At 51.1% G+C, this 101,285-nt stretch carries 91 protein-coding genes; 44 read left to right on the top strand and 47 right to left on the bottom strand.

The features are described 5' to 3' along the window. Positions 1–269: 269 nt before the first annotated feature. From DFR42_RS24705 to DFR42_RS24690, 4 genes are all read right to left on the bottom strand, one after another. Positions 270–2,111, bottom strand: a complete 1,842-nt coding sequence (locus DFR42_RS24705) for a phosphatidylinositol-specific phospholipase C domain-containing protein (RefSeq protein WP_110257731.1) — start codon at positions 2,109–2,111, stop codon at positions 270–272. Between the two features lie 395 nt (positions 2,112–2,506). Then, positions 2,507–4,462 carry a reverse transcriptase family protein gene (locus DFR42_RS24700; protein ID WP_146218965.1) on the bottom strand — a complete coding sequence of 652 codons (1,956 nt, stop codon included), beginning with the start codon at positions 4,460–4,462 and terminating at the stop codon, positions 2,507–2,509. A gap of 391 nt (positions 4,463–4,853) precedes the next feature. After that, entirely contained in the window at positions 4,854–6,509 is a 1,656-nt protein-coding gene (locus DFR42_RS24695; RefSeq protein ID WP_110257729.1) for an SWIM zinc finger family protein, read from the bottom strand. Then, on the bottom strand, positions 6,506–9,874 hold the full coding sequence (locus DFR42_RS24690) for a HEAT repeat domain-containing protein (RefSeq protein WP_170133669.1): 3,369 nt from the start codon (positions 9,872–9,874) through the stop codon (positions 6,506–6,508). The genes DFR42_RS24695 and DFR42_RS24690 overlap by 4 nt, the downstream gene beginning before the upstream one ends. Positions 9,875–10,125: 251 nt before the next feature. On the opposite strand from DFR42_RS24690, the gene DFR42_RS24685 reads away from it, so the two are divergent. From DFR42_RS24685 to DFR42_RS24675, 3 genes are all read left to right on the top strand, one after another. After that, positions 10,126–10,323 carry a hypothetical protein gene (locus DFR42_RS24685; protein WP_110257727.1) on the top strand — a complete coding sequence of 66 codons (198 nt, stop codon included), beginning with the start codon at positions 10,126–10,128 and terminating at the stop codon, positions 10,321–10,323. A gap of 8 nt (positions 10,324–10,331) precedes the next feature. Further along, the gene (locus DFR42_RS24680) at positions 10,332–11,504 is read left to right on the top strand and encodes a patatin-like phospholipase family protein (protein WP_110257726.1); all 1,173 of its coding nucleotides are present in this window, start codon (positions 10,332–10,334) and stop codon (positions 11,502–11,504) included. A gap of 191 nt (positions 11,505–11,695) precedes the next feature. Continuing rightward, entirely contained in the window at positions 11,696–12,607 is a 912-nt protein-coding gene (locus DFR42_RS24675; protein WP_110257725.1) for an aspartyl protease family protein, read from the top strand. A gap of 53 nt (positions 12,608–12,660) precedes the next feature. On the opposite strand, the gene DFR42_RS24670 is transcribed toward DFR42_RS24675, so the two are convergent. From DFR42_RS24670 to DFR42_RS24660, 3 genes are read right to left on the bottom strand one after another with little or no spacing between them, the layout of a single operon-like run. Next, positions 12,661–13,263 (bottom strand): hypothetical protein, encoded by a 603-nt coding sequence (locus DFR42_RS24670; RefSeq protein WP_110257724.1) that lies wholly within the window; start codon positions 13,261–13,263, stop codon positions 12,661–12,663. 28 nt (positions 13,264–13,291) lie between these two features. After that, positions 13,292–14,218 (bottom strand): pseudouridine-5'-phosphate glycosidase, encoded by a 927-nt coding sequence (locus DFR42_RS24665; protein ID WP_110257723.1) that lies wholly within the window; start codon positions 14,216–14,218, stop codon positions 13,292–13,294. Between the two features lie 48 nt (positions 14,219–14,266). Further along, positions 14,267–15,367, bottom strand: a complete 1,101-nt coding sequence (locus DFR42_RS24660; RefSeq protein ID WP_110257722.1) for a PfkB family carbohydrate kinase — start codon at positions 15,365–15,367, stop codon at positions 14,267–14,269. A 184-nt stretch (positions 15,368–15,551) separates the two neighbouring features. Between DFR42_RS24660 and DFR42_RS24655 the strand changes: the two genes are divergently transcribed. After that, the gene (locus tag DFR42_RS24655; RefSeq protein WP_110257721.1) at positions 15,552–15,851 is read left to right on the top strand and encodes a hypothetical protein; all 300 of its coding nucleotides are present in this window, start codon (positions 15,552–15,554) and stop codon (positions 15,849–15,851) included. Positions 15,852–15,989: 138 nt separating this feature from the next. On the opposite strand, the gene DFR42_RS24650 is transcribed toward DFR42_RS24655, so the two are convergent. Together DFR42_RS24650 and DFR42_RS24645 are read right to left on the bottom strand one after the other, a co-directional pair. Next, positions 15,990–17,639, bottom strand: coding sequence for an ATP-binding protein (locus DFR42_RS24650; RefSeq protein WP_110257720.1), 1,650 nt, complete (start codon positions 17,637–17,639; stop codon positions 15,990–15,992). Next, complete coding sequence (locus tag DFR42_RS24645; protein ID WP_110257719.1) at positions 17,639–18,889, bottom strand: ATP-binding protein; 1,251 nt, start codon at positions 18,887–18,889, stop codon at positions 17,639–17,641. Before DFR42_RS24645 ends, DFR42_RS24650 begins: the two co-directional genes overlap by 1 nt. 524 nt (positions 18,890–19,413) lie before the next feature. On the opposite strand from DFR42_RS24645, the gene DFR42_RS29345 reads away from it, so the two are divergent. Together DFR42_RS29345 and DFR42_RS24635 are read left to right on the top strand one after the other, a co-directional pair. Next, positions 19,414–19,644: a hypothetical protein gene (locus tag DFR42_RS29345; RefSeq protein WP_170133668.1), complete on the top strand. Its 231-nt coding sequence runs from the start codon at positions 19,414–19,416 to the stop codon at positions 19,642–19,644. A gap of 97 nt (positions 19,645–19,741) precedes the next feature. Continuing rightward, positions 19,742–19,933 carry a Thivi_2564 family membrane protein gene (locus DFR42_RS24635; RefSeq protein ID WP_110257717.1) on the top strand — a complete coding sequence of 64 codons (192 nt, stop codon included), beginning with the start codon at positions 19,742–19,744 and terminating at the stop codon, positions 19,931–19,933. A gap of 95 nt (positions 19,934–20,028) precedes the next feature. Here DFR42_RS24635 and DFR42_RS24630 read toward each other — a convergent pair whose 3' ends face one another. Both DFR42_RS24630 and DFR42_RS24625 read right to left on the bottom strand, forming a co-directional pair. Further along, the gene (locus tag DFR42_RS24630; RefSeq protein ID WP_110257716.1) at positions 20,029–20,988 is read right to left on the bottom strand and encodes a GlxA family transcriptional regulator; all 960 of its coding nucleotides are present in this window, start codon (positions 20,986–20,988) and stop codon (positions 20,029–20,031) included. Positions 20,989–21,046: 58 nt separating this feature from the next. Next, positions 21,047–21,634, bottom strand: a complete 588-nt coding sequence (locus DFR42_RS24625) for a cysteine hydrolase family protein (RefSeq protein ID WP_110257715.1) — start codon at positions 21,632–21,634, stop codon at positions 21,047–21,049. A 553-nt stretch (positions 21,635–22,187) separates the two neighbouring features. Between DFR42_RS24625 and rbsK the strand changes: the two genes are divergently transcribed. After that, positions 22,188–23,117, top strand: coding sequence for a ribokinase (gene rbsK / locus DFR42_RS24620; protein ID WP_110257714.1), 930 nt, complete (start codon positions 22,188–22,190; stop codon positions 23,115–23,117). Between the two features lie 56 nt (positions 23,118–23,173). Here rbsK and DFR42_RS29035 read toward each other — a convergent pair whose 3' ends face one another. Then, positions 23,174–23,461, bottom strand: a complete 288-nt coding sequence (locus tag DFR42_RS29035; protein ID WP_146218963.1) for a hypothetical protein — start codon at positions 23,459–23,461, stop codon at positions 23,174–23,176. On the opposite strand from DFR42_RS29035, the gene DFR42_RS24615 reads away from it, so the two are divergent. From DFR42_RS24615 to DFR42_RS29340, 7 genes are all read left to right on the top strand, one after another. Continuing rightward, entirely contained in the window at positions 23,460–24,464 is a 1,005-nt protein-coding gene (locus DFR42_RS24615) for a BMP family lipoprotein (RefSeq protein ID WP_110257713.1), read from the top strand. The two genes, DFR42_RS29035 and DFR42_RS24615, sit on opposite strands and share 2 nt — an antisense overlap. 127 nt (positions 24,465–24,591) lie before the next feature. Further along, the gene (locus DFR42_RS24610; RefSeq protein ID WP_110257712.1) at positions 24,592–26,121 is read left to right on the top strand and encodes an ABC transporter ATP-binding protein; all 1,530 of its coding nucleotides are present in this window, start codon (positions 24,592–24,594) and stop codon (positions 26,119–26,121) included. 93 nt (positions 26,122–26,214) lie between these two features. After that, positions 26,215–27,297 (top strand): ABC transporter permease, encoded by a 1,083-nt coding sequence (locus DFR42_RS24605; RefSeq protein ID WP_110257711.1) that lies wholly within the window; start codon positions 26,215–26,217, stop codon positions 27,295–27,297. Beyond that, complete coding sequence (locus DFR42_RS24600) at positions 27,294–28,265, top strand: ABC transporter permease subunit (RefSeq protein ID WP_110257710.1); 972 nt, start codon at positions 27,294–27,296, stop codon at positions 28,263–28,265. Before DFR42_RS24605 ends, DFR42_RS24600 begins: the two co-directional genes overlap by 4 nt. Positions 28,266–28,659: 394 nt before the next feature. Continuing rightward, positions 28,660–29,667 carry a nucleoside hydrolase gene (locus DFR42_RS24595; RefSeq protein ID WP_110257709.1) on the top strand — a complete coding sequence of 336 codons (1,008 nt, stop codon included), beginning with the start codon at positions 28,660–28,662 and terminating at the stop codon, positions 29,665–29,667. 12 nt (positions 29,668–29,679) lie between these two features. After that, entirely contained in the window at positions 29,680–30,522 is an 843-nt protein-coding gene (locus DFR42_RS24590) for an isopenicillin N synthase family dioxygenase (protein ID WP_110257708.1), read from the top strand. Between the two features lie 103 nt (positions 30,523–30,625). Then, positions 30,626–30,781, top strand: a complete 156-nt coding sequence (locus tag DFR42_RS29340; RefSeq protein ID WP_170133667.1) for a hypothetical protein — start codon at positions 30,626–30,628, stop codon at positions 30,779–30,781. A 147-nt stretch (positions 30,782–30,928) separates the two neighbouring features. On the opposite strand, the gene DFR42_RS24585 is transcribed toward DFR42_RS29340, so the two are convergent. Next, complete coding sequence (locus DFR42_RS24585) at positions 30,929–31,834, bottom strand: LysR family transcriptional regulator (RefSeq protein WP_110257707.1); 906 nt, start codon at positions 31,832–31,834, stop codon at positions 30,929–30,931. Positions 31,835–31,904: 70 nt separating this feature from the next. On the opposite strand from DFR42_RS24585, the gene DFR42_RS24580 reads away from it, so the two are divergent. Next, entirely contained in the window at positions 31,905–32,879 is a 975-nt protein-coding gene (locus DFR42_RS24580; protein ID WP_110257706.1) for an MBL fold metallo-hydrolase, read from the top strand. A 110-nt stretch (positions 32,880–32,989) separates the two neighbouring features. Here the strand turns inward: DFR42_RS24580 and DFR42_RS24575 are convergent, their stop codons facing one another. Continuing rightward, entirely contained in the window at positions 32,990–33,649 is a 660-nt protein-coding gene (locus DFR42_RS24575) for a DUF5610 domain-containing protein (protein WP_110257705.1), read from the bottom strand. A 345-nt stretch (positions 33,650–33,994) separates the two neighbouring features. Between DFR42_RS24575 and DFR42_RS24570 the strand changes: the two genes are divergently transcribed. Further along, positions 33,995–34,741 carry a helix-turn-helix domain-containing protein gene (locus DFR42_RS24570; protein ID WP_110257704.1) on the top strand — a complete coding sequence of 249 codons (747 nt, stop codon included), beginning with the start codon at positions 33,995–33,997 and terminating at the stop codon, positions 34,739–34,741. A 38-nt stretch (positions 34,742–34,779) separates the two neighbouring features. Here the strand turns inward: DFR42_RS24570 and DFR42_RS24565 are convergent, their stop codons facing one another. Beyond that, complete coding sequence (locus DFR42_RS24565; protein ID WP_170133666.1) at positions 34,780–36,249, bottom strand: GGDEF domain-containing protein; 1,470 nt, start codon at positions 36,247–36,249, stop codon at positions 34,780–34,782. A gap of 21 nt (positions 36,250–36,270) precedes the next feature. Here DFR42_RS24565 and DFR42_RS24560 point away from each other — a divergent pair, with 21 nt between their 5' ends. The 4 genes from DFR42_RS24560 to creD all read left to right on the top strand — a co-directional run bounded on the left by DFR42_RS24560 (position 36,271) and on the right by creD (position 40,551). Next, the gene (locus tag DFR42_RS24560) at positions 36,271–36,705 is read left to right on the top strand and encodes a cytidine deaminase (RefSeq protein ID WP_425450903.1); all 435 of its coding nucleotides are present in this window, start codon (positions 36,271–36,273) and stop codon (positions 36,703–36,705) included. Between the two features lie 61 nt (positions 36,706–36,766). Then, positions 36,767–37,489, top strand: a complete 723-nt coding sequence (creB, locus tag DFR42_RS24555; RefSeq protein WP_110257701.1) for a two-component system response regulator CreB — start codon at positions 36,767–36,769, stop codon at positions 37,487–37,489. Beyond that, a complete protein-coding gene (gene creC / locus DFR42_RS24550) occupies positions 37,486–38,934 on the top strand; it encodes a two-component system sensor histidine kinase CreC (RefSeq protein WP_110257700.1) in 1,449 nt (482 codons plus the stop codon). Before creB ends, creC begins: the two co-directional genes overlap by 4 nt. Positions 38,935–39,123: 189 nt before the next feature. Next, complete coding sequence (creD, locus tag DFR42_RS24545; protein WP_110257699.1) at positions 39,124–40,551, top strand: cell envelope integrity protein CreD; 1,428 nt, start codon at positions 39,124–39,126, stop codon at positions 40,549–40,551. 74 nt (positions 40,552–40,625) lie between these two features. Here creD and DFR42_RS24540 read toward each other — a convergent pair whose 3' ends face one another. From DFR42_RS24540 to DFR42_RS24530, 3 genes are all read right to left on the bottom strand, one after another. Next, positions 40,626–41,099: a hypothetical protein gene (locus DFR42_RS24540; protein WP_146218962.1), complete on the bottom strand. Its 474-nt coding sequence runs from the start codon at positions 41,097–41,099 to the stop codon at positions 40,626–40,628. Between the two features lie 180 nt (positions 41,100–41,279). Further along, complete coding sequence (locus DFR42_RS24535; protein WP_110257736.1) at positions 41,280–41,822, bottom strand: cysteine hydrolase family protein; 543 nt, start codon at positions 41,820–41,822, stop codon at positions 41,280–41,282. Positions 41,823–42,087: 265 nt separating this feature from the next. Then, positions 42,088–42,648, bottom strand: coding sequence for an HD domain-containing protein (locus tag DFR42_RS24530; RefSeq protein WP_110257697.1), 561 nt, complete (start codon positions 42,646–42,648; stop codon positions 42,088–42,090). Positions 42,649–42,907: 259 nt separating this feature from the next. On the opposite strand from DFR42_RS24530, the gene DFR42_RS24525 reads away from it, so the two are divergent. Both DFR42_RS24525 and DFR42_RS24520 read left to right on the top strand, forming a co-directional pair. Further along, positions 42,908–43,969, top strand: a complete 1,062-nt coding sequence (locus DFR42_RS24525; protein ID WP_146218961.1) for an SEL1-like repeat protein — start codon at positions 42,908–42,910, stop codon at positions 43,967–43,969. Positions 43,970–44,410: 441 nt separating this feature from the next. Further along, entirely contained in the window at positions 44,411–45,097 is a 687-nt protein-coding gene (locus DFR42_RS24520) for a tetratricopeptide repeat protein (RefSeq protein ID WP_170133665.1), read from the top strand. A 31-nt stretch (positions 45,098–45,128) separates the two neighbouring features. Here DFR42_RS24520 and DFR42_RS24515 read toward each other — a convergent pair whose 3' ends face one another. The 5 genes from DFR42_RS24515 to DFR42_RS24495 form a co-directional block, all read right to left on the bottom strand. Then, positions 45,129–46,274, bottom strand: a complete 1,146-nt coding sequence (locus DFR42_RS24515; RefSeq protein ID WP_110257694.1) for a YbdK family carboxylate-amine ligase — start codon at positions 46,272–46,274, stop codon at positions 45,129–45,131. Next, positions 46,274–47,470, bottom strand: a complete 1,197-nt coding sequence (locus DFR42_RS24510) for a cation:proton antiporter (protein WP_110257693.1) — start codon at positions 47,468–47,470, stop codon at positions 46,274–46,276. The genes DFR42_RS24515 and DFR42_RS24510 overlap by 1 nt, the downstream gene beginning before the upstream one ends. Before the next feature lie 148 nt (positions 47,471–47,618). Then, positions 47,619–48,602 (bottom strand): gamma-glutamyl-gamma-aminobutyrate hydrolase family protein, encoded by a 984-nt coding sequence (locus tag DFR42_RS24505; RefSeq protein WP_110257692.1) that lies wholly within the window; start codon positions 48,600–48,602, stop codon positions 47,619–47,621. A gap of 291 nt (positions 48,603–48,893) precedes the next feature. Continuing rightward, the gene (locus tag DFR42_RS24500) at positions 48,894–49,883 is read right to left on the bottom strand and encodes a DUF4424 family protein (protein WP_110257691.1); all 990 of its coding nucleotides are present in this window, start codon (positions 49,881–49,883) and stop codon (positions 48,894–48,896) included. A 22-nt stretch (positions 49,884–49,905) separates the two neighbouring features. Next, positions 49,906–51,162 carry a putative Na+/H+ antiporter gene (locus DFR42_RS24495; protein ID WP_110257690.1) on the bottom strand — a complete coding sequence of 419 codons (1,257 nt, stop codon included), beginning with the start codon at positions 51,160–51,162 and terminating at the stop codon, positions 49,906–49,908. A 175-nt stretch (positions 51,163–51,337) separates the two neighbouring features. Here DFR42_RS24495 and DFR42_RS24490 point away from each other — a divergent pair, with 175 nt between their 5' ends. Then, a complete protein-coding gene (locus DFR42_RS24490; RefSeq protein WP_110257689.1) occupies positions 51,338–53,374 on the top strand; it encodes an ankyrin repeat domain-containing protein in 2,037 nt (678 codons plus the stop codon). An 8-nt stretch (positions 53,375–53,382) separates the two neighbouring features. Here the strand turns inward: DFR42_RS24490 and gcvA are convergent, their stop codons facing one another. Next, positions 53,383–54,267 carry a transcriptional regulator GcvA gene (gene gcvA, locus DFR42_RS24485; RefSeq protein ID WP_110257688.1) on the bottom strand — a complete coding sequence of 295 codons (885 nt, stop codon included), beginning with the start codon at positions 54,265–54,267 and terminating at the stop codon, positions 53,383–53,385. Between the two features lie 192 nt (positions 54,268–54,459). Between gcvA and DFR42_RS24480 the strand changes: the two genes are divergently transcribed. The 4 genes from DFR42_RS24480 (at position 54,460) to DFR42_RS24465 (ending at position 59,189) form a co-directional block, all read left to right on the top strand. Beyond that, positions 54,460–55,353 carry a DMT family transporter gene (locus DFR42_RS24480; RefSeq protein ID WP_110257687.1) on the top strand — a complete coding sequence of 298 codons (894 nt, stop codon included), beginning with the start codon at positions 54,460–54,462 and terminating at the stop codon, positions 55,351–55,353. Positions 55,354–55,473: 120 nt separating this feature from the next. Beyond that, on the top strand, positions 55,474–56,355 hold the full coding sequence (locus tag DFR42_RS24475; protein WP_110257735.1) for a dienelactone hydrolase family protein: 882 nt from the start codon (positions 55,474–55,476) through the stop codon (positions 56,353–56,355). Between the two features lie 123 nt (positions 56,356–56,478). Next, positions 56,479–57,840: a glutathione-disulfide reductase gene (gene gor / locus DFR42_RS24470; RefSeq protein ID WP_110257686.1), complete on the top strand. Its 1,362-nt coding sequence runs from the start codon at positions 56,479–56,481 to the stop codon at positions 57,838–57,840. Between the two features lie 443 nt (positions 57,841–58,283). Further along, entirely contained in the window at positions 58,284–59,189 is a 906-nt protein-coding gene (locus DFR42_RS24465) for a hypothetical protein (protein WP_146218960.1), read from the top strand. Positions 59,190–59,456: 267 nt separating this feature from the next. Here the strand turns inward: DFR42_RS24465 and DFR42_RS24460 are convergent, their stop codons facing one another. From DFR42_RS24460 to DFR42_RS29935, 6 genes are all read right to left on the bottom strand, one after another. Then, positions 59,457–59,870 carry a hypothetical protein gene (locus tag DFR42_RS24460; protein WP_110257684.1) on the bottom strand — a complete coding sequence of 138 codons (414 nt, stop codon included), beginning with the start codon at positions 59,868–59,870 and terminating at the stop codon, positions 59,457–59,459. A 90-nt stretch (positions 59,871–59,960) separates the two neighbouring features. Next, positions 59,961–60,392, bottom strand: coding sequence for a hypothetical protein (locus DFR42_RS24455; protein WP_146218959.1), 432 nt, complete (start codon positions 60,390–60,392; stop codon positions 59,961–59,963). Between the two features lie 184 nt (positions 60,393–60,576). Further along, a complete protein-coding gene (locus tag DFR42_RS24450; RefSeq protein WP_110257682.1) occupies positions 60,577–61,347 on the bottom strand; it encodes a hypothetical protein in 771 nt (256 codons plus the stop codon). 437 nt (positions 61,348–61,784) lie between these two features. After that, positions 61,785–62,372 (bottom strand): hypothetical protein, encoded by a 588-nt coding sequence (locus DFR42_RS24440; protein ID WP_110257680.1) that lies wholly within the window; start codon positions 62,370–62,372, stop codon positions 61,785–61,787. 238 nt (positions 62,373–62,610) lie between these two features. Continuing rightward, the gene (locus DFR42_RS24435; RefSeq protein ID WP_146218958.1) at positions 62,611–63,324 is read right to left on the bottom strand and encodes a hypothetical protein; all 714 of its coding nucleotides are present in this window, start codon (positions 63,322–63,324) and stop codon (positions 62,611–62,613) included. A 394-nt stretch (positions 63,325–63,718) separates the two neighbouring features. Further along, positions 63,719–63,850: a hypothetical protein gene (locus tag DFR42_RS29935; RefSeq protein WP_281275196.1), complete on the bottom strand. Its 132-nt coding sequence runs from the start codon at positions 63,848–63,850 to the stop codon at positions 63,719–63,721. On the opposite strand from DFR42_RS29935, the gene DFR42_RS24425 reads away from it, so the two are divergent. After that, positions 63,789–64,490: a ZIP family metal transporter gene (locus DFR42_RS24425; protein ID WP_245937075.1), complete on the top strand. Its 702-nt coding sequence runs from the start codon at positions 63,789–63,791 to the stop codon at positions 64,488–64,490. The genes DFR42_RS29935 and DFR42_RS24425 overlap by 62 nt on opposite strands. A 147-nt stretch (positions 64,491–64,637) precedes the next feature. Here the strand turns inward: DFR42_RS24425 and DFR42_RS24420 are convergent, their stop codons facing one another. The 3 genes from DFR42_RS24420 to DFR42_RS24410 form a co-directional block, all read right to left on the bottom strand. Beyond that, positions 64,638–65,483, bottom strand: coding sequence for a sulfurtransferase (locus DFR42_RS24420; RefSeq protein WP_110257677.1), 846 nt, complete (start codon positions 65,481–65,483; stop codon positions 64,638–64,640). 27 nt (positions 65,484–65,510) lie between these two features. After that, a complete protein-coding gene (locus tag DFR42_RS24415; RefSeq protein WP_110257676.1) occupies positions 65,511–66,431 on the bottom strand; it encodes a DMT family transporter in 921 nt (306 codons plus the stop codon). Between the two features lie 66 nt (positions 66,432–66,497). Further along, positions 66,498–67,598: an aromatic ring-hydroxylating oxygenase subunit alpha gene (locus DFR42_RS24410; protein ID WP_110257675.1), complete on the bottom strand. Its 1,101-nt coding sequence runs from the start codon at positions 67,596–67,598 to the stop codon at positions 66,498–66,500. Positions 67,599–68,041: 443 nt separating this feature from the next. Between DFR42_RS24410 and DFR42_RS24405 the strand changes: the two genes are divergently transcribed. Both DFR42_RS24405 and DFR42_RS24400 read left to right on the top strand, forming a co-directional pair. After that, positions 68,042–68,515 carry a GNAT family N-acetyltransferase gene (locus tag DFR42_RS24405; protein ID WP_170133664.1) on the top strand — a complete coding sequence of 158 codons (474 nt, stop codon included), beginning with the start codon at positions 68,042–68,044 and terminating at the stop codon, positions 68,513–68,515. A 50-nt stretch (positions 68,516–68,565) separates the two neighbouring features. Continuing rightward, on the top strand, positions 68,566–69,207 hold the full coding sequence (locus DFR42_RS24400) for a RidA family protein (RefSeq protein WP_170133663.1): 642 nt from the start codon (positions 68,566–68,568) through the stop codon (positions 69,205–69,207). Here the strand turns inward: DFR42_RS24400 and DFR42_RS24395 are convergent. From DFR42_RS24395 to DFR42_RS24385, 3 genes are all read right to left on the bottom strand, one after another. Then, complete coding sequence (locus tag DFR42_RS24395) at positions 69,104–69,598, bottom strand: SRPBCC family protein (RefSeq protein ID WP_110257672.1); 495 nt, start codon at positions 69,596–69,598, stop codon at positions 69,104–69,106. The two genes, DFR42_RS24400 and DFR42_RS24395, sit on opposite strands and share 104 nt — an antisense overlap. A 236-nt stretch (positions 69,599–69,834) precedes the next feature. Beyond that, a complete protein-coding gene (locus DFR42_RS24390) occupies positions 69,835–70,515 on the bottom strand; it encodes a GntR family transcriptional regulator (protein WP_110257671.1) in 681 nt (226 codons plus the stop codon). Between the two features lie 30 nt (positions 70,516–70,545). After that, positions 70,546–71,361 (bottom strand): sterol desaturase family protein, encoded by an 816-nt coding sequence (locus DFR42_RS24385; RefSeq protein WP_110257670.1) that lies wholly within the window; start codon positions 71,359–71,361, stop codon positions 70,546–70,548. A gap of 588 nt (positions 71,362–71,949) precedes the next feature. On the opposite strand from DFR42_RS24385, the gene DFR42_RS24380 reads away from it, so the two are divergent. Together DFR42_RS24380 and DFR42_RS24375 are read left to right on the top strand one after the other, a co-directional pair. Continuing rightward, positions 71,950–72,882 carry a lipase family alpha/beta hydrolase gene (locus tag DFR42_RS24380; RefSeq protein WP_110257669.1) on the top strand — a complete coding sequence of 311 codons (933 nt, stop codon included), beginning with the start codon at positions 71,950–71,952 and terminating at the stop codon, positions 72,880–72,882. A gap of 140 nt (positions 72,883–73,022) precedes the next feature. Continuing rightward, positions 73,023–73,979 carry a lipase secretion chaperone gene (locus tag DFR42_RS24375; protein ID WP_110257668.1) on the top strand — a complete coding sequence of 319 codons (957 nt, stop codon included), beginning with the start codon at positions 73,023–73,025 and terminating at the stop codon, positions 73,977–73,979. A gap of 98 nt (positions 73,980–74,077) precedes the next feature. On the opposite strand, the gene DFR42_RS24370 is transcribed toward DFR42_RS24375, so the two are convergent. The 4 genes from DFR42_RS24370 to DFR42_RS24355 all read right to left on the bottom strand — a co-directional run bounded on the left by DFR42_RS24370 (position 74,078) and on the right by DFR42_RS24355 (position 78,461). Next, positions 74,078–74,437 (bottom strand): hypothetical protein, encoded by a 360-nt coding sequence (locus tag DFR42_RS24370; protein ID WP_146218957.1) that lies wholly within the window; start codon positions 74,435–74,437, stop codon positions 74,078–74,080. A gap of 446 nt (positions 74,438–74,883) precedes the next feature. Then, complete coding sequence (locus tag DFR42_RS24365) at positions 74,884–75,306, bottom strand: DUF7684 family protein (RefSeq protein ID WP_110257666.1); 423 nt, start codon at positions 75,304–75,306, stop codon at positions 74,884–74,886. 14 nt (positions 75,307–75,320) lie between these two features. Next, entirely contained in the window at positions 75,321–75,902 is a 582-nt protein-coding gene (locus DFR42_RS24360; protein ID WP_146218956.1) for a hypothetical protein, read from the bottom strand. A gap of 267 nt (positions 75,903–76,169) precedes the next feature. Continuing rightward, positions 76,170–78,461, bottom strand: coding sequence for a DUF1631 family protein (locus tag DFR42_RS24355; RefSeq protein ID WP_110257664.1), 2,292 nt, complete (start codon positions 78,459–78,461; stop codon positions 76,170–76,172). 493 nt (positions 78,462–78,954) lie between these two features. Between DFR42_RS24355 and DFR42_RS24350 the strand changes: the two genes are divergently transcribed. From DFR42_RS24350 to DFR42_RS24330, 4 genes are all read left to right on the top strand, one after another. Continuing rightward, positions 78,955–79,242 carry an exodeoxyribonuclease VII small subunit gene (locus tag DFR42_RS24350; protein ID WP_110257663.1) on the top strand — a complete coding sequence of 96 codons (288 nt, stop codon included), beginning with the start codon at positions 78,955–78,957 and terminating at the stop codon, positions 79,240–79,242. Positions 79,243–79,244: 2 nt separating this feature from the next. Further along, on the top strand, positions 79,245–80,132 hold the full coding sequence (locus DFR42_RS24345; protein WP_110257662.1) for a polyprenyl synthetase family protein: 888 nt from the start codon (positions 79,245–79,247) through the stop codon (positions 80,130–80,132). Positions 80,133–80,408: 276 nt separating this feature from the next. After that, on the top strand, positions 80,409–82,253 hold the full coding sequence (dxs, locus tag DFR42_RS24340) for a 1-deoxy-D-xylulose-5-phosphate synthase (RefSeq protein WP_110257661.1): 1,845 nt from the start codon (positions 80,409–80,411) through the stop codon (positions 82,251–82,253). Between the two features lie 276 nt (positions 82,254–82,529). Then, positions 82,530–85,106 (top strand): tetratricopeptide repeat protein, encoded by a 2,577-nt coding sequence (locus DFR42_RS24330; protein ID WP_110257659.1) that lies wholly within the window; start codon positions 82,530–82,532, stop codon positions 85,104–85,106. A gap of 121 nt (positions 85,107–85,227) precedes the next feature. Here DFR42_RS24330 and DFR42_RS24325 read toward each other — a convergent pair whose 3' ends face one another. Then, positions 85,228–85,710, bottom strand: coding sequence for a hypothetical protein (locus DFR42_RS24325; protein ID WP_146218955.1), 483 nt, complete (start codon positions 85,708–85,710; stop codon positions 85,228–85,230). A 496-nt stretch (positions 85,711–86,206) separates the two neighbouring features. Here DFR42_RS24325 and DFR42_RS24320 point away from each other — a divergent pair, with 496 nt between their 5' ends. Further along, complete coding sequence (locus DFR42_RS24320) at positions 86,207–86,770, top strand: hypothetical protein (protein ID WP_110257657.1); 564 nt, start codon at positions 86,207–86,209, stop codon at positions 86,768–86,770. A 290-nt stretch (positions 86,771–87,060) separates the two neighbouring features. Next, entirely contained in the window at positions 87,061–87,798 is a 738-nt protein-coding gene (locus DFR42_RS24315) for a glutathione peroxidase (protein ID WP_110257656.1), read from the top strand. Positions 87,799–87,885: 87 nt separating this feature from the next. On the opposite strand, the gene DFR42_RS24310 is transcribed toward DFR42_RS24315, so the two are convergent. Then, a complete protein-coding gene (locus DFR42_RS24310) occupies positions 87,886–88,533 on the bottom strand; it encodes a DsbA family oxidoreductase (protein WP_110257655.1) in 648 nt (215 codons plus the stop codon). Positions 88,534–88,779: 246 nt separating this feature from the next. On the opposite strand from DFR42_RS24310, the gene DFR42_RS29335 reads away from it, so the two are divergent. The 3 genes from DFR42_RS29335 (at position 88,780) to DFR42_RS24300 (ending at position 91,628) form a co-directional block, all read left to right on the top strand. Then, the gene (locus tag DFR42_RS29335) at positions 88,780–88,950 is read left to right on the top strand and encodes a hypothetical protein (RefSeq protein WP_170133662.1); all 171 of its coding nucleotides are present in this window, start codon (positions 88,780–88,782) and stop codon (positions 88,948–88,950) included. A 36-nt stretch (positions 88,951–88,986) separates the two neighbouring features. After that, positions 88,987–89,358 carry a hypothetical protein gene (locus DFR42_RS24305; RefSeq protein WP_110257654.1) on the top strand — a complete coding sequence of 124 codons (372 nt, stop codon included), beginning with the start codon at positions 88,987–88,989 and terminating at the stop codon, positions 89,356–89,358. Positions 89,359–89,483: 125 nt separating this feature from the next. Beyond that, the gene (locus DFR42_RS24300) at positions 89,484–91,628 is read left to right on the top strand and encodes a TonB-dependent receptor plug domain-containing protein (protein ID WP_211324412.1); all 2,145 of its coding nucleotides are present in this window, start codon (positions 89,484–89,486) and stop codon (positions 91,626–91,628) included. A 75-nt stretch (positions 91,629–91,703) separates the two neighbouring features. Here DFR42_RS24300 and DFR42_RS24295 read toward each other — a convergent pair whose 3' ends face one another. After that, positions 91,704–92,102, bottom strand: a complete 399-nt coding sequence (locus tag DFR42_RS24295) for an SMI1/KNR4 family protein (RefSeq protein WP_110257652.1) — start codon at positions 92,100–92,102, stop codon at positions 91,704–91,706. An 83-nt stretch (positions 92,103–92,185) separates the two neighbouring features. Next, the gene (locus DFR42_RS24290) at positions 92,186–92,737 is read right to left on the bottom strand and encodes a cob(I)yrinic acid a,c-diamide adenosyltransferase (protein ID WP_110257733.1); all 552 of its coding nucleotides are present in this window, start codon (positions 92,735–92,737) and stop codon (positions 92,186–92,188) included. Positions 92,738–92,876: 139 nt separating this feature from the next. Here DFR42_RS24290 and DFR42_RS24285 point away from each other — a divergent pair, with 139 nt between their 5' ends. The 3 genes from DFR42_RS24285 to DFR42_RS24275 all read left to right on the top strand — a co-directional run bounded on the left by DFR42_RS24285 (position 92,877) and on the right by DFR42_RS24275 (position 96,098). Then, positions 92,877–93,431, top strand: a complete 555-nt coding sequence (locus DFR42_RS24285) for a hypothetical protein (protein WP_110257651.1) — start codon at positions 92,877–92,879, stop codon at positions 93,429–93,431. Between the two features lie 164 nt (positions 93,432–93,595). Continuing rightward, a complete protein-coding gene (locus DFR42_RS24280) occupies positions 93,596–95,020 on the top strand; it encodes an FAD-binding oxidoreductase (protein ID WP_110257732.1) in 1,425 nt (474 codons plus the stop codon). Positions 95,021–95,210: 190 nt separating this feature from the next. After that, positions 95,211–96,098, top strand: a complete 888-nt coding sequence (locus tag DFR42_RS24275; RefSeq protein WP_110257650.1) for a LysR substrate-binding domain-containing protein — start codon at positions 95,211–95,213, stop codon at positions 96,096–96,098. Between the two features lie 129 nt (positions 96,099–96,227). Here the strand turns inward: DFR42_RS24275 and DFR42_RS24270 are convergent, their stop codons facing one another. The 3 genes from DFR42_RS24270 to DFR42_RS24260 form a co-directional block, all read right to left on the bottom strand. Continuing rightward, positions 96,228–98,561 carry a putative bifunctional diguanylate cyclase/phosphodiesterase gene (locus DFR42_RS24270; protein ID WP_110257649.1) on the bottom strand — a complete coding sequence of 778 codons (2,334 nt, stop codon included), beginning with the start codon at positions 98,559–98,561 and terminating at the stop codon, positions 96,228–96,230. Between the two features lie 281 nt (positions 98,562–98,842). Further along, positions 98,843–99,766, bottom strand: coding sequence for an aldo/keto reductase (locus tag DFR42_RS24265; protein WP_342766868.1), 924 nt, complete (start codon positions 99,764–99,766; stop codon positions 98,843–98,845). Then, positions 99,763–100,413, bottom strand: coding sequence for a DsbA family protein (locus DFR42_RS24260; RefSeq protein WP_110257647.1), 651 nt, complete (start codon positions 100,411–100,413; stop codon positions 99,763–99,765). Before DFR42_RS24260 ends, DFR42_RS24265 begins: the two co-directional genes overlap by 4 nt. Positions 100,414–101,285 lie beyond the last annotated feature (872 nt).

The raw sequence follows: 101,285 nt of genomic DNA, 5'->3' as shown, positions 1-101,285 counted from the left end.
ACGGTACCCAATTGAGAAGCCGGATATACGCGAGCAGTTGAACTTAAGCCGAAACAACAAAAACTTGCAATTCCTGAGGAGTCCATATACGCATTGTAATGCGCCGTATGTAAGCGCACTCCCCCGGCAATGATTTCTTTCCACGGCATGCTGTATTTCCATGCGGCGCATTGCAATGCGCCCTACGTCACAGAAATTGCCTGCCTGCTAGCTATGGCCAATCAGCAGGGCCAGGTGATATCGCCTGGCCCTGATTGTTGATGAGCTCATCAAACGACAGTCAGATAAAACTCAAAGCCTCCTGCGATAAGATCGTTGGGATTATAGTTCTTGATATCAACCGCGCCCAGATAGGCATTGGTGGTTGCACACAGATATTGATCCTGGGTGGAACTGACACTCTTGAAGCGCACATTGTCACCCGGCGCAATAATACTTTTTTGATTGCTGTCTCCCGGGTTACGTTCAACTCTCCAGTACACTTCATTCTTGTTGCCGTATTCTGGCGCGTTTTCCTGGTCATAAAACAGGTCTATGCCGTCACCGTTCTTGCTGCCCTTTGATTCTATGTAGATGTAGATATCATTGGTAAATTGCGGGCACTGTATCATCACGATGTCGCCGACATGGATCTCGCCTTCCTGGCCTGGTGTGCCATTTATCTTGATCAGTACATGCGCGACCTTGGTGTCGGTGACCGCCATGGGGTAATTCCAGCCAGCGACCTTGTGCGGCTGGCCGAGTGCATAATCCTTGGTGCTTCCCACCGCAAAATAATAAGGACGGTGCGGGCGCAAGACCTTATTGTCGTAATACAAGTTGCTGGCAACGATAGCGTCTATCATCCTTGGCGTAGGAAAATCCATGAGTATGCTGCCGTATTTTTTGGTAACGGGACTGGCATTGGCGACCTCTTTCTCCATGTATTCTTGCAGATGGGGATTGACCCTGTCCGAATAATAAGAAGGATAAGCACCACCCGCAGCACTGGAAAAATTGATGTACCAGACGTCGTTTTTGTCTGCTTTTGCCATTTCCAGGAAATCATTGACCATGGCCCATTTGCCGGCGGTCGTGCCTACGGCGAACTGATAAGCATCCTGTATCATCTTTGGTACGGGTTTTGGCGTGGGCATTCTGGTGAGATCATCATCGGGCCAGCCAGCAGCATCTATGCCTATATGCTTGCGTGCGGGGTCTGCCGGGTCGTACTCATAACGCCTGAACAAAACAATTTGCCCTGCTGTAGCCAGAATATTCTGCGCATTTTCTTCCACATTAAACAGCCTGGTCGCTGGTGCATTGATTTTCCAGGTGTTGGCCAGGAAATGGTCTTCCAGTATTTGCAAGAATTCTGTATTGAATATCTCCTTGCTTTCCAGCTTGACCGACATGACGATGGTTTCCAGACTGCCATCCAGAAATTGATTACAGGTCGCGACAATGTCAGAAAACCAGATGCCGCAATCTGTAGGGCCATGCCAGACTTTCAAATCCTTTTGTCCGGTCGCGGGGTTGGTGCCTGGGTAAAGCCGGATATCAATAAAGCGGATACCCATCGCCAGTTGCGTTGCCAGGTCCATGGTCTGGCATTTGGATGCTTTCTCATGCACGACAGCCCAGGTGCCGGTGTCGTGCGTGCCGGGCAGATTGACATTGGTGATCAGGGGCGCAGTAGCAGTCTGCGCAATCAGGGCTCCCATCCAGTGACGCCGCCAGCTTACCAGCGGTGGTGCTGCATAAAAGACTGTTTTACCTGCCCCCCAGATGCCGCGACCATCTTCCAGAGTGTCATACAGGTAGCGTGCGGGGCTGGCAGCGAGATGCTGATAAATGGGTACAGTGCCCGGCTGTTGTGAAGTATAGGCATAAAAAGCAAATTCACCCTGGCTCCATTCACCATCCGCTTCTGGCTGCGTACTAAAGCGGTTGCGATAGGGGTTGGTGGCAACCTGGGTGTAGATGGAGATTGTTCCTGGCACAGGTGTTGCGCAAGCACCAAAAGCCAGGGTGCCTGCTGTCCAGTCCTGATTGTTGTAATCGAGCTTATCGTAAAAATACCGCTCTGGCTGTTTTGCACTATGTTGATACACTGCAACTGTACTCGTCATGATTTACCCGTCCTTTATCATCAATTATCATCAATTGACATGAATTGCCCATGTCGGCATTACCAATTCATAAACATTATAAATTAGATAAGTTCATTTATGATAACGTTAATCGAGGAAAAATTAGGGCAGGACGTAGGGTGTAGGGTGCATTGTGATGCGACGTATGTAAGCGCCCTGCACGGCAATGATTGCTTTCCACGGCATGCAGCCTTCCCATGCGGCGCATTGTAATGCGCCGTATGTAAGCGCCCTGCACGGCAATGATTGCTTTCCACGGCATGCTGCCTTCCCATGCGGCGCATTGCAATGTGTCCCACATCACGTAAATTGCTGTTCTGTCAGTGAAGATCAGGCAGATGCACAGCATATCTGATGGCAGCCTGCCTGCTTACTCAACTCAACAAAACCACACTCAACACCAGCATCACCATGACCCACACCAGGCTGCTGCGGCCGGAGATCAGGCTGAGGGCGACCAGTGCAATACCAAATGTCAGTGGATAAAGACTATGCAGACTCGCTGAGAATATGGCGCATAGCAAGACTTGAAAGACCCGGCCCAAGGTGCCATACAGCCGCTTGTTGAGTTTGTTTTTTTCTGCTGCGGTAAGGTTTTCCGTATTTGCAGGGTTAGCAGTGTTAGCAGCCTGATTGCCAGTATTACCAGCCACATCAGGTTGAACAGACTGGGGCATGGCCGCAGCTTTCTTTTCTTCCTTCTCGGCTTGCCTGACTACCTTCTTCTCTTCTGCAATTTGCTGCGCAGTTTGCTCCAGCACGGGTGCAGCAGCTTCCTGTACTTGCCACCAGTCCTTGCCATTTGCTCTTTGTGGTGTCTTGCCGCTGGCGACTTGCTGGCGTAGTGTTGGTCTTGCAGGATGTGTTGCTGACTGCGTTGCGTATTGCGGTGCGTATCGCGCACGCAATGCCTTGATGCGTTGCAGCCAGGGCTGGCCTTTTACCGGGTTGACCATGCAGACATAGCGGGCATAACCTTCCAGCGCACCCAGCACGTCGGTATTGCCATTCCAGTGATAACCAGCGGGTCCATTCTTTTCTACCTGGTGCAGCGTGGCGCGGAAGCGGTGCAGGGTCTTGGCATCTATCGTCGGGCTGTGATTGACGACGATGCCGGTGACTTCCTGCTTCTGGCTATGGCGCATGATGTGCTGCTTGTCGGGATGCAGGATAAAGCCTTCATCGGCGATGATCTGCTTGACGCGCCACAAGAGTTTGCCGACAGGGGGACGCTCTTTTTGCTTGCTGGAAAACGTCAGGTCATCGGCATAACGGGTATACACAAAACCCAGTTTGGTCGCCGCAGTATGCAGGCGTTTATCAAGGGTGTGGCACAAGATATTGGTGATCATCGGGCTGGATGGCGCGCCTTGCGGCAGGCTGCGTTTTTTGCCAGCGACAAAATATTTTTGCTTGTCTACCCGCACTTCTTCTGTCGCCTGCTCGGTACACAGCAAGCCCAGCAGGGTAGCAATCTGGTCGCCATACCCCAGGGATTTGAACACGCCTTTGACGCGTGGATATTCTATGCTGGGGAAAAAGTCTTTCAAATCCAGATTGATGACCACGGCCTGGCCTACATGTGGCAAGGCATTGCTGAGTATGGAATGCTGCGGCAAGAAACCATGTGCAGCAGGATGGCAAGGCACTTTGGCGAGGATATGATCCAGCACCCAGTACTGGCAACGCTTGAGGCGCGGCATGGGGGCAGAAATAAAGCGCTGGCCGCCAGTTTTTTTCGGAATCGCAAAACGCTGGTAATGACTGACCTGGCTGACCTTGCGCTGGAAACTCATGAAACGCAATTCAGCAAGTGGTATGCCTATCGCCGTTGCCAGGTCCAGGGATTTTTGCAGCGCAGGCAATTGATAACGCGCCAGCTTGTCGGTATTGGTGCTGGTGTAGTTGAGGCCAGTGGAAACACCTTCACCCAGATAGCCTATGTCGTTCTGGCGTTTTTCTTGCCAGGCCAGTGCCCTGGCATGGCGCAATTGCGCATGCTTTTGCTTGGTCAGTTCACGCTTTTCTTTTGCTGCCGCCATGCGCTGCTTGCGCATGTCACGCAGGGCCGCCTTAGGGTCTTGTACACGGCGTAATTTATCTGTCAGAGTATTGAGCTCATTGATGAGCTGAGATTCGCGTGTGATGAGTTCATCAGTCACCGATGGCTTGCCACTATCTGCAGGCCAGAAGCCAAGGCGGCGCATCTCTTGCAAGACCACGGCATCTTTGGTGGTCGTGCGCAGGTGGGCATACAATTCATCGCGCGTCATCTGTGACAATGGTTTGTCAGATGCGCTCTGTGCAGACGGTTGCTGTTGTTGTGTCATGACGCTGGTCTCTGTTTTCTTTTGATGCGCTGATATCAACAAATATCAGAGAGCGACAAAAGAATTCACGTTTTCCAAATAAATCAAAAACGGTGAGCCAGACAAAAGAAGGGAAAGCGGCAGGAAGCTCATCGAAGAGCCTTCAGACTGAGAGGCTCCACTCGACGCCGGAAGGACATACCGGCGTGATGGGGTTCACGGAATCCACATCGTCATCACGCCGGTATGTCCTTCCGGCACAGTGAAGAGAAACTCAGTGATGCATAGCTAAGCAAAAAACATGGATGGCGATACACCATCCGGATTGCAAGAGCCTTCCTGCCAAAATCTATTCTAATGTCCTGCTCACCTCCTGTAAATAACTACGATGTAAAAACTTGTAATCAACAACTCACTTGTTATTGGCTACTTGTCTGATGGCGAGCATATGCTCACAAGGCCCGCGGAACATGCGGTTGCGCACGTAGTAATCGCAACTGCAATTGCCTTCGACCAGCCTGTCATCATTGTCCAGCCTGATCATGGTCTTGCTAAGTTTCTTGGTATTGGTGATGCTGGCACTGACGCTGGCTTTCCATTCGATACCACCACCAGCCAGGTTTGCTGACTGCAAATCAAGCAAGAGGTTTTTATGCACAAGCTGCGCTGCCAGAGATTCGCGTTCACTGGCAAAGCGCAGGCTGGCGACATTGATGGGTTCGCGCACCAGATCACGCCAGCGGGCTACCTGATCCACTGCGTCATACACGACGCGGCCTGCCTGCATGAGGCCGGTCAGGGCAGATGCCACCAGCTTGCTGTCTATCTGCAACTGCTGCGCCAGGCTGGTAGTGCTGGCTGACCATTGTGATGACAAGGCATGTGCCACGGCTTGCGCTGTCGCGTCATCAACATCAAGGCGCGGTGCCAGCAAATCAAATTGTCCGGCGCGTGACCAGTCATTGGCTGTCCAGCCGGACAAGCCCAGGGTGTAATCCATGTCTGGCAGATGAGCAATCCAGAAACTGGGCAAGCCTGTGCCCATGAGCATGACAGTAAATTTGTTGGCGACGGCGATCAGGCGCTCCAGTGTCAGCAAGCGGCGGCGGCCCCATATCCTGACCTCGGCTGCCTCTTTGCCAGTGAAGACAGAACGCTGGCATACCAGCTTGATGCCCCAGGGTTCAAACAGCATGGTGATGGGCTGGCCTGGCTCAAGGATGAAGCGTATAGAGCGCGGCCCTACCCGCTCAGTCTTGCGGCGCAGGATGTGGCAAATGCCGTGCACATCCATGGGGTGCAAGTCCAGCTTGTGGGCAGGTAATGACATGGCAGTGCTGACTTGCAAAAAGCCGCGCATCCAGCTGTCTGGTAAATCTATCTTGGCCTCATGATATTGCTCGTCATGGCCGGTTTGTACCTTGAAACCGTCAGCCTGGATTTCAAAGCGGGTTTCTTTATAGGAGCGTATCTTTTGGAATTCATCATACAGCTCGGATGAATAATCGATATTGGTGGTGCCACAGGCAAATTCACCCAGATGTTTGAAAACACTATGGCGGCAACTCAGGCTGGCATAAGTCGATTCATCGCGGCTGAAGCATTCAAAGAATACCTTGTCAGGATGGACGGTGATGACCGGGTCCAGCACTATCCACATGCTGCGGTTTTCTTTGTAGAGATAATCAAAGTAAGCGCGCTGGGCTTTGTAAAAAGGCTTGATCAGCTCTGCCTTTTGATTTTGTACCCTGGTCAGTTCTGCACGCACGGGCGTGATCTTTTCACGCAATTCTTTTTCCTGCGCCATGAAGTCGGCCAGCAGACTGGCTTCATTTTCTGCCAGCCAGGCAAAGTAGGCTGTCCTGTCCTTGGGCTGGGTGCGCAAGTCAGACACCACTACATCATGCATGGCGCTGATGCCTTCGCGGTAAGCCAGGGCCAGCGTGGGTTGCAGGGTGGCGGCAAAATAAGTGGGGGTGCGCAGGGTATCAGGCGCGAACTGCATATTGGTGGCAGTGGCGCTGTCATTCACCTGACTATTGCCAAAATAGCGGTATTCAAACTTCATACAGACTCCGCAGAAATGGGGGCAGCGCGCTGCGGCTGATTCTGATTATGATGCAGACGCGGTGCGACAATGTGCATGGGCCAGTCGGCTTCGGTCTCCAGGGCCGGATAAGCAGTTTGCAATTGAGTAAGGCCGAGTATGTATTGCGCCTTGTCCTGTATCGCCACGGTCAGTACCTGGCGGGTGAAAATGCGGGCAACAAACTGGGCATGGCCTGCCGACAGCAAGCCCTGCTCCTGCAAGAAACGGATCACGCGGTTCTTGACCGTGCGGGCCTTGTTCACATGCGAGAGCACACTGAGGAAATAAGGCTGCAACTGCTGAAGATGCTGTAATGCCAGAAGCTTGTCGGCATAGGCCTGTACACTTTGTTCCAGCCACTGGCTAACAAATAACTGCATGCTTGCCGATGGATGCTGGGACAGGCTCAGGACATATTCTGCCGCATCTTCCATCCTGAAATGACGGGTTATCAATTGCCTGCCCAGCCTTTGCACGGCGGCTTGCTGGTGGTCGCACAGGGCCAGCAACTGGCTCAGGTTCCATTCATCGGCGCTGATATTATTACTGAAATATTCAACAGCAAAACTGCGGGTTTCTGGCCAGCGGGTATCGAGTATGCGCAAGGCATCATTGAGTTGCTGGCGCACTTCAGGCAGATGCTGGCTGAAATAGGCTTGCGCCTGCAACCTGACTTGCAGGACAGCATGCTTGCCCAGCGTGGCCCATTGCAGGATGCTGAGGCTGGCGGCTAATGTACTCTGTGTGCCCTGTGCGCCCTGCTCCTGCCTGAGCAATATGGCGCCCAGTTCCTGCGCGCCCTTGCTACGGGCTTGCAACAAGCGCCATTGCATATCGACAGGCAGGGCCAGCGTGGCTGCCAGCAAGGGGCCGCTACACCAGTTGATAATGTCGGTGTGTACGCTGTCTTCACCATCAACATTATCACTGCGGAAAATCACATCGATGAAGTGAGCCAGCAATTTTTCAGCAAATTCATCATGCACCGCAAGCTGGCTGATCACCGGCGTCATGGCAGAGCGCACGCGCGCGTCCAGCGCCGTCGCCAGGGTAGCAACCAGGTCGGGCTGCTGGCGTAACACGTCGGCAGGCAAGGCAGCAAACAAACGGCTGCCCAGGCTTTGCCTGCCTGCATCCGCATCCTGCAATAAATCGCGCAGTAACAAAGGCGAGACATGGGCGATGCCAGCCGGGTGAGCCAGCAAGATATCAGTAGCCAGGGCCTGTTGCCAAAAGTGGCTGGCTTGCAGCAGATTGCACCAGGCGGCAATGTCATGGTCAGGCAAAGCGGCGACCTGTTCTGCCAGCACGCTGTGGATCAGCCATTGCAGGTCATCGCGTACAGCCTCGGCATGGCTAGTTACCAGATCAGCCTGGCTGGCCCAGCCAGACAAACGGGCCAGGACTTGCTGGCGCGTCGCAGGTGTGGCGCCATGGACCAGCATGCGACAAGCTGCACGTACTGCTGGCGAAGGGCTGGTTATCATGGCCAGGATCAAGCCTGCTTCCTGTGCATACAGCTCGGGCTTTTTACTGATGAACCCTAATGCAAACTCGGCAGCAGGCACATAAGCCGTGGCCAGCAAGACCAGCAACCATTCCAGGTCTGGTGCTTGCCCGGCAAAGTGTTGTTGGATCGCGGCAAAAGCAAATTCCTGCGTCGGCAGATAGGCGCTTTGCAGCAAGCCTTGCAATTGCGTAGCGCTTAATTGCTGGCAGTAAGCCTGATTGTCTATCAGGGCGCGGGCGGCAAACACATGCACGCCATGACAGAGGCTATGCTGCAGCAGATACAGCAATTTTTCTGGTGCGGCGTCCCATAGCTTGGGGAAGGCTTCATGTCGCTTTGTGCGTGCTGGATAGATCAACTGATCTGTCAGCTCGTCCGTCGTCACAGATGTCCACCATTTCAATGCAGTGCGACTTCTGCTGACTTCGCTATCGTGCTGGTGGATCAGTTGATTGAAGACCATCCAGCTGGCATAGGGGCTGAGATAACGTCGCTCGGTGGTGTAGGAGCGGCTTTGGTAATTCCAGTTATCCAGCCTTTGTATCTGTGGCTTGCCTGCATGTGCATCATCACAGGCCAGCAAGACACCGGTGGCCATGCTGGTGAAGTCGGCACTGCCCAGTTCACCCAGGCGGCGCAAGGTACGCCAGGTGCGGCGGCGCAGGTAGTCGCGCGTCAGGCTGGAATAGGCAACCCTGCTATTGGGTTTGTTGACTTCATCGGCATAGCTGACATAGCGCCTTTCCAGATACACATAACTGGTCCTGGAACTGAGCAGGAACAAGGGCCAGGTTTTTTCAAAACGCTGGTGCAGGATGCCAAACAATTCGGCGTCTGCCCGAAATTCTGCACTCTTGTATAAATGCCTGAAGGCGCGGAATACCGATATATTGACCGGCAAGCTGTTCAACTGTTGCAGCAGCAAGGTACGCGCCAGAGGCGAAATACCAGCCTGGGCTATCATGTCCAGTTGTTCCAGCCAGTCATCATGACGCCAGGTTTGCCAGGTTTTGGAGGCGGGCAAGACCAGCAGGATTTCATCCATGCCTGCTTGCAGGTTGGGGGCATGCTCAGCCTTTTTCCAGGCGGCTTGTAAATCTGCGGGCCATAACGCCAGCAAGCCCAGCGCATGCTCACGCCTTTCTTCTAGCGTTGCCAAAGCCAGCCAGGCTTGCAAGGCCATATGCCTGACACGTGTATCTTTGGAACGCTGGCTCAGCTCCTGCATGGCGACTCTGGCACCGGCATCGCCGCAGCGGCCTATGGCATAGGCGATGCAGTAATCGAGCATGGGATCGGCAGTTTCCAGCAATTCCACCAGACGTGGCACGGCTGCCTGCACACGACGCTCGCCTATGCGCCAGACGGTGCGGGTTTGATCTGTGCGCGACATGCCAGACCAGACACGCGGCGGCAAGCGGTCCAGCAGGATTTTTTCCTGGCCTGAGACAGATGCGGGCTTGCTGATTTTTTGTACCAGGGTTTGTGAGGAATGGCCCCACTGCATGGCATCGCTCTTGGGAACATCAGGAGCCTCAGGTGTAACAGGTGTAGCAGGGACATCGGATGCGCTGGCCGCTGAAGTATCGACAAAGCCCTGCTCCAGCTTGCTGGCCAGCGCCTGGGCAAACAGGCTTTCTGCCTGGCTCAGGCTGACCGGGAAAGGGGTCTTGCTGCTTTCCTGCCATTCAGCATCGGGGTGGCCTTCACGCACATTCACCAGATAGACAGGGGCAGCTACTGTACTCTGCGGTGCTTGCGATAACTCGATTTCGCAATGCCGCTCCTTGGGCTGCATGCGTACCAGCTTCACCAATTTAATCATGCCTTGCATAGCCATGCTCCGAAAATTGTCGCCAGCCGGAATCGTCAGCCGCTTTCAACTTGCGCAGCCTTCGCCACATTTCCGGCATCATAAAGCGAAGCATTATGACATCGTTTATTTTGCAGGCAATACATACTTACGTTTAGCTACAAAGATGGATTTTTGCTTTTTACAGTATGCAATATGCATACAAAAAGCACATGCTAGAATGGGTTCATTGAGATCACAACATCACACATTACTCTTTCCACGAGGAACTTATGCACTATCGTCTGATCAGCCGCAATGAACAAAAAGAAATTATCAAATCCACTGAAGCAGGTGATGATTTCATGGCCGCCGTCAGCCAGGGAGCGCATTTACGCCATGAGTTGAATGCCGCTTATCAGGTGGACCTGATCTCGGTCACCCATGATGGTGAAGAACATAAACTGGCGCAGCTCGGCGGATTTGCCTGAAGCTGCCCATGAGTCGACAAGATACCGTATTGATTTTGCAGGGCGGCGGTGCCCTGGGGGTCTATCAGGCAGGTGTATACCAGCAATTGCATGAAGCACACACGCCGCTGGACTGGATCATCGGCACCTCCATCGGTGCCATCAACAGTGCACTGATTGCGGGTAACCCACCAGAAAAACGCATGGCCCAGTTAAGAGCTTTCTGGGATAGTCTGGCACCCGATGCAGTCAGCCGCAGCAACTTCTGGCCCGGTTTTTCATCTGGTTTTTCGCAAAACTTTGCGCCCATCTTCCCACCAGGTTTTGCCCCCGCCTTTTCGCCGTGGATGAATCTCAGCAATAACTTCAATACCCTCAACGCCATCACCCAGGGTGTGAATGGTTTTTTCAAACCACGTTTTGGTGCTGCCTGGGATATCAATGCCAAAGTACCGATAGAAGAAGCCGGTTTCTACGACACCTCTCCCCTCAAGGCCACGCTGGAAAAATATGTGGACTTTGATTACCTCAACGATGGCCCCATACGCGTCAGCATTTGCGCCGTCGATATCGACAGCGGCCAGGGTGTGGTGTTTGACAGCAAGCGCGAGCGCCTGGGGCCTGAACACATCATGGCCAGCGGTGCCCTGCCACCCGGTTTTGCACCGGTGAAGATAGGCAAGCGTGCTTACTGGGATGGTGGCGTATATTCAAACACACCACTCGATGTCTTTCTCGATGAAGAAAGACATGCAGATGCGCTGTGCTTCATGATAGACCTATGGGACCCGTCAGAAACCCGGCCCACCTCCATCGTCTCTGCCATGACGCGCTATAAAAGCATACAGTATGCAAGCCGCTCGGCAGAGCAGTTATTGATCTACCAGCGTATGCAAGACTTGCAGCGCGCCATACGCACATTGACAGAACACCTGCCCGCAGCAGAGCGTAAAAAAGAAGAATTGAAACCACTCATGGCCATGGGTTGCGACCATACCATCAATGTCGTCCACCTCATCATGAAGGCGCTGCCGGACGATAATTATTTCAAGGATGTGGATTTCAGCACTGCCACCATGGAAGCCCGCTGGGCCGCTGGTATCCACGACTGCAAACGCGCACTGCGCCACAAGTCATGGCAAAAACCTCTGCCTCCGCATGCGGGGCTGGTGATACATGAATTGCCTCAGGAAGAATCATAATTGATGATGCCTGAGTGCTTCTCCTTCGGGCAGGAAGGAGAAGCATGGCATGGGGAAATCAATAGAATTTTCCTGAATTTCCAACTTTGCCCGTCCTGTCTCCGCCAGTAAAAAATTATTCAACGACACGAACTTTCTGCATCAGCTTTAATCAAAGCGACTTCATCATCCATTCCCGACAGGATATTTGTATGAAGCCGTTCACAAGTCATCTCCACATCACTGCCTGCGCTGCGCTGTTCACCACGATAGCATGCTTGCCTGGCGCTGCCACCGCAGCAGCATCACTGGACAAGGCACTCAGCATTCCCATGACATGGGATGAGCGAGCCTCCTTCTTTACGGTGGAATTACAGGTCGCAGACAAAAAAATCAAATTGATGGTGGATACAGGTTCCAGCAACCAGGTCATCACCGAAAGCACGGCCAGCCTGCTGGGCCTGGACCCGGCAAAACTGCCCGTCGTCGGCACTGGCAAAGATCATGCAGGCAACCCTGTCCCCATCAAGATGCTGCCTGTGTTGCAAGCCACGCTGGCTGGCCAGGACATGGACTTGAAGACTGTGGTCATCATCCCTGACATCCCTGACCTTGCCAGGCTGGGCGTAGCAGGCATGATTTCACCGCAACTGGCATTTGATCATCCCATGAGGCTGGACTTCAGGCAAAAGCAATGGATAGTCAATCCTGTGAGCAGCCCCTTCCCACTGGACAAAACCATTACCGCCTACTGGTTTAAGAAAAACAAGGTATTTACACAGATCACAGCAGAAGGCAAGCAAGCCGTCTGGGGCATGATAGACAGTGGCGCTGGCAGCAGCAAGTTTGAAGCTGACTATCTGGGACGCGCCTTGTCAGAAGAAGATTGCGCAGTGCGTGGTGTCGCTGGTTGCGGCAAAGGGCAAAAGGATACGACACCCACCAGGCTGGACTTTGGCGGCACGAAATTCACCCTGCCCGAAGTCGTACTGCTAAAAGCAGTCAAACATGGCGACAAGGCAGACGAAAAAGCCCAGATAGGCATGAGCATCTTGCGTTTTTGCAGCATCACCATCAACAAGCGGCTGGATGAGCAGATCAGTATTGCCTGCGTCACTCAATAAGTCCGACAGATCACCAGTACCTCACTAGTGATCAGCATTTGATGCCTGCCAAACTACGTCGCTTCCACGAGTATGCCAGCATTTTTTGATTTGGCCTCACTCAACAATGCCTGCCATCGTTCAAGGTAGTCCACCCAAGTTTGCCATGAACAGGTGTAATCTGATTCTGGTGCAGCACCGCATGCCTGCCGGATGTCAGGCAATCTGACTTTTTGCATCAGATATTTTAGCTCAACATGCAGGTACTCAACATTTTCAGGCTTGACGCTGACTATAAGCCCTTCGTTGCAGCCCGTAAATTTTGCAGCTTTTTCAAGATCACACTGTTGATGCAGGTCGCAATCTTCACCATGCCAGAACAAGGCTTGCAGGCAGGCATCAGCCCTGCGTCTGGTCAGGTCGTCCAGCAACGGGCGTATTACATTGCTATACGTATCGCTGCCAGCACGCCAGGCAAATTTCCAGTACTCCAGTACGGTATCTTCCTGGTAAAGATAGCACCAGTGAGGCGCGATGCCATCTCTTGCATGTACATCAAGGGTTTCACGCAAGTAGCTGCTGCCTTTATCAAAGGCATCAGCAAGTGATTTTTCCGTTGGCTGATTTGCAATATAATCCCAGTCTGTCACCACATAAAAAATAGCTGAAAGTCCCATCTGAGCACCATTCTTCAGATAAATACGTTCAAACTGTACGCTTACGCAAATGATGCAAGGCCAGCGCCAGTTGCGTACCAACGACGGCATTGTTTTTTACCAGTGCGATATTGGTTTCCAGGCTGCGGCCATTGGTCATTTGCTTGATGCGGTTCAGCAGGAAAGGGGTGATGGCTTTTCCTGTGATATCAAGTTCTTTGGTCAGCTTCAGTGCCTGCTGGGTGATGGCTTCGATTTCTTCCCTGGGCATGGCAGATTCTACTGGCACAGGGTTGGCGATGACGATGCCGCCGTTTAATCCCAGCGTCCATTTGGCGTGGATGAATTCTGCTTGTTGTTCAGCCGTGTCGAGCTGGAAGTCTGCCTTGTAACCGCTGTCGGATGTGAAGAAAGCCGGGAAGGATGGCTGTCCCACGCTGACCACGGGCACACCATGGGTTTCCAGGTATTCCAGTGTCAGACCTATGTCGAGTATGGATTTGGCACCGGCGCAAACTACAGCGACTGAAGTGCGTGCCAGTTCCTGCAAATCGGCAGAAATATCAAAACTGGTTTCAGCCCCGCGATGCACACCGCCTATGCCACCAGTGACAAACACTTCTATGCCTGCCAGTGCAGCGCAGATCATGGTGGCGGCAACTGTTGTCGCACCCAGCTTGTTATTGGTCAGTGCATACGCCAGGTCGCGGCGGCTGACTTTCATGGCGTCGTGCGAATTGCCCAGCAATTCCAGTTCTTCGTCATTCAGGCCTATATGGATTTTGCCGTTCATGATGGCGATGGTGGCTGGCACTGCACCACCATCACGGATGATTTGTTCCAGCTCACGTGCGGTTTGCACGTTTTGTGGATAAGGCATGCCGTGCGAAATAATGGTGGATTCCAGCGCCACGACAGGCTTGGCCGCCAGGCGTGCTGCGCGGACTTCATCGGATAAGACCAGATAAGATTGCATATTATTTCCTTTTTTAGAAATACAGGATGAGCCTGTATTTTTCACATACTAAGCTTCTTCAAAAATAGCCGGGCTAATGGTCGTGGCCACTGTCGCATCACTTTCCAGCGTCAGTCTGGCCAGCTTCAAGCCGTATTCACATGCCAGGCCTAGATCTTCCGGGTTGCGGCATAAAGACCAGGCCACGCCTGCGGCAAAGGCATCGCCTGCGCCGGTGGCATCACGCACATTGGCGGCAGGGGCAGACAGGTGCTGCATGCCCTGCTCTGCATCACTGGCAGTATAAGTCACCCCTTCTACACCCATGGTGACGATGACATCCTGCACGCCGCGCAGCTGCAATTGCCTGCAGGCTGCGCTGACATCTGCCGAACTGTCAATGCTGCGGCCAACGGCAGCCGCAAGTTCACCACGGTTCAATAGCAGCACACGCAGGCCGTGCAAGTCTTGTGGCAGGCGCGCCATTTTGGGCTCGGACACGGCCACCATCATCAGCGGCATTGCTTGCTGATGAGCATCCTGCAATAACAAGCCTATGCTATCTGTGGGTAAATTCAAGTCGGCGATGGTGAAGGCCGCATGGCCACGCTGGGTCTGGCGGCTTTGCATATACTCTGGCGTCAGGGCTTCGCAGCATTCCATATGCGCCAGTGCCAGCACCATGTCGCCCTCATCATTGAGCAAGGCGGTATAGCTGCCGCTATGCATGCCTTCCGCCTGCAAGCAGGCTTTGACGTCGATGCCGACAGATTGCGCATGGTCGAGCATGCTGCGCCCCGCTGCGTCGTCACCCACTGCGCACAACAAGCGCGTGGGCAAACCCAGGCGTGCCAGGTTCTCGGCAATATTGCGGGCAACGCCACCAAAGGCTTCATGCTGGCTGACAGGGTTGGAAGTCCCCATCTGCACCGGCCCCAGCGTGCGCAATTTGCGGTCTATATTTGCCCCGCCTATACAGACAACTGGCCGCTGGTCAGGCAAGACATAAGCCCGCCCCAGCAAGCGTTTGTCACGGATCAGGGCAGCAATATGCCCGGCCACGGCAGAACGTGACAAACCCAGCTGGTCTGCCAGGTCTTGCTGCGAAATAAAAGGCTGGGCAGCGATGAGCTGGTAGAGCTGTTCTTTTTTGGAGGCGGGCTGTGTCATTCTGTCTGGCTGTTGGCAGTTAGCTGGCTGATTTCTGGCTGATTGCTTGATTAATTTAGTCAACCACATAAAACAATTGTTTTTAATAATAAACATTTGTTTTATCGATGTCAAATTAAAGGATGAAACAGGAGGATAGAATGGTGATGTAAAATTATTCACGAATAAAACACACATTTATCCAATGGAAGACCTCGACAGCATACTTTTGTTCAATAGTACCTATGAGCGAGCACAGGATTTGCTGGGTGGCCTGATCGCCCTGCGCTCAGCCTGGATCGGCGATGAATACCATATAGAGTTGCCGGATGAGGCAAAGCTCCATCGCCTGCAGGAGGAGCTGTTTTTCTTCATGGGCTTGCGAAAACGCCTGCTTAGCATGTCGACTGAAGAAATTGCTGAATTGATAGAACAATACAGACCGCAGTTCAAGGAAGAAGATGACGTAAGAAGAAGGCATGAAGCCGCCAAAGGACTTGGGTAAATATTGAACCAGTCCCGTGTGTCCACAAATAAAAAAATGCCCTTTGTCTGAGGGCTTGATTTATTCCTTTCCAGTTTTTTAAAAACAGGACTGTCTTTACAGCTTCTCATCGATTAATCTGGCTGCTTTTTTACTTCTCTACTTTTTCCAGTTGCCAGTCAGGCGCTTATACATGTGCATGGTCGCGCCCTGAAGTTCAGGCTCCAGCTCAGTCAGCATTTCTTCCTTGTCTTCCAACGCGGCTTCGAATGCCAGTATCAATGGGCGGGCATGTTTTTCGTAGCCGAGATCGCGCATTTCTTTGAGGACGAGTGCGGCAGAATCAGGTGCGTTTAATGCGGGCACAAGAAAATCCTCAATGAATTCTGTGCTGAGCAATTTATATAGACGCCCTTCCATATCTTCAGGAATGTTTTGCTGAGCAGCTCCATATTCTGCATCTAATGCTTCCATGACATAAGACTTGATCGCTTTGCCTTGAGGTACATGAATATGCTTGCTTGTTGTCACAACATTCGTACCGCCCTCCACTTTTAACATCGCCTGCAACTCTTCCTGCTCATACATGGCCTCAAAAAACTTCGCTAATGAAATCACATTCTGACGTATGCGCCGTGTTGCGCGCATTTGTAGCCAAAGGCGGAACATTTGTTCGGTGATGCGGTATTGGGTGCGGCCATGGGCGGGGGATTTTTCTACCAGGCCTTCGTTTTCCAGCAGGCTTAACTGGGCCGAAATGCTGGTAGTTGGCAGGTCGGTGTAGCTGGCGATTTCTGCTGCGGTGTGGCCAAAGCGCAAACCCAGCTTGGCATCATTGACAGCAAGCGCGTGCATGATGACCTGGGCTTGTTCTGACAAGTCTTCTATGCGGGCCTTGTAGTAAGGCGTAGTGATATCCATCAGGCGTTCAAAGTCTTCTACGGCGCGGCTGTTGGGGCCATTGCGCAGCAGTTCAAAAATCAGGCCCAGGGCGCGTGGATTGCCGCCTGTCAGTTCGTACAGGGCTTCAACACGTGCTGGATTGCTGCGCAGGCGTTCTTTTACTTCTGGCTGGTCTTGTGCATCGGCGAGATGCTCAAGCACGCTGTGCACTTCATCCAGGCTGAGCTTGCCCAGGCGTTTGGGCAAGAAAAAATCATAGAATGCCTTGTCGTAATCAATGAAGGCATCGGACAGACGTACAGAGCCACCGATGACGATAGGAGAGGTAGTGGTGGACAACGCTTCGCGCAAGGCCCAGTAGGCGGGGGAATGCGGGTCTTTGAGTTTGCGGCCAGATTTGTCGATGCGGTCAAAAACCAGGTCGAGATTATCGACCAACATCACGGGGCGTTTTTTCAACGCTGCGCAAGTGTCTTGCAGCAGTTTGAAACCGGCATCAGCAGCCAGATTATTTTTGTCACCTTGCTTGCGAATCTGGTCTATGGCAAGCAAGAGTTTTTCTGCCTCATGGCTTTGCTCAAGATAGTCAAGTTCATCGACCAGGGCTTCGCATGCTGCCCACCAAAAATCTGATAGTTTTTTTACCTGATATAACTCTTCAGGAAAAGACAGGGCAAGCAGGTGATTATTCAAATCCGGCTCGCGGCGTATGGCGACAGCCAGGCGTTTCAACATGGTGGTCTTGCCTGCACCGCGCACACCTACCAGCAAATAATGCTGGACATTGCCTTGCAGTGGCGCCCGCGCCAGTTCTGCACGCATGAAAGCAAAATCATTCTGGCGGGCGACAAAGCTGGCCAGCAGGGCTTCTTCTGATAGCCAGTCGGGATTGTAGTGGTGGCTCATCACAGGGTATTCCTTCTGAGCCACCAGCGCCTCAGTGGCTCAAGGTGGAAGCGATAACGCTTGTTGCCTGAACTTTCATCTGGCCACCAGTAAGCATCTCTTTGCAGGATGTCGCGCAGGTTGATGAACATTTCCCTTTGCTTTTCTGTGCTGTCGTTGGGCATGCGGCCTTCCAGATGGGCTAGCATGTTTTCTGGCCGGGCACCTGCGGCATCCTGAGCCGCGAGGTTGAGTAGCGCGATGGCATGGGCTGCCTGGACAGTACCCAGTTGCAGTGCCAGCCTTTGTTCCCAGTGATGGAAGTCATTGTCTGAACCGGGTTGCACCATGTCGTTCATGGCTGGGTCTATCTGGCTGATGATGTCTGCTGCTGCAGCGGTGTTGGCATTGGCACTGACACGCTGGCGCAAGTAGTGAAAAGCCTTTTGCAGATAATAAGGTTGCGCCCATTGCACGGCGGCCACCAGTTTGCGGGCGGCTTCGTTATCGAGTGCGAGTTGATAGCGATCTGCCAGTTTGAGTACCATGGCTATGGCCACGTCTTCTGTGAATGCGGCCAGGTTTTGATGGTTCAGGCTGTTGATGGTATCGGCCATACCATGTTGCTGGACCAGGGTATCAAGCCCCACCGAGCCGGACACCAGCCATCTGACCGAACGGGAACCCGGCAGCGCACGCACATCATTGCGAAACCAGTCAAGAAAACGACGCACACGCCTGACGCCGTTTTGTGTGTCATTGCGTATCATGTTGAAGAGCATGATAGGCAGCTCATCGATGTAGACCAGCCAGGCTTGTCCGGCCTCAGCCTGCATGAGGAGCTGCAATAAATCATTGCCCAGGTGTATCCAGTCTTCACTGGCAGGTGCGGCCAGGTCAACGCTGGCGGTGCCAGCACCTGTCACCGCTATCTTGATTGATTTGATGCGGGTACTGATGGCATCAAAAGTGGCAGCAAACCTGTCCTTGATCTTGCTGCCAAGCGTGGCCATTTCAGGTGCAAGGGCTGCGTGCAGTTTTTCCAGGAAAGCCAGTTCATCTTCACAAGAGGCGACATTGATTTCTATCGCATGCCAGTTGCTGGCTTTGACATGGCCCATGACGGCGCGGCAAATGGATGTCTTGCCTATGCGACGTGGCCCGAGTAGCAAAATATCATCATTTTTGAGAATTTCAGCAAGCCGTAGCATTTCTGTACCGCGGCCAAAGAAGTTTTCGCCTTCAACGGGTGTGCCTGCTATGTTATCCATGGGTTTGCCTTTAGATTGACTAATCGCGTGACTGATTATTTAATTCGGGTTTTCTCGCACGGCACTCAAACAAAACCGAACAATGCTAAGAAAATTTAGTGATAAATAATCATAGTGCTAAATTTTCTTAGTGTAAAGCTGTTTTTGAAGCATTTACCCCTCCCCATCGCGGAATAGTCTGCGGCAGCACTCTCTGCTTACGTCATACAAAAAAAACCGCAGACCTTTGAGGGGTCTGCGGTTTTTCTTCTTCCTGATCTATTCATCCTGCACACATCTGAAGTGCATCCACATTTTCACTACTGCCGATGCAGCCAATCTGGGTGCAGCCTTACTTTGCATTACCGGTATAGGCAATATAAACCCAACAAATCATGTCGTATGTTCGGCAGCGTACCGATGCATAAATTTATAGCGTGCATGCTGTGTATGCATTGTGATTGGTAGTGAAGCTGTGGGTGATGATTATCAGCTCAGCAACGCTTACCGGACTTTTTCCATTTTAATCAACCAGGGCGAATCCCATGAAATTATCCATCCTTATTCTGACACTTGCGACTGCACTGGCAACTACCGCCTGCGACCGCAAACCCGCTGAACCAACTGCAGTAGCAGTACCAGTTGCTGTACCAGTGCCGGTCGAAGTTCCGGTTGTTGTACCTGTACCGGTACCAGCCTCTGCCCCAGCATCGACTCCTGACAGCACGCCTGCCAGCGGCCCAGCATCAGTCGGTGAATCAACACCACAGAAATAAGCAAGCACAGAAATAAGTAAGGACAAACAGGCGGTTGTTCATCCATGAAGACCGCCTGCTATTCCCAGCACAACATAACTAAAAAAAGAAGGCATATATGGTCCAGCTCATCAATCTCATTATTTACCTTGTGGTCTTTGGACTGATATGGTGGCTGGTTGGATTTTTGCCACTGCCCGCACCAGTGGCCCAAGTGGTGCGCGTGCTGTTCATTGTGTTGCTGATTGTCATCGTACTGTCTGCCTTTGGCTTCGTGCCTGGCTTGCGCTTGCCGCAGATGCGATGGTAGTGACGAACATAATGGGAACACATCGTTAGTGCTCCGCACTAAAACACAATCCATACCAAAATTATTGGCATTCCACGCGGGATGACTATCAGCATTCAAGCCCGCAAAGGCACACCCTTATGTTTTAACCAGACGCGCCGCATATCGCGGGCCGAGCCGAAACCGGCGAGGTCGGCAATTTGTTCCATGGAACGGTTAGCCTGCGCCATCAGGGGCTGGACCTGGGACAATTGCATTTGTTGGCGATAATCAAGCGGACTGACACCCACATGAGTTTTGAACAGGCGCGCCAGGTGACGTTCACTGAGGCAGGCGATGCGTGCCAGTTCATGCATGGGCCAGGCTTGTGCAGGGTCGGCAGCGATGGCATCCTGCACGCGGTGTATGGCGGGATGCAAGTGATTGCGGTACATCAGGTAGGGCGATAATTGCGGTGAGGCCGCATCACGGCGCATCCACACCACCATTTCACGCGCCACCTCCAGCGCCAGCCTGGGGCCGGCACTTTGGCTGATAAACTCAAGGATCAGATCCACACCGGTAGTCACCCCGGCAGAAGTAGCAATATTGCCATCAATAACAAAGACACGGTTCTCTATCACGATGGCGGCTGGTGCAGCTGCTTTCAGACCAGGCACAACGGTATAGTGAGTCGTGCATTCGCGGCCATCAAGCAAGCCAGCACGCGCAGCAAGCAAGGCGGCTGAACATATTGTCACCAGCCTGATACCAGGATGCATCACCTCCCGCAGCCAGCGCATGGCAGCAATGGCTGCCGGGGTTTGCAAATTGATGCTGGCATCAGTCAAGCCGGGTATCAATAGCCAGGCCCCCTCCGGCAAACAGGCTGACAAAGGTGCGAGATCAGGGGTGAGCATGCCCAGAGAGTTGCGGGGTGCGGGTTCCGGGCCGACAAAATGCAGCGCAAAACGCTCACGGTCACGATTGGCCAGCCGCAAGGCTTCGGCAGTACCAGCAAATTCCATCAGGATAAAACCCGGCAAAAGCAGGAAATAAACCGGGATGGGGACAGCATCAGGAACAGCTATATTCATTTACATGCATCTCCATAATTGATATTGGCTTAGATTCCACTGGCATCATTGGATATGATCAGGCATGACTGCCAGTCGCTTTGTCTGCCTGCGCCGCTTGCACCATGTCAAATTGCGCCAGCATTTCATCAACCGTGCATATGGTGGCAAAGCGCTGGTGCAGTACCAGTTCTGTCCTTTCCCTGATTTCGCTGGCGGTATACAGCCTGCCACCAGTATGGCGGTGCGCCGTGGTATAGCTGGCTTCGGTGACAAAATCGATCTTGAAACCCAGGTCGCAGCCATGCCGGGCCGTGGTCTCACAGCAGCGCTCCATGCGCATGCCAGAAATGATCAGGCGACGGATAGCATGTTTTGCCAGCCAGTCTGGCAATGCAGGCTCCATCAGTGCACTGTTGACATGTTTTTCTATGACCAAGTCTGCATAGGGGTCACTGCCATCCATACAGCGCACCAAGCCAGATGCAGCCGAAAAATGCGCATCACCCTCGACATGAAAAATACGGATGACAGGCACACCTGCCTTTCGCGCCCCGGCGATCAGGCGGTTTTGTGCCTGTAGATAAAACGGCAATTCATCTTCAGACCAGTTAAGGGTATGGCGAAATGACTCCTGCACATCAATGACCAGCAAAGTCTGGGACATATTTTACCTCTTTCATTTATAGTGAAGTCTGGTATTTAATCATTATAAAACAGAGCAATCACTGTTCTTTATTGCTCAATATGGGACAAATACAGACATTGATAATATTGATGTCTTATCAAGTCCGCGGCTTACTTATCAGGCAACACAGCCAGCATAAATCGGGGAAAGCAGCATGCCCAGGGTCAAAGACCGGCCCCGGCCAGGCTTTCAGGCAGGCCAGAAACCCATGCTTTATTTGACAAGCAATAAGGACGGCCCCACAATCAGCGCGCTTTGAACTTGCTTTAGTATATTTACGGGTGATTTCGTGGTTATTGCGGCAATTTTTACGTCGCCATCAATCTGGTGCAACGCAACAATCCCTCACTCTGTAAATGCCAGCAAAAGAGACAAAAAAGAAGAATCAAAATATGGTTGCCAGTCTGCCGCGATTTTGCACAATTTTTGACCAAAAAATCAGATTGCGCTTGACGTTCAACAGGCTCCATAGTTAAATACGAAATCGATTGCGCAAACGATTGCGCGACAACTTTTACCGAGAATAAGCATCATGAAGCCACGCATTACTGTAGTCGGCAGCGTTAATATGGATCTGGTTTTTCGCACGCCGCGCATGCCGGCCGTGGGCGAGACCCTGCATGGCCATGAGTTTTGTCAGATTCCGGGTGGCAAAGGGGCTAATCAGGCCGTTGCCGCAGCCCGTCAGGGTGCCCAGGTCAGCTTCATAGGTGCGGTGGGTGATGATGGTTTTGGCAGTTTCTCCCGCGATTGCCTGGCAGCTGAAGGCATGGAACTCAGCCACCTCGCCCGCGTGGCAGGTACGGCAACTGGCGTAGCCGGTATTTTGGTGGATGACAGCGGCAGCAACAGCATCGTGCTGGCGGCAGGCGCGAATGCGACGCTGACAGCTGCCCAGGTAGAAGCCGCCACAGCCGCCATCGCTGGCGCGCAATTATTGGTTTGCCAGCTTGAAACGCCTCTGCCAACCGTCACCCGCGCGATAGAAATCGCCCGCGCCCAGGGCGTCAAAGTGATTTTGAACCCGGCCCCGGCACAAGACCTGACAGACGCCTTGCTGGCCCAGGTTGATTACCTGATTTTGAATGAAACTGAAGCTTCTCAATTGAGCGGCATCACCGTGACAGACCAGATCAGCGCCAAGGCAGCATCGGAACAAATCTTGCAACGTGGTACAGCGACAGTGTTGCTGACCATGGGTGAACATGGTGCCCTGATCACGGATGAAGCGGGTAGCCAGTTTATTCCGGCTGTCAAAGTGGATGTTGTTGACACCACAGCCGCTGGCGACACCTTTGTTGGTGCTTTTGCTGTTGGTCTGGCAAATGGCCTGAGCGTGCTGGATGCCAGCCGTGAAGCGCAGTATACAGCAGCGCTGACTGTCACCAAGCTGGGTGCGCAAACATCCATACCGCAACGCCAGCAAGTGCTGGATTTCATGGCGGTCAGGAAGGCTGCCTGAGCAGCCAGTCTCGTTGGCAGCCCTGAAGGCTGCTGACGAAAGCAAAGAACACTGTATTACACAATGGCGCTAAATAGCACCGGATAGCACCAAATAGCACCAAAATTGGGCGCAGGCAGGAAATCATGCCCGGCCACCAGCTCAAACACTGTTTTTGATAAAATTTCGCCCGCGTGGCTGAAACGAAATGTCTGCATCATGTTAGGCTTGCACAGGCTTTCAAGACTGGCTTGATTTTTTATAATACCCAGGCTGTGGCAGCAGAAAACATGGTTTTTAATTTGGGCGCTGCATGCTCTTCGTGAGCACGACAGCACAACGACATCTGATGAAGGAAATTTCATGAAACTCAAGCAAATCTGCCTGTCCCTGGCGACCCTGATGGCTGTCGGCGGCGCGGCCAGTGCTTATGCTGCCGACCTTAAATTTGCAGTGATCTATGATGCAGGCGGCAAGTTTGACAAGTCCTTCAACCAGTCAGCGTCCGAAGGCGCAGAGCGTTTCAAGAAAGAAACCAAACTGAACTACATTGAAGTGCAGGTTGCCAGCGACACCCAGACGGAACAAGTCTTGCGTAATCTGGCCCGCAAGAATGTAGACCTGATCGCAGCCATCGGCTTTGCACAGGCGCAGGCGGTACAGAATATTGCCAAGGAATTCCCAAAAACCAAGTTCGTGCTGATCGATGGTATTGCTACTGGTGACAATGTCAGCTCTGTGCTGTTCAAGGAACAGGAAGGTTCTTACCTGGTGGGCGTGGCAGCAGCGATTGCCAGCAAATCCAAAAAAGTCGGTTTCGTTGGCGGCATGGATATCCCGTTGATACGCAATTTTGCCTGTGGCTATGCACAAGGTGCAAAAGCAACTGAACCCAAGATTGATGTCGTACAAAACATGGTTGGCACCACCACAGCAGCCTGGAACGACCCGGCCAAGGGTGGCGAGCTGGCACGCGCCCAGTTTGAACGTGGCGTCGATGTGATTTTTGCAGCAGCCGGTGGTAGCGGCATGGGCACTTTGCAAGCCGTCAAGGAAAAAGGCAAGCTGGGCATAGGTGTGGATTCCAACCAGAACTACATGCACCCAGGCAGCATGCTGACATCCATGGTCAAGCGCGTGGACCAGGCCATTTATGACAGCTTCATGCAGTTGAAAAATGGTAGCTGGAAAGGCGGCACCCAGTACAAGGGCCTGAAAGAAGGCGGCGTAGACTGGGCACTGGACAAGGATAACCGCGCGGTCGTCAGCGCTGACATGGAAAAACGTGTCAACGCAGCCAAGCAAGACATTATCAGTGGCAAGGTTAAAGTCGCTGATTTCCGTGAAGGCAATAAGTGCCCGGTCTGATGCCGGGTAGCATTTGATTAAGAAGTGATTAAGAATTGACTAGGGGCGCAAGTGTCCGCAATGGATACGATGCGCCCTGATTGATGTATAAGCCCTTGCACACCGCCATTTAAAGAAACGCTAAAGTATGCAGCCAGCAGTCGAATTTCAACAGATCTCCAAACGTTTTGGCGCGGTACAGGCCAATCGTGATGTGAGCTTTTCCATTGCGCCGGGTTCCATCCATGGCGTGATTGGTGAAAACGGCGCAGGCAAGTCCACGCTGATGAGCATACTGTATGGCTATTATCGCGCCGACAGCGGCAAGCTGCTCATCAATGGCGCAGAACAGCATATCCGCAACAGCCAGGAAGCCATCAACCTGGGCATAGGCATGGTGCACCAGCATTTCATGCTGGTAGAGAACATGACGGTGCTCGACAATGTCATGCTGGGTACGGAAGGTGGCTTTCGCCTGAAACCCAAGCGCCATGAAGTGGAAGCCAGGCTGCGTGAAATTTGCCAGCGCTATTCTCTGGAAGTAGACCCGCTGGCGACGATACAGGATTTGTCCGTCGGCGTGCAGCAAAGGGTAGAAATCCTCAAGCAGATTTACCGTAGCGCCAATATCCTGATTCTGGACGAACCTACCGCTGTGCTGACGGTTCAGGAAACTGCCTCATTATTTGAAGTGCTGCGCCTGTTCAAGGAACAGGGCAAGACCATCATCCTGATTACCCACAAGCTGCAAGAGATACAGGAAATCACTGACCAGGTCACTGTCATGCGCGGTGGAACTGTCATCGGTTCGGTAGCGACCAAGGACACCACAACGGCACAAATGGCCGAGATGATGGTAGGCCGCCCGATAGTTACCCACTTGCCACGTGCTGCCTATGCGCCGGGCGAAACAGTGCTGGAGGTCAAGGACCTGAACCTGGTGAACTCGCAAAAAGTCAGCCTGTTGAAGAATGTCAGTTTCAATATCCGTGCGGGTGAAATCGTGGCGATTGCCGGTGTCTCTGGCAATGGCCAGAGTGAATTGCTGGAAATCTTGAGCGGCATGCGCCTGCCCACCAGTGGCAAGCTGCAAATGCAGGGCAAGGACCTGCCATTTTCTGGCCGCAAGGATGCCGATGGCCTGCCAGCGACTTTCCGCGACCTGGGCATAGCCCATGTGCCGGAAGACCGCTTGCGCGATGCCGTCGTCAAGAATTTCCCGGTGATGATGAACAGCTTTCTGGGTTACCAGAAAAAACTCGGCAAGTCATTTGGTTTGCTCGATTACAAAAGCATTTTGAAAAATTGCACAGACTTGCTGGCGAAATTTGATGTGCGCCCGGCAGACCCGCATTTGCGTATCGCCCTGCTGTCTGGCGGTAACCAGCAAAAAGTGGTGATGGCGCGCGAGATTGCGGCCAATCCAAAACTGATGCTGGTAGGCCAGCCTACCCGTGGCGTGGATATAGGCACGATAGAAAGCCTGCATACCCGCCTGCTGGCGATGCGTGATGCTGGCATTGCGATTTTGCTGGTATCGGTAGAACTGGAAGAAGTACGCGCCCTGGCTGACCGCATCCTGGTGATGTCAAGTGGTGCGATCACCGGTGAATTGAAGGCAGAAGAATTTGATGCAACCGAGATAGGTTGCCTCATGGGTGGTATCCATACTCACTAAGCACTAAGCGAGTGCCAAGGACTAACCACCCCTGGTAAGAATATTGCAAGAACAAGCAAATACAGATAAGCACAGACAAGCGACCAAACAAAGATGAATCAAGCTGACCTCCCACGCTGGGCCACCGCATTTGCCCTGCCGCTGTTAAACCTGTTCTCCGCCTTACTGGTCGCGGCGGGTGTGATTTATTTGCTGGGTGAAAGCCCGATAGAGTGCCTGGGCATCCTCATCAATGCCGCGGTACTGAACCCTGAAGGCCTGGGTTACACCCTGTTTTATGCAGCGACCTTTATCTTCACTGGTTTGTCCGTGTCAGTGGCGATGCAGGCTGGTTTGTTTAATATCGGCAGTGAAGGCCAGATGTATCTCGGTGGCCTGGGCCTGACCCTGGTCTTGCTGTGGCTGGATTCATCTGTGCCGGGCTGGTTGCTGATACCGCTGGCCATGCTGGGTAGTGCCGTCTTTGGTGCAGCCTGGGCTTATCTGCCGGGTTATCTGCAAGCCAAACGCGGCAGCCATGTGGTGGTGACGACCATCATGTTTAACTTCATCGCTGCCTGTCTGATGAATTTTGTGATCATCAGTATTCTGGTACCCATGGGCGGGCAAAATACATCGAGCCGCATGTTTGCCGATGCCTCCTGGTTGCCCAAGTTGAATAGTATTTTGCCGGTGCTGGGTGAAACGCCCTTGAACATCAGCTTTGTGCTGGCGCTGGTGGCGCTGGTGATTTATGGCGTGGTGGTCTGGCGCACGACTTGGGGTTATCAGTTGCGTGCCACTGGCCTGAACCAGCATGCGGCGCATTATGCTGGTATCTCCATCAGCAAAACCATCATCATCACGATGATGGTATCTGGCGCACTGGCGGGCCTGGCGGCGGTTAATTCCATCATGGGTTCTACCCATTACCTGCCGCTGAACTTCCCTGCCGGTGCGGGTTTTATCGGTATCGCGATTGCCCTGATGGGGCGGCAGCATCCGGTGGGTATCCTGCTGTCATCCATATTATTTGGCGCGCTGATACAGGGTGGTTTTGATCTGTCGCTGGAAAAAGCCAATATCCCGCCAGAGACCTTTATCTTTATCCAGGGTTTGATCATCCTGTTCTGCGGTGCCATGGAGAACCTGTATGCCCCTGCCCTGTCTGCCCTGCTCAAGCGTAAGGAAAAATGATGTTTGATGATTTTCAATTTTCCAGCATCCTGGTATCGACCATACGCAATGCGCCGGTATTGATGTTTGCTGCCATGGCTGGCCTGTTTGCAGAACGCAGCGGTGTCGTTGACCTGGCGCTGGAAGGCAAGATGCTGGCCGCCGCCTTTGTTTCTGCTGCCGTGGCCTTTGCGACCAAGAACCCCTGGCTGGGCATCATGGCCGGTGTGGGTATTTCTGCCGCCATCGCCCTGCTGCAAGGCTTTGTCAGTATCACGCAAAAAGGTAACCAGTTGGTCGCCGGTATTGCCCTCAATATTGCCCTCAGTGGTTTGACCTTTGTGGTTGCCCAGTATTTCTTCCAGCAAGGTGGTCGCACGCCTGACCTGGGTGAAGCGCGTCTGTTTGATATCGTGCTGCCGGGTTCAGCCGCTGTTGCCAATATCCCTTTCATAGGCTGGTTTTACACCAGGCTCATCGGTGGGCATAGTGTGCTGGTCTATCTGGCATTTGCCCTGATCCCTGTCGTCCACTGGGTCTTGTATCACACCCGCTTTGGCCTGCGCCTGCGTGCCGTCGGTGAGAACCCGCATGCGGCAGATGCGGCGGGTATCAATGTAGAGCGCACCCGCTTCATGGCCATGCTGTGCGCTGGTGTACTGTGCTCATTCTCTGGTGCTTACTTGTCCATTGTACAAAGCGGCTTCTTCTTGCGTGACATGTCAGCCGGTAATGGTTACCTGGCATTGACGGCACTGGTATTTGGTAACTGGCGCCCACTGCATACTGCACTGGGCTGCCTGATGTTCGGTTTCTTCGCTGCCCTGCAAGTCCAGATAGAAGGCGTGGTCTTCCCTGGCATAGGCAAGGTACCGGGCTCCTTGATACAAATGATACCTTACGTCGTGACCGTGATCGTACTGGCAGGCTTGATGGCAAAGTCCGTCGCCCCGAAAGCGATTGGTCAGCCGTTTGTGAAGTCACGTTAATTTGAAGAACATAAGACCTCTCAACACAGAGGCACAGAGACACAGAGGGGCACTGAGAAAAGCGAGTAAAGAGCCGAAGCGTTGGGCTAATTGTAGGTTGGGCCGGGTCACGATTGGCTACGGTTTACCAGCCCAACACTCAGCCTACAATTGACGAATACGTTATTGAAACGCCGAGTGTTGGGCTGATGAGGCGTAGCCCAACCTACATTATTGCAACCTACACGGTTTTTCTCATGCCTTTCTCTGTGTCTCCGTGCCTCTGTGGTGAGCTTTTCGGTCTAAGGTTTTAAAACACAATTTCGACCTCCTTGAACCGGGTCAACTGCAACAATTCACATCGCGACTGGGTTCTGCCCAATGGCCAGCCGGTGTAATTTTGGAGAGCATACACATGTCAACAACAGCAAAACATAAAGTCATATTTGATACTGATCCAGGCGTCGATGATGCAATGGCCTTGTATTTCGCGCTGGCACATCCGGATATCGATGTGGTTGGTATCACTACCTCGTTTGGCAATGTCCACGTAGAACAGGCAACTGCCAATGCGCTGTACCTGACGCGTATTACCGGCCGCGATATCCCGGTCGCGCAAGGCGTACCTGTACCATTTGCCAAAGAACCTGGCACACCTCCTGATTTTATTCACGGTGCCGATGGCCTGGGTAACCTGAACAGCCGTATCGAAGTCGGTGGCGAAGCACAAGTTGAAAGCGCTGCCGAATTCATCGTCAAGATGGCGCGTCAATATCCTGGTGAAATCACCCTGGTTGCCGTTGCCCCTCTGGGCAATCTGGGCCTGGCCCTGAAAATGGAACCACAACTGCCAAAACTACTGAAGCAAGTAGTCTTGATGGCTGGCACTGTCGATGAACCAGGCAATGTTTCACCAGTGGCAGAAGCCAATGTCTGGAATGATCCTGACGCAGCTGACCTGGTCTTTACCGCAGGCTGGGATTTGACCATGGTAGGTCTGGATGTGACTCACCGCGTAGTCCTGCCTTCGACTTTCTTTGCAGCCCTGGCAGAAAAACATAAACACGTGGCGATGGATACCCTGTCACATGCAGTTAATTTCTATGCCAATTTCTACCAAAGCATACGCCCTGACTTGGGCCATGCCTGCTATGGTCATGACGTACTGGCATTTGTCTGGCTGGTAGCCCCAGAGATTTTTGAAACCAACTCTGGCCGCGTGCGCGTTGCCAAAGAAGGCATAGGCAATGGCCAGACCATGATGGCCAAACTGCCTATCCCTTACCCACAATCAGGTTGGGAAGCCAGCAAGCCAGAAACCCGCGTTTGCATGAAAGTCGATGCAGAAGCATGTAAACAACTGATCGACAAGACACTGTCATCAAGCTGGTTGCAGGCTCCTCTGGCTCCTGTAGCAAAATGAGGAGAACTCATCATGTTTATCGAACCAGTTGATTATCGCGCACCTGATGCTGCGCAAAAGTTTACTGAAAGCCTGCACCGCACTGGCTTTGGTGTACTGACTAATCATCCTTTGTCGCAAAGCACGCTGGAAACCATTTATAAAGAATGGTATGAGTTTTTCCAGACCGATGCGAAAAACAAGTATGACTTTGATGCCGAGAAAATGGATGGTTATTTTTCACCAAAAATTTCCGAGACAGCCAAGGGCCAGACCAAGCGTGACCTGAAAGAGTTTTATCATATCTACCCTACCGGCCGTTATCCAGCTGAAGTATCGGATGCTGCACGCAAGTATTATGACGATGGCGCCAAGCTGGCGGCAGAGTTGTTGCAATGGGTAGAAGATCATTCTCCTGCTGAGGTCAAGGCCAAGTATTCCATGCCTTTGTCAGACATGATCACCGATAGCGACCTGACCCTGCTGCGCGTTTTGCATTATCCACCGCTGCGTGGCGATGAAGAGCCAGACGCAGTGCGCGCCGCTGCCCATGGCGACATCAACCTGCTGACCTTGCTGCCTGCAGCAACCCAGGCTGGTTTGCAAGTGCAAGGCAAGGACGATGCATGGCATGACGTGCCCTGCGACTTTGGCATGCTGATCGTGAACATCGGCGACATGCTGGATGAAGCCTCCGCAGGCTATTATCCATCGACGATACACCGTGTACTGAACCCTACCGGTGAAGAGGCGAAAAAGTCCCGCATCTCGCTGCCACTGTTCCTGCACCCGCGCCCTGACGTCGTACTGTCAGAGCGTCATACTTCCGGCAGTTATCTGCAAGAACGTTTGCGTGAACTGGGTGTGAAGAAGTAAGGTTTTTGTAGCCTGGTTTTACAAGACCATCTGCAAGTGAAAAGCCCGCAACAGGAAACTGCTGCGGGCTTTTTTGCATGTTGTGCCATGTCCCTTGATATGCATGGACGCGCTGCGTAATGCAATACAAGGCAATATCCATCACCAGCAAGCAGTCCTCAATATCGTCATGCCAGACTTGATCTGGCATCCATGGTCGTTAAGCCATAACCCTTGCTTCACCCATATTCAATCAACACCACCAGATTGCTTCTTGTAGGAGCGGCTTCAGCCGCGAACAGGTGTTCGCATGGGCCTTTACCAATAATCAGGGTAATCATTCGCGGCTAAAGCCGCTCCTACAGAGAATTTACCATTCACATAAATTGAGCAGCAAGCGATGCGCGCGGCACCACCTTCTGATCAATCAAGCAAACCGCAACATAGCCGTCGCCAGCTCTTCATGCAAAAGCTGGAACACCGCCTTGACACGGGTAGTCTCACGTAAATCAGGATGGATCAGCAACCACAGTGCCGCCGCACATTCGGGTATGGGTTCACCTACCCGCTGCAAGGCATCTGAACTATCACCCAGTATGCAAGGCAAGATCGCCATGCCCATGCCCTGCAGGCAGGCTTGCTGGACCAGGCCAAAGCTGCTGCTGCGGTAACCGACTTCGTCCAGCGGCAGGATATTCCCCAGCCAGCGCAGGCTGCGGTGGCCGCTATGGGCGTCATCGAGTGCTATCCATTCATGCTGATGCAGCGGCAAATCTGCATGCAGGGCAAGATAAGACGAGGCCGCATAAATGCAAAATTCCAGCGGGGCGATGTGCTTGCCTATCAGATAGTCTGGCGGCGTGATTGTCGGGCGCACGGCAATATCAGCATCGCGTTTGGACAGATTGGCCGACTTGTTATCGACCTCCAGCGTCAGCCTGATTTGCGGATAACGCTGGCGGCACAAGGCCAGTATCGGTGGCAGCAATGTTAAAGCCAGGCTGTCGGTGGTGGAGATGCGTACCAGGCCGCTGGGTCGCAAGTCTGCACCTGCCACACGCAGCATGGCACTGGTGGCAATCGCGTCCAGCTCTGCCCCCGCACGCATGAGTTCTTCACCTGCTGCTGTCGCATGGTAGCGGCCTGCAATGCGTTCAAACAGGCGCACGCCGGTGTCTGACTCCAGCTGGTTCAGGCGACGGAATACGGTTGCATGATTCAAGCCCAGGCGCCGCGCAGCACCTGCCAGCGAACCAGTCTCGGCTATCCAGGCAACCAGCCGCAAATCATTGAGGTTTTCTACGCTTTGCATTTTCGCAAATAATTTTGTCATTGATAGCTAATTGTATTGCATAAATGTAGTGACTACACTGCATGCATCAACTACTACAGAGGAGAACAACATGAAACGTACAGCTTTAGCAGTCATGACAGGTTTGCTGTTTGCCACAGTGACACAAGCATCACAAGCCGCAGAACCTATCTGGGATGGCAACAAGGTCGAGATGGTCAGCGAAAAACTGGGAGATGGTGTGTATGCCTACTATGCCAATAACGCCAAAGAACTCAATGCCAAGGGCGGTGCCGCAGCCACCAGTGGCGGCCTGATCGTCGGCAGCAAGGGTGCCTTGCTGATAGAAACCATGCTCAACAAGCGTTTGAATTCGCAAGTGATGGCACTAAGCCAGAAGCTGGGCAAGAAGTCCATACTGTACGCGGTCAACACCAGTTCACACGGTGATCATGCCTACGGCAATATGTATATGCCCGCCAGCACGAAGATCATCCAGCATGCACAGACCAGCACTTACATCCATGCTCATCTGGATGATGACAAGGCCTTCATGATCAAGAACTTTGGCACTGGCCGCGGCATAGAAGAAATCAAGGCGCGCACTGGTGATGTACTGGTCGCGCCAGGTGGCAGCCTGAAGCTGGACCTGGGTGGCAAAGTGGTCGAGATCATGGACTTTGGCTTTGCCCAGACTGGCGGCGACTTGTGGGTGTGGGAACCGCAAAGCAAGGTCATGTGGAGTGGCAACCCTGTCATCGCTGGCAAACCCGCATTGCCCTGGTTGCTGGACGGCCACCTGGTTGCCACGCTAGAAACCCTGCGCCGTGTTGATGCCTTCCTGCCAGCAGATGCCCGCATCGTGCCTGGCCATGGCGTCGCCATAGGCAAGGAAGACTTGAAATGGCAGATTGCTTACCTGGAAACTGTACGCAGCCAGGTGCAGGCAGCGATCACGCAGGGTTTGAATCTGGAGCAAACCGTGAAGCAGGTATCCATGCCAGATTATGCGGGTTATGCCTTGTTTGGCTGGGTGCACCCGGGCTTGAATGTACCTGCGGCGTATAAGGATTTGGGCGGGAAGTAAGTGCCCACCATTCAGACATATTGGTGGTAAAGCCAGGGTGCGTCATGCGCACCCTGGCCAGACTTGATTCAAGATTCTTTCTTTAAGCTGCGTTGCTTAAGCCATGTTCATTAAGCAGCTTTCGGTGTCGATGCTTTCGCCAGAGTCACAGTATCGCCCGATGGTATGCCATCAGATTTCCAGCGTGCAAATTCTGTACGTATGGCTTCCAGGGTTTGCTTGCTGATATCAGGCAAGCTGCCACCCAGAATATCTGCCGCTTCTTTAAAACCCTGTTCAACTGCAGCAGTAATTTTTTCCAGCTTGGCTGGGTCATCACCAATGGCTGCCTTGGCAAAACTGAGTATGCGTTCAGCAGTTTTTTGTACACTGAACTCACCACCCTCGGCTACTGCTGCCTGGGCTGCCTTGATGGCTTCAGGGCTGGCATTGATTTTTTGTTGACCACTGACAACTTTGGAAATATCCAGACCTTGTTGTTCAACCAGAGGTTTGATCAGATTGATAATTTCCTGGGCCTTACGGTCAGATTCTTCCAGCAAGGCTTGCAAGTCAGGCTTAGCGGTTTTATTCAAGCGTGGGTCATTATAGACAACCGTGCTTTCCTTGCTGGCGGTGACCGAGCTATCCAGATTTACCTTTGCGCTTTCATCTGGCGCAGCCTTGATATCGGCCTCCTCAGTGGTTTTATCTCCAGCCTTGGGGACTTTGGTTTGCGCAGTCTGATAAGTGCGCACGTAGATGTCTTGTGTCGAAATGCCTAAGCTCATAATATTACTCCAGGGTAATATGAAAATTTATTCCATACCTATGTTATCGGGCATAAATGAAGAAACTTCAATAGCAAAAACAAATATCTGCTTATTTTTTACGCATTAGCTGCTCCAGACTACCCGCACCATCCTGCTACAAATCTGCACCCAGCTTTGGCAATTCATGTCAAAAATGCAGTCAATCAAGCTGCCTGATGCACATATTCCAGTAAAGTCCGGGATATTCATCTTTCTATTCTTGCATGAATACTCAAGAATAAGACGTGTTGACACACCTGAGACCGGCCGGACCTCATCAACATTAATATCATAAATTAACAATATGACAAATGGAGAAAAGCAATGAATTTTGGTGACAAGTTAAAACAGATACGGACCGGGAAAAATTGGACGCAGCCACAAATGGCAGAAGTATTGCAAATAGAGCAATCTTATTTATCCAAACTGGAAAATGATAAATGCCTGCCGTCCGCCGAAATGTTTCAAAGCATTTTGCAGAAACTCAGTATCTCAAGTGCCGAGTTCCTGGCTGATCTGGACAAGTCTTTATTGCAAAGTGAATTAAAGCTCATCCCTGAAGTGGCCACTTACCTCAGCCAGTCACGGCAATCACGTATCAGTATCATCAAGACTTATTTATTTGTCTCTGCCCTGATATGTCTGCTGGGCATCAGCGCTATTTTTGCGGCCAAACGTGAAATCTTTTTTAGTAATTATGTGTATTCGTATGTGTCAAGCGGCGTGATTCTGGATGGCGAGCCTGAGAATGTCTTTCAAAACTACCGCCAGCTTAGCCAGATGAAGTTGGCCGCTGGCATACTTGACCTGACCCAAATGAACAAAGAAGTCTATGAGTTTGAAAGCAAGCGCATACGTCCAGAAATCATGGAAACTGACAGGGACCTCGGCAATGCATTTACTCGCAAGACAGATAAGGGGTATCGCAATTTCGTACTTAACGATACCCGTGCCAGAGTAAGTGCCGTCAGCAGCAACCGCTATCTGGAATTCCTGGGTGCGATGTTGCTGGCTTGTGGCTTGCTGGGCTTTGTCATTGAATGGCGCTTGCGCAAACTGCATCTGGCCTGAATATGTCACATAAGCGCGTCACATAAAGCTGTGTCACCTCAAGCCGCTTCATCCGTCACGGCATCAAACATGACCTGGTTCCTGCCCGCATGTTTGGCGGCATACAGTAATTGGTCTGCCCGTGTGCGCAGCATGTCGGGGGTGACATCGCCCCCCTGGTATTCAGTAATACCTATGCTGCTGGTGACAAACACTTGCGCTGCGCCTGAGATGATGCACTGGGCTTCCAGGCGCTGGCGCAATCGCTCCATGGCGGCAATCGCGTCGGAGGCGGTGGACTCAGGAAACAGGATGGCAAATTCATCACCGCCCAGGCGGGCCGCCTTGTCTATACCGCGTATGTTTGCCTGCATCAGGCTGGCAAAGTGAGCGAGTACTTCGTCACCGACCTGATGGCCATATACGTCGTTGACCCGTTTAAAGTGGTCAATATCTAGCAAGGCCAGGGCATATGGCCGCTTGAGGCGTTTGGCACGCTGATGCTCATCTGCCAGCATGGGCAGGAAGGCCGCGCGGTTGATGAGGCCAGTCAGGGCATCTACCTCGGCAGCTTGTTGCCATTCCTGGCGGGCCGCTTCTATGCTCAGCAATTGGCGGTTATGCAAGGCCACAGCCAGGATGGTGAAAGTGGTCGTGCAGACAAAGCACACCAGCATGAAGTTTGCCTCCACCAGATTGCCGCTCTGGAAAGGCCCGAGTTGCTGGCCCGTCATGGCAATGATGGCCACCATGCTGACAGCCACAATCAGGGTCACCAGGTTGAGGTTGACATAAAAAGCCAGCAGCAAGAGCACTGGCAGGATGAAATAGATAAAGCCAGGGTGGCCACGAAATGCAAGGTACAGCAATATCCCTATCCCCAGGCCAGTCAGTACCAGCCTTTGCACTTCCACCTGATGCAACTGATGGTCATCACGCCATGCCTGGTAGAGTGGATAAATCAGCAAGATGCCCAGGCTGTCTGCCAGCACCAGCATGCGAAAGAAATTGCCCGCTTCATCCCAGCGTATATAACCACCCACCGCCAGATTGAGGCTGATGATAAGGCTGCTGAGCATGGTCGGTATCAGACATACCTTGATGCCGAAATGCAACAAATCCTGGGCCTGTTTCAGGCCTGCAGGCAGGGACAGACGCATCATCAGCATCGCTACCAGGCCAGCCATGCCATCTGCCGAGGCAGAAATCAGGGTATATAAAATCGGGGAACTACGGTGCGCCTCGGCCATGCCGGGGTAATTGGCACAAAAACTGGCAAATACGACCAGAGGCAGGGCCAGCAAACCATGCCGCATGCACATCACCATGCCTATGCCGGACGCCAGCCACAAGAGCGTGATATTGCTGGGCTTGAGGGCAAATAACTGCATGCCTGTGCGTGCCGCCAGATAGTAGAGACCCATGCCAAACAGGGCCCAGGCCAGGTCCTGTAATTTTTTCTTGAAAGCCGGGTGTGATTGCCCATCCTGCCCGCCAAGGCTGGAAGCGGAGGATTTAAGCTTATTCACCATATTAGACATGGTTTGATAATACAATGTCGCCTATACCAACGAAAGACGAACATGTTTAACAAAAGTGAACTATTGCAAGCTGCCAATACAGCCCGTGAATCCGCTTATGCGCCCTACTCCAAATTCAAGGTCGGTGCTGCCGTTTTGACCAAGGATGGCAAGACTTTCCACGGCTGCAATGTAGAAAATGCCTCTTATGGTTTGTGCAATTGTGCAGAACGCACTGCCCTGTTTTCTGCCATTGCTGCTGGCTATCGCCCTGGTGATTTTGCCGCCATCGCCGTCACTGGTGATACCGAAGGCCCTATCGCCCCTTGCGGCGCTTGCCGCCAGGTCATCATCGAGCTGGGCGGGCCAGAACTGCCGGTGCTGCTGACCAACCTCAAAGGTGATCTCAAGACCACCACAGCAGGTGACCAGTTGCCGGATGCGTTTTACCTGAAGCCGGAATAATCTTCCAAGGTCCCGCACAAATCAATTGTGCGGGATTATTCATATCTCTATCATCTCCTGCATGAGCAAATCCATACTGATCATCGAAGATGAAGTCAGCATTGCCGACACCCTGGCCTACGCCCTGAAGACTGACGGCTTTATCCCGCAACACCTGAGCCTGGGCCAGCAAGCGCTGGAGTTATTGCGCACGACCACCACACCTCCTGCGCTGATTGTGCTCGACATAGGCTTGCCCGACATCAGCGGCTTTGATGTCTGCCGCCAGTTGCGCCAGTTCTCGGATACACCCGTGCTGTTTTTAACCGCACGCAATGATGAGATAGACCGCATCGTTGGCCTCGAAATTGGTGCTGACGACTATGTCAGCAAACCCTTTTCACCACGCGAAGTGGTGGCCCGCATACGCGCGATTTTGCGGCGTCAGCAAGGCAAGGTGCAAATGGCGGCAGATACTGCCACGCCCCGTTTTGAGCTGAAACCGCAAGAAGCACGCATCATCGCTTACGGCCAGACATTGAACCTGACACGCTATGAATACCTGCTGCTAAAGACGCTAATGGAAAGCCCCGGCCATTTGTTTTCACGCGCACAGCTCATGGAAATCGTCTGGACCAACGCGCCCGATACGCTGGACCGCACCGTCGATGCCCACGTCAAATGCCTGCGTGCCAAACTGCGCCAGGCACGTCTCAACAGCACCGGCGCGGCAGATGATGCCGAAGCCACGGACGAAGGCATCATCACCCACCGCGGCATGGGCTATAGCTGGTCGCCTGCATGAAGATAGGCCTGCGCATACTGCTGGGTTATTTCTTGATACTGGGCCTCAGTGCCTGGCTGATTTTGAATGTAGTGGTTGAAGAAATCAAACCCGGCGTGCGCGCGACGCTGGAAGACACTCTCATCGACACCGCGCAAATGCTGGCCACCCTGGTGGCTGACGATGTGGCTGCAGGCAAAGTCACCGACAGTGACTTGATGAAGCGCCTGCAAAACTATGCGCAACGCAGCATCGATGCCAACATCAGCGGCATACGCAAAACCAGCCTGGATTACCGCATCTACATCACCGATAAAAAAGGCATCGTCATCTTCGATAGCGATGGCAAGGACCTGGGCAAAGATTTTTCGCAATGGAATGATGTCAACCGCACCCTGCAAGGCAAATACGGCGCACGCAGTACCCGCAGCAAGGTGGCAGATGAAGGCAGCAGCGTCATGCATGTGGCTGCGCCCATCATGGACCATGGCAATATCATCGGCTCATTGACGGTAGCCAAACCCATCTCCACCATCAACCCGTTTATACAGCGCAGCCAGCGCAAGATACTGCAACGCAGTGCCTGGCTGTGGCTGGGTTCACTCCTGATAGGTCTGGGATTTTCATGGTGGCTCAACCGCACTTTGCGCAAGCTGCAAACTTATGCTGCCAGTGTAGAAAATGGCGAGAAGGCCAGCCTGCCAGAACTGGGCAATAATGAAATCGGCAGCCTCGGTCGCGCCCTTGAAGCCATGCGCGACAAGCTCGAAGGCAAGCAATATGCAGAACAACTCATGCACACCATGGCGCATGAATTAAAAAGCCCCATCGCCTCTATACAAGGCTCTGCCGAACTCATGCGCGAAGACATGCCCGCTGCTGACAGACAGCATTTCCTCAACAATATCCTCGAACAAAATTCACGCCAGCGACAACTCATCGACAAGCTGCTGGCGCTCGTCAAACTGGAAAAGCAGCAAAGCCTGGCCCACGTGCAACTGGTCAACATCCCGCGCCTGCTGGCCCTGATTGCCGAAGATGCCAATCCCAGGTTGCTGGCAAAGTCCCTGCAATTGAAGCAAGATGTGGACACCGCCATAACCAGCATCAGCGGCGATGAATTATTACTGCGCCAGGCCCTCGGTAATTTGCTGGACAATGCGATAGCCTTCTCCCCGGCAGGCAGCAGCATCCATATGCAAGCCCGTCTGCACATCAGCCCCCACAACGCCGACAACGCCGCGTCTGTACACATCAGCATCAGCGATCAGGGGCCGGGTATACCCGGCTACGCTCTGGATAAAATCTTTGACCGTTTCTACTCTTTGCCGCGACCTGATGCCGCCAAAAGCACGGGCCTGGGTTTGCCGTTTGTGCGCGAAGTGGCGCTGTTGCATGGGGGGAGTATCAGTGTCAGCAATCAGGTGGACGGTGGTGTGGTGGCAAGGTTTTGTTTAATGGTGTGACTCCTTCCCCTTCAAGGGGAGATTGATGGGAATTCGCAAAGCATGCTTTGCGCCATCAATCTCTAAGCAGCTTGCAAGCTGCGCAGTGGAATGGCGGCTTAAAAAAACACCACCCCACTTCACACAAACCACATCATCCCCGCACATTACTTTTTTACATTACAAGCTACACCATTACCGGAGCCTGTCATGCAAAGAAGTCTGTTATTCAAAATCGCCATCGTCGGCCTGCTGGCCATTTTGCTGTACGTGCCCCTAGGCATGATACAAGCCACGATCTGGGAGCGTATGCGTTACCGTGATGAGGCAGTGCGCAGTATTACAGCGGACTCTGTCAGTGAGCAGGTCATCGTTGGCCCTGTGCTGGTCGTGCCTTATACCGAATCCTGGGAAGATGAGAGTTTTGATGCAACGCTCAATAAAACCGTGCGCCGTCAGTTGTCTGCCAATAAAAAGCACTACATCTACCCGAACGAAATGCAGGTCATAGGTAATATCGATACTGACCAGCGATATCGCGGCATCCATAAAGTGCTGGTGTATACCGGGCACCATAAAATAACAGGTGACTTCATGTTGCCAGAATTGTCTGGCATGGTGCAGAAGGACAATCCCAAGGCCATCATCACCATGACGGAAACACCCTATATTTCCATGGGGCTCAGTGATACCCGTGGTTTGCAAAACTTCCCTAAACTCAAATGGGATGAGCAAAGTATAGAGTTCAAGCAAGGCAGCAAACTCAGTTCTTTTCAGCGCGGTATCCATGCGAAGCTGGATGGTGTCAACCTGGCTAGCGCAAAGCAAGTTAAATTCAAGATAGATTTGGATGTGGATGGCATAGAAAAACTGAGCTTTGCGCCCCTGGCAAAAAATAACCAGGTGACACTGGCATCAAACTGGCCGCATGTGCAATACGGTGGCCGCTTCTTGCCATCACCCAAAGGCAGGATTAATACAGATAAGAGTGTCAGTGCCAACTGGAATATCTCTTCACTGTCCAGCAATGCTCAGCAACAAATGACGCGACTCGAAAATGCCGGAAACGCAGTTAAAGTAGCAAGTGGTACAAACCTGAATGACGATGGCAGCCCCGCTTCATCGGCATCGCCTATCGATATCTTCAGTGTCTCTTACATCGAACCCGTCAACATCTATTCCCAGGCTGACCGCGCCGTCAAATATGGCTTGATGTTCGTGGCACTGACCTTTGCTGCCTTCTTTTTGTTCGAGGTCTTGAAGCAACTGCCTATCCACCCTGTGCAATACACCCTGGTGGGTCTGGCGCTGGTGATTTTCTTCTTGTTACTGGTCAGTCTCTCGGAAAAAATCAGTTTTGTGCTGGCTTACCTGACTGCCAGTGCCGCCTGTATTTTATTGATAGGTATTTATCTGGCGAATGTGTTGCGTGACTGGAAGCGTGGTTTTGGATTTGGCTGCGCGCTAACCGTCTTGTACGGCATCCTGTTTGGCTTATTGAATTCAGAAAACAATGCCATGATGATGGGCAGCCTGCTGCTGTTTGCGGTCCTATCGGGCATCATGCTGGCAACCCGCAAGGTGGATTGGTATAACCTCGGCAAACCTGCCACAGACAGCGCTTACGATCACGCATAATGAACCAGGCAATTTGATTTGATGGCTACAGAAGCTTGCACATTTGCAGACAGCATGTGCAAGCTTCTGTTTTTTTATGCATGGTCTATGGTCAGCCCGGCATTCCATTCTGCCAGCTGGCGCATCAGGGTTTCTGAATAATGCAGGCCAGCGCCAGACGTGGCATAGACCAGTCTGAGCAAAATGAAGTATTCACCAACGCAAAAACTCGCCACGGCAGGCAATTTGCTTTTGACCTGCTCAATAAAGTCCAGCAATTGCGCTTCTTCTGCCAGCCAGGCAGGCAAATTTGCCCCCGCCTGCTCTTCTGCCGCATATTCAAATACGCCAGTACACCATTGCCTGCTGCCGACCTGATTGACTGGCGGTTCAGCACCTGCCAGATTGATCGTCACCTGCGCATCCTCACCCCAGCGTTTGAGTGTCTTGCTGTTATTGCTGATGCGGGATACCGCACCATCGAGTTCTTTTTCATCTGCCGCCAGGGCAAACCTGTCGGCATCAAATTCTTCTCCCCCCACTTCAACATAAAAACGCAGTAATTTCATTCTTGCCCCCGTGTTCAGGATGTAAAAATGCGGTGCCATGTATTTTGTTATGGACCTGGCGGCTTGATGAACCGGCCAGGTCATTTTATTCTAGTCGCAATTAAAATTTTTGCAATTTTTAATCACCATGAAAGAAGATAAGCTGGCCAGGACATTCACCCGCCAGTCTGACTGACAGGACTAGAAACGCAAATCCTCAGTCTTGATCAGGCTGGCAAACAAGCCATGCAAAGTCATATTGTGATGCGCGATGATGGTATCGGCAGGCAGCAACTCTGTATCATTACAACTATGTGCATCTTCTACCAGGATGACCTTGAAGCCCAGCTCACTGGCGGCGCGGCAATTGGCATCGACGCAGTACTGGGTTTTCAGGCCGGTGATGATCAGTTCCTGTATGCCTTTCGCCTGCAATTGTGCCAGTAAGTCCGTGCCTTCAAAGCAGCTGGGTCTGGTTTTTTCAAATACGGTATCCCTCTCCATATCAATTTTCAGTGTGGGCATGATTTGCCAGTTGGCACTGCCTGCTTCTATCGGTGAGCCTTGCGGACCTGTGTGGCGCACGGCAAATACCGGTACACCGGCAGCATGCGCCCTGGTCAGCACAAGGTTGACGTTCTCCAACAGCTGTTCAGCGGCATGGATTGTGCGCCCACCCTGGAACAGACCCACCTGCATATCAATGACCAGTACAGCAGGCTTGTTATATGATTGTTGCTCCATCTTCATAACTCCTTTTTTCATCGTCAGATTGCCAGCGTACCGGCAAGAAAAAACCCCGCTCATCGCTGGCGGGGTTTGCTGTATCAGGTAGTTTTCTCACTACCAGTGATGTCTCAATCAAGCATATGCCAGCCAACCCCGCTGCTACCCGTGGTAGTCGCGGCAGCCACGGTAATCGTGGTGGTGAGGCTGGTCGTGGTGGTCAATTGAAATATCATGCGGGAGAGTGTAGTTATTGCAAAAGCAATAGTCAAGTACGGGGCATTTATTTTTTCAGAAACTGCGGATAGGCATTGATCTTTGCCTGCAAGCGCTGCGCCAGGCCAACATCGGCAGTCAGCAATTCATCATGGATGAGCTGTGCTTCATCGCGATAAGCCAGAATTTTTTCATTATCCCAGTAATGCGGCGGGTGATACAGGTTGGTGATGCGGTCAGCCATCTTGACCATCCAGATTTCAGCAGGTTGTTGCCGTATGCGGTCCAGGCTGTCGCGCATTTGCTCTGCCTTGGTCGGCAGTGCAGTATTCTTGGAAAGAGCTTGCACCCCATCGGCCACGGCCAGGCCAAATTCCTGCTTCAACAAATCGTAACTGGCACTGGTATCTTCTATGGTGTCATGCAAGAGTGCACATTGCACCGCCAGCGCCCCATCAGCCGTGGTATTGGTTTGCAAGGCCCAGATCACTTCCATGGCGACGCTGGCGATATGGTTGATGTATTCAATCCGCTCACCTTCCACCTTGCCGCCATAGGTTTGCCCACTATGCTGGCGCGATGAAAACGACCAGGCTTTTTCATAGATATCGGGGGTCCATGGATTCATTTTATCCCTTTCACAGTCCAGCTTCTTTTTGCCAGTCTTCTTACTGCGATCTGGCTGAACTACTGATTTTTAAAAATTGGGAGAACACTTGTCAAAAACCAGAATGTCATGCTGACATAAGGCTCAACAGATAAGCCGCAGAACGGGCTGGCGGGGTTAAATCAGCCCGGCTTTGCTCCGTGCTGTCAGACGTATTTTACTACGTTCTAATGGCTAAAAAATTTCAAAATAACAATATCTGGCATAAAAACATCCTCTTGTGGCAAAGCTGCAGCTTGCTGCAAATTTAATCAGGAAATGGGCTAGGCAAACTGAGAGCGGCTCATTAGAATGGCCGACCTTTCCAGACATGAGGCTTGCCATGTATCTGAAATGCACGGGGTGTTCTGAATGCTTTTATTTTCCAGAAAATTTTCTTTGCTATGAACTCAATGCTACCTGTCGGATGCCTGGCGGAGACAAGTCTGCACTCGATCATATTCCAATAGCAGAATTCGAGACTTACTTTGCGGCATTGGACATTTTGCATCCAAGCGTACTTAAAGAAGAATGCTGGTGTTTTGAATGTAATAAACCAAGCTGGGCAGAATACCTGCCTGATTTGCGGAAGTTCGACATTGCAGCCGGATTGCGCAAATGCTGGGATGGGGAAGCCAGTAAAGGTATCACAGACCGTTTACTGGATTTATCAGACCTGGAATTCCAGCGATTGTATAACTTGCGCTTTCGCAGACGTACCGCTTGCAAATGCCTCACTTGCGGAACGGACAATTACGTACGATTGGACCCAAGCATAAAATTGGAACACGAACAATGCTGGGGTAGCCCTCTCGAATTCGTACGAATAATAATGGGAGGTTCAATAGCACCAATTACCTACGCTTCTTACGACACAGAAGGGTACCTGGCCAGAGTCGACCTGGAATTTAAAATACAGAAATGGGTTTCAAACCGGGTATTCATCGATGTATACAACATGCCTGCCAATCAGGAAGCACTGCGAAACGCGGCATATGCTCTGGTCAGGGAACAAGGGCACGCCGCAATCAATTGCATAAAAGAATTACTGGATACAAATCATGCACAGGTATTGGGCATGGCTGGCATTATTCAAGCGACTGGCTACAGCATGGACATAGACGGTAGTCTTGCACTTGATTACTTGAAGCGCGCCATCTCTCTTGGTGACGGTATCGCTGCTTACAATTTGGGAAATTTCTTAAAAACCGGCCTACCCGGCATGCCAGCGGACGAAAAATCAAGTGCGCATTATCTGCATCTGGCAAAAGAAATGGGGGTGGATTTTTCACAGCGCAGATAAATAATATAGGGCGATATCGCGGACGTGATTTATGAAAATCGGGATATGTACTCGTTAAATATTACTCGCACCAAACAGCCTTGTGTCCATTTTTTTGCCCAATTGCTGCACTAAATGGGCAAAGCGAATTAGCACTAAGACGCAAATAGAACCGTAATATCAATGGAGAATACGTCTATGCTCAACTATCTTGGTAGTATTCTTAAATGCACCGGATGCGACAAGCAGTTTAATTTTGATGTGCCTGATTGTTACGGTTACTACAGCAATCATTCCAGTAATCTGACTGCGTTTTCCGACATTAATAATCCCCTGAATGATGTTACCGGGATTCGTCATTATTGTGAGGTGGACAGTATTCCTCTATTAACGTCGCCATGCTGGTGTTTGCACTGCAATACGGCCACGTTTATAGAGCGCTTACCTGATATTGACCAGTACATGAAAGCATCAGCCTTGCGACGTCTGCCCCAAAAAAAAGCAAGAAATCATGATATCTATGACAGCCTGCTCGAACTGGAAGATACCAGCTTTGCTTTGCATTATCAGTGGCGACTGCAGCGTAATACGGCCCCTACATGTCTGCGTTGCGGTCATAGTGCCTATATTCCCATAGATGAAAATAGAAAGGATACTGGCATTACGCATGAAGAATGCTGGAATAGCCCTATCGAATGCGTCTCACCGCTACGGTTTTCTATGGGACACATCCGCACATCTTGTTACTATGCTCTGGACGGAAAGCTGAACTCGCTGCATTTTGATGGCGCCGCTGTCATGTCCTGCATGACAGATCATCCATGCCAAACCGATTTGCGTGAAGCCGGATATGCGGTCATCAGGAAAAATTACGCAGCAGCGCTGGATATCCTGCAGTCTCTTGCCCTGGATGGCATACCTGCTGCCATGACAGGCCTGGGTACGCTTTACCAAACCGGCAGAGGTGTCGAAGCCGATGACAATATGGCGCGCCACTATCTGAACAAAGCACTGGAAGCAGGAGACGGTATTGCAGCAGCCAATCTGGCGATGCTATATCGTTTTGGTTCGGACAGTATCAATAAGGACGAAGAGGCTTCATGGTCATATGCCTGCATCGCCGGAAAAATGGGGATATTCCTGTGTTAGTTTTTTAGAGCGAATAAACAATGCAGCCCACTCACATCGCCACCCACCTGGTACGACGCCGCCGGTCTCGGAACATGTGGATGGCGGAATGCACCATACCTTCCGGGCTGCCGCTTTCCTGGTATTGCTGGCGCAGGTATTGTGCGTCATTGCCGGTGCGTGCCACTTCACTCAAATGCGTCAGGGCAGCTTCTGCCCCCAGGCTTGCTGCGTGGGGTTTTAGTCTGTTCAGGCTGGCCAGTATATCTTCACGCAAGACGGTGTTGGCATAGGTTTTGGGGTGCACGGTCACGCCATCAAAACCAAAGCGGCAAGCCTGAAAGCGGTTGTAGTTATAGACGAGGTAATCGTCTTCTTCTGGCGGTGGTTCGCGCCTTTCCAACAGGTAGGCACACAGGGCTTGGAGATAGGCGGCCAGTGCTGCTGCTCTTTCCACGCTTAGCGGGGTATCGCAGACGCGTAATTCTATGGTGCCATATTCTGGCTTGGGGCGTATGTCCCAGTAAAAATCTTTCATGCTTTTGACGACACCGGTTTTTTCCATTTTGCTGAAATAGCCATGGGCAAACTCATCCCAGCTCAGCAAATAAGGTGCACGCCCGGACAGGGGGAAAGCATACACAGAATTAAGGCGGGCAGAATTAAACAGCGTATCACCGCCTTGTACATAGGGTGAAGAAGCAGACAGGGCAATGAAATGTGGCACATAGCGGTTCAGCGCATGCAGCAGGAACAGGGCATCATCACCGGAAGTGCAGCCTATATGTACATGCTGGCCAAAGATGGTGAATTGCTTGGCCAGGTAGCCATACAGGGCAGACACTTGTTCAAAGCGTGGTTTGGAAAATATCTTGCGGTCTGTCCATTTCTGGAAAGGGTGAGTGCCACCACCACAGATGCCGATGTTGAGCACGTCGGCAGCATGTACCAGGGTGTCGCGTATTGCCAGCAATTGCTGCAAGATGCCCGCATGCGTGGTTTGCACATCGGTGCAAATTTCTATCATGCTCTGGGTAATTTCTGGCGTCACATTGCCAGGGAATGGGCGCTTGGCCAGCAAGTGCAAAAGATCAGGGCTGGCAGCAGTCAGGTCAAAGTCAGACAGGTTGACGAGTTGCAATTCAAGCTCTACCCCAACCGAGAGCGCATCTGACTTGTTGAAGTCTTCAAGTGGCATCATTGCTCCTGTTCTTCAGGGGTTTCTTTGGCGAGATACAAGGCCAGCTGGGTCAGGATGGGGCCTGCAATTTCCAGTATCAGGGTCATGGCAACCAGAGCATACCATTCATTGGTGGTGGCGATACCCAGGCTGTTGGTCTGCTCAAGATTAAGGATGAGAAAAACAGAAACCGGTGCCAGCCCCAGGCCACTGAGCAAGCCCTTGCGCATGGAAATGCCGCTGGCCGGGGCCAGCAAGGTAGTGACGACGATCTTGCTACCCAACCGCATGACCAGCAACAGGCTACCCAGCATCACGCCTGCCAGCACCTGCGTCCAGGCCAGGGTGGACGCCGCAAAGACGAACAGCACCACCGCCAGCAATTCACCGAGGACGCCAAAGTTTCTTTGCGTGCGGCCCAGGCTGATGCGTCTGTGCCTGGCAACCAGGCCAAAGCTCAGGGTCGCCAACACTGGCGACAGGCTGCTGGCATGACTCAACGCCACCAGCAGGATTACCGCAAAGGCAAAACCCAAGGTCGCATCCTGTGCCTGCTTGCCACGCCAGCGCAGTATGGTGGGCAGCAAGATGCCAAATACCGTGCCTGCCAGCACAGAGGCACAAGCCACCAGCATGACGTGCAAGCTCTGGGCAGAGGCTTTCAGGAAATCGCCCGGTGTTTGCATGGTCCAGTAGACCAGGATGAGCTTGAAGACAAACACGGCCAGCACGGTGTTGATGGCAGTCAAATGCAGGATGCGTTCGCTGACCTGGCCTGAGCTGCGCTGTTCATTAATCACGCGTATGACCGCAGCGGGCGAAGATGACATGGCCAGCGCGGCCAGCAGCAGTGACATCAGTTGCGTACTGCCATACCAGAGCGCCACGCAATACACGGTGGCAAACGTGGCCCCCGCTTCCACCAGTCCGGTGATGGCAATCCAGGGATTGAGGCTGAGCCAGCGCACATTGATGCGATAGGCAAATTCAAACAGCATGAGACCAAATGCGATATTCGCCAGCAGCACCAGGCTATGGTTATCCAGCGGCGATAAATAGGTTGGGAAAAGATTCACCAACGCAAAGCCAGTCAGTGCATACACACTGATGCGCGGCAGATGCAAACTGCGATTGACTATATCACCCAGCAACCAGGCCGCCGCAACCACACAGGGCCAGGCCATCTGGCTGATATTCATGGAAAACTCAGTCATGCTGCCTCCTCTATGCTTCTGCTTGTTTCTTGTAGAGGTTGTTGCGAAACTAACATGGCTAGGCGCCCCCGGCTAGGCGCACCGACGCAGACAGTACTTTAGTACGGCAAGGCGGTGCAACAACGCCAGGTTAATTTCGCAACGGCCTCTAAAGTCGGGTTTCTCTGGCGGCGCGCAAAAAACTATCTAATATAGGCGTGCAATCAAGCAGATCGCTCTGCCCTGTCAAATGAAACTCAGGATGCCATTGCAGGCCAACCACGAATTTTGCTTTTTGATAGCGTATCGCTTCAACGATGTTATCTACCGGTGATAGGGCCTCTACTTTTATATCTCTCCCCAGGTTCTTGATGGATTGATGATGGATGGAATTGACCCTGGCAACGACATCTGCAGGAAACAGCTTGGCCAGAGAAGATTGCGGTGTGAACTGCAAATCATGGCCATGCTGGTCATACAGATCATTGACATGGGCAATGGCACCGGGCACTTCAGTGACGATATCCTGATGCAGGCTGCCGCCGAATGCCACGTTCAATAACTGGCAGCCACGGCATATGCCCAGCAAGGGTTTGTCGGCCTCGATGAACTCATGCAAGAGTTCAAGTTCATACATGTCGCGGGTGCGGTCACCACTCCATTCAGGGCGGGTAGATTGCTGCGAATAAGTCTCCGGTGCTACGTCAGCCCCGCCCTGCAAGACCAGACCATCGAGATGGCTGGCATAATCGCGCAAGCGTATATTGCTGGGCCTGATCAAGCCATTGGTATTGACAGAGGGGATCATGAAGACCATCACATCGCGCGCCATGACCCATTGCGCTATCGACTCTTCGAGATATTGCAAAGTCTTGCTGGACAAGCCTTTGGCACCAGCCTGGGGGTGAAATATTCTGGCGGATACACCTATGCGCAAAGTGCGGTGGGTAATACTTTTTGCCGTGCGTATGGAACTGGCGCGCAAGCGTGCGCTTACTATGCGTAAAAAACTGCGCCAGGCTGACTCTTCCAACTGGTATTTGGCTTGCAAGGGAGGAACTGTGGAAGCAGTCTTTTCAGGCTCATGCACTGGCGGCAAAGCTTGCGCAATGTGGCTGTCTTCAGATGCTGGCCTGGTTTTGTCGTCAGTCATGGTGTTTATCCATTGCTGAAAAAAGGAACATCAAGTACTTACAAATTCTGTACATCCACAGACTTTATCTTCGCCCTCTCATGCAGGCAGTTTATCTTGTTCTTGCTGCTATCAATGTGGTCTGACGAACAGAACTTCTTGGTGCAAAACCAGCCAGTGAAGGCTGCAAATAATTTATATCAAGAAATTCCTCAGGTGCAAGGCATAGAGCGCGGTCCTTAACATATTAGCAGATTGTCAGCAAACATCTACTTTTATACTGGCCTCGCCCCGGCTTGCCGCCAGTTGTTGCTATTTGAGGCGCGGTGCCTGGCCATCATCTGGCGTCATGGCACCCGGATCGATATTCCCAAAGAAGATGGACAAGTCTGCAGCCGGTTTAAAATTAAGCAGGCGTAGCTGCAGTTTTGTAGGTGAGATGCGTTTGAAATCACCTGGAAAGCACAGGGTAATCAATTCCTGCGGATCTTCCTTGTTCAGGTTCAGGGTAAAGTCTTCTATGCCATTTTTCCAGGTATTACCAGTCTTGAGGATGTAATCAACCACGGTATTGGTGACACGTACATTGTCCTTGTCAGTGGCATGCAGTTTGTGCCAGGAATCAAGATAAGTTTTATCTGCACAAAAAGGCTTGACCTGCTTATCCATGGAACCCGATTCTGAGGGGCCGCCAGAACGAAAAGGGGCATATTCATGGTGTACATGTATGCTTTTCCCTGCCGGGAAATGTTGTTGCCATTGGTAAGCGATGCGCACTGTCCAGCCTGGCACAGGCGTACCGAAATCCTTTAAATAAGCTTGCTTTTCCAGTAGCGCCATTTGCTTCTTAGTCAGCGGCTTAACCTTGACCCTGAATGGGCTGTAGAACGGGTAGAAAGCGATTTGCTCATCGCTCAAGCCTATCTTCCTGAGCTCGGCAGTAATGTCTTCTTTACCGTTTCCTGATGCGAATGCCTGTACGATGGTTTTATAGCTCACTGGCTTACCGTCAACACGGATGGAAAAACCATTCGGCTGCCCGGAATGGCGCGGAGCTTGGTCCTGCTCATAATCTGGCAAGGGGAAAAATATGGTTTCCGTTATATCGGCATTTGATTCATTAAGGAATTCATAGTCAACCGATATTTTCTTCCAGCTGATATTGAGTACCTCCTTCTTCATGGCGATGTCGTCAGTTTTCCTGAACACGACGCCACCTACAGCCAGTGAGCCTATGCCATCATTGGCAATTGCCTGAAATGAGGCGAGTGCTAACAAGGAGAATAGCCAGATTTTTTTCATATCATTTTTATACAGTTCAAATTTATAGCAAGAACATCAAAGCCGCCACTGCCGTCGGCGGCAAAGCGCCCAACAGCAAGCCTAGTGCACCTATCGATTCATCATTGAAACCTCGCTTCAACAGGGCCACGCCAGCGGGGTTGGGGGCATTGGCGATCACGGTCAAACCGCCACCGGCCACTGCGCCTGCTACCAGCAGGTATTTGGCTTGCTCACTCAAACCGGCGATCAGTGAACCAAGATAAGTCAGCGCAGCATTGTCGGTAATGGCTGTCAGGCCCAGGGCTGCAAAAAACAGGGTATGCGGTGCCAGGCTGGCGACGATGGGTTGCAACCACCATTGCTGCATGCCACCCAATACAACCAGGCCAGCCAGAAAGAAACCAACCAGCAAGCCTTCTTTCAAGATCAATGGGCTTTGGTGGCGCTCATAGGCCTGGGTATAACCCATGAAAAACAGGAAGAGGCCAAGAAAAAATACTGGATGATGGGCGAACAGGACCACACCCGCCAGAAAGGCCAGATGGATCAGGCTGACGATGAGCGGTACTGGTTCGGCTGGTTTGGCTTCATCCGGCGCATCTGCTGTTCCTGTAGCGATATGCTTGCGCAATAACAGCGTAACGATAGTGGCATTGAACAATACTGCGACAGTCGCCTTCCAGCCAAAGGTCGCCAGCATGAAGGCGCTATCCCATTGCCAGGCAGCAGCGACCATCAATACAGGTGGTGCTGCAAAGGAAGTCAGCGTACCGCCGATGGACACGTTGACAAACAATACACCCAGAGCTGCATACTTCAGCCACTCTGGCATGCCCTGGCGAAAAATTTTTGGCGCCAGCATCAGGGCCGCCAGTGTCATGGCGGCAGGCTCGGTGATGAGAGATCCCAGCAAGGGCACCACGGCCAGACCAAACCAGACCATGGCAATGGTATCAGGCACAGGAGTAAAGCGCGCCAGGCCCTTAAGAACGCTTGCAACAAGCTCCAGCACAGGGCGCGAGGCAGCGACTACCATGACGACAAAGACAAACAGGGGTTCGGTATATTGGCGCGACTCGGCATAGCTTACCGCTGCATCACCGCCAGATACCAGGGCCATGACAACGATCAGTACAAAGGCCCAGAAACCAAACACTACCTCGACTTCTCCCAGCAAATGAAACAGGCCAGCATGTGCCGCATTTTTATGCGCCAGCACTTCAAAAAACTTGGCACTAAAAGTATGCAACAAGGCCAGACCAAAGATGACTGCACCTAGCGTGTCCATTAAATTCATCACTGTTTTCTTTCCTCGAATATGGATACATATCTTACACGAGCTTATGTGAGCTTATGCGGGATTTCGATATAAAGCGGTGTAAGATGGCCGATATTGCTTTCCCCCTTTCTTCTCTTGTCGCCTGAGATGAAGCTGTCTCACGGATGCAACCACACCCTGCCCCCACCTACTTATGCATAGATTTCGACTACCGTTTTTTCTCGCCATTCTGGCCGGACTGTTTTCCAAAAACACCCATGCTGCATGCGCAGACGCCTTGCTGGGTGACTTTGCCAGTGAAAAAAATGGCCCTGCCATCATCAGGATAGAAAAAGCAGGTGGTGAACTCACTTACCGCATGCAAACTGAAAAACAGCAGTGGGATGCCAATGTCAAAAAAAGCGGCGTCGTCAGCCCGGACAAACTGGCGCAGTTGCTGAAAGATGAAAGCCTGCTCAAGACTTCATGTGCGATATGGGTGGACAGTGGTGTGCTGATGAAACTGCCGGTGGGAACTGCCTTGCAAGTCAGTACGGCCACTCAAAAATCTTATATGGCCAAAGAAGCGACGACAGGCTATGTCTACTACATCATGCAAGGCTTCATGCTGGAAGCGATAGACTTGTATCCGGTTGCTGCCAAAGGCATATCTCCCGCCGCACCTGAGCCTTTGAAGAAAAGACCAGAGGGCAAAGAAATACCTGATGCTGCGGCAATATGCCCGGGCAAGAGACTGCCAGACATGGAGCAGGCTGCTTTTAATAATTTGCGGGCCAGTACCAAAGACTGGTTTAGGAAACGTTCACCGCAACAGCAACTGGAATTCATCTGTGGCCAGTGGCTGCATGCAGAAATGCTGAGATTTCCTGGCATGTCGGCAAAAGATGAAAAGACAAGAACTGCCATACTGGAAAATTTCCTTGAACTGCTGCAGGCAGGCCAGATACCACGCGATGAAAATGGTGAGGCGCAATGGCTCAATGCCGGGATAGCACTGCTCAAGGGCAATCATGACTGGAACACAGTCGTGGCTTTACAAAAAGAGTTTTATGACTTATTCGATCAGGCTGTCTTCCCACATCTGACTGTACCTGCATCGCATGAAAACAGCTATACCAATACTGAATTATTGAAACTGACGCGCTTTATGCCAGCAGAGCAAGCCCTGCGTGTCTTAAAAAAATTCAATGAAAAAGGTTTCCTGGCCAAGTCTCAAGAGAATCCCGAGAACAGGCCTTACACCATGTCACCAGTGGCTATGGAGTTACTACACTTCCATCCTGACCTGGGTACAGTACCAGCACCTGTCCTGGATTTTCTGTTCTCACAGGCAGGGGCAGATGCAGCCAATGACAGGGAGTTGATGCGCAATGCAGTAAGCACAAAAAACGCAGATGCAATACAGCAGTTATTGAAACGTGGTGCAAATCCGCTGGGTAGAGAAGTTTTATCGCGTGCCTGGAATACACCTGCCTACCCCAGCTTGCTGGCAGCAGCGCTGACGCAGCATGCTACCGCCAAAACCAACACCCTCTTGCCCCAGATTGAAGCTGAAGCCGTTCTCAGCCGCATACTTGCCACCCGCGATTATGAAAAGAAAATTGCCTGGCAAGAAGTGGATTTTTTGGTCAGCGCAGGTGCAGATATCAACCATCTGTTTGAGCAGAACAAGCCAGAGAACATCGGTGTCTATGCACACATGCGTCCCGTAACGACCATGCAATTGATAGAACACGGCCTGCGGCTGGACAAAAACCATGTGTACGATGACGGTAAATACAAGACTTCAGGCGAACTACTGCCTTTGTATTTGCGCTTTGAAGGATATGAGCCACATCGTGAAGACCTGATACGCGCCATGCTCAGCAAATACAATAATGTGAATACTGCCTCAAGGTGTCCAAATTGTCTTCTGGTCTATCCACTGGATATGGTGATCAAATCCGGGCGTGCTGATCTGGTAAAAACCTTACTTGAATTTGGTGCCAATCCAAACAACGTCAACAAGGATGGTTCATTAAGTTTTTGGCAGGCAATCATCAAGAATCAGATCGATATGCTGGAGATGATGGCAGCCTCCACATTCAAACTCAATTTGCATGCTCTTGATAACAAGGGTATATCGATACTGGCCTGGGCCAATTGCCTCAAGGCCGATGCAGCGGCGGCCTGGTTAAGCAAGAATGGCGCGCCGGAAATTGGCCGCGAGATTTGTGCCAAGCTTCAGTAGATTATCCCTCATTTCAATTTCACTGCCTGACACAACCACTCCTTGAACTGGCGCGCCTCTTCTCTTAACAAGACCTCGGACGGGTATACCAAAAAATAAGCAATACCCGTCTTGATGCTGGTCTTGAAGGGCATGATCAATTCATGATTTTTTAACTCTTCCCTGACCAGGGTTTTTCTGGCGAGGGCAATGCCGTGGCCACGTTTGGCGGCATCCAGTGCACCATTGGAGTCGGCAAAGACGGGGCCGCTATTCCAGCGCACATTGTGCGCTTCAGTCGCCTCCAGCCACAAGCGCCAGTCTTGCTGATGCTCGTCATGCAGCAAGGGATAGTCACTCAGTTCATCGACGGACTTGAGTTGTTTGCGATTTTTCAGCAAGCGCGGGCTACATACCGGCTGCAGTGGGTCGTCTATCAATATTTCTGATGTCAGGCCAGGATAATTTCCCAGCCCATGCCTGACGGCGAAATCAACATCATCACGCGCAAAGTCGGCCAGGCGGTTGGTGGTGCTGATACGGATATCCATCTCAGGATGCAATTGATTGAACTGCGGCAGTTGCGGCATCAGCCATTGCATGGCAAAGCCCGGCGTACAACTGACAGTGATCTTGGGTAAAGCGCGTTGCTCTTGCAGACGCCTGGTCGCTTCTTCCATCTGCCTGAAAGCCGTGCGTATGCCCATGAAATAATGCTCGCCTTCCACAGTCAGGGCAATGCCGCGCTGGTCTTTTTTAAACAAGGGTATCTGCAAGAGATCAGCCAGCTTGCTGATTTGCTGGCTGACCGCGGCTGGCGTCACATTCAATTCATGCGCTGCATTTTTGACACTCAAATGACGACTGGTGCATTCAAAATATTGCAAGGCTTTCAATGGTGGCAAGCGATTCATGACGATTTAGTTTTTCTAATCAAAGTCGATAAATGATGAATTGTTATTACTACTGATTTAATGATTTAATCAATACGTCCCTGTCGCCAGGAAAGGGAAAGAATAACTTAATCAAGTGTAGACCAAAAAAACACTTATTCACAGCTTGCTTCACAAATCAATGACAGAAACAACGGGAACAACAGGAACAATATGAAAACCACAGACACTCTGCGGCTCATCAGCCTTGCCGCAATTTGGGGAGCGAGTTTTTTATTCATGCGCATGATCGTGCCTACGCTGGGTGCCATGCCTACCGCTTTTTTCCGCGTCCTGTTTGGTGCGGCTGGCCTGGCCGTGATTTTGCTGCTGATGCGGGTACGCTGGAATTTCAACAACAAACTGGGCGCTGCCATGATGCTGGGCGTCATCAATTCTGGCATCCCCTTTGTCATGTTCAGCCTGGCGGCCAAGGCACTGCCTGCGGGATATTCTGCGATTTTGAATGCCACGACGCCACTCATGGGCGTCATCATCGGTGCCCTGTTTTTTGCAGAACGGCCAGGCATCTACAAAATGCTGGGCGTATTGATAGGCATTGCCGGTGTTGCCGTGCTGACCTCGACCGGGCCAGTGCAGTTCAATGCAGCGCTGTTGATCGCCGCTACAGAATGCTTGGTGGCCACAGCCTGCTATGGCCTGGCGAGTTTTTTGACCAAGAGATGGATATCCGCCAGAGGTGGCTTAGATAGTAAGCTTGTCGCTTTTGGCAGCCAGCTTGGCGCTGTCGCCTTGCTGCTGCCATTTTTTTCGTATGGCGCATTCACCCAGCCACCTGCGTCCTGGGGCGACAGTCACTTATGGCTGACACTGGCAGCCCTGGGCCTGGTATGCACCGCGCTGGCTTACATCCTGTATTTCCGCCTCATCGCCGACATAGGCCCGGTCAAATCACTGACGGTGACTTTCCTGATCCCACCCTTTGGCGTATTGTGGGGAGCACTATTCCTGCACGAAGACATCACTCTCGCCCACCTCACTGGCGGTGCGCTGATAGGTTTGGCGGTGTGGCTGGTGCTGCGGCCAGAAAAGCCACGTGTTGCTTAAGGACAGGAAATCTGCTGGCCATGCATGTCTCTCCTGATTAAGTTGTACAATTCATTGCTGTTTCATCCGGCGTTTCACATCAGCAAGTACAACCTCAAAGAAACCTTACAGGAGAACACCATGCAGCATCGCGAAGACTTTAATAGCCTGGTTGGTAGTACAGAAGACAGTACGACGGTCAACCGTCGCAGTTTTATACAAACTGCAGTCGGTGTCGGCTTTGCCGCAGCGGTTGCTCCGGTATGTGCGCAAACCATGATCAAGACTGACCGTGCCGGTTTGACGGATGGTGTCGCCAAGCTGACAGTGGCTGGCGCAGAAGTGCCGCTGTATTTTGCCAAGCCTGAAGGCAAGAGCAATTTGCCGGTGATCTTGGTGATCTCCGAGATTTTTGGTGTGCATGAACATATTGCCGACGTTGCACGACGCTTTGCCAAGCAGGGCTATCTGGCGATTGCGCCTGAACTGTTTGTACGCCAGGGTGATGCCAGGAATGCCGCCAGCGTGGCCGAGCTGATTAAAGAAATTATTTCCAAGGTGCCTGATGCACAAGTCATGGGCGACCTGGATGCGGCCGTGGCCTGGGCTGGTGGCAATGGTGGCGATACCAAGCGCCTGGGCATCACTGGCTTTTGCTGGGGTGGCCGCATCACCTGGCTGTATTCTGCCCATAATCCGAATGTCAAAGCGGGCGTGGCCTGGTACGGCAAGCTGGTGGGCGATGCATCGGCACTGACACCCAAACACCCTATTGATATCGCATCCAATCTTAAAGCTCCAGTGCTGGGTTTGTATGGTGCCAAGGATCAGGGTATCCCTGTTGAGTCTGTCTTCAAAATGGAAGTGGAACTCAAGAAAGGTAATAGCAAATCAGAATTCAAGGTTTACGAAAATTCTGGTCATGCCTTTAATGCGGATTATCGCCCCAGCTATAACGAAGCTGATGCCAAGGATGGCTGGAACCGCGCCCTGGCCTGGTTCAAGGCGAACGGCGTAGTTTAATTCATACCTTTTGATCAATATTCGCTGACTCATATCTGATTCATCACTTCTGATTATCTCCGCAGGCCCGGCACACGCCGGGCCTGCAGTTTCACCCATCATCAACTTTACCCAAGGACCATCATGCACACTTATGACTATGATTTATTTACGATAGGTGCTGGCTCTGGTGGTGTGCGGGCCAGTCGTTTTGCTGCACAGTATGGTGCGCGCGTGGCGGTAGCAGAAGCTGGTCCGCTCGGTGGCACTTGCGTCAATGCCGGTTGCATACCAAAGAAACTGATGTCATATGCCGCCCATTACCATAGCGACTTTGCCGATGCTGCGGGTTTTGGCTGGAGCATGGGTGAGCAGCAGTTTGACTGGGCCACATTGATTGCCAACAAGGACAAAGAAATCGCCAGGCTCAATGGCATCTATGGCCAGATCTTGACCAATGCCAAGGTGGACATCATCACTGGTCATGCACAGATTGCCGATGCGCATACCGTCATCGTCAATGGCAAAAGCTATCGCGCCAAACATATCCTGATTGCTACCGGTGGCCACCCGGTCAAGCCTGAGTTGCCAGGTAGTGAGCTGGGCATCACTTCGGATGAATTCTTTCACCTGCCTGCCCTGCCACGTAGTGCCGTGGTGCAGGGTGGTGGTTATATTGCAGTCGAGCTGGCCTCTATCCTCAATGGCCTGGGCTGCCAGGTCACGCTGGTACAGCGCGGCCAGCAAATCTTGCGCAGCATGGACGCAGACCTGGGCCATTTCCTGATTGCAGAAATGCGCAAGAAAGGCGTCGAGATTGCACTTGATACCAGCATCGTGTCCATCACCGCTGATGACAGTGACACACAAAATAAACGCGTGACACTCAGCGATGGCCGCACGCTGGACAGTGACTGCATACTGTTTGCCACTGGCCGCAAACCCAATGTCAAGGGCCTGGGGCTGGAAAACGCAGGCGTGTTGGTGCGCGAGAATGGTGCAATCATCGTCGATGAACACTTTGCCACCAATGTAGACAGCATCTACGCTATAGGCGACGTCATCGACCGCATGGCACTGACACCAGTGGCACTGGCCGAAGGCATGATCGTCGCCGCCAACCTGTTCCAGCACGGGCGCAAGCTGATGTCATATGAAAACATTCCCACAGCCGTATTCAGCCACCCCAACGTGGCAACCCTGGGCATGACAGAAGCCAGGGCACGTGAAAAACATAAACATATCAAAATCTTCAAGAGCGAATTCAAGGCATTGAAACACACCCTGTCAGGCTCTACCGAACGCTGCCTCATGAAGATGATCGTCGACGCCGACACTGACCGTGTACTAGGCATGCATATGGTAGGAGCAGATGCAGGAGAAATCATCCAGGGCTTTGCCGTCGCCATGCAATGCGGCGTGACCAAGGCACAAGTAGACGCCACCATAGGCGTGCATCCGACGATTGCAGAAGAGTTTGTGACGATGAGGACGGCGGTGGTGTAGGTGTAAGTAGCTGTCCGGTCAAAGAGATATTTTTAGAATCTCTTTGACCGTTTAACCAGATGTATTTCTGCTTTGCAAATACCAGCAGCAACTTACGCCAACACCTTTGAATCTAAATTCGTGATGGCGTTTTAATTCAGCGTCTGGTACTGAAATAAATTGGATCGGCATGTGTGGCAATGCCTCCGATTACTTCGTTAAGCGGAGCGACGCCGGCTAAGAAATGTATAAATGTACGACCTGCTCCCTGCTTCTGCATTTGCGGTTTTTTTTGTTCATGTGTGGCTGTTAATTTTAACGTTCAAGCGTAAGTGGAAATCACTTCGGATTACACTCTTGAGCCAGGCAAAAAAATGCGACATTAATGCGTAGTATTTTTTGCAGATTCTTTGCTTCATTCGTTCAATGAGATTATTTTTTCCCAAAATTAACGAGAGATCATTTTGAAGATATTCACTTTTTCAATCTTGTTAGCATTTTTTTGTGGTCAATTGTTTGCGGCCGACAATGTAACAAATTCAAAAATTGAAATGCAAGGCGTAGGACTTAAATCAGTTCTGCCTAATGGATTTAAGCATCCGCGTTTAGGAACGTTTCTAATAGACGATACTGGTACAACCGGGATCACCGTAATTGCAGCGCAAATCACTAAAGACTATGCTGATAGGTTCCGGGAAAGTCAGAAATATTCGTTTCCAAATCCTCCCGAATTGTTTTCAAATGGAAAATTGCAAGGGCAACTCTATAAACGTTCCAGAGACGGAACCATCGGAAATTGGGATGGCGTTTGGCTAAGCGTCACCAAATCTAATATGCAATTAGACGTGATTGTGTCTAATCAGGGCCCAAAAGAGAAATCGTCTGAAATCTTCAAACGAACGCAACTTTTTTTAGACAATTTGGAATGGGATGAAAGTAAGCTGGACAGTGAAACAGCGTTCGGAGCGAGGCTCGCCATTCCTGGGATGGTTCCAGTAAAAAAAGTAATTGGGGCATCGACCTACAATAAAAGCGGGGAGATTGGGGACTTTACACCCAACATGCTAATTAACGCACTCCCTTTTCCTCGGGCGCTAAACGTCACAGAATTTACAAAATTGTGTACAGATTCATTGAGTCGCGTGTTTGAAGGAAAGAAGCATGATGGGCCGCATACAACTACTAAAGGTAGCATAAGTGTTTGCGATGGATGGGGGCCTGATGGAAGAGGCAATACCAGGTATGTTGCGGTAGCGAATCTTCAGACTGGTAACGTCATGAATGTGATCGGGTATATTCCCCTACCAATGAATACCCTTAATACATCACAGATAAGAGACGCAATCCTCGATCTTAAATTATTGCGTTGAACGGAATCAGTTATGCGATTTCCGAAACTAAATATCGGGACTAAGTGGCGCTAGGCAAACAGAACGCCAGCGCGCTTTCCTACTAAGGAATTCACAGCAAACGTTGAACGAGAAAATTGGGGCAGGCCTTACATTAGGACATTTCCAAACATAAGAAAATGTATAGATGCAAGACCTGGCCCCAGTTTTTGAATCTCATCTTTTTTGTGTGCACCGTGTATCCAGTTTGCCTAATTTTTTTCGCTGATAGAACGCGGGCGACCTGCATTAATCTACTGGGTTAAAAATCACCTTTACAAGCTTATTTTCCAACTCAAAAAAACTAATTTTATCTAAATGTTCAGGATCGTATAGCGGTGCCAGCGCAATCAATTTTTGACAAGTAAAAAATATCCTTAACTGTAAAAAAGAAAAGGCAATCCAATCAAGTATTGAAGAATTGGACACATCAGTCCAACGAGCAAGATAGTGCCGAAACAACTTTACTTCCGCACGAGCCATGATGATCGCAACAGCGCTCGCTCTATCTGCGTTTTCAAGAATTTGAAAAATTTCCCGGTTACTCGTCTTTTTTTGGAGAGGAAGATTCATTATAAAATAAAGTAATTTCAAAAAAAGACGCAAATTTCTTAAAAAAATTTGCAACCTTTCAGACAAACTTCCGCTAGCAAAGTCTCCCATTACACTTTGTTAATCGAAGCTACACGAGCTGGCATGAGGTAGCGACGCATCACACCTGCAATTACGCTGCAACAAACGTATCTAAGCGCCCTACTCATTATCAAGTCCTGGAAATGCGATCACTTGCGACAGCATGTGCATAAGCTGTCTGCGTTCAGATGTATTATCACTACCTGTCTCTAGCATTGCGGTACATCGATGCGCTACATATTGTGCATATATCCGACAGGCTGACTCAATGTCTGCAAGAGAAAGTTCACTCAAATTTTTAATTACAAAACCAGGGAGTAAAGCCATGGAAAATGCATCGACCTTCGAGTAATTCTTGAGGTCTATAATGGTATTTCGTCCGGCATTTCTTTCTAATTCCTGACGAAAACTATCATAAACCATCGCGTCATTTGGATCAAAATCGGTGGGCCATTCATCGTCACAAGTTTCGCCTATGGCATTGAGCCGCGCAATTTCTTGAGTCAAACCAGAAATCATCAACTTTGAAATATTTGGAGGAATGGTGAGCATTTGAAATGTCTCCGTGACAGGAATGCAGCTTGCATTGCCAATGCATCAACTGTGATGATAAACCAGGATGGTAGCAACGTAGGATAAACGCACAATACTGGCAGAATGCTTTAGAGGCCCTTGTAATTCATTCTTATCCCAATCCCAGTTCTCATCGATCCAGATGAAGCTGTTTCAGCCTGACTTATAGACCAAATATCTTTCGATCACACTGCAGTCTATCTTCCTCTTTTTCCAGTTTTTCACATTGGCGAATACGTGGTTTTAATTCTGTCAGTTCGGTATATTTTTGATTGTTCTCTATCGCCGCGCATTTCCTTAAGTTGTACACATAAATATAGGTAGTGTCGACGTCAGGATTTTCAAAAACCTCGTTAATTATTGTTGGCATTACCCGCAATGTAAGCTTGTCATTCTGCAATCCATTTTTGACGAGAGCGCTGACACTTTCTTTTGACATTCCCTTGTTTCTGGCGACGGCAACATTGGATGCTGACTGTCCGATATTTTCGCATAGAGGCACTCGCTTCAATGGATCCCATGCAGACCGTGGGTTTCTTTCGAGGTAGTTGGCAATATAGCGCGTATCTGCATTTTGTCCCTTGTAATGCGAGCAGGCATCAACAATTGTAGCTTGAGTCGCGCCACGCTTGATGGTTTGATCTGCATAAATAAGCTCATAGATTTTGCCAACAACCGCGATGTATTCAGACAGCACGTTTGCTGGAATTTTAAGATGACGATTCATTGATGCTTTGACCATGTTGAATGCAACCTCCTTCGGCATTGCAGAATCACGTCCGTCTACTGCTAAGTCTGCATACATATCCAGGTTAGAACAAACTTTCAAGGTTTCTTCATTGACAGGAGGTTGGCTGCTTTGGTCTGCTGCCTGTATGGAAAATGGAGACAACATGCTCAGGATAAAAAAGAGAGAAAGTATTTTATTTTTCATTTTCTTGAATACCAGGTTTAAAAATAGTCAGGCTAATTAACACCACATAGCTGATCCCGACGAAAAAGCAGCACATGAATGCCAGTGATTTATATATATTAATGCAACTGCGCAAAGATAACATAAATGAAACAGTATTTCTTAAGCTGTTTTTTCAAGGTCTTATAGAGAGCAGCAATCTGCTGCCTGCGCGTCTTGAGTAAATCCACATGCGTACAATTCTGCTCAGTTTGCTTCACCTCTCCGCGATGTAGATAGCGATTGAAGATGATAGCCATGGGTATCACATGCATAGCTTATGCGATGCATGAATAACATGTATACGAAAGAGCAGATACGATTCCCGGTCACACGTCCCTTTATTCCAGAAACCTTAAGCTTGCGGTTGAGGACATGGCAATGCCGAGAGATTGCACAGCATGATCTTGACGACAGCTTCATGCATCAACTGGATCACCCCTGAAGAAGTGGCCGTGAAGGAATTGCCCATCAACCGGGTCCCGGTGATAGTTATAGTTGAAACACCGGTTCGGACAACGCACGTCGAAGAGCGTAGGAGAATCATGAACATGCAAGGAAGTTGAGCATATCGGGCAAACTGCATTTACAGGCTCTTGCTTTGCAATGCGCTGACAAAGGGCCTCTATCCTTTGACCTTGTTCCTGATAGCGTTCGCGACGAGACACTGTCCATAGATAGAATGGCTTGTTCCTGCGTGTGGAAAAGCTTTGATCCCTGGCATTGAATACCAGCTCGATCTTTATGCTATCGTCCCCAGATTTGCGATGGAACGAGAAGTCAAAATTGTAGATGTCACGGACCAAACTGTTAGGACCACAGTATTTTTCATCGTCATAACTGGCAAGTAAGGTACCACTGGTGGAGTCAAAGGGATGCTCTACCTGAGGCAGCAAGTGCTGCTCCAGGAACTTGCTGAACGCAAGCTTGAATTCTGCACTTGTTGACTGAGAGTGATATGCACTGGCAAATGGGCCGAATTGTATGCTTGAAAAAGCTGGATGCATTCCTGATACCTGATGTCAAATAGGGTAAAAATCTGGCCTGATAAGTTTACATGCCCAAGAAATATGGCTGGCAGTTCACAGCATTTTTTCTTGAACTTGATATGGCTCGCCTGCGCTGCATATTGTTGATTATTCCTGATTTTTCCTGATGGCGATGCGCACCTCTTTACTCATTTAATCCATTGCATATAGCCAATCTCGTTTAATCTGCATCGGCCATCAATTTCCATCATCATTTTTACGGCATAATTTTTTGATAGATACGTCCAGTGACCTGATTATAAATCCAGATCTGTTCCAGCTGAAAAACCAGAGCACTACCGGTATAGGTTGATTCTGACATAGACCCTACTGTAGGGCTTATTACACCATCGTAATTTTGTATAAATTGTGGCACCAGACGTCCAACAAAAAGAGTTTTTAATCTGCCTTTGGCCAGGCGTGCCTCATCAGCGGGAATATTGAAACTAAACTTATCTCTGTAATCATGCTTATTTCGCTGCCATGAGCGGGTATTGGCAATATTCAAGGCACAAACCCGGTAGGCATAACGAGTAACATGGACAGAAATGCCTGACTCAGTTCTGGCCTGGCCTTTACTAATGCCGGTATTGGTTTCTTCCAGAATCTTGCTACGCAATAGTTGGGTTTTGTCGCTACTTAACTGCTGATCACCCGCGAATAGAAATGAACCAGTCATCTGACTTTTATCGGCATCATAATTGACATCAGACGGCCTGATATGATGTACAAACGCCAGTGTATCTGACAAGCGCAACTGGCCGTGCAAGACGGGGTTATTCATTTGTGCGATCCGGCTTTGGTAATCTGAACTTGATTCAAATTCATCTTTGCTCAAACGCAGTTTTTTGACGTCTGCAGCTATCTCTGCACATAGATGACCGGTATAAGAAGGATGCAATGCATCAAGCTTGTCATCAAGGGCAGTCAAGGCGCGAGGGGCATTGCCTGCGTTAAGGCGTATGACGAAATCCGGATCACTCATAGGGTGCCCTGGACCATATGTCTGAGCACAGGCAGATAACATCAACAGTGCGGATATGCTAAAAATACGATGTGCTGTTTTCATGGTCGGGAATGGTAATAGGAAAATAGATTATGAATTAACATTAACATTGACATTGACATTGACATTGACATTGACATTGACATTGACATTGACATTGACATTGACATTGACATTGACATTGATTATAGCGATGGAACAATACAGTTCGGCGAATAATGCACATCCCGATGTTGACAATAGAACCAACTTGATTTGCAGAAAACCCCGCAATATGTTTTAATTTGCAACCTGGTTGCAAATTCCTGAGGCTTAAAATTCATTCCACGCTGTTATCCATCCTGTTTGCTACCACGATTGCTGGTGTCTTGAGCATCACTGCGGCTGCCATTTTTTCGTTTTCACTGCTCTCCAAAGTCGTAGAGCGCATGGTCAGTCTGTCGGTGGGCATTATGCTATCCACTTCTTTGCTGCATGCTTTGCCTGAAGCTTTTGAGTCGGGTGCAGATCCGCGCACGCTGTTTGCCTGCCTGCTGGGCGGCTTGCTGGCTTTTTTCTTGCTGGAAAAATTCGCCATCCTGCGCCATTCACATCACCATGAAGGCGATGGGCATCATCATGAGCATGGCCATGATGCGCATGAAGCGGGCAAGGCTGGCTGGATGATACTGGTGGGTGATGGACTGCATAATTTCACCGATGGCATTTTGATCGCGGCGGCTTTTCTGGCCAACCCCAAGCTGGGTCTGGTGACCGGCCTGGCCATCATCGCCCATGAAATTCCACAGGAGATAGGTGATTTCATCGTCTTGCTGAATGCCGGTTTCAGCCGCATGCGCGCTTATATGTATAACCTGATCTGCAGCATGATGGGGGTGGTTGGTGGCGTGCTTGGCTATTACACGCTGGAAAGCGCCAGCGGCATGATCCCGTATGTGCTGGTGTTTGCGTCTTCGGGGTTTATCTATATTGCGGTCAGTGATTTGATGCCGCAGATGCAGAGACGGGCGACCTTGAAAGAGACAATACCACAGGTTATTCTGGTGTCACTGGGGGTGGTGCTGGTGTTGTTTGTGACTAGTCACAGGTAGTTATTGAAAATTCGCAGGTCTCGTAGGTTGGGCTACGAGGTATCAGCCCAACACTGGGCCTCCATCAACGTATACGTCATTTAAACGCCCAGTGTTGGGCTGGTGAAGCGTAGCCCAACCTACGCATATCATCGGCTCAAACTCTATTCAACGCTCCACCGGCCTGCTCGTATCCGCACACCACTCACTCCACGATCCAGGATACAAGGCAGCACCTTGCAAACCCGCCACTTCCAGCGCCAGCAAGTTATGGCAGGCGGTCACACCTGAACCGCATTGCATGATGGCCTGGCTAGCATCGCCAACGATGGCAGACCATTCTTGCTGCAACTGATCTGCGGGTTTGAAACGGCCATCGGCTTGCAGATTGTCTTTGAAGAAGCGGTTTTTGGCACCAGGGATATGGCCGCCGATCGGATCAATCGTTTCATTTTCGCCGCGGAAACGGTCAGCCGCACGGGCATCGACCAGTGTTTTGGCTGCGCTGCTGATGTTTGCCAGCACCTGGCTGACATCGACTGTGCCCACCAGTGTTGCCTGTTCGCTGATATTGCCGCTGCGTGCAGCAGGCACTTCTGTCGTGACTGGCTGGCCTGTTGCGATCCATGCTGGCAAGCCACCGTCAAGCACGGCCACGGCCTTGTGACCTACCCAGCGCAGCATCCACCACAGGCGTGCAGCAAACATGCCGCCGTGGGCGTCATAGACGATGACCTGGCTGTCATTGTTGATGCCCAGAGCTTGCAAAGTGGTGATGAAGCTGGCTTTTTCAGGCAGGGGATGGCGACCGCGGAAGATGCCATCTGCACCAGTTTTGGCAGCCGACAGACGCTGGTCCAGATGGACGAATTGTGCGCCGGGGATATGGCCCTGGTCATAGGCTGCCTGGCCTGCCTTGGTGTCCATCAAATCATGGCGGCAATCCAGCACGACCCAGTTGGTGTCGGCGATGTGGGATGCCAGCTCTGTTGCACTGATCAATGTTGTGTACATCTTGGTCTCCTGAAAAAAAGATGATGATTATTCTGAACTGATGGCATCGCCAGGTATGGATTTGCGATTGGTTTTGGCATTATAGAATGTTGCGATCAGGCCGCTACATAAAATCACAGCGATACCCACCCAGCTTAACCAGGCCAGGCTGACTTTCCAGATCAGCAAATCCCATACACTGGAAAACACGATGCCGACATATTGCAGGTTGGCTGTGACCAGGGTATTACCGAGACGATAGGCACGTGTCATGGCCATTTGCGCGCTGGCGGCTGTCACGCCTATCGCCAGCAAGAGCATGATGCCCTTGCTGTCGAGATGATGCCAGGTGACATCGCCCGCTGCGGCATAGACTGATTTGCCTATCAGGGCACCCAATAAGCCAGCCACGGCGCAGGTCAGGGAAAAATAAAACACGACACGGTATTCAGGCTCGCCCAGCAAACCCATTTGCCTGACCTGCATATACGCCCAGGCTGCCAGCATGCCCGATAACAGGGCCAGCATGCCTCCCATTACCTGGTCAGTATGTATGCTGGGGCGCAGCAGCAAGACCACGCCAGCGAAGCCCATGAGAATGGCAGCAACCGGTTGCCAGGTGATGCTGCGCTGCTTGCCCCACCATGCGCCGATGAGCAAGATGGCGGCGATCCAGATGGGTGACATGTAATTCAGTGTCACGGCCATTGCCAGCGGCAATTTGCCCAGGGCATAAAACCATAACCACAGCGAGATGACGCCCACACCCCCGCGCACCAGGTGATGGCGAGGCATGTCTGTTTTTAAAGTGCCACCCTGGAACCTGACCAGCATGGCGATCATCAGCATACCTATGGCACCGCGATAAGCGACAATTTCAGCGGTGGAGTAATCAACCGATGCCAGCTTGACGCAGACACCCATGATGGAAAACAGAAAGCTGGCAACCAGCATCCATAAAGACTGCATAAAAACTCAACTCCAAACTCAACTCCAAAAAATAAGGGAGGCACGGGCCTCCCTTAAAATTCTACATTACACTGCAATTTTTCTTCGGTACCATTCATGGAAGTGCTGCATGCCATCTTCCATAGGTGATTGGTAAGGGCCGACTTCATTGACGCCACGGTCAAACAAAATCTTGCGCCCGGCATCCATGCGCTGGCCTATCTCGTCATCCTCGACGCAGGTTTCCATATAGGCTGCACGTTCAGCCTCTATGAATTCGCGCTCGAACAAAACGATCTCTTCAGGATAATAAAACTCAACCACATTGCGGGTCTTGCCTGTGGCAGTTGGCCACAGGGTCGATACCACCAGCACGTGCGGATACCATTCAACCATGATGTTGGGGTACAGGGTCAGCCAGATTGCGCCATACTTGGGTGCTTCGCCATCACGGAACTTCAGCACCTGTTCCTGCCAGCGCTGGTAAGTGGGCGAGCCAGATTTTTGCAAGCCTTTATGCACGCCTACGGTTTGCACGCTGTAGTCTTCGCCGAATTCCCATTTGAGGTCATCGCAAGAAACAAAGCTGCCAAGGCCAGGGTGGAAAGGCTCGACGTGATAATCTTCCAGATAGACTTCAATGAAAGTCTTCCAGTTGTAATCGCATTCATGTACTTCTACATGGTCCAGCATATAGTCAGTGAAATCCAGATCCTCGGTGACACTGAGTTTGGACATGCGTTCCATGACGTTGTAGCCGTTTTGCTCGAACAGCAGGCCATTCCAGTTTTGCAATGGCGTGCGCTGCAAATTCAGGCAAGGCGTGTCGGCAAAATGCGGCGCACCGATGAGCTCACCCTTGAGGTCATACGTCCAGCGATGCAGCGGGCAGACAATATTATTGGTATTGCCGCGCCCATTGAACATCAATGCCTGGCGGTGACGGCAGACATTCGACATCAGTTCTATGCCTTGTGCGTTACGCACCAGCATGCGGCCTTCGTTTTCGGCAGCAAGCGTGGCAAAGTCGCCGACGTTGGGCACCATGAGTTCATGGCCGACATAACGCGGACCAGAATGGAATAAATCTTTGATTTCGCGCTGTAACAGCGTTTCATCAAAATACACGTAAACCGGAAGTTGCGCGTCAGAACGCGCGAGTGTAGACAAAGAAGCCAGATCGGACATCCCCACCCCCCAAATTAATTTGCACCAACCTAAGAGAGAAAGAATCCACAAAAACCTGTTCCGTAAGGATTTTCAATCCCAACGAAAATTCAAACGATCAAACGACTTGAAGAGGAAATTTTGGACAGAACCGGGGATTATACCTGAACTTTAAAAAATTGCTCTAAAAGCTTGGCTAAATGATATAAAAAGACCAAGCATCTCTCTATTGCCAGCAATTTTTGTGGCCACCAGGTCCGTAAATCCAGCGGCCAGCATGCAGCGTGAGCAATGCAATTTGCATAAATCCTGCATTACAGCGGCGTATTTTGCATAAATTCTACGACAGGCTGGTCTTATCATTTTGCTCTGATGTGGATGCCCGATGTGGAAGTCGAATATGAAAGACTGATATGAATGACATGAAGGCATGCACGAAATCCATGACCGCACATTTTATTAACATGCATATACGTTTAGCGACCCCTGCAGATGCTACAGATGCTGCAGCCATACTCGCCCTGACTATTCTTTTTCGCAATCATCTTGAGCGCACGCAACCGACTGATCAAGAGTTTGCCGATTTCATACCGCGTTTGCTGGCATCTGAAGATGCCAGTTTTTTTCTGAGCTATGTTGATGATGAGGCTGTGGGCTACACCCTGTTGCATTACCGCGATTCAATGTGGGTGAATGGCAAAGAAGCGACGGTGGAAGATCTATTTGTTGACCCTGCCAAACGCAAGCATGGCATAGGCCGTGCACTCATCGCTTTTGCACTGGAACATGCCCAAGCAGCAGGATGTGTCTCTGCCTGCCTGGACACGAATGAATTCAATCTTGCCTCGACAAAAATTTATCGCGACCTGGGTTTCAATGAGCATTCGCGACGCTGGAATGGCAGGCAAGTGTTTTTTCGCAAATCGCTGGGCTCTTGACAATGAATGCGCAGCTTCTGGAATTTTTTAATCTGATCATGAAAGCCCCTATGCCATATCGATTACTGCTTGCCATGGTATTTGCGGCACTGACAATATCACTGCCCGCCAGTGCCGATACCATGGTCACACGCACAGGCCCAGCTAGCAGCATAGTCTCAAATGCGATCTGGGTGGGAGACCACCTGTATCTGTCGGGAGAAATCGCCACGCCGACAAAACCAGAAGGCAAACCCGAGGCCAAGCCTGTCATCACCGGCGACACCCAGACACAAGCCATCAGCACCTTGAAGGCCATACAAAACAGCTTGCAACAGCAAGGTCTGGACATGGCTGATATTGTGCAGATGCGCGTCTATCTGGTGGGTGACCCCAGGCTGGGTGGCAAGATGGATTTTGCTGGCTGGAACCAGGCTTACCGCCAGTTTTTTGGCACGCCTGAGCAAGCCAATAAACCCGTGCGCACGACAGTGCAGGTTGCCGCACTGGCGCTACCGGAAGCCCTGGTAGAGATAGAAGTCATGGCAGTCAACACCGGCAAAACCTGTGCAACTGGACAGACACCATGCAAAGCGATTGGACAGGCAGCTAGTGGCTTGCAGCGAGGCTCTTGTCGCCAGCAAAATCTCCCAGGCTGCCGCCCTGCAAGACCGTTTGCAAACGCTGTAAAGACAAGGCAGATTCTGCTGTAATACGACGGCGCAATACCAGGAAATTCAAGACCTTGAGCGCCAGATTGGGCAAGTCATAATGGAGATGACGCTCAAACAAAGTGCCGCCGTTTGCCGTGGCTGAGAAATGATAGCTGACGGTCAGGCTGGCACCGTTATCGACTTTTGCCTGGCCAGTCCAGCGTTGGGCGTTGACGAACTCGGTCACAGTCCAGACCAGGTGCCCGGTACGGCCACCAGCTTGCACATCTTCTTCAAAGCCAGTACCGATGCTGGCTATGCCTGCATTATTTGTGTAGAGCTTTAATGAAGATGGATGCCAGTCTGGCCAGTGGCTGGGAGCGCAAGCATAATCAAATGCCTGCTGAACAGGGACTTGTATCTCTATGGCATGGTAGATATGTGTGCTCATGGCTTGCTCTTGTCTCCGGTTATTTTTAAATCAATCTAACAGGGCTTACGCAAAATTGTCCCAACAAGGCTATCGCTTCAGGAAACATCCCTTGTAAGGGATGTTCGTTACGTTGGCGGACAACATGTTGTCCGAAATCCCAACTACACCGCAGCGACGAAGACAGTACTTTAGTACCGAATTTTACTAACTGCTGGCGCTGCAACACAGTTGGGGCGGTTTTGCGTAAGTCCTAACTAAGTTCTGTCGAGGGCAGCGCGAGTGTACGCCTCCACATTGTCGAGCAGTTTTTCAGTGGCGGCGACGGCTGCATCAGCATCGCCACTGGCAATCGCCTCTGCCAGGTCGGCATGCGTCATGGCGGTGACATGCAGGATGTCTTCAAACTGTGACTGTATCTTCCAGAAGCGACGTGACAAGGCATGCATACGTTGCAAGGCCGAAACCAGGAATTCATTGGCAGCGACTTCAAACACCAACTGGTTAAAGGCGCTGTCTGTTTCACTGAGAATGAATTCATCGGCCTTGCTGGCAGCTTCGCGAAAACCATCTGCCAGCGCAAGAAAACGGGCGCGTTCATCCTTGCTGGCCTTGCGGGTGGCGATGCGTATCAGGCTGCCCTCCATCGCACGCCTGGCTTCTATCATGCGCATCTGGCATTGCAGATCTACTTCACTCACTATCATGCCGCGCCTTGGCAAAACCTTGACCAGCCATTCTTGTGCCAGCCTTTGCAATGCTTCACGCACCGGTGTGCGGCCAAGGTCAAGATAATCACAGAGTTCACTTTCAGTAATCGCCTGGCCGGGCTTGAGGTCCAGTGAGACAATGCGCAATTCCAGCAAACGATATGCGCGTGCTGCCTGCGATTCATTTTTGATGAGGGGGAAGAGCTTGCTGAATTCTGTTTTATCCATGGCCTGACGTAATAAGTAATGATTGCCGCATCATATTTTGTTTAAATCCACAGGCGCAAGCTGCTGGCCGACAGGCTCCAGCGGTGCCTGCACATGTGGCACTGGCGGCTCCATGCCCAGCTCTTGATAACGCCTTGCCACTTCTGGCTTCAGGTGCCGTGAACCATAGCCATTAAAGATCGTCCCCAACAAGCTGCGCCGCAAATCCGAGGTGCCGAACAGCCAGTCTGCAAAGGGAAAAGTCAGGTTCATATTGTATTCTGTCATCAGCGCCTGGGTGTGGTGCACCATGTGATTGCGGCGCATGGTATTGACCAGCGGCAGATGCCTGACCAGTGCGCTTTCATCGACATGACAAAGAAAGTGCATGGCTTCATACCAGAGATAAAAAGCAATGGCCGTGGCAAACACGATAGAGCCCAGATTGCGCCCCGCCAGCAAGGCGCACAGCAAACCCAGCAAGACGCTTTGGACAGCAATCATGACAAAGGCATAGGCCGGGAAAAACACGATGCGGTATTCACGCGTGCTGGCCACCCGCATTTCTTCATGGGTGAAGTAATGATGATGTTCTTTGGTATGGCGATGCCAGATGAGTTGCGACAAGCGATTCTTGCCACGTTTATGCAAGCGGTTTTTATGCACATACCATTCATTGACATTGGCAAACAGCAAGGTCGCTGGCACACCCAGCCAGGCCCAGCCTGCCCCCTGCACCTGGGTCAGGGCAAGGACGATGAGGCTAAAGCCCAGCCCGAATACAAACAGGCCATGCAGGACGCCATGGTAATAGGGGCTGGTGGCAGCCTGATACTGGCTGCGGAATGCGCGTTGCTTCTCATCCATTTCTCACTCCCGGAAAAACCATCAATGTAGAACAACTGATATATCACAAGATCATCATACACATTTTCTGGAAATTGCGCAGGGATTTTGCCGGACTGTTTTTTATTGCCTTCGCGTTTTGGGCAAGCAGTAATCGCTGCGCGCAACTGTCGCAACACAAGCTTGCAAGCAAAAAATCGGGCGCAAATCAGGTGCAAATCGGACGCAAATCCGACACAAATAAGATGGACATGCGCAGGAAACAAATACGCGCCTGGCGCAAGAAACTCTGTTGCGAAGAGCCTACAGTTTGTTCCCCGTCAAAAACCACGCCTGCACTTTAGTGAATTTCATCTAAAACATTCTCTTTTCCATACCTATGCCTGCATTTACAGAGGGCATATAAATGATTTAACAATTTTCGGCGTGGCTGCCTGCGTTAAAAAATATCCACGTTATTCATTTTCTCCCTCTTTTTATGCTGCATAGCAACTTGCTAATCAAGCGCGGGAAACCTAGCCTGAGCTTGCCATATCAAGACCCGCTCACAGAAGCAGGCACATAGGCACCGCTGCGTTTCATTTCAACGATAACAATGAAAGAGACAAAATGAAAAAACACATGGTGAAGAAAGTAATGATGCTAGTCATGGCCCTGATGGTGTTACCAGCACCGTCCTGGGCTGCAGGTTATACGGAGACAAAATATCCTATCGTGCTGGTGCACGGCCTGTTCGGGTTCGACAAGATTGGCCCGGTAGATTACTGGTATGGAATTCCCTCAGCCTTGCGCAGCGATGGTGCCAAGGTCTATGTCACCCAGGTATCGGCTGCCAACAGCAGTGAAGTCAGGGGTGAACAATTGCTGACCCAGGTCAAGCAAATCCTGGCCGTTACTGGCGCAGCCAAAGTCAACCTGATAGGACATAGCCATGGTGGCCCCACCATACGCTATGTTGCTTCTGTCAGGCCTGACCTGGTGGCATCAGTAACCTCAGTGGGTGGCGTGAATCGCGGCTCCAAGGTAGCGGATGTATTGCTGGGGGTAGCTCCAGCCGGTTCGATACCCAATGCAGTGCTGGTTTCCATCACCAATGGCCTGGGACAGATCATCAGCTTCCTGTCGGGTAGTCCGACCATTCCACAAAACTCACTGGCCGCAGTCAACTCTCTGAGCACGGCAGGCACACTGAAGTTCAACGCCAAATACCCTGAAGGCGTACCAACGACAGCATGTGGTGAAGGTGCCTACACGGCACGTGGCGTGGCTTACTACTCATGGAGCGGTGCCAAGCCTTACACCAACATACTCGACATTCTGGACCCTGCCCTGGCCCTGACTTCACTGGCTTTTGGCGGTGAAAAAAATGACGGACTGGTGGCCAGTTGCGCGACCCACCTGGGCAAGGTGATACGAGACGACTACGCGATGAACCACGTCGATGAAGTAAACCAGACCATAGGCCTGGTCAATATTTTTGAAACCAATCCGGTCACGCTGTATCGCCAGCATGCCAACCGTCTGAAAAATCAGGGTTTATAAAATATATATAAATCTTGTAGCAAAATCAGGACTTGTCACACATTGTCATTACAAAAAGTAGTAAGCTAATTTGTAATTGCATATGGCAAGGCAAGTCCGCAAAGTAACAGGAAGTACATCTGAAAAAGGAGCGGGAGTCTATGAGAACAGCCAATCTGGCATTTGCCGGCGCGACGGCTTTGGTCGTCGCGGTTTTTTTTATTTTTACCTCTCTGCAAACCGAAGAACAGAGCGCCCCCATCAAGCAACGCAAGATGGATAACAGCTTTGATTTTGTACGCTCGTTTGAAGGCACTGCCCAGGATGGCAACCTCAGTCGCGATGGCGGTAGTGAGTTGCAAGTCAGCGCAGAATTGCGCCTGCTATTCGATTATTACCTGACCGCCACTGGCGAAAAACAACTACCTGAGATACGCGCAGAAATTGAAAGAGTGCTCGATCAGAAACTCAGTGCCCAGGCCGCCCTGCAAGCCAAGAATTTGCTGGCCCGCTACATCCAGTACAAGCAGGCGCTGGTGAGCGTGGAAACCAATGCGCAAAACATCAGCATGAACAAAACCAGCATGGCCGCAGCCGCCCGCCAGCGCTGGTCTGCCATGCAGCAAACCCGTCAGCGTTTTTTCAGCGAAAAAGAAAACCAGGCCATGTTTGGTTTTGATGACGCCTATGACATGGATGCCCTGAACCGCATGGATGTCGCTGAAAACACCAGCCTCAATCCCGAACAAAAACAGGCGCAACTGCAAGCCCTCGACGATGCCTTGCCAGCCGCACTGAGGGAAGAAAAGAACGCCCCCTACCAGGTCATACGCCTGGAAGAACAAGCCAGCCAGCTGCGCGCCAATGGTGCCAGTGATGCCGACATCTACAACATGCGCGCCACCGCCACCTCACCAGAAGCCGCCACCAGACTGGCCGAAGTCGACCGCGAAGAAGCCATCTGGAAAGCTCGCATACAACAATACCAGGAACAAAAAAACAAGCTCAATACCGAAATGGCCTTCCACAGCGCGACAGAAAAACAGGCAGCGCTGGACCAGGTGCGCAAGCAGTATTTCAATGCGGATGAGCAGCGCAGGTTACCTGCGTATGAGTGAGTTATGAGTGAGGCTGGATCAGAGAAAACAGCCATCCTCCTCGTCAGAGGGAGACGGACATTGTGTGATGGTGGTCAGCTGTACAACAAGAAAACGCCTTAAGGAGCGACTCCAATTTTATATGTTGGCACTTTCTCGTTTGTCACTAAAACTGCAATTTCATCGTCAAACGTTCTGTCACCCATAGGAGCAAAACTCACTATCCATCGACCATTGAATTTCTTTTTACTCTCTTGCCATTCCGAATAATAAGTAAATGAAAGATTGACGAGCACAAATTTTTTCATATTCAGTCGCCTCTCTTTCGCCAGAAAGTTCTTTGCAGATTCTACGACTTCACTCGCTCTCATAATCGGGACTCTACTATCCAAAGCCTCTGCACTGACCGGAGGTGCTGCCATCGCAGCGCTCAGATAGAACAACTGCGCCAGCATTATTGTGGGCAAAAGAAATTTCACTGACCTAACTTTCAAAAAATAAACAAAATATCTAGAACTCATTTCATAAATAGGATGAGATGCGTTTGTCTCATAACGTGGGCTGGCAAGGCGGACGAGGCAGTCAATAGCTTGCCTATTGACAACGAGTTCAACGCAGTCCAGCACGCGTTATGAGGCAAACCCTTCGGGAACTGACGATTTGGGCGCAATGCTGCGCGTAGTGAGCCACCCCGCCCTCGCTAAGGCACCAGCCTTAGCAGCGGGTCACGCCTTGCACTGCATCCCAAATCGTCTTGTTCGCACTCACCCTATTTATGAAATGAGTTCTAAACACATCAGACCCTGACTGCCCAAGAGCAAGCCTGAGCAATTACACATGCTGATCAAACAGCAAAGGGTTGCATCAGGATCAATCACTATAAAATGCGCAGGCCATGAGCCTGCTTCATCTGCCTGCTCTGCCGTCAGGCATCTGCATACTTCTTCAATATTGTTTCGTCATCAGGGGCGGCAGAAATGTGAAGTAATACTGTGTGCAATAATTCTACCGTAGGATGACTCGCATGCATTTTGGCAAACTCGAACACTTCTTCCAATGTGTAATTTTCGAACCACGAAGTAGGTAAGAAACTGTCTTCCGGATAATCTCCGAAGTCATATTTCTCCATATGACACCAATCTACGACATCGTCCCACAGTGCGCACTCCCTGCCCCAGGCAATCATACACAGACATCCGGTATCCACCAGCCAGCGGCTGATGGTCGAGCGCCATTCAGGGGTTACATCAGTCTCTACCATGACGATGGCGGCGTAAGGGTAAAGTGCTGAAATGTCAGCAGGGTCAGTACCCGGCACGAGGTGAATATAAACGGGACTATTTGTCATGGCAAAAGACGCTCTCAACAGTTGGGCTTTGAAGACCAGCGCGGTGCGGCTTTGCCGATATTGCTTATGGCTAAAGTCGCTTTTCCCTTGATGATATCGGCACAACTGATATCTGCTTCCAGTACATCTTCATCGCGCCAGACCGGATTAACAAATTGTGCCATCACCATGACAGGTTCGTTCTTCACTGGAGTGCTGAGTATGCCTGCGTATCCCTGCCACAATTTTTTCCCGTACAGCTTGTAGACTGTCCAGTCTTCACCATCAAGACCACTTTGCTGTTCTATAGCGAGAAATTTCTTCCCTTTTGGTGACATCAAGATCGTATGACCGGCCTTGAAAGTCTTGCCGTCACTGTGACGCAAGATAATGCCACTGAATAATGAATCTACGTTGTGCCCTATCAGATGTACTTTTTGTGTGGCGCTATATCCACAGTAAAACCAGTGTGTGCCTGCCAGAGCCTCATGTGGTGGCTGGTCAATAAACCGCTCCACACCTTTGGCATGCTTCACTTCCAGCGTGTGTGCATCTACCCTGCTTACTTTTGCCGGATGTTGCTGAATCAGTTCATGCTCGACTTCGGGGTAAAGCATGGCTTTCTGGCAGCTCAATTGCTGATCCGCGGCATGGGAACTGCTTACCCATAATGCGGCGAGAAGAAGGTAAAAAAATTTCATAGTGAAAAATAAGGAACAAGTTGCGGTGTAAGCATGCTTTTGAGATAAGCAGATGGCCCGCACAGGGTTCTTCAAGGCAGGGATTGAAGAGATGCTGAGTGTGCCATCTTAATCAGTTTCCAACAAGGCAATGCAAGCTGCAGATGGCAGATATTGTTGACTGGGTTTATAAGGCGGTGAAAATCACACCAGCCCGAGTTCTTCTTCAGCCTCTTGTTCATCTGGCGTATTTTCCAGAGCTTCCATGAGGGCGCGATCGACGACTTTTTCGAGTTGCAATATCTTCGCGCGTTTTTCGCGGAAGGTTTGTTCGAGTTCTTCGGCGGTGACCTGGAAAGTTTTTTCCTTGTCGCCTGTTGTGAAGATATACAGGCTGCGCATGGGGCTGACCCAGGCGAGTTTGACCTTGTTGGTGCCGCCGGTTTTTTTGGTGAATTCCAGCCAGACGCCGCGTTCCAGTTCGGTAACGGTGTCGACATGCTCATCCGGTGGCGGCGGTGGTTCTGCTTCGGCCTTGCTTTCGGCTTCTGCCCGTTTTGCCAGGCGGCGTTCGGCAGCTTGTTGGGCGACTTCGACTGCGATTTCGATCTGGCGTTCTGGTGACAGGTCCAGCGGTGCGCGTACGATGGAGGCATGGCATTCTGCCAGGTCGGCAAAGAATTGCACGCGGTCGGCATCTTCCCACTTGATCAGGCTCAGCCATTTATTGAGACGAGCCAGGATGGCGGGCAGGCGGTTCAGCAATTCCTGGCGCTGTTGCAGGGTGAGCTTGGGCTGCACACTCCAGATCAGGTCATCCATGGTCTTGATGGCATCTTCTACTGCATAAGGCTTTTCTTCCTTGACGCTGTAGGCCAGGGTCAGTACCTTGGTCCAGCGGTTTTCAAGGAAGGTTTCGACAAAAGCAACAACTTCGCCAGTACCCACACGCAGAGATACTTCATTGGTTGCTGCAATGCTGGCCTGTTTGACTTTTTCTTTTTTCAGTGCCGTTTTGATTGGCGCCTGCAAGGCTTCAGCGGCTTCTTTTTCTTCTTTCTGGATGAAAGATTCGAGGTCGTTGACGACTTCATCAAACAGGGCGATTTCCTGGTCAAACTCTTGCTGTACGCGATGTACATTGCGCTGCATGGTCTGGAACAGCGGGTCTTGCTGGCCTTTTTTCTGATCCCAGGCCAGGCTGTAACGCGACAGCAATTCAATCATGCGGCGAGCCGGATGATTTTCCTGGAAAAAGAATTCCTTATCCATCAAGGCAGCCTTGAGGACAGGGATTTGCAAGACCGAGATCAATTCCTTGATCTGGGTAGGAATGGCCTGATTGCGGAAAACACTGTCAAACACTTGTGACAGCAGATCCAGGGTATTTTTTTCTATGCCGGTATTGGCCAGTTCTGGCATTTGCTCGCGCATTTGCGACAAGCGCAAGACGTCTTGCGCACCGGCCATCATTTGCTGTAACTGCACGCTTTTTTGCAAGCCAGCCAGCTTCTGGAATAATTCTGTACGGGCGATACTTTGCGGCTCACCCGCCTGGGCAAAACCAGAATAAGGAGTACTGGAAGACGCATCTTGCCCAGCATTCATGGCCCCGCCAGCACCGCCGTGTCCATGATGGCCGCCAGGGCCACCAGCACCACCCTGTCCGCCACCTGTATGCCCACCACCGGCAAATTGTCCACCCGCGTCATTCGACGCGCCAGACTGGGCATTGCCAGACAGGAGGTTTCTCAGTTTTTGGTTAACATCAGGTGCTGCGTCCTTGCGCTTGTCAGAATTGCGGCTGCGGCGTATGCGGAAGGACTCATGCAAATCAGGCAGTATGCCTTTGGCAATCAATGCTTCATTGAGCGAATTCAAAATCGGTTCGAGATCAAACAGGATATCCGCACGCAAGAGTGGCAAGACCAGCTCATGGGTATTCACATCAGGATCAAATTCGCACCAGGCAGAATAAATCGTATGGAGGAAAATCTCAGGACGGAAAGGGTTTTGCGCAATGCTCAGTGCCTCATGGTCCATCAAGTGGGCAAAGCGCATATTCAATGCGGCATATTGCTCAGCACTATCGAGTTCCAGAGTGCGGCCAGCCCGGCTCAAAGCCAGCTTCTGGTCCATTTCTTCATAGGTGACCAGCGTCAGTGTGGCATCGAGATTGTTGGCAACGGCTTTGACACCTTGTAGCAGAGCATCAACTTCCTTGCGGAAAACAGCTTCAAATGCACCAGAGGCCAGGTAGTAGAAGGCATAGCCATTCTTTTTGAGCAATTGCCCGGCTGCAAAGCTCAGGCTTGCTTCACGCGCATCCATGCTTTGTTCGGAAAGCGCCAGGAAGGCATTCGCGAGACGGGCAGAGAAGGCATCGATTTGTGATGCCACCAGGTGGTTCGCCAGCGGGATCAGACCGCGCAAGACCGCATCGCGGGACTGCATGGCAGTACCGGTGGGCTTGGCTTGGTTGACGGGCGTTGACATGGCGGCAATAAATTCGGTTTTTTTGCTAAGGTAATAATTTCAATCAATATAGAGAAACGTAATTCACTGCCTTGGGCAGCATTCCAGCAATTCGATTACAGCAAGCAACAAATTTGGCTCAAGAGTTGCATACAATTACGACAAACTCATGACTTGGAAGCAATTATTTCAGTTTCTGAAACTTTGTTGACAAGCTGCTTACCTGCACAAGAATTAATCAAAAGGGATGACCGTACTATATACCGTTAATTTCCACATGGAAATGTTTGAAACGCAATTTCGGCAAAATTTAAGTATAGCTTGTGAATAAATCCAAAACTGCAACAGCTTCGAACAAACTCCCTAAAATTGCTTATCAGGATTGCACTAAACAGTAAATTTCTCGGGATTGCACTAAAATAGCAGGTTGAACTCTGTTTACCTTATTTTTCACGCCGATTTTTACGTTTGGTTTCACTTTTTTTTGTTAACGGCGCGAAACAAACATTTCTTTATGACAAAAAAACAAGCAACTGCAAATCTCTCTGTTCCAGCCCATTTGGAAGGTCTTTCCTTTGAAGATGCCATGGCTGAATTAAATAAGCTCGTCGGCAGCATGGAGGCAGGCGAGCTGCCGCTTGAAGCCTCTGTAAGTGCTTACCAACGAGGCTCAGAACTGGTGAAATATTGTGCAGCCCAACTTGAAAAAGTAGAGCAACAAGTCAAAGTGCTGGAAGCGGGCATGCTCAAGCCCCTGGCCGATTCCGGCGCGCAGGGTGGTAACAATGGCGGCGAGGATTAAGGATGAATGAACAATTTGGTAACTGGATGCGACAAACCCAGGCGACGTGTGAAACCAGCCTGAAGCAGTTTTTGCCGGATGAAAATACAGTTCCGCAACAATTGCATGCGGCCATGCGCTATGCCACCCTCGATGGTGGCAAACGGGTGCGTCCTTTATTAGTGCATGCGGCTGGCCAGTTGTTTGATGCCCCTGCTGCATTATTGAGCCGGGCAGCGGCTGCAGTTGAAATGATCCATGCCTATTCACTGGTGCATGACGACATGCCCTGCATGGACGATGATGCCCTGCGCCGTGGCAAACCCACGGTACACGTCAAATATGATGAAGCCACTGCCTTGCTGGTAGGTGATGCCTTGCAAGCCCAGGCTTTCCTGGTGCTGACAGAAGGTGAAGGCGATGCCACAGCCAGACTGGCGATGCTGCAATTACTGGCACGCGCAGCTGGCTCGGTCGGCATGTGCGGCGGCCAGGCAATTGATCTGGCCAGCGTCGGCGTCGCCCTGAACCGTGAGCAACTGGAACAAATGCACAGGCTGAAAACCGGTGCCTTGTTGCGCGCTTCTGTATTATTGGGGGCCATGTGCGGCAAAACCCTGACTGCAGATGAAACCGCTGCGCTGGACAGCTATGCCGCTGCCATCGGCCTGGCTTTCCAGGTGGTGGATGATGTGCTGGATGCCACGGCAGATTCTGCAACCCTCGGCAAGACTGCTGGCAAGGATGCTGCCGATAACAAGCCCACCTTTGTCAGCCTCATGGGGCTGGACGCTTCACGCGCATTGGCGACGCAACTGTGCCATGATGCGCATGCAGCCTTGGGCAGGTTTGGTGACAAGGCGGGCTTATTACATGATCTGGCAGATTTGATCGTGCAGCGTCAGGCCTGATCACAGTTGTGAGTATAGTTGCAGGGTGTGCCATGCGCACCCTAAGGATAACAGTAATCATATTGACCTCATCCCAGCGACGGCCGGGATTTATCTGCGCAAGATCCTTCACGCAGAGTGACGAAGAAGTTTGGCAGGGAATTTTCCTGGGTGTAGTGCCCAGGAAGCAAACCCGAAAAGTAATGCAGTGCAGGTATGCGATAGCAGCTCTGGTGGTCAGTCAGGTACAAAGGGACCGATCATCAGTGACGTTTAGCCAAGTAATGAAAAAGAACAATGACGACTTTATTAAACACCATTAATTCCCCTGCTGACCTGCGCAGCATGACACGCAGCCAACTCAAGCCCCTGGCAGATGAGTTGCGTCAGTATGTGCTCGAATCGGTCTCCAAGACGGGCGGCCATTTGTCGTCTAACCTGGGCACGGTGGAGTTAACCATCGCCCTGCATTATGTCTTTAATACCCCGGAAGACCGGCTGGTATGGGATGTTGGCCACCAGACTTATCCGCACAAGATTCTGACAGGTCGTCGTGACCAGATGCACAGCCTGCGTCAGTTGAATGGCATTTCCGGCTTCCCGCGTCGTGCCGAAAGTGAATACGATACCTTTGGTACCGCACACTCATCCACCTCGATTTCTGCTGCACTGGGCATGGCACTGGCCGCCCGCACCAAGGGTGAAGACCGCCATGCAGTGGCCATCATAGGCGATGGTTCGATGACGGCTGGCATGGCATTCGAAGCGATGAACAATGCTGGCGTACATGACGATATCAATTTGCTGGTGGTCTTGAATGACAATGATATGTCGATCTCACCGCCAGTCGGCGCACTGAACCGCTACCTGGCGCGCCTGATGTCAGGCAAGTTCTATGCAACAGCGCGCAATGTCGGCAAATCAGTCTTGCCCTCCCCCGTACTGGAGCTGGCCAAACGTTTTGAAGAACATGCCAAGGGCATGATCGTACCTGCCACCATGTTTGAAGAATTTGGCTTCAATTACATAGGCCCTATCGATGGCCATGATCTCGATTCGCTGGTACCAACTCTGCAAAACATCAAGAACCTCAAAGGCCCGCAATTTTTACATGTGGTCACCAAAAAGGGCCAGGGTTATAAACTGGCTGAAGCTGATCCTGTCCTCTACCATGGCCCGGGCAAGTTCAATCCGGCTGAGGGTATCAAGCCTGCCGCCGCACCTGCCAAGCAAAGCTATACCCAGGTATTTGGCAACTGGTTGTGCGATATGGCGGCGGCTGATCAAAAACTGGTGGGCATTACACCTGCCATGCGCGAAGGCTCGGGCATGGTGGAATTTGAAAAACAATTCCCCAGGCGTTATTACGATGTTGGCATCGCTGAACAGCATTCCGTCACCTTTGCAGCTGGCCTGGCTTGCGAAGGCTTGAAGCCGGTGGTCGCCATCTATTCCACCTTTTTGCAGCGCGCTTACGATCAGCTGATCCATGACGTTGCCCTGCAAAACCTGGACGTGACATTTGCACTAGACCGCGCCGGTCTGGTCGGTGCGGACGGTGCGACACATGCTGGCAATTACGATCTGGCCTATCTGCGCTGCATCCCCAACATGGTGGTCATGGCAGCGTCGGATGAAAACGAATGCCGTCAGATGTTGAGCACGGCCTATCAATATCCCGGCCCTGCAGCAGTGCGTTACCCGCGTGGTGCAGGCGCAGGTGTGCCGACAGGCAAGGATCTGGATACCATTCCTTTGGGTAAAGGCGAAATCAAGCGCCAGGGCAAGCGCATCGCGATACTGGCCTTTGGCTCCCTGGTGCACCCCGCCCTGCAAGCGGCAGAGCAACTTGATGCCACGCTGGCGAATATGCGTTTCGTCAAACCGCTGGATGTGGAACTGCTCAAGTCTCTGGCTGCCAGCCATGATGAGCTGGTGACGGTAGAAGAAGGCTGCACCATGGGGGGGGCTGGCTCTGCTGTTGCAGAAGCCATGGCCGAAGCAGGCATCCATAAACCATTGCTGATACTGGGCTTGCCAGACCGCTTTGTTGATCATGGCGACCCCGGTTTGCTGCTGGCGCAATGCGGGCTGGATGCAGCAGGGATAGAGAAATCGATACGTGCCAGGTTTGCGGCTTAATCGATCGGAAAACCCCATTCAAAGACACCTGAAAAATGCTTTGTATTCAAGCTGCGCGGCGGCATGCATTGCATGCTCCGCGTGTTCTGGCATCCCTTACATATGATGATGTGTGGCAGGCAGTTGTACGCAGCAATACACAGCAAATTGATTTGCAAAAAAGTGCATTTACACAAGTACATATGTTTCTGTGTCCATATGCGTTTTTAAGCAAATTGCTTTTTTAAAAAGCATAGGGTAGTGTGGCAAGCTGAAAAGCAAAACCAAATTACTCTTATGTTCACCTGGCTCAAAAATAAACTTAGCAATAGCAATGACAAATCCGTAGCGCCAGCCCACAGCATGCCAGAGGCCTGGACACCACCGCCCGGATCTGTAGCCACGACTGAATACCAGCGACAAGGTAAAGTTTTTTTTGATGCAGGTCAGTTGCAACAGGCTGCCCACTGCTATCAGCAATTGCTGATTCTTGACGACCGCAACGCGCATGCTCACCATGCTCTGGGTGATATCAATGCTGCACAAGGAAATGTGGCTGAGGCTGAATCCCGCTACCGCAATGCGCTGGAGCTGACCCCGGAGGCTGGCAATACAATATACAGCCTGGGCCTGATACTTGATCAGCAAAACCGTTTTGCCGAAGCGGAGGCAGCTTATCGCAACGCCCTGCAAACCATGCCGGATGATGCGAACACTCATTACCATCTGAGCCTCAACCTGAAATCACAGTCACGCTGGCAAGAATCTGAAAGCAGTTGCCGCAAGGCGCTGGGCAGCAAACCAGACTTCAGTGAAGCACATGCTCATCTGGCAATTCTATTACAACAGCAAGGTCGATCTGGTGAAGCCGAGGCCAGTTGCCGTAAGGCTTTACAGTTAAATCCCGGTTTGGCTTCAGCACATTTTTGTCTGGGCCTGCTGGCGCATCACCAAGGCAGATTGGCAGATGCAGAGGCTGCTTATCGTCAGGCGCTGGCATTGCAGTCAGGTCATCACGGCGCTCTGGATCATCTGGCAGCCCTGCTGCAGAGCCAGGGACGCCATGCAGAAACAGAAGCAGCCTACCTGACTGCTGCCGCCAATAATCCCGGCGATGCGACTCCCTTATGCAAGCTGGCATCCATGCAAATGGATTTTGGCAAACTACAAGAAGCAGAACGCAATTTAAGAAAAGCCATCAGCATCAATCCTGACTATGCCGATGCACTCGGCACCATGGGGGTACTGTTGATGAGCGTGGGTCAATTTCCTGCTGCCGAGGCGAGGTTTCAGCAAGTATTGAAGATACGCCCGGATGATGCTGTGGTCTACGACAATCTGGGTGTGATCGCTTATCAGCAAAAGCGTTTTCCTGAGGCGGTCGTCTATTTCAAACGTGCCACAGATTTGGCACCGGGGATGTTGAATGCCCACAATAATCTTGCCAGTGTTTATAAAAGGTGGGGGCGACTGCGAGAAGCCGCCGACAGTTACCAGCAAGTGCTGCAGATGGACCCCAACAACCCGGATGCCTACGATAATCTGGCCATGATCTATTCTGATCAGGGACGCCTGGATGAAGCTATCGTCTTGTTTCGCAAGGCCATGCAGTTAGCTCCCGATGCAGCTAAAATTCATTCGCATTACTTGTTCGCCCTGAACTACCATCCGGAACTCAGCAGCGCCGCGATATATGCTGAATATGAAAAATATGACAAACGTTTCTGCCAAAACCTGAAACAAAAATGGCAAGCATTTTCCAACCAGCGTGATCCTGGCAAACGCCTGAAGATAGGCTATGTATCCCCAGACTTGTTCACCCATCCGGTGCGACATTTTCTTGAACCACTGTTAGCCCATCATGACAAGCGCGAATTTGAAGTATATGCCTACTCCTATGCCCGACCAGAATGGGAAGACGCTGTCACCAAGCGATATCAATCCTATGTCGATCACTGGGTGCAAACACTCAATATGTCAGATGACGTCATGGCAGATCGTATTCGCGCCGACGGCATAGACATCCTGATTGATCTGGCTGGCCATACCGGGAACCACAGCCTGCAGGTATTCGCACGCAAACCCGCACCAGTATCTACCTCATGGCTGGGTTACGCTTACACCACAGGGATAAAAGCTGTTGATTACATGCTCATGGACAGCACTAGCTTGCCTGCGGGATGCGAGGCATTTTTTGCAGAGAAGCCGTGGCGAGTAGAAACACCAGGCTACAACTACCGGCCATCTGACAACATGGGCTCCGTAAGCCCGCTGCCAGCGCTGCAATGCGGTCATGTCACCTTTGGCTGCTTGAGCCGTGCCATTCGTATCAACGATAGAGTCATCGCTGTATGGGCAGGCATACTGAAAAAAATCGCCGGTGCGCGACTGATTATCGACAGCGTCAGTTTTGTCGAGGCGAGCATGCAAGAGTCCTTTATCGCAAAATTTGAAGCGCATGGCATACACCGTTCACGCATTGACATAGGCTTCCATTCACCGCCCTGGGACTTGGTGCGCAATGTCGATATTGGTTTGGATTGCTTCCCTCATAATTCTGGCACCACTTTATTTGAGACTCTGTACATGGGCATCCCTTTTATCACACTGGCAAGTCGACCAAGCATGGGTTTGCTCGGTAGTGCCATACTTGAAAGTGCAGGGCTATCCCATCTGATCGCTCAAACAGAGCAGGAATATATTGATAAAGCCGTCGCACTTGCCAGTGATTTACCTGCGCTTGCAAATCTAAGAGGTGGCTTACGTGAGCAAATGCAAGCCAGTGCTCTCATGGATGAAGCTGGCTATACCCGCAAGATGGAAGCTGCCTATCGAGGTATGTGGATCAAATGGTGTGAGCAAAATCCTGACTGATCGCCGAGTCCACAATCAGGGTGAAAATATGCCGAATTACTTCGCCCTGGTTTTCCGGTATACGCCATCAAAACTGACATTTGCACCACCACAGTTTTTGTTGTCTGCCACCACCAGATAATCACCCAAAAAGCTGAAGTTGACCATGCAGGAGTATTGATCCTCCCCCATCTTTCAACTGAGCAACATTGTTTTTTGCGGTGATTTGCGGGGTAATGCGGGCACTGATGTCGCCAGTATGCACATTGTCGTTCAAGCCGCGCCAATACGCCTGCCCTTCTACTTTCAGTGCGGCACCATCTTTTCTGAACTTCAGGAAACCTGTTTTATAAAAATTCCAGTCACCAGACCAGTCATCCAGTTTGCCTGGGACTAACGGTTTGCCGAGCAATTTCTCTGCATCCAGCCAGCCCACTGTCGCGGTTTTGGCGCCATGAAACCAGACACAGGCCCATTGCCCCCTACGTTTGCTGACGAGTACCTCGTCGCCGTTGAGAATATAGGCTTTCTCTTTGCAACTATCTCCCTTTTCCGGACAGGCATCGTGGTCCTTCATAAAATAAAGCTTTTCACCAGGCGATGCTTTAACACGGGCAATTTCCATTTGCACCGTATTGGCGGCGTACAGACCAGCACGGCACATGCGTTCATCTTCAGTCAGGGCATGGGCCTGTATCAGAACGCAATTCAATAATAAGGCAAGATTTATGGTGGAAAGGCGCATATAGGTGAGAGGAGCACTAACTGTTTTTATCAATCATATACCAAAGCAAGTCCAGCCAAAGTCGCAAGATGAACTGGCATGCGCCTCATGCTATAGCTCTAATTCATTTGATCCTTTCATGCGGCATGGCTCATTGTGCGAGCATGCTCATTTTGGCAACTCAACTGAATAATAAGGCCCTGGAACACAAATGCCATATATCGCCTGCCTATGCCGCCTATCGCCTGGTATTTGGCAGTCACTATAGTTAATTCATATAATAGTCGCAGATTTATTTTGACAGGCACTGTCCAGTAATAGTCTTCACAATGCGTGTCAGAAGAACATTTGAGTAACAAGCAATCATAGTCTCGTCGCTATATTAAAGGAACCGAATATGCATATCTTCACCCATCGAATTGGCTTGGCGGTGCTCGTCCTCAGCTCTTTATTTTGCAGCCTGTCGCAGGCAGCAGATACTGAAGGGCAAAGCTTCGCGACCGACGACAAGCAAGTGAAGTTTTGGGCAGCGGACAAGCCGGAAAAAACTGAAGAAATCCTGCCAGACCGCAAGGGAGCTCCCTATAAGCGCACTACCTATACCATGGAAGCTGAAGGCTGCATGATGATGATGGGCATATTGGAATTTAAGCGCAACGATCCATCTGCAGCGGGTTATGAAATGGCCTATCTCAACACCATGCTCGACAATTTGCGCAGAGGCTTTATCAAAAAGTTTTTACTGGATACAGACGGTGGCTGGGTGGATATTGTCCTGCCAAGCGTTGAACTCAAAGGCAAGCAATTAAAGGGCAGACTGGACGGCCAGGATTTCACCTTGAAAGCCTATGTAGCGCCGCATACCATTTACTTGCAGCAAATAGGTCATGCGCCTTCGAACAAAAAAGCAGAAGAAATCGCAGATCGCTTTTTCAACTCCTTGCTGATCGAAAAAAAGTAAAGTCACGAAGAACCTGAAGAAAAGCCAGTGCACAGCAATGTGTCAACTGGCTTTTTTATTATTTTCTGGCGATTGATCAATATCTGCCTGAATGTCTCGCGCATCACACACAAATAGTACATTCATATTCCTGCCATTTTTGCAAATCTCCGTCTTCTTCAAGGTATCATGTCACCGGGCCAGCGCATGTAAGCCGCCGTGCAGTCGCTGAGTAAATTCTGGACTGCCGCCTGCTATCAGCAGTTTACCTCCCCCCCAGCTCGTCAGCGACCTATTCAAACCAAGGATATATCATGCAAAATTTTGAAGGCAATAAAGTTCCTCAAGTCGATTTCAAGCTTCACGAAAACAATCAATGGGTCAACACCAATAGCGCAGAATTGTTTGATAACAAAACTGTCGTGGTTTTCTCTTTGCCTGGTGCGTTCACACCTACCTGCTCGTCCACCCATCTTCCTCGCTACGAAGAACTGGCAAGTCTGTTCAAGGCGAATGGTGTTGATAGTATTTTGTGTGTGTCAGTCAATGATGGTTTCGTCATGGAATCCTGGGCACGGGACCAGGGCTTGACAGCGGTGCGCCCGATTGCAGATGGTAACGGCACCTTCACCGAAGGCATGGGCATGCTGGTTGACAAGTCTGCGCTGGGTTTTGGCAAACGCTCATGGCGTTATTCCATGCTGGTCAAAAACGGCGTGGTCAGCAAGATGTTTATAGAACCCGATGTAGAAGGCGACCCTTTCCTGGTATCCGATGCAGACACCATGCTCGACTACATTGCACCAAAAGCGGCCAAGCCTGAACAAGTTGCCCTGTTCAGCAAAGTCGGTTGCCCATTTTGTGCAAAAGCAAAAGAGGAGCTCGATGCTGCCGGTGTGAATTATCTGGAAATGCCTCTGGCAGACAATGTGCGTCAACGCCTGTTGTCCGCGGTTGCTGGCAAGGGTACTTCACCGCAACTGTTTGTCAACGGTGCCTTGATAGGTGATGGCACGGCCATCACTGCGTGGATTAAAGCTCGTAGTTGAGCTCGTACATGAGCACGCACCAGATATCCTGTCATTAACTCCATACACCTTCATCCTTGCTGGATGAAGGCGTATGGTCTTACTTCTTTAAGTCTGCGCCGCAATCTGGCGCAATGCCTGTTCAAATACCTCAGGTGGCTGACCGCCAGAGATCAGATGACGTTCATTGATAATGATCGCTGGTACTGAACTAATGCCTCGCTGCTGATAAAAACGCTCCTGTTCGCGCACCTCGGCAGCATATGTGTCAGAAGCCAGAATGCGTGCAGCCTCTTCTGTATCAAGCCCCACCTCACCCGCCAGACGTACCAGGGCCTCGTGTGAAGCCGGGCTCTCACCCTTGCTGAAATACAGTTCAAACAGCGCCACTTTCAAGGCATGCTGATGGCCTTGCAACTCAGCCCAATGCAGCAAGCGGTGCGCATCAAAAGTATTGTAGATGCGGCTGCGTGCAGCCATATTGAATTGAAAACCCAGCTCTGCTCCACGCGCCCTTATCATTTCCCTGTTCCTGGCGGTTTGCTCAGCTGTTGCGCCATATTTTTCTGCCAGATGCTCGGCAATATCCTGACCTTCTGCCGGCATTTTTGGATTTAACTCAAATGGCTGGAAGTGCAGTTTGACATCAACGTCTTCGCCTATCCTGTCGATTGCCTGCTCCAGTGATTTCAGCCCTATGATGCACCAGGGGCAAGATACATCAGACACAAAATCTATCCTGATCTCTTTACTCATTTTCTACCTCTTTCCGCCACCCGCCTGCGCGCCGCAGCTATCAAATGTCTGGTAGCTTAAGTACCAGTATGAGATCACATATGTGCGCATTTATTGTCAATTCAAGGTCAGCGGCAAGCTGATATCTGGAAAGAATGCGCGTGGACCAAACCTTATTGTTATGAAAATATATTTTTATTCTATATTGACAATATATTACCAATCTAATTACCATTGCATCCCCGTCAACTAATAAAGGAGACGATAATGTTGCGCAAATCTATACTTATGTTTGTTTTTTTAGCCTGTTTTTCTTCCGCTTACGCGGGGAAAGACAAGGAAGAAATTTCCCCTCAGATGAAATGTATTGCCGCATGTGTTAAAGCAAATGGATGGGAATATGTAAATCTGTGTGTAGATTACTGTACCTCTTTGTAAAATTTGTGCATGACTTGATCATGGAAGTTAATTTCCATGATCAAGCTAATCTTTTCGTTAGATCTATTGTTCGGTTTTCTTGCAGAAATTAATTTGCACTACGAGATAAAAATGAAAAAACCTCTACTAATAATCATCGTATCAGCAGTATTTGCGACAGTAGGTGCTTATGCCCAAGAACGAAGAGTGAGTACGCGTAGCGAATGCACACAACGTTGCAATGCAAGCTTGCCTGTCGATGTCCCAAAATATAGTGAACAACTAAGGAAGATTCGCGCTGAAAAGGAAAAAGAAACCGATCCTAAAAAACTGCAAGAGCTGGAAAGAAAAGAAAAAGAAGAAACTGAAAAAATGTACGACAAGGTTGAGCAAGTTTGTCGAGACATTTGCCAATACAACCCTGACTAATAATCTGGTAACTGGCTAGTCTATTTTAGCCTTACTCACAATAGATACTTTCCTCGTTCGGTGAAATACTGCTCACACCCAAATCAATGAAAATTACTGATACACTCTTATGGGGGCTCTTGCTGATGAGTGCTTCAGCATGGTCGCAAGAAACGAGTAAAGCGCATGCGGCACCACAAGTACAGCAAGTGGTAGTGAATGGCAGCCAGACAGATATAGAAGCCAGCCGCGATTTTGTCGCCGGAAAATTAATCATAGGACGAAAGCAAATTGCCGATAGCGGCTTGCAAAATGTCAGTGAGATATTAAAGCGCGAACCCGCCGTCAGCGTCGGCAAAGATGGCAGACTGGGCCTGCTTGGCTTGCCGGGTTATACGCAAATTTTAATTGACGGCCAGGCTCCGACTGGAAAAAGCCCGCTGGAACTCGATCTGAGCCAGGTTGATAAAATCGAGATCATTAAATCTGCAACGGCAGAAACCGGTCCCTTTGGCATTGCTGGCACAATTAATATCATCAGCCGGAAAATAGAACGCAAGAATGTGCAGCAATTGCGTATGGGTGCGACTGCCGTAACTGGCGAATATGGTGCAAACGCTAGCTGGAACTTGAATCAATTCAGTCCTGACAGTCCACTGAGCCTGAGTCTGAACACCATGGCCAAGCATGAGCGCAGCCCAAGCGCCAGTCATGCAGAACAAGTACAAACGGCCCCAACACTGCAGCCACAGTTTGAATCGGTGCGCAAGAACCTGCGCACTACCGAATTTCTGACACTATCCAGTGAACTGGCCTACAAGCTCGATGCCAATAATAACCTGAGTTTCAGGCCGGACATAGGCAGGATAACGCTGAGCAATGACAGGAGTGAGCAGCGTTACTGGAGTAATGGCAGGCAACAACAAGCACTGCAGCACGGAACGTCGCCAATGACTTCATATAGTCTGCCTCTGACCTGGTCTTATGATGCTGGAGACAGCGGGCAACTGGAAACCATCTTCCGCTTTAACCAGATGCAGATCAAGAACGATAGCTGGCGCAGCGACGAAGATACGGCAACGGACTATGCTGTGCGCCGGCAAGCCTATCGCACTGATCAAAGCAGCTATTTCCTGTCACTGAATTACAAAACCAGTTTCAGTGGCGGCCATGATTTCAAAACAGGCTTGCAACTGACGCACGGAAACCAGGACATCACCAACACACACTGGTTGAACAATCTGCCCGATACCAGTCTCAGTCTGCTTGGTGGAAACATCAATACCAGCCAGGAAACGCGCAGGCTATTTGTACAGGACGACTGGCGTGTCAACAAAGATCTGGCCCTCAACGCAGGTCTGTCGGTAGAAGACCGTGTGCTGAAGATCAACGAATACAATATCAACAGCAAGGCTTCATTTACGGTGTGGTCACCATCGTTGCATTTTTCAAAAAAACTGGAAGGTGATCAAAAACGCCGCTGGCGAGCTTCTCTGGCACAAAGTTTCAGGGCGCCGGAGCTCGATCAATTAATGCTACAACCGTCAGTAAACGCTTTTGCACCATGCACCATCACGTCTGGCTGCGGTCAGAATACGATAGATACGCCAGACAGCATGGGTAATCCTGCGCTGCAACCAGAGCGTGCCATCGCCACGAACCTGGCGTATGAGCATGGCCTGACTAGAGATAGTCAGATTACCGTGGAACTCTATGCGCGCCAGATTGCCCGCAAGACAGGCACAGAAGTGTTGTTGATGAACCTGCCCTGGGCCAACCAGGCACGCTATGTAGAACGCCCGGCCAATCTGGGCCATGCTGAATTGCAGGGTATCAATGTCGACTGGCGTGTTGCCGCACGCGACCTGTGGAAGGCAGCCCCAAAACTGGACCTGCGTGGCAGCCTGGGTTGGGCACATTCAGTGCTGAGTGATTTGCCCGGCCCCAATAACCGCCTGGAAGGCCAAAGCCCCTGGCGCGCCAAATTTGGCATGACTTATACCATGGCAGATTTGCCCGTCAAGATAGACCTTGATGCCAACTGGCTACCCGGCGACTGGTACAGGAATAACCTGACACAAAGAACCTATGAAGCACGCAAAACCACATTGACAGCCAACGCCAACTGGACTGTCAACCCCAGCCTGCGCCTGGTCATGAACCTGGATAATTTGTTTGCCCCACAAGCAGAGAGCATCAGTGAATACCGCGGTAACAGCAACACCTTGCAAACACGTACCATCAATTCGTCTTATACGCGGGTGGGGTTGAGGATGGAGCTTAAATTATAAAATTCAGACTGCTTGCGAATGACTTGATAAATTCAAACAATAAGCTGAACCTATCGCATCCAGAACTTCAAAGGACTATTCAATAGGCAACGGACATCCTGACTCTAACCAGGTGAGAAAGTCATTGCCTATGATTTCCATAAATTCAGGACTCATGACGCCATGCCCAACAAGATAAACGTTGGTGTCATCAAGCAATGCACTCTTTATCAATATTGCCTGTCCACCGCCATCATCACCGATGCTAATGAAATTTGGACAATACTGCCCGACTTCATAAGTCAAATTTCTTTCAACTAGTTCGTCGACCGGATAAAGTCTCAACAGGTTTGCGTCAAATCCATTGGTTTGCTTTAAGAACTGCAGGTAGGCCTCAGGGAAAGGCAGTTGCAATACTGACTCAACGGCAAGAATACAAGCATCCTCTACTGGCTTCCTCTGTACAAGCAGTTCGATATTTCCCAAATTAATCATTCATTGCCCAGAAAATGCCATTCAAATAACCATACTCCGCAAGCAGCATATTTGCTGCAGCCTGCTCAATCAGAATGCGGAACTCATCTCTGGCGCTCCTTCTCCCACAAAACATCACTCCCGCCCGCATACCGGTTCAACACCCGCGACAACACAAACAGCAAATCCGACAGGCGGTTCATATACTGTCTTGGGGCATCATTGATGGCTTCGGCATTGCCGACGCTGACGATGGCGCGTTCTGCGCGGCGGCAGACGGTGCGGCAGACGTTGGCGATGGCGGCTGCGCGGGAGCCTCCTGGAAGGATGAAGTCTTTTAGCGGTGGCAGGTCGGCATTGTATTTTTCCAGCAGGGCATCGAGCCTTTCGACCTGGGTTTCAGTAATCATGGTATAGCCGGGGATGCAGAGTTCGCCGCCCATGTCGAACAGGTCATGCTGTATGGAAAACAATTCCTGCTTCATCTGCTCTGGCATGTCTTCACACAGCAGGACGCTGATCTGAGAATTGAGTTCATCCACGTCGCCCATGGCGTGTACGCGCAGGGCGTCTTTGGCGACGCGGCTGCCGTCACCCAGGCCGGTCGTACCTTTGTCGCCGGTGCGTGTTGCGATTTTTGAGAGTCGGTTACCCATGGCAAATAAAATAAGTAAAAAATAAATAAGGAAGTGTGAAAGGATACGGCAAAATTTGCTCAAGCACAGCATATATGGCATTGGGGTATGCCAGCCTACTATCATTGCTCTGCTTGTGCCTTATCAATATAATCGCAGCATGACACTTACACAATTATTAGCCGCAATACGCGCTTCTTATATCACCGTACTTTCTGCAGCGATGAGCAATGGCAATGTCCATGTAGAACCGGCATACCGCAATGCCGATGGTACGCTCAGCCTGGAAGGCAAGCCAGCCCTGCCCTGCCGGACAGACTGGATACCTGTGGAAGGTGAATTTGCTGGTCAGTCGCACACGGTGGATGCAAAAACCCAGCTGGAATTTGAGCCTTTTGCTTTTCAATTATCGGCCAGCGAGGTGAGTATCACGCCATTCACCTGGGACTGGTTGCCCTTGCAGATCAGCGGGCTGTCGCCTAATGTTGCAGAGGCCACGCTGACAAGCTGGTTTATGGCATGGTTTGATGGCGACGATGGCAATGCCAAAAATGCAGACGGCCTGTATGGCGTCGTGCATTTCATGTCTGACATCACGCAAGAGGGCGACGTCTTGCAATTAAGCATAGACCTTGGTTCTGTTTCAGAGGCCGCTGTTGAAGATTTGCTATTCAAACTGGCGGATGCTAACGCGGAAGCTATACAGTTAGGATAAGTACCAGCCTTCAAAATGCGACTTGATGACGCCTATCAGACCGCCAGTGCTTGAAGGCGAATTGCCCCGGGCAAATTAAATCAGTCAGGAACTTTGAAAGGATGCGGCAAAATTTGGCTGGACACAGCATAATAGAGAGCATCACGACCAGTACGGACCTCATTATGAACCATCCTGCCATTTTGGCGAGTGTCAGAAAGCCCTTGCCCGCCAGTTTGCTGCATGCCCTGCAAGCATTGCTGGAAGACCGTTGCAGCATCGCCCTGGCGGTGCGTGAGCATCATGGCCGCGACGAATCTTCCTACGACCCTATGCCACCAGAGGCGGTGGTATTTGTGCAGAGCACGGAAGAGGTGGCAGAGGTGCTCAGGCTGTGTCATGCGCATGATGTGCCGGTCATCCCCTACGGTGCTGGTTCGTCGCTGGAAGGCCACATCCTGGCCCTGCATGGCGGTGTGACGATAGACTTGTCGCAAATGAACAGCATGATAGCCGTACATGCCGAAGACTTGACGGCCACCGTGCAGGCAGGGGTGACGCGCAAACAACTAAATACCGAGATACGTGATACTGGTCTGTTCTTCCCCATAGACCCTGGTGCGGACGCCAGCCTGGGTGGCATGGCGGCGACGCGCGCATCGGGCACGAATGCAGTGCGCTATGGCACCATGCGTGAAAACGTCATGGCGCTGACGGTGGTGACTGCCGATGGCCGCATCATACGCACGGGCTCGCGGGCCAAGAAATCATCGGCCGGTTACGATTTGACGCGGGTGTTTGTCGGCAGTGAAGGTACGCTGGGCATCATCACCGAAGTGACCGTCAAGCTTTATCCTTTGCCTGAAGCCATCTCCGCGGCGGTGTGCAGCTTTCCAGACAATGCAGATGCGGTGAATACCGTCATCCAGACCATACAGATGGGCGTGCCAATTGCACGGGTAGAGTTCCTGGATGCGAATGGTGTGCGTGCCATCAATGCGCATGACAAATTGAACCTGCCAGTCAAACCTTTGCTGCTGTTTGAGTTTCATGGCACTGAGCATGGTGTCAAGGAACAGGCAGAGCTGGTACAAGAAATTGCGGCAGCCAATGGTGCCGGTGATTTTGAATGGGCGACCAAGCCCGAAGACCGTAGCCGCCTGTGGGCAGCCAGGCACAATGCCTATTTTGCGCTGCTGCAGTTGCGGCCTGGTTCACGCTCTATCTCTACAGATTGCTGCGTGCCGATTTCACGCCTGGCTGAGTGCATCAGCGAAACCCAGATAGATTGTGAAAACCATGGAATCACCTACTCCATCATCGGCCACGTCGGTGATGGCAATTTCCATGTACTGATGCTGGTAGACCCGGACAGTGCGGAAGAAATTGCCGTGGCAGAATCCATCAACCAGCGCATGGTGACACGGGCGATTGCCATGGATGGCACATGCACGGGTGAACATGGGGTGGGCATACACAAGATGGGATTTTTGATCGAAGAACATGGGGCAGATGCAATACACATGATGCGCTTGCTCAAGCATGCATTTGATCCGAAGAATATTTTAAATCCCGGCAAGATTATTGCGTGGGATGAGGCGGAAGAGTAAACGAAAATTCTTGTCGGCTGATCGACGAAAGACCATTCACCACAGAGACACCGAGCCACAGAGATAGCACAGAGAAACCCTGGCAAAAAAGAAGGAGAATTCAGCTTTGCCCAGGTCTTTGGGTCCTGGCACTACTTGCTACTGTGTGGCATGTGCTTGAACGGACTACATAAAACAAATCAGGAAGAGTATGGCAACACGATTACCACCGGTACATGCATTATCTGCTTTTGAAGCCGCGGCGCGGCATAGTTCTTTTGCGGTGGCGGCAGAGGAATTATGTATTACCCCTTCTGCCTTGTCACACCGCATACGTCTGCTGGAAGAGCATTTGTGTGAACGCGTTTTTGTGCGCGAAGGGCGCAGTGTCACGCTGACTGAATTTGGTCGCCGCTACCTGGATGTGGTGCGGGTGGCCTTGCGCACCTTGTCTGATTTCCCGCTGCCGAACAAGGTCACGCAAAGCCAGTTGCGCGTCAAGGTGACGGTACCACCTACATTTGCGCGTTATATGTTCATGCCGCGCCTGGCCAGCTTTACCGATGCCTATCCGGACATAGAAATTGAAGTCTATCTGTTTGTGCCTCTGTATGACTTGAGCTTGTCAGAAAGCGATGTGGAAATACGTTTTGGTGCTGGAGAATACCCCAATCTCGTGACCAAGAAATTGTTCATAGAACCCAGCTTTGTCGTCGCCAGCCCGGCTTACCTGAAGACCTTGCCACCGATACAAAGCCCGGCAGATTTGCGCCATGCACGCCTCTTGCGCTCAGCCCTGGAACCCTGGCAACCCTGGTTTGAAGTAGCCGGACTGGACTGGCCAGAACCAACGACAGGTTTGCGCGTTGATGACCTGGGTTTGCTGCTGGAAGCAGTCAAGCATGGCCATGGCATAGGCCTGACCCGCCAGCAATTTGCCCAGGACATGATCAGTAAAGGTGAAGTCGTCAGGGTGCTGGATACGCAGTTGGCGACACCACCGCATGCGTATTACCTGGTACATGAAGCACAAGCCAATATACGGCCCGAGGTGCAGTTGTTTATAGACTGGATGCAGGCGACGTATCAGCAGGTTTAACAGCCTGTACCTTGCAGTGAAAACATAATAGAAGCCCCCGTAGGAGCGGCTTCAGCCGCGAACCACCATATAAGATTCGCGGCTAAAGCCGCTCCTACATAACACAGCATGCCCTGCAAGTTTTTCACGCTACACCACACTGCTATTTTCCTTCCCCGGCTGCACTATCTGCTTTTGCAGCATCAGCCATTTATCCAGCGGCATGGGTCGGGCGAACAGGAAGCCCTGCATGGACGCGCAGCCATTGGCGATCAGGAATTCTGCCTGCTCTTTGGTTTCCACGCCTTCTGCCACTACCCGCAGGCTAAGGTGAGATGCCATCGATAAAATCGATTGCACGATGGCCGTGCCATTTGCATCACCCGGCGTGTCTTGCACGAAGCTCTTGTCTATCTTGAGTTCATACAGAGGCAGACGCTTGAGATAAGCAAGGCTGGAATAACCAGTACCAAAATCATCGATGGAAAAACGTATGCCCAGAGTGGTCAGTTCCAGCATGCGGGCAATAGTGTCTTGCAGGTTATCAATCAGCAAGCCTTCGGTGACTTCAAAGATCAGGCGGGTTGGCTGTGCCCCTGTATATTTCAATACTCGCCTGACCTTGTTGACAAAATCAGGCTGGCGAAATTGTTTGGGGCTGACATTGATGGACAAGGGTATGTCCCAACCCGCGGCCTGCAATTGCAGCAGGGCCAGGCAACCCTGTTCCAGCACCCAGTCACCCAGGCGCAAGATCATGCCTGACTCTTCTGCCACCGGGATGAAAAGTGCGGGTGAAATAAAGCCACGTTCGGGGTGTATCCAGCGCATCAGCATTTCACCGCCTACCGGTTTTCCCAACCTGTCGACCTGTGCCTGTATGTACATGTGCAAATGCCCGCCTGAGATGGCTTCGCCCAGCTCTCTTTCCATGGTCAGTCTTTGCTCGACCTCGGTTTGCATGCCGGTTTCATAAAAGGCGATTTGATTGCGACCTGCGCTCTTGGCACGGTACATGGCAGTATCTGCTTCGCGTAACAGATCATGCGAGTTCTGGTTTTCACGCGGCAGCAAAGTCACGCCTATGCTGCAAGTGGTGCTGTATTGCAGTCCATTGATATCAAAAAACTGCGAGATAGAATGACGGATTTTTTCTGCCACGGCTTGCGCCGCATGCGCACCTGCCACCACATCATTGGAGATATGACAAAGCAGGACGACAAATTCATCGCCACCAATATGTGCCACGGTATCAACCTCACGCAAGCTGCCGCTGAGCCTGTGGGCAACCAGGTTCAGCAAGGCATCACCCACGGCGTGACCGCGTGCATCGTTGATGTATTTGAAGTGATCCAGGTCGATGAAAAGCACGGCGCTGATCATATTGCTGCGCCTGGCGGTGGCCAACAGAATGCTCATGCGGTCCAGCAGCAGGCGGCGGTTTGGCAAGCCTGTCAGCACATCAAAATACGCCAGTTTGTGTATGTGTTCCTGCGCCTTTTTACGATCGCTGATATCGCGCCCGGTGGCAACCCAGTGGCTGAACAAGCCATTTTCATCAGCCAGAGGAACGACATCGGCCTCCATCCAGAATTCACTGCCATCACGGGTATAGCAGATCAATTCTATATGTACAGATTCTATGGCAAGCAAGGCTTCATTGAGTCTTTCAATTTCCGTCGCCTGGGTGCGCGGGCCCTGCAAAAAAGCAGGGGACTTGTCGATGACATCATCACTCTGAAAACCGGTCTGGCGCACGAAGGCATCATTCACAAAAACTATTTTGAGATTTCTTTGTTCTGCTTTGCTGACATCCACTTTGATGATCATGACGATATCATTCAAACGTGCTACTGCAGCGACGATGAGACGCAATTCTTCATTCATTACTTTCAGGGAGGCCTGCCCCTGTTGCAAAGATGCGGTGATGACACGCTGGTGTTCGAGCGAGTTATCCAGCCTTTGCAAAAGCACGCCACAAGAAATGGACATGACAGCTGCAATGAAAGCGAAGTTGATGGTGACCACCACCAGTTGCATGAAAGGGTGGGAATCAAACCCATACACATGCAGGTTTGCATCGGCTATATAGCCCACCACCAGCAGGCTGGCAGACGACAGTAGCAATGCCTGTATGGACAGACGCATACTCAGCAACAGGGAGGTCAGTACCGGAAAAGCCAGTAAATAAATCAGGCCAGTCAGGCCGACCTTGATGACGAACCAGACGCCAAGCAAATACAGGAACAGCAAGAAGTTCCAGGCGCGCTGTTCATAACTCAGGAAGGGCAGGCGCCAGATAGTGGCAATCCAGGCGAGGGCAAAGATATCCACCACCACCACCGACCACAGGTTTTCACTGATCGCCAGGACTATACTTGGGATGGCTGTTGCCCCACCCAGTATCAACACAAAGAAGAGTATCGCGGACAACACTTGCTCACGCCACTGGTGTGTTTCACCCATTGACGAAGAGTTTGCCATGTAGTTACTGCGGATGAATTGAAAAACAGTCACAAATGCTGTCCTTCTGCAATCACATCACAAAACAGGCCAGACTCAGTGTAGCGGCCGGATCAGTAATACTATACCAACATTTGATAGGGTGAACAGAAATTCAGACATGCTGGGAAAATGACGCAACAGTCACATTCACCTCAGGCAATATTCGGCGTCAAATGCTTAATTTTTTAGCACCAAGGCACTTATAGCTGTGACAGCATGCCTGTATGAAGGTTTCATACAGGCATGGATGCAGGCAAGAATTAGTCGACGTTTTTACCGGCCGAGGCACACCACAGGGCAAACCATTGCTCACGACTCAATGTAATGGCAGTCGCATTGACCGCTTCCTGAATCGCCGCCAGGCGTCCTGACCCAGTCAATACCAGCGGCCTGGATGGATGTTGCAAAATCCAGGCAAGTGCTATCGTACCCGGGCTGACTTCAAGTTCAGCAGCAATTCGTGCCAGTACCGCACTGATACGTTGACTGCGCTCATCCTGCTCAGCCAATAGACGGAATAAATTGCCGCCACCAAGTGCCGACCAGATCATCGGTGCAATGCGCAACTGCTGGCACAGATCGAGCGTGCCATCATGCAAAGCCTGCATATGCAATAAGGATAATTCAACTTGATTGGTCACCAGGGGGAAGCGTGAGGCCAGCAATTCAAACTGACTATTGGTGAAATTGGATACGCCAAAATACCTGACCTTGCCACTCTCTTGTAAATGCCTGAAGGCGCCTGCTATTTCATCTGCATCCATCAGCGGATCTGGCCTGTGTATCAACAGTAAATCCAGCTGCTCTATCTGCATCGCACGCAGTGATTGTTCAGCCGAGGCGATGATATGGGCAGCACTGGTATCGTAATGCTGCATGCCATGTGCAGGCCGCTTGTCAGACACCAGCTTGATGCCGCATTTACTGACGAACTGGAATTGATCGCGCAAGTGCGGAGCCAGCGCGATGGCTTCACCCAGCAGGCTTTCACTTTGATAATCGCCATAGATATCAGCCTGGTCTATGGTAGTGATGCCCAGGGCCAGAGCCTGCTCCAGGAAACTCACTCTCTGCTGCGCGGTCATTTGCCAGCTACCCAGTCTCCATAATCCAAGTACGATGCGGGAAAACTCAGGTCCGTTCGGGGCGATTTGCAAACGCGGGCTACTCGTTGACATACTCATGCTTGTTGTACCTGTTGTAAAGTCGCGATCAAATCATCGCGTGTGGTAAAGCCAGAAGCCAGCATATGCAGCGCCTCATTATGCACCAGCAAGAGGGCAGGAAAACCGCGTATACCCCAGCGCTGGGCTTGCTCAAAATGTTCTCTGGTATCTGACATCGCCATGGGCGAAACAAAGGTCTCGGCAAAACTATGGACGTCAAAACTGTCCTCGCCTTCGACCTTGTTCATGGCTTCAACAGCCAGCGCTGACAATACCCCAGTATCACGCACATCCTTGCCCCCGGCGTAGAAAGCATGCTGTATCGCATGAAACACCGCCAGCGCGGCGCGGCCAGTATCATCATCGGTCAATGTGCGCGCTGTTACTACGGCACGGCAAGCAGGCTCGGTATCATAGATAAAACCTGGCTGCGACAGGGCTGCACTGTCGAAAGGCAAGCCAGTACGCTCAGCCACATGCTGCCAGTGGCCAAGAATGGTGGTACGTGTTTCATCATCCAGCACCTGCTTGTTATAGGCACGCAAACCACCCATGATCACATCCACCTTGGCACCAGGCAAAGTATCCAGCAAGGCCAGCAATTCAGGCCCAAAACCATAACACCAGGAACACATGGGGTCGGCCACATAAATCAACTGCGTCATAAGTCTGTCTCTGAGTAAGAAGGGATATGCCATTGTATAGAAACTTGGAAATGGCGGGGTTGATTGGGTAAATGTGTGTGCTTTAAGGATTGACGACGGCTAGCGGCAGAGTTTTGGAAGGAGTCAATCAAGACCTCTCCCCAGAAACACGGAGACACTGAGATAAGCAGGGGAGTCCGAGTTATAGATGCTGGTAGTCGGCCGCCCTGGTTGCAATAGGCTTGGCCTGATTATCGTCCCTCTAGCGCAGGTTCACTCCTGTCAGGAATAATATCTCTGACAAGCAATAACGATTAAATTCCCCCATTCAAGGGTGTGTCGTCGGGGTTTCACAAAGCATGCTTTATGCCGACAGAACTAAGTCGCCTGCAAGCGGCACAATAGACGGCTCAAGGTGAGGATGGGTTTCGGTCGATTGGCAGCATTTGGTTTTACTTCAGAAACCCATCCCCATCCCAACCTTCCCCTTGAAGGGGAAGGAGCTTCAAGCACGGCCTCTGGCAGAGAATACGCGCAAATCACCGGCAGCACAGAGATTGTGGGCAGCCAGTCGTCTGGGTTGTAAGAGAGTTACCCTCAAACTCGTCGCTGCAGCGCAGGCTGGAGCCTGGTGTCGTTGGTCGATGCACCGAGCATTGATCAAGAGGGAGAATAAGTGATCAGACAGTGCCTACTGCGGCAGGGGAGCGATATAGTCCCAAGAATGAAATAAAAAGGCTGAGTCACAGAGTAAAAGCAGAGAAGTTCGCATGTTTTTGCTGTTCTTTTGTCTTTCTTGCCTTTCTCAGTGCGCCTCTGTGTCTCGGTGCCTCAGTGTTGAGAGGTCTTGCCCTTGTTTTTGATCTTGTTTTTGTTTGTTATTTCTGTTCGCG

The organism is Undibacterium pigrum (genome assembly GCF_003201815.1).
GTDB classification, from domain to species: domain Bacteria; phylum Pseudomonadota; class Gammaproteobacteria; order Burkholderiales; family Burkholderiaceae_D; genus Undibacterium; species Undibacterium pigrum.
Note: the sequence above shows the minus strand (reverse complement) of the source record. Positions and strands in the feature narration are given on the sequence as shown.

What these genes read in the sequence shown, in the direction of transcription:
- DFR42_RS24705 (WP_110257731.1), bottom strand. Translation starts at nt 2,111, where the DNA reads ATGACGAGTACAGTTGCAGTGTATCAACATAGTGCAAAACAGCCAGAG.
- DFR42_RS24700 (WP_146218965.1), bottom strand. Translation starts at nt 4,462, where the DNA reads ATGACACAACAACAGCAACCGTCTGCACAGAGCGCATCTGACAAACCA.
- DFR42_RS24695 (WP_110257729.1), bottom strand. Translation starts at nt 6,509, where the DNA reads ATGAAGTTTGAATACCGCTATTTTGGCAATAGTCAGGTGAATGACAGC.
- DFR42_RS24690 (WP_170133669.1), bottom strand. Translation starts at nt 9,874, where the DNA reads ATGCAAGGCATGATTAAATTGGTGAAGCTGGTACGCATGCAGCCCAAG.
- DFR42_RS24685 (WP_110257727.1), top strand. Translation starts at nt 10,126, where the DNA reads ATGCACTATCGTCTGATCAGCCGCAATGAACAAAAAGAAATTATCAAA.
- DFR42_RS24680 (WP_110257726.1), top strand. Translation starts at nt 10,332, where the DNA reads ATGAGTCGACAAGATACCGTATTGATTTTGCAGGGCGGCGGTGCCCTG.
- DFR42_RS24675 (WP_110257725.1), top strand. Translation starts at nt 11,696, where the DNA reads ATGAAGCCGTTCACAAGTCATCTCCACATCACTGCCTGCGCTGCGCTG.
- DFR42_RS24670 (WP_110257724.1), bottom strand. Translation starts at nt 13,263, where the DNA reads ATGGGACTTTCAGCTATTTTTTATGTGGTGACAGACTGGGATTATATT.
- DFR42_RS24665 (WP_110257723.1), bottom strand. Translation starts at nt 14,218, where the DNA reads ATGCAATCTTATCTGGTCTTATCCGATGAAGTCCGCGCAGCACGCCTG.
- DFR42_RS24660 (WP_110257722.1), bottom strand. Translation starts at nt 15,367, where the DNA reads ATGACACAGCCCGCCTCCAAAAAAGAACAGCTCTACCAGCTCATCGCT.
- DFR42_RS24655 (WP_110257721.1), top strand. Translation starts at nt 15,552, where the DNA reads ATGGAAGACCTCGACAGCATACTTTTGTTCAATAGTACCTATGAGCGA.
- DFR42_RS24650 (WP_110257720.1), bottom strand. Translation starts at nt 17,639, where the DNA reads ATGAGCCACCACTACAATCCCGACTGGCTATCAGAAGAAGCCCTGCTG.
- DFR42_RS24645 (WP_110257719.1), bottom strand. Translation starts at nt 18,889, where the DNA reads ATGGATAACATAGCAGGCACACCCGTTGAAGGCGAAAACTTCTTTGGC.
- DFR42_RS29345 (WP_170133668.1), top strand. Translation starts at nt 19,414, where the DNA reads ATGAAATTATCCATCCTTATTCTGACACTTGCGACTGCACTGGCAACT.
- DFR42_RS24635 (WP_110257717.1), top strand. Translation starts at nt 19,742, where the DNA reads ATGGTCCAGCTCATCAATCTCATTATTTACCTTGTGGTCTTTGGACTG.
- DFR42_RS24630 (WP_110257716.1), bottom strand. Translation starts at nt 20,988, where the DNA reads ATGAATATAGCTGTTCCTGATGCTGTCCCCATCCCGGTTTATTTCCTG.
- DFR42_RS24625 (WP_110257715.1), bottom strand. Translation starts at nt 21,634, where the DNA reads ATGTCCCAGACTTTGCTGGTCATTGATGTGCAGGAGTCATTTCGCCAT.
- rbsK (WP_110257714.1), top strand. Translation starts at nt 22,188, where the DNA reads ATGAAGCCACGCATTACTGTAGTCGGCAGCGTTAATATGGATCTGGTT.
- DFR42_RS24615 (WP_110257713.1), top strand. Translation starts at nt 23,460, where the DNA reads ATGAAACTCAAGCAAATCTGCCTGTCCCTGGCGACCCTGATGGCTGTC.
- DFR42_RS29035 (WP_146218963.1), bottom strand. Translation starts at nt 23,461, where the DNA reads ATGAAATTTCCTTCATCAGATGTCGTTGTGCTGTCGTGCTCACGAAGA.
- DFR42_RS24610 (WP_110257712.1), top strand. Translation starts at nt 24,592, where the DNA reads ATGCAGCCAGCAGTCGAATTTCAACAGATCTCCAAACGTTTTGGCGCG.
- DFR42_RS24605 (WP_110257711.1), top strand. Translation starts at nt 26,215, where the DNA reads ATGAATCAAGCTGACCTCCCACGCTGGGCCACCGCATTTGCCCTGCCG.
- DFR42_RS24600 (WP_110257710.1), top strand. Translation starts at nt 27,294, where the DNA reads ATGATGTTTGATGATTTTCAATTTTCCAGCATCCTGGTATCGACCATA.
- DFR42_RS24595 (WP_110257709.1), top strand. Translation starts at nt 28,660, where the DNA reads ATGTCAACAACAGCAAAACATAAAGTCATATTTGATACTGATCCAGGC.
- DFR42_RS24590 (WP_110257708.1), top strand. Translation starts at nt 29,680, where the DNA reads ATGTTTATCGAACCAGTTGATTATCGCGCACCTGATGCTGCGCAAAAG.
- DFR42_RS29340 (WP_170133667.1), top strand. Translation starts at nt 30,626, where the DNA reads ATGGACGCGCTGCGTAATGCAATACAAGGCAATATCCATCACCAGCAA.
- DFR42_RS24585 (WP_110257707.1), bottom strand. Translation starts at nt 31,834, where the DNA reads ATGACAAAATTATTTGCGAAAATGCAAAGCGTAGAAAACCTCAATGAT.
- DFR42_RS24580 (WP_110257706.1), top strand. Translation starts at nt 31,905, where the DNA reads ATGAAACGTACAGCTTTAGCAGTCATGACAGGTTTGCTGTTTGCCACA.
- DFR42_RS24575 (WP_110257705.1), bottom strand. Translation starts at nt 33,649, where the DNA reads ATGAGCTTAGGCATTTCGACACAAGACATCTACGTGCGCACTTATCAG.
- DFR42_RS24570 (WP_110257704.1), top strand. Translation starts at nt 33,995, where the DNA reads ATGAATTTTGGTGACAAGTTAAAACAGATACGGACCGGGAAAAATTGG.
- creB (WP_110257701.1), top strand. Translation starts at nt 36,767, where the DNA reads ATGAGCAAATCCATACTGATCATCGAAGATGAAGTCAGCATTGCCGAC.
- creC (WP_110257700.1), top strand. Translation starts at nt 37,486, where the DNA reads ATGAAGATAGGCCTGCGCATACTGCTGGGTTATTTCTTGATACTGGGC.
- creD (WP_110257699.1), top strand. Translation starts at nt 39,124, where the DNA reads ATGCAAAGAAGTCTGTTATTCAAAATCGCCATCGTCGGCCTGCTGGCC.
- DFR42_RS24540 (WP_146218962.1), bottom strand. Translation starts at nt 41,099, where the DNA reads ATGAAATTACTGCGTTTTTATGTTGAAGTGGGGGGAGAAGAATTTGAT.
- DFR42_RS24535 (WP_110257736.1), bottom strand. Translation starts at nt 41,822, where the DNA reads ATGGAGCAACAATCATATAACAAGCCTGCTGTACTGGTCATTGATATG.
- DFR42_RS24530 (WP_110257697.1), bottom strand. Translation starts at nt 42,648, where the DNA reads ATGAATCCATGGACCCCCGATATCTATGAAAAAGCCTGGTCGTTTTCA.
- DFR42_RS24520 (WP_170133665.1), top strand. Translation starts at nt 44,411, where the DNA reads ATGAAAGCATCAGCCTTGCGACGTCTGCCCCAAAAAAAAGCAAGAAAT.
- DFR42_RS24515 (WP_110257694.1), bottom strand. Translation starts at nt 46,274, where the DNA reads ATGCCACTTGAAGACTTCAACAAGTCAGATGCGCTCTCGGTTGGGGTA.
- DFR42_RS24510 (WP_110257693.1), bottom strand. Translation starts at nt 47,470, where the DNA reads ATGACTGAGTTTTCCATGAATATCAGCCAGATGGCCTGGCCCTGTGTG.
- DFR42_RS24505 (WP_110257692.1), bottom strand. Translation starts at nt 48,602, where the DNA reads ATGACTGACGACAAAACCAGGCCAGCATCTGAAGACAGCCACATTGCG.
- DFR42_RS24500 (WP_110257691.1), bottom strand. Translation starts at nt 49,883, where the DNA reads ATGAAAAAAATCTGGCTATTCTCCTTGTTAGCACTCGCCTCATTTCAG.
- DFR42_RS24495 (WP_110257690.1), bottom strand. Translation starts at nt 51,162, where the DNA reads ATGAATTTAATGGACACGCTAGGTGCAGTCATCTTTGGTCTGGCCTTG.
- DFR42_RS24490 (WP_110257689.1), top strand. Translation starts at nt 51,338, where the DNA reads ATGCATAGATTTCGACTACCGTTTTTTCTCGCCATTCTGGCCGGACTG.
- gcvA (WP_110257688.1), bottom strand. Translation starts at nt 54,267, where the DNA reads ATGAATCGCTTGCCACCATTGAAAGCCTTGCAATATTTTGAATGCACC.
- DFR42_RS24480 (WP_110257687.1), top strand. Translation starts at nt 54,460, where the DNA reads ATGAAAACCACAGACACTCTGCGGCTCATCAGCCTTGCCGCAATTTGG.
- DFR42_RS24475 (WP_110257735.1), top strand. Translation starts at nt 55,474, where the DNA reads ATGCAGCATCGCGAAGACTTTAATAGCCTGGTTGGTAGTACAGAAGAC.
- gor (WP_110257686.1), top strand. Translation starts at nt 56,479, where the DNA reads ATGCACACTTATGACTATGATTTATTTACGATAGGTGCTGGCTCTGGT.
- DFR42_RS24460 (WP_110257684.1), bottom strand. Translation starts at nt 59,870, where the DNA reads ATGGGAGACTTTGCTAGCGGAAGTTTGTCTGAAAGGTTGCAAATTTTT.
- DFR42_RS24455 (WP_146218959.1), bottom strand. Translation starts at nt 60,392, where the DNA reads ATGCTCACCATTCCTCCAAATATTTCAAAGTTGATGATTTCTGGTTTG.
- DFR42_RS24450 (WP_110257682.1), bottom strand. Translation starts at nt 61,347, where the DNA reads ATGAAAAATAAAATACTTTCTCTCTTTTTTATCCTGAGCATGTTGTCT.
- DFR42_RS24440 (WP_110257680.1), bottom strand. Translation starts at nt 62,372, where the DNA reads ATGCATCCAGCTTTTTCAAGCATACAATTCGGCCCATTTGCCAGTGCA.
- DFR42_RS29935 (WP_281275196.1), bottom strand. Translation starts at nt 63,850, where the DNA reads ATGCCCACCGACAGACTGACCATGCGCTCTACGACTTTGGAGAGCAGT.
- DFR42_RS24420 (WP_110257677.1), bottom strand. Translation starts at nt 65,483, where the DNA reads ATGTACACAACATTGATCAGTGCAACAGAGCTGGCATCCCACATCGCC.
- DFR42_RS24415 (WP_110257676.1), bottom strand. Translation starts at nt 66,431, where the DNA reads ATGCAGTCTTTATGGATGCTGGTTGCCAGCTTTCTGTTTTCCATCATG.
- DFR42_RS24410 (WP_110257675.1), bottom strand. Translation starts at nt 67,598, where the DNA reads ATGTCCGATCTGGCTTCTTTGTCTACACTCGCGCGTTCTGACGCGCAA.
- DFR42_RS24405 (WP_170133664.1), top strand. Translation starts at nt 68,042, where the DNA reads ATGCATATACGTTTAGCGACCCCTGCAGATGCTACAGATGCTGCAGCC.
- DFR42_RS24400 (WP_170133663.1), top strand. Translation starts at nt 68,566, where the DNA reads ATGCCATATCGATTACTGCTTGCCATGGTATTTGCGGCACTGACAATA.
- DFR42_RS24395 (WP_110257672.1), bottom strand. Translation starts at nt 69,598, where the DNA reads ATGAGCACACATATCTACCATGCCATAGAGATACAAGTCCCTGTTCAG.
- DFR42_RS24390 (WP_110257671.1), bottom strand. Translation starts at nt 70,515, where the DNA reads ATGGATAAAACAGAATTCAGCAAGCTCTTCCCCCTCATCAAAAATGAA.
- DFR42_RS24385 (WP_110257670.1), bottom strand. Translation starts at nt 71,361, where the DNA reads ATGGATGAGAAGCAACGCGCATTCCGCAGCCAGTATCAGGCTGCCACC.
- DFR42_RS24380 (WP_110257669.1), top strand. Translation starts at nt 71,950, where the DNA reads ATGAAAAAACACATGGTGAAGAAAGTAATGATGCTAGTCATGGCCCTG.
- DFR42_RS24375 (WP_110257668.1), top strand. Translation starts at nt 73,023, where the DNA reads ATGAGAACAGCCAATCTGGCATTTGCCGGCGCGACGGCTTTGGTCGTC.
- DFR42_RS24365 (WP_110257666.1), bottom strand. Translation starts at nt 75,306, where the DNA reads ATGACAAATAGTCCCGTTTATATTCACCTCGTGCCGGGTACTGACCCT.
- DFR42_RS24360 (WP_146218956.1), bottom strand. Translation starts at nt 75,902, where the DNA reads ATGCTTTACCCCGAAGTCGAGCATGAACTGATTCAGCAACATCCGGCA.
- DFR42_RS24355 (WP_110257664.1), bottom strand. Translation starts at nt 78,461, where the DNA reads ATGTCAACGCCCGTCAACCAAGCCAAGCCCACCGGTACTGCCATGCAG.
- DFR42_RS24350 (WP_110257663.1), top strand. Translation starts at nt 78,955, where the DNA reads ATGACAAAAAAACAAGCAACTGCAAATCTCTCTGTTCCAGCCCATTTG.
- DFR42_RS24345 (WP_110257662.1), top strand. Translation starts at nt 79,245, where the DNA reads ATGAATGAACAATTTGGTAACTGGATGCGACAAACCCAGGCGACGTGT.
- dxs (WP_110257661.1), top strand. Translation starts at nt 80,409, where the DNA reads ATGACGACTTTATTAAACACCATTAATTCCCCTGCTGACCTGCGCAGC.
- DFR42_RS24330 (WP_110257659.1), top strand. Translation starts at nt 82,530, where the DNA reads ATGTTCACCTGGCTCAAAAATAAACTTAGCAATAGCAATGACAAATCC.
- DFR42_RS24325 (WP_146218955.1), bottom strand. Translation starts at nt 85,710, where the DNA reads ATGGAAATTGCCCGTGTTAAAGCATCGCCTGGTGAAAAGCTTTATTTT.
- DFR42_RS24320 (WP_110257657.1), top strand. Translation starts at nt 86,207, where the DNA reads ATGCATATCTTCACCCATCGAATTGGCTTGGCGGTGCTCGTCCTCAGC.
- DFR42_RS24310 (WP_110257655.1), bottom strand. Translation starts at nt 88,533, where the DNA reads ATGAGTAAAGAGATCAGGATAGATTTTGTGTCTGATGTATCTTGCCCC.
- DFR42_RS29335 (WP_170133662.1), top strand. Translation starts at nt 88,780, where the DNA reads ATGTTGCGCAAATCTATACTTATGTTTGTTTTTTTAGCCTGTTTTTCT.
- DFR42_RS24305 (WP_110257654.1), top strand. Translation starts at nt 88,987, where the DNA reads ATGATCAAGCTAATCTTTTCGTTAGATCTATTGTTCGGTTTTCTTGCA.
- DFR42_RS24300 (WP_211324412.1), top strand. Translation starts at nt 89,484, where the DNA reads ATGAGTGCTTCAGCATGGTCGCAAGAAACGAGTAAAGCGCATGCGGCA.
- DFR42_RS24295 (WP_110257652.1), bottom strand. Translation starts at nt 92,102, where the DNA reads ATGATTAATTTGGGAAATATCGAACTGCTTGTACAGAGGAAGCCAGTA.
- DFR42_RS24290 (WP_110257733.1), bottom strand. Translation starts at nt 92,737, where the DNA reads ATGGGTAACCGACTCTCAAAAATCGCAACACGCACCGGCGACAAAGGT.
- DFR42_RS24285 (WP_110257651.1), top strand. Translation starts at nt 92,877, where the DNA reads ATGACACTTACACAATTATTAGCCGCAATACGCGCTTCTTATATCACC.
- DFR42_RS24280 (WP_110257732.1), top strand. Translation starts at nt 93,596, where the DNA reads ATGAACCATCCTGCCATTTTGGCGAGTGTCAGAAAGCCCTTGCCCGCC.
- DFR42_RS24275 (WP_110257650.1), top strand. Translation starts at nt 95,211, where the DNA reads ATGGCAACACGATTACCACCGGTACATGCATTATCTGCTTTTGAAGCC.
- DFR42_RS24270 (WP_110257649.1), bottom strand. Translation starts at nt 98,561, where the DNA reads ATGGCAAACTCTTCGTCAATGGGTGAAACACACCAGTGGCGTGAGCAA.
- DFR42_RS24265 (WP_342766868.1), bottom strand. Translation starts at nt 99,766, where the DNA reads ATGAGTATGTCAACGAGTAGCCCGCGTTTGCAAATCGCCCCGAACGGA.
- DFR42_RS24260 (WP_110257647.1), bottom strand. Translation starts at nt 100,413, where the DNA reads ATGACGCAGTTGATTTATGTGGCCGACCCCATGTGTTCCTGGTGTTAT.